Here is a 108,651-nt window from a genome sequence, read left to right as displayed (position 1 = left end):
CGACTTGCAGCAGCATGGCGAGCGACCCGCCGCGAAACGCCAGCATGGCGAGCGCCCGCTCGACTGCGGCGAGTGCCAGGCGCCCGCCCGGCCCATAGGGCGGATTGGTGACGATCGCGCCGATGTCCCGGCGTGCCGCATCGGCAAGCGGCGACGCGAAGAAATCGCCACGTTTGATCGGAACAGGCGAGACGCAGTGAAGGTCTGACGTTTTGAGCGGGGCGATGTCGGAGCCGACAAGCACGGAGCGCGAATACCCAGCCGCATTCAGCTCCGCCAGGATATGACCGCCGCCGGCGAAAGGATCGGCGATCACGTGACGGCAGGGCAGAAACCCCGCCGGCAGAGCCGAGAGGAGCGCCCCCGTCACCCAGTACGGCGTGAAATAGCGGTCGTGTTCCGAGCGGCGATAGGCGCTTTTCGCTCTCATGACACCCCCATCATGATCGGCGCCCCTCCGCGAGCAGACGATGGAGACGGAAGAGCCGATCGTCCGGCAGGGTGAGCGCGGCGCGCACCGGATCCTCGCGAAAGCGATCCCAGGCCTCCTCCTCCGCGTCGATGACCTCGGCCTCGACGAGAACATGCCGGTCGAGCGCGAAAAGCCGGGCGAGATCGGAGCGGAAGCGCCGCGCGGATGTTCTGTTGCGGCTGGCGCGAACGCCCGGAAGAGCGATTTGCAGATTCCGGCAGACCGAAACCACAGAGGCCGGGCTCGGCGCGCCGACTTCCATCGCGATTTCACGCGCGCTTCCGCACCCCACCGCGATGGCTCTTTCGACGGCGGCAGCCTTTTCCAACTTGCTCATGGCCCGCCAGGTCATGCCGCGTCCTCGCCCGCCATCTGCCTGGCAGAGCTGCGGCGCAGATAAAACCGGGCGCGATGGGCGGCGCAGACATGCGGCCCGTCGTCCTTTTCCACGGGCGCGCCGCAACAGCGGCGCTGGTCGATCGGCGCTTCGTCGAGAAGTGCGGCGCATTGGCGGGACGTGCGATCGAGGAAGAGCACCCCGACCCCGTCGAGCGGCTCGATGGCCCCGTCGGACGCATCGCCGGACATATGGTCGGACACATCACCAGACGCCGGGCCAGAGACGGAAGAGGGCACAGAGGCGGAAGAGGATGAGTCCGGTTTCTGCCTGGCCTGCCTGGCACGCCCCGCAGTTGCGCCGCGAACGCCGCGTCGGCACTGCACCCCCGGAAGGTCGATTTTCGCCCGCTTGCACACGCCGATGATGGCGTTGCGCGACGGCACGCCGAGCGCCTCGGCGATCTCGTTGGCGCTGCCGGCCCCCTCCGCGATCGCCGCTTCCACGGCCCGCGCCTTTTCGTCGGGCCGCATATTTTCCCATCTCGTGGTGGGCTGGTCCATCATTGGCTCTCCCCCCATCATCGGCTCTCCCCACTATCCGCCAGCCGCTTCTGCAGGCGCAAAAGCGCGTGGCTCGCCTCCTCCACCTCGACGAGGCAGTGTTTTCTCTCGCGCGTGTCGATCTTGCCGTCGGAAAGGGCCTCCAGAAGTGCGACGCTCGCCTCCGCGGTCTCGCGGGTGACGCCGGCGAGGAGCGCCGACCAGTCCGGCCGCGGCGCCTCCTCGCTCTCGCCAAACGGACGCAGCTCATAGCCTTGGAGCGCGGCGAGCGTGGCGAGGATGATCGGCCGGCCGGCGGCGCGATCGACGTCGAGCGCGATGTCGAGCGGCATGAAGCGGTCGGCGAAGTCGTCTCCGCTCGAGGCGTATTTCGACAGAGCCGGATGGCGCACCCGCGTCGCATGTTGCACGCATTCCGCGCCGCCCGCCTCGCGCAGCGCGCGGTCGGTGGCGGATTTCAGCCGGGCCCGGTCGGCCAAACTCGTCGGGCGCGCATTGTCTGAGCCCATCACAACCTCACATTACGGAAATATTGGTACGCGCCAGTTCCGTGACCGGGCGCGGCCCATATGGTGAAAGAAAAGAGCCGGGGCGCCGCGCGAGAGACGGCGCCCCGGCAGTCGGCCGGGAGCACGTCCGGCTGGGAGGAAAGGGGAGGGGGGCATGCATCGTCACGCCTGTTCCGGCGCGATCCGGATTGCCCGGTCGGTCGGGGCGGAAAGGTCGGCCTCGCCGGCATGGAGGGCGACCAGGAGATCGGTGCCGACCTCCGAAAGCCCCGCCGCATGGGCGGCCGCAATCAGGGTCGGCCAGCGGATGACGGGAATGGAGCGCCGGCGCTTCCACTCGGCAGCGGTCGAAACCGGCACGGGCGGGTCGAAAAGACCGGCGACCCGGGTGGAGCCACCCAGGGCGTCGAACAGATCCGCGATCGATGCGATGTCCTTCATGGCTCCACATTACGCGTTTTGCGTAACAAAGGCAACGCATCATGCATGACGCAAAATGCGATATGTCGCGCATGTCATCCGGACCCTCGGGAAAAAGCGACCGCCTGCGCCAGGCGCGGCAGGATGCGGGCTATGCCACGGGCAGCGACGCGGCCCGCGCGTTCGGCTGGGCGATCTCCACCTATCTCGGCCACGAGAACGGCGACCGCGGCTTTTCATCCGCGACCGCGGAGCGCTATGCGCGCGCCTTTCGCGTGTCGGCCGCCTGGCTGTTGACGGGCGAGATGGCGCCGGCGCGCAACCATCTGCGTGTGCCGCTCGTCGGCTATGTCGGCGGCGGCGAGCGCGTCGTGCCGATCGACGATCACGAGAAGGGCGCCTCGCTGGAGACGATCGATCTCGACTTCGCCGATTTCGATCCCGTCGCCGTCCGCGTGCGCGGCTCCTCGATGGCGCCGGCCTATCGCAACGGCGACGTGCTCGTCTGCTCGCGCGTGGAGGGCGCCGATATCGAGCGCGCCCTCAACCGCGACTGCGTCGTGATGACGGTCGACGGCGAGGGATATCTCAAGATTCTGCGCCCGGGCGACAAGCCCGGCACCTATCGGCTGCGCTCCTACAACCCGGCTTTCGAGGACATCGAGAACGTGGCGCTCGCCTGGGTCGCGCCCGTCAAGATGCGGCTGATCTCGTAAGTCTCGGCCCCGCGTTCATTTTTCGTCCCTCATTCGCGGATGAAAAAATGAACACGCCCAATCAGCGGAGAAGCTTCATCAGCCTGTCGCGGCGCTGATCCTCAAGGCGGCGATCCTCGCCGGCAAGGTCCACCATCGCTTCGGAAAACGTCTCGAAGAGCGCCACCTGGCCGCCGGACCCGCCGATGCGCGAGATGCCGCCCGCCGCCTCGTTCAAGGTCGGCCGGTCCCGGAGGATCCAGAGCCGCGCGAGATCGCGGTCCCATTCGCCGGGCTCGCGCCCATAGGCGTTGCGCGCATCGATGTAATCGAGAAGGAGATCGACCTCGGCGGGGGCGAGCTCCCGGTCGGCGCGGGCGATCCAGATGAGCGCGCGAAGGCCGGGCCGTGCCCGGTTCATCACTGCCTGATGCGAACGCTTCACCTCCGGCGGCGGATCGACGAAGCGCGCAAAATACGCTTTCGGGTCGGCGATCTCCTCGCCGGAGCGATGGTCGATCATGCGCAGAATCCTGTCGGCGCGAAAGGTGCGCTCCGCCTCGGCCGAGAAGCAATAGGCGTCGACATAAAGCGCCTGGCCGGAATCGGACCGGACGGAATCGTAGACGTCCTTGACCTCGATGACGCGGCGCGACCGCTCGTCGTCGCGGTTCTGGTAGGTGATGCCGAAAACGAGACCCGAGACGGCATGCGCCTTGTTCGGGCCGGGCGGCGCCTCCGGCGGGCCCAGAGGCGGCCGGGGCGATGACCGGGAAGGGGCGGAACCGGACGCGCCTGAAACCCATGTGCGGGAATCGCCCGCGGATGCGCCTCGGCTTTGCTGTCGATGCGCGTCGTCGTCGTTGCTCGCGGCCCATCGCCGGGCGAGCCAGATCGCACCCGCGATCGCCATGATGATGATCAGCCATGTCATGCGCGAACCCGTTGCACAAACGGTCGAACGTCAACCCGGGATGTTAACGCGGCAGTCCGCGCGCGCACAGCGCGACGCGGCCCGCTGATTCGTCGCAGGAAAAACGCTCTTTGCGCAATTACGCAAAATGCGTTGACGTGATTACGCAAAACGCGTAACGTCTGCCTCAGTCATCTCGACGGAGGCTTCGATGCGCAACCCGCTCGACAATTCCCAAAACGCCTATCGCCCCGCGAAGATCTACAGCGCGTCCGGCGATGCCGATCGGCCGCTCCCGGTCTATTTCAGCGGCGACATCAATGCGCCGCGTGTGCCGCAGGATGCCTTCGGCCTGTTCGGGCCGTCGCCCGCCGAGCGGCGCCGGCGCCGGCGCGGCCATGTCGCTTTGACGCTGGCGCTCGCCGCGATCCTGACGCTCGCCGCCGCATCGATCGCTTTGATGGCCGATCCGGCGCTTGATCCGGCCTTGGGCGAAAAGCTCGCCGTCACCGCTTTCGTCGCGGGCTTTGCCGCCGTCGGCGCGCTTCTTGTCGCCTTCGCGATCTCGGTGGTTCAGTCGGGGCAGGGACGGTCATGACATACGTTCCGACCATCATTCCGGACATCGGTTGCGCGGAGGTCGCGCGCGCCGTGGTGCTGCAGCGCCCGCATGAGCGGCTGGCCGCCTGCACCCGCCGCCTCGCCGGTCTGACCCGCCGCATCTGCGCCGACGCCGACGACCATGTCGCCCGCCTGCACGCGGTCGCCACGCTCCCCGAGATCGACAACCTCCTCGCCGAGATCGACGCTCTAGAGGCGGAGATGCGGTCATGAGCGCGCAAGACACAGCCTATGAAGGATGGGCGGCCTTGGAGCTGATGGGGCATCGACGTCGCGTCGGCTATGTGCGCGAGGTCGAGGCGTTTGGCGGCAAGCTTCTGCGCATCGACATCCCGGTGGAGGGTGCTGAGGACGTCACCGAATTCTACGGCTGCACCTCTCTCTATGCGCTGCGTCCCGTCTCCGAAGAGATCGCGCGCGACTATGCGAAGGCCTCCGGCGATCCGCGTCCGGTGCGTCCGGTCGCATACAGGATCGAAGAACGGCGCGAGGTCGACGATCGCGGGGTCGACGATGACGACATCCCTTTTGATGGAGAGGGCAATGTCTAGCTTTCTCTCTTTTTCCCTGCCCGCCGAAGCCCCCATCCCCGGGCAGGGGCCCCGCCGACAGATTGTCCGGCGGGTGAGCGAGGCGCGCTCAAGCGCCCGAGCCGGTGCGAGGCCGGCACCCTCTCGCCCTGCAGGGGAGGAGCGCCGCGGCGGCGCGATCTCTGCGGACGACGGCGCGGCCGGGCCTTCCGGCAAAACCCCAACCTGCTCCCCAGGGCCGGCCGGGCATGGTGCCCGCGCCCCGGCCGCGCCGTTTCAGATCCCAAGCAACAAAGGAGAACCTCGTCATGGAGAAGATGGACAGCACGTCGGACGAAAGAACGGCGAACAACGTGATGCGCCACGAATACCGGGTGCTGAGCGAAAACGAGAAGGTCGACATGAAGGCGATCAAAGATGCGGGGCTGGAGATGATCCGGCACATCGACACCATCGCCTCGCATCGGCCCGGAGGAATGACGCGAGAGCTCTCTCTGGCCAAGACCAAGACCGAAGAGGCGGTGATGTGGGCCGTGAAGCACATCACCGCCTGACGGATGGCACGGCCGCGCCGTTTCAGATCCCAAGCCCAGGCGGCGCGCTGACGCATCACCGCCAGCACCCAAAACGAGGAGGCCGTGATGGCTGACGAAACACCCATGCCGGACGATGTCGTTCGCAAGCTCGCAGATGGCATTTTGATCGGGGTCGGCGAGCAGGCGCTTGCAGCGAGAGCGAAGCAGACCGGAGATGACCTCATGGCGTCTGACAATCCGGAGCTACGTCTCGCGGGCTCTCTTTATGCGCGCGGCTATCGCCAGGCGTGGCTGGATTGGATGGCGCGCGATGCGCTTCCAAAGGGACCCGCCGGCTTTGCCGAAGTCTCGAACTCATTTGCGTCCGTGACCGCCCTGCAGATCATCGAGATCGCTGCCTCTTACTGCGCCGGCGCGAGTCGATCCGGCCCGCTGATGCGCGAAATCGTCGACGTCATAACGGCGGACATCTCGAACAAAGCGCGCCATTTCGTCAAGCCGTGCGGCGAGGCGATCGATCTGCGCAAAAAGGGAGATGCGTGATGGCTGAAACAACCGACACGCGCGGCACCGGCGGTGTCGCGGCCGATCAGCTGCGATCGCTGATCGAGCGCATCGAGCGGCTGGAGGAAGAGAAGAAAGAGCGCGCCGACGACATTCGCGACGTCTACCTCGAAGCGAAATCGAACGGCTTCGACACGGCCGTCATGCGCCAGGTCGTGAAGCTCCGCAAGCAGGACTCTGCCGAGCGCCAGGAACAGGAAGCGATCCTCGACCTCTATCTGCACGCGCTGGGCATGGCGCCGGATGCGGGGGAAAGGGCATGAACGGCATGACGAAAAAAGAGCGCATCGCGCTCGGCGAGCGGGTGGCGTCGCTCGAAATGGCGATCGCGAAAATCGAGAATGCGCGGAAACCGTTCGACGAGGCGATCAAAGTGATCGTCAACGCGCGCGACGAGATGCTGGAGGCGGCTGGCGTCACCGAGGTCCTCGGCTATTGCGAGACATGCGCGGCACCGCTCTTCGACGGCGATCGCGGCCATTACGCCTCCGAGCCCGGTCTTTACTGGTGCGAAGAGCACGCGCCCACCTGGGGCGAGCTGCGGGAAGAGGTCGAGGCGCTGCCTGACGGCGCGGCGAGCGACGGCGGATGGACGAAGGCTGAGCTCCTCCGCATGTGCGCGCTGCACGATCCGGACGAACGCAATGTGTGGGTGCTGTGATGAGCGCACCTGAGAAAGGTCAGATCAAGAAGCTAGAGCAAGAGAACGCCGAGCTTCGCGAAAGACTCTGCGTCTTTCCGGAGATGCTGACCGCGCTGAAAATCGCCTTGTGCTGGATGGACGAAGACTGGGTTGCATATCCGGCAGTCAGCAAAGCGATCCGCAAGGCGGAGGCCCTCGCTGCATCCGACACGATCGCCGCGCGGGTCGATCGGCTGCGCGCGAAAGGCATTCGACCGCAGATCACCGGCGACGAACTTATCGCGCTGACCTCCGACCCCGACGATCCAGGGGCCCGGGCATGATCCTCACCTGTCACGACTGCCCGCGAAAACTCGCCTTCTGCGGCGTCGGCGCGGCCGCCAGGCGGCGCTATGCCGGCCTCTTCGGCTGGCTGGAGAGGGCCGGGCATTTCGTCTGCCCGACATGCGGGGGCGAAAGGTGACCCGCGCGCGCAAAGGCGGCTGGACTTGGGGCCCAAGTGAGGGCGCACGGTTGCGATCACTCTCCTGCGGCGCGGGCATCCAATCCACGACATTGGTCCTGATGGCGCTGCACCGCGAGATCGGTCCGATGCCCGATTCAATTATCTTTGCCGATACGGGCGATGAGCTGCCCGCAACGCTTCGTCATCTGGATTGGCTCGAAAGTGAGATCGGGCGACAGACCAACGGGCAGATTGCGGTGCATCGCGTCTCGGCTGGGCGACGCCTATCCGACGATATTCGAGCAAGAGCGGAAGGGCGGCTTAAGCCGAGACAAGATGGTCGGCCAGGTCGTTTCGTGGCGGCCCCATTTTTCACTGCGAATGGCGGCCAAGGCCGGCGCCAGTGCACCCGCGAGTTCAAGATCGAACCGCTTACTAAGAAGCAGCGCGAGCTTCTCGGCTACAAGGCCCGACAGCGCATTCCAGCCGGCTCGTGCGAGGTGTGGATTGGTATCTCCACCGATGAGGTGGTGCGTGCCGGAGCTGCATTTGATCGCTGGATCGTCAATCGCTTCCCGCTTCTAGAAGAGCGGATGAGCCGCACCGATTGTGCTGCCTGGCTACGGCAGAATGGCTATCCGATCCCGCCCAAAAGTGCCTGCGTTTTCTGCCCGTATCGTTGCGATTCTGAGTGGCGTTGGCTGAAAGAAAACGACCCAGACGCTTGGAAAGAAGCGATCGAGATTGATCGCATGATCCGCGCGACACCTGGGATGCGGCACGCCGAATACCTGCATGCGTCACGTCGGCCATTGGAAGATGTCGACCTGTCTACAGCCGAAGAGCGCGGCCAAGGATGGTTGCTGGAGTGCGACGGGGGATGCGGATTATGACCCGCGACCTCCTCGCCACGCGGCGGCGGCCCCCCCAGGCAAGGGGCGAGCCCGGCCTTGCCGAGCTGACGCGGGCGCGCGCGCTCGCCGCGTCGCTGGTGCTGCGCCATGGCGAGGAGCTTCTGCCGATTTTCGACCGGCTCGACCGCGAATGCGCCGCTCTGGAAAAGCGCGAAGACGCGCTCGACCGCGTGCGCGCCATCGCCGCGACACGGGCCCAGGCTGCGGCCGGGTGAGGGAGGGACAGCGAGATGAAGACCGCCGATTTTCGCAAAGAGCTGATGGCGATCATGCCGGGATATCGTTGGACGGTGCACAAGGGCGGCAGCCCGGCGCGCATGGCGGCGACGGGCATTCAGTCGAGCGGGTTCAACCGCCTCTCTACTCTCCGTGTCGTGCGGACCGAAAAGGACGGCCGCGTCTGGTATGAAACTGCGTCGTCCGATTATGGCGCTCGCAGCGGCTGGGAAGAGCGTTACGGAGACCTGACGCTGGCGCGGGCGCTTCGCGGGCTGCAACATCATTATGAAATGATGCAGGTCAAGTTCGGCCGTCTCGCCACGTCTTTGCAGAGAGGGCGAAAGCCGGACGACAACGCGGTGCGCCGATGACACGGCCCCGCGAGACCGACCTCAAAACCCTCCGCGCTCTGGCGTCCGACATGCAGTCCGCGCGGGCCGAGCGGGCGGTGAACAACCTCGTCTATGTCGTCCATGCCGGCGCCCTGGCAGCGGCCTCGGAGGCCGCGCTCGCCGCGGCGATGGCAATCCGCGCCGTGCATCTGACGCGCGTCACCGCAAAGGACGGCCGCCACGCCGGAGATCCCCGCTGGCTCGCCCGCGCCGCGACCCGCTGTCGCGAGATCATCAATGCCTGGGAGGCGAACAATGGGTGAAGAGAGCAAAGTGGCGGTCGAGGGGAGAGGTAAGGGCGGAACTGGCGACCCGCACGACCCCGATCGCCATCGCATCTATGCGGCGCTGCAGACGCTCCTGGCCGGAGAACCGCGCCTTTCGGCAATCGCAGCTCTTGCTGACAGTCTGGCCGCAGGCGTCGGGACAACCGTAGAGACGCCTCAGCAGGCGCAAAAAATTCTGCGGCAGTTCTCCGACGACATGTATCGAAGCGTGCTGAACAACTGGGACTATTATCAATCGCTGCCAAGCGAGATGAGTGGCGAGCCGGGCCATGGAGGCATGTGATGGACCTCCTGCCTATCTCTGATGAATATCTTCGCGATCAGCACACCATCCGGCCTGGTGATCGGCTCCATCGCCTAATCGCTCGAATGGCCGACACCCACATAGACGACCTGTCGGATGACCGGATCGAACAGATCGAGCGTCTCGTGGACAGCTTCCGTTTAGGCCACGCCGATGGCTCTCGGTTCAATCTTCGGCGGAGGGTTGTGACTTGACCAGACGGCCCGCCGGGCGCAGCATCACCCCATCAGATCGGCGCCCATTTTGCATTACAATGCGCCCTACAAAGGGCCCTACGCGCGATTGAGGGGCGCCCTGAAAGCCCCGGGAAATCTGCTAAAGAGGCCCATCCTGCCGCGCGGTTCGAATCCTCTCCGGTGCGCCATTCCCTCGCGAGAATTGCGAATTCGTAGAGCGCACCTTCAGCTCTGCGTCTGACTGAATACCGTTCGAAACTCAGTTGATGGCTGTGTGGGAAAACGGGCACTATCGCGACGCTATCAGCATTATGAACACGCCGAGCGATCGGCACGCGCATAACAAGGACGGCCGCTTTCGGCAGCGGTGTTGCCTGCAGTTTCACGTGTGTGGCGGCATGACCCGTAAGAACTGCTGTTCGAGCACCTCAGATCCCCATTGCTGTCCGAGCTTTTCCTCGACCAGTTCGAAGCCGACGCGTTCATAGAGATGCTTGGCTGCATCGAGCCCTTGAAAGGTCCAGAGCCGTGTTTCGCGCATGCCACGGCTGTCCGCGAAGCGAAGCGCTGTATCGATCAACCGCTTGCCGATGCCTTGGCCCCGCAGTCCTTCTGCCGTGATGAACCAGCGCAGATGGGCGATGCCTTTGCCCAAATCCTCGCCGTCGATCGCTATCGTGCCAACCGGGAGCCCATCCATATCAGCGACCCAGAAGCCATTCGCTTCATTCTCGAGCCGCGAAAAGAACGTGCCCATATCCGTAGCCAGTCTGGTTTCGAAGGCCGAGCCAAAGCCAACGGTGCGTGCATAATATTCCGCATGCATCTGCAGCATGCGGCCGACGATGCCCGGTCGATAGCCCTGCGAGATCGTCGCCTGGACGGCTTGAGACGATTGCTCGGTCAGCCCAGCGAGCGCTGCGGCGTATGTCTCGAGCCCCTTCGCAATCGTTGCGGCTTCTCTTGTCGACAACGATGATATCGCTCCGGCCACCTGGTCGATGGCATAATCTGTGATACCTGCCAGGCAGGCTTGCCCGCGCTCGGTCAGTTCCAGCCGCTTCATGCGCGTATCGCAATCGTCGCGCTGTTCGGTGAGGTAGCCGTCCGCGATCAGGTTTTTCATCAGCCTGCTGATCGTCGACTTTTCCAAGCGGAGCACTTGCGTCAGGTCGCGGGCATTGGTTGCCCGTCCCGCGCCGATCTCGATGATCGCATGAACGGCCGATGGCGAAAGGTCGGCCCCGGCAAGTGTTGTTTCCATGAACCCGAGTTCGCGCACCAGCCTGCGCGAGACGTCCCGGATTCGTTCGATCATCAAGACGTCGGTCGTCGTCATTGCAGCACGGCAAGATAGTTGCTCTATACAACCATATTATGACGACGATGATGGTGCAAGCGCCAGGGTTGAGGGCAATTCTTGGAAAGGTCGCCTTCTGTCCGGCGGCTCTTGAGCCCGCCAGCTGATTTCTCATCGCCTGCGCCGGGAAGAAAACTCAGGCTTCGCGACCGCGACCCCGTGTCGGTGGGCGCGCGAGCCTGTCAGGCCATGTCTCCCTGTCAGGCCATGTCTCCCTGTCAGACCATGTCCCCCTGTCAGACCATGTCCAAGGAGTGGTCTTCGATCCATTCGTCGAAAGCGATGATAAGGGGGCTGAGCGATCTCCCCAGCTCGGTCAGCGAGCTCGAGGCGGATGTTGATCGATGCGGGCGCCGGCGCACTGTTCGGTGCGTGCTGCGGACGCCTGCCCACGGTTCTGCAACAGGCCGGCTATCCCGCCGAAACGATCGACGCCGTTCTGCTCACCCATGTTCATGGCGATCATTCGGGGGGCCTGACGGTCGCGGGCGAGCGCGTCTTCCCCAATGCCGATATCTACCTTTCGCAAGCCGAATATGACTATTGGATGAGCGATGACGAGCGCGCGCGGGCGGGCGAAAGTCACAAGAAGATGTTCGCCGAGGGGCGCGCGGCTTTGGCGCCTTACGAGGCGGCCGGCAGGCTGCATTTCTTCACCGGCGAGACGGCGCTGTTTCCCGAAATCACCGCCATTCCTGCGTCGGGCCACACACCTGGACACAGCTTTTACCGGATCGCCAGCCAGGGGCAGCATGTTCTGGTGGTGGGAGACATCGTCCACGCCGCCGAAGTGCAGTTTGCGCATCCCAACGTCACGGCGGATTTCGACGCCGACCCGGCGCAGGCTCGCGCGACGCGCGAACGCACGCTTTCCGAGCTGGCTGAGACGCACGAGCTCGTCGCGGCCGAGCATGTCAGCTTCCCGGGTCTCGGCCACGTGACGCAGAACGGCAGCGGTTATCAATGGACGCGCAGCCTTACCAGGGGGCGGTCACCAAGGCGGCCGAGTGATCCGCTTCCCCGTGATCGGCTTCCCGTGATCCACCTCAGCGGGATCTACGTCGCCGGGTCATCGGCTTCGGCATGAAGGAGGGCTATGGCGCAGACATAGCTCTCGCCTTCGCCCGGTGCGGTTCGTCATCGCTTTTTACGCTCGCGCCCACGTCTCGATGTTTTATCCCGGATGGTGATGGGGCATCGTTGCCGGCCGAAGAGAACTCGCACCTGGGAAAGGTCTCCGATGCGCATGTATCAGGTCGACGCCTTCACGGATCAGCTCTTTGCCGGCAATCCGGCCGCCGTTCTGGTGCTTGAGAGCTGGCTGCCCGACAAGCTGATGCTGGCGATCGCACAAGAGAACAATCTCGCCGAGACCGCCTTCGTGAAGCCTCGCTCGGATGGCGTCTGGGATCTGCGCTGGTTCGCCCCCGCCCACGAAGTGGACTTCTGCGGACATGCCACTCTGGCGACGGCGCACATCCTTTTCACGACCTGTGCGGCAACCTCCCCGCTCATCTTTCATACGCGCATGGGCGAGTTGCGGGTGGCAAAAGACGCTGGCGGATATCGCCTCGATATTCCCTGCCTGCGGCCCAAGATGATCGAGGCTCTGCCGTCTGAAATCGGGCGCATTTTTCCTTCGCCGCCCGTCGCTATCTTCCGCAATTTCGAGAATTTCTTCGTCGATCTGGGCGATGCGGACGCCGTGCGTGGTTTCGTTCCGGACCTGGCCGCGATTGCCCGGCTCGGGCCTGTCGGCCTGGTCGTCACGGGCCGGGAAACGCGCGAAGACGGAGCTGATTTCGTCTCTCGCTATTTTGCCCCGGGCGCCGGCATCCCCGAAGATCCCGTGACCGGGTCGATCCACGCGACGCTCGTGCCGTATTGGGCAGAGAGGCTTGGGCGCCAGAAGCTTCTCGCCTACCAGGCCTCGCCCCGCGGCGGATGGCTGAACTGCGAGCTGACCGAGAACCGCGTTCTGCTGGCAGGCAATGCCGTGACCTTCATGAAGGCGACGCTTTCTCTTCCAGACGACACATAGGCAGGCCGAGGTGGAGGCGGGGCGAGCCGCGCCTGAGCGGTGTTCGTCGACGGGCCGATTTGCGCCGGAAGTCGCGACCAGCGCAGCTGGGATTCAGGAACGCCGTTATGCCCGCGCTTCATCGGTCGCAAGGGCGCCCAGCCAGAGCTGAAATGCAGTGGCTGTCGAGGGGTCTCCCGGCTCTCGCGCCGAAAGCAGAACATAGGCGCTGCCATCCGCGTGGAAGCCTTGGGGCGCGGCAAGCAGTCCGGCCCGAATATCGTCCTGCACGAGATGCCACGGCCCGATTGCAACGCCCAGGCCCGCCACGGCGGCCTGCAGGCTGAAATAGAAATGCTCGAAATCCTGTCGGGGGTTGGCCGAATAAGTCTCGCCGGTGATTTCGGCCCATGTCGTCCAGGCCGATGGCCGCGTGCGCGTATGCAGCAGCATGGTCGTTGCATTCATCCGGTTGAAACCGAAAAACTCCCCAGCCTTGTCGGGACGGCAGACCGGGCCGATCCGTTCGTCGAAAAGATGCTGCGAGAGGTAGGTTTCCGGCCAGGTGAAGTCATTGCGGCGTATGGCGAGGTCGATCCCCGATCCAAGGGACACCGGCCCGCCACCGGCCAGCAGGCGAACATCAGCTGTCGGATGTGCGGCATGGAAGAGCGGCATTCGGGGGATAAGCCAGCGCATCATCAGCGTCGGTTCGCATGAGATCGTGACGGGCGCGTCTGCATGTTCGGCCTTGATGCGCTGTGCTTCCTCTTCGATTTCCCCAAGACCGCGCGCCACCACCTGCGCCAGCCTGCGTCCGGCGTCCGTCAGAAAAACCGCACGGTTTCGGCGCTCGAAAAGCGCTGTGCCGAGATCGTCTTCAAGCAGCCTCACCGCGCGGCTGATCGCGCCATGCGTCAAATTCAGCCGATCAGCGGCCTTGCTGAAGCTCTCAAGCTCGGCAGCCACCCGAAAACAGGCGAGCGCGGGGAGCGATATGATGTGCCGACCCATATGTCATTTATTTTCACATATTCGGTCAGAAGTCATCGTTTTTGCCGCTGCTCTCATGGCGCTACCCAAGGGAAAAACCGAAGGGGCACGCTATGGCCGAATGGCTCGCGGTCATCACCATCACCATCTTCGCCGTCATCAGTCCGGGGCCGGACTTCGCCATGGTGTCGCGCAACTCGCTGTCGCTTTCCCGGCGGGCCGGTGTTTTGACCGCGCTCGGCATCGGCATGGGGGTGCTGGTTCATGTGAGCTACACGCTGCTCGGCATCGGGGTGCTGATCCGCGAGTCACCGGGCCTGTTCAACATCCTGAAGCTGGTTGGCGCGGCCTATCTGGTCTGGCTCGGTGCAAAGATGCTGTTCAGCCGCAAGGCCGGGGGACCGGCGGCGGTAAACGAAACGGCTCCGTCTGACCTGGAGGCCTTGCGGATCGGCTTTCTGACGAACGCTTTGAATCCGAAGACCACGATCTTCATCGTCAGCCTGTTCATGCAAGTCGTTCAGGTGGATACGCCGCTGGCGACGCGGATCTCCTACGGGCTCTTCATCTCGCTGGCTCATGTGGTGTGGTTTACCATGGTCAGTCTGTTCTTCGGCGCACCGCGCATCCAGAAGCAGATCTTCAATGTGCGTCATTGGATCGACAGGGTTTTCGGCATGTTGCTGGTCGGCTTCGGGATTGCGTTGGCAGCGACCAATCTTGGGTCTTGAGTGTCCGATAGATCGCCGGCTGGGCTCGAGATCGGGATCGGTGCGCTGCTGAGCGCCCGGGGGACAGCCCCGACCGCATCGAAGAGCGCGATGACAGCGCCGTTGATGATCTGATCAAGCCGTTCGCTTTGGAAGAGGTGCCTGCGTGCAAGCGGGCGACGCGCCGCCTCCGAACTCGACCTGGCCGAACCGCATGGGACGGGCGCGATCCCTGAAGCGCTCAGCTCTTTTTGTAGCGCAGCGCGTCGACGAGAAGGGCGAAGGCGGGAGATTGCTGGCGCCGGCTCGGATAGTAGAGATGGTAGCCCGAGAACGGCTCGCACCAATCCGTAAGCACGCGGACGAGGCGCCCGTGGTCGAGATGCGGCCGGGCCTCGGCCTCGGGCACATAGGCCAGCCCGAGCCCTGCGAGCGCGGCCTTCAGGAGCATAGCAACGCTGTTGAAGACAAGCTGTCCGTCGACGCGCACACGCAGCTCTCGCCCGTTCTTTTGAAACTCCCAGGCATAAAGCCCGCCATGGGTGGGCAGCCGCAGATTGATGCAATTGTGCACGGTGAGATCCTGTGGCGTTTGCGGGTGGGGCCTCGCCTCGAAATAGCTGGGGCTTGCCACAACGGCCATCCGCATATCGGGACCGATGGGGACGGCGATCATGTCCTTCGCCACCATTTCGATGCTGCGCACCCCGGCATCGTAACGCTCGGCGACGATGTCGGTCAGGCCGAAATCGATGACGATCTCCACCTTGATGTCGGGATAGTCCGGCAGGAAGCGTTCAAGCGCCGGCCACAGCACCATCGTCGCGGCATGTTCATCGGCGGTGATGCGGATCGTGCCGGCAGGTTTCTCGCGCAATTCGCTCAAGGCGGCCAACTCCGCGTCGATCTCGTCGAGACGTGCTCCGAGCACGAGCTCCAGGCGCTCGCCGGCTTCCGTCGTCTGCACGCTGCGCGTGGTGCGCGAGAGCAGGCGCAGCCCGAGCCGGCTTTCCAGATTGCGGATCGTCTGACTGAGAGCAGATTGCGAGACGCCGAGATTCGCCGCCGCCTTGGTGAAGCTGCGTGCCCGGGCAACGGCGAGAAAGGCAGCGAGATCGTTGAGGTTTTCGGAGGGCATAGATTAGGCCAGCTAATAAGTGTGTTCAGATAATATGGCCTAATTGGAAAAATAGGAGTGATTATATCTGTGGCCAAGGCGCCGATGGAGGCGTCCACGCATTCTCAGACGAGAAGGAGGCCAGAATGGATATCAAACGCAGCGGCTCTCAGCCCTCTGCCCCTGGGCCGGAAGACTATTTCACCGGCTCGGTCCGCATCGATCCTCTGATGAGCCCGCCCGACCCGGCGCGGGTTGCCGGAGCGAGCGTCACCTTCGAGCCTGGGGCGCGAACGGCCTGGCACACGCATCCTTTGGGCCAGACGCTGATCGTCACCGCGGGCTGCGGATGGGTTCAGCGCCAGGATGGGCCGATTGAGGAGATCCGGCCGGGCGATGTCGTCTGGTTTGAACCCGGCGAGAAGCATTGGCATGGCGCGACGCCCACGACCGCCATGACGCATATCGCCATCCAGGAGAAGCTGAACGGCTCTCCGGTCGATTGGCTGGAGCATGTAACGGACGAAGAATACCGCAAATGAGCAGGCGAGAACCGCCGGCTGCTCCATCGCCGAAGCTGTGGCGTTCGGAAGGTGGTCAGAGCGTTCCGCGCGTCGGCTGCGGAGCCGGCAAACAAGGAGTTTTCCAATGAGTGACAACATCGAGGGCAAGGTCATCGTCATCACCGGCGCCAGCAGCGGTCTCGGCGAAGCGACGGCGCGGCATCTCGCCGAGCAGGGCGCGACGGTGGTTCTCGGCGCGCGCCGGGCGGAGCGCATCGACACGATCGCCAAGGAACTGACCGATCAAGGCCACAAGGCACTCGCCGTGACCACGGATGTCACCCGCCGCGATCAGGTGGCGGCGCTCGTCGACAAGGCTGTCGAGACGTTCGGGCGTATCGACGTCATGTTGAACAATGCCGGTTTGATGCCGCTTGCGCCGCTCGAACGTCTGAAGATCGACGAATGGGACCGTATGGTCGACGTCAATGTGAAGGGCGTGCTCTACGGGATCGCTGCCGCGCTCCCTCACATGAAGCGGCAGAAGAGCGGGCACATCATCAACGTGTCATCCGTTTACGGACACAAGGTTGCGCCCGGTGCGGCTGTCTATTGCGGCACGAAACACGCTGTGCGCGCCATTTCGGAGGGGCTGCGGCAAGAGGTGAAGCCCTACGACATCCGCACGACGGTGATCTCGCCGGGGGCGGTCGCGACCGAGCTTCTCGACCATATCAGCGAAGAGGACATTGCCAAGGGTGTCCGCGAGCACGTGGCCGAAATTGCGGTTCCGGCGCTGTCTTTCGCCCGCATGGTCGCCTTTGCGGTCAGCCAGCCGGCCGAAGTCGATGTGAACGAGATCTTGTTCCGGCCGACGAGCCAGCCGGTCTGAGACAAAAAGGGCCCTTGCGCGATCGCTCGCGTCAAGGGCCCGTGAGCGCACCCGATCCTCTTATTTCAAAGCGAGGATCGGGCCGCGGCTTCTCAGAGTTCGCCGGCTTCTTCCAGGACGCGGCGGGCGATGCGGAAGCATTCCACTCCGCACGGCACGCCGGCATAGATCGCCACGACATGGACGGCGGCGCGGATCTCTTCCTTGGAGACGCCGTTCGTCAGCGCGCCACGGCAATGCGTTTCCCATTCGTGCCAGCGGCCGAGGGCGCCCAGCATGGCGAGATTCATCAGGCTGCGGGTTTTCGGCGGGATGGCCTCATCGCCCCAGCCAAAGCCCCAGCACCAGGCGGTCATGGCCTCCTGAAAGGGCAGGCTGAACTCGTCGGCCGCGGCGAGGTTGCGCTCCACATATTCCGCACCGAGCGTTCCCTTGCGCTTGGCGAGCCCCTTCTCGAACATCTTCTGATCCATCTTTAAGGTCCCTTCTTTCCTGAGCTCTCTTCAGATTTGGCTGTGGTGAGCCCGCTCCAGCGTCCGCGACGGTACGGGCCGCGGGTGAGGGCAGGTCTTGATGTGCGGGAGTGATGCTGCCGGGCAGATCCGCCGGATTGCGCCGGCCGAAAGGTTCGCGCCTTTGCGGCATCGCCGCGCGGGCTCGAGCCGGGCCGCGCTTCTTCCAGCGCGGCTGCCGCCGAACGGTCCATCTTTCCTCCCTTTGAGGCGACGCAGGCGCTCGCACGGAGCGCCTGCGCTCATCTTCTTATTATGATGATCATACAATCATAACTGATGGGGTCAATCGCGGAAAATCGATCCGCCTCCAAACGGACCGATTTTCGGACCTCAGCGGATGATGAAGGGATTGGCGACGGAGGTTTCGGTCGCGATCCACACCGACTTCACCTGGAGATATTCCTTGATGGCTTCGAGGCCGCTTTCGCGGCCGATACCGCTGCGTTTGAAGCCGCCGAAGGGCGAGGTGTAGCTGATGGCACGATAGGTGTTGACCCAGACGGTGCCGGCGCGCAGCCTCTCCGACATGCGCAGGGCCCGGCCCATATCCTTCGTCCATACGCCGGCTGCGAGGCCGAAATCGACGGCGTTGGCGATCCGCACCGCATCGTCTTCATCCTCGAACGGGATGACGGCGAGAACCGGGCCGAACACCTCCTCCTGGGCGATGCGCATCTCGTTGCTGACGCCGGTGAAGACCGTCGGCTCGACGAACTGCCCGCCCGGCTGACCCTCGACCGGTTTGCCGCCAAGGACGCATTTTGCCCCTTCGGCTCGGGCGATTTCGATATAGTCCAGCACCTTGCGATATTGTGCGGGGGTCGTGACCGGGCCGACATTGGTGTCTGCCAGCATCGGGTCGCCGATCTTCGCCTCGCGCGCCACCTCCAGGAGCCGCTCCACGAAGCGATCGTGGATCGAGCGCTGCAAAAGAAGCCTCGAACCCGCGATGCAGGTCTGCCCCGTGGCGGCGAAAATACCGGAAATCGCCCCCATCACCGCGGCGTCGATCTCCGCGTCCTCGAAAACGACGTTGGGCGATTTGCCGCCGAGTTCGAGCGAGACGTGTTTGATCTGTTTTGCGGCCGTCTCATAGACCTTCTGCCCGCCGATATCGGACCCGGTGAAGGCGATCTTGGAGACGCGCGGATGCTCCACGAGCGGCGCGCCCGCTTCGAGGCCAAAGCCTGTGACCGTGTTGACGACGCCTGCCGGGAACCCGGCCTTTTCAAAGAGCGTCATGAATTCGAGCGTCGAGGCGGAGGTGAATTCCGACGGCTTGATCACCGCCGTATTGCCTGCGGCAAGCGCCGCCGCGAGCTTCCAAGCGAGCAGCAGCAGCGGTGAATTCCACGGCGTGATCATGCCGACGACGCCGAGCGGCTCGTAGCGGGTGAAATTGAAGATCCCGCCCTTGTCGGTCGGGATGACGGCGCCCTCGATCTTGTCGGCGAGCCCGCCGTAATAGCGGTACCATTCGGCGAGATATTTCGTCTGCGAGAACATCTCCGCATAGAGCTTGCCGTTGTCGCGGACCTCGATCTCCGCCAGCCGCTCCGCATCCGCCTCGATATGCTCGGCGAGGCGGTAAAGTGCTTTGCCGCGGGCGGACGGGGTCAACGCGCTCCATTCTTCGAAGCCGGCCTCGGCCGCGGCAACGGCCTTTTCGATATCGGATTTCGTCCCGCGAGCGATCTCCGCCCAGGCCTCGCCCGTATAGGGGTTCTTCGTCTCAAACCATTCGCCTTCGGCCGGATCGACAAAGCTCCCGCCGATGAAATGCCCGTAACGCTGCATGCTGACCTCCCATGTCGTGTGATCGTTGGGGCGAAATTGGCAGAAACCGATGTCGACGTCCACGTATGATTGTATGAGCAGTTTTCACTTGACGAGCGCGTTTGATGCCGCAACACTTCATTCAATAAGACAATCATAGAGTGGGAGGAAAATATGCACCGGAAAGGCAAGGGACCGACCGATTTCGCTGACGCACCGTCGGCATCGCAGGAGAAGTCCGTTTCGAAGACGGGCGTGACCGAGAGCCCGGCCAGCGCGCCTAAGGGGCTTTCGCGTTTCGCTCTCAACCGGCGGCATTTCCTCGCCGCAGGCGCGGCGACGCTCGCGACCCCCTATCTTTCGAAGGTCGCCCGTGCTCAGGGCTCCGACGTCAATGTCGGCGTGGTGGTGCCGCTGTCGGGCGCCAATGCGCAGTTCGGCGTCAATTCGCGCAACGGCATCCAGCTCGCTGCCGACCAGATCAACGACAATGGCGGCATCAAGGCTCTCGGTGGCGCCAAGATCAATCTCATCATCGCGGATTCGACGTCGACGCCGACCAATGCGGCGACCGTCGGTCAGCGCCTGATCGCGCAGCAGAACGTCGTCGCGATCCTCGGCGCCTATGCCTCGTCGCTGTCGCTCGCACTGTCGGAAGCGACGGAGCGGCGCGACGTGCCGCTTCTCACCATGTCGTTCTCCGACATGATCACGGGCCGCGGCTTCAAGAACGTCTTCCAGGTGATCTCCAAGGCGACGACGATGGGCGCGGCGCAGTTGCGCGGTCCGGCGGGCGTGGCCGAAAAGGCCGGCAAGCCGTTGAAGTCGATCGCCATCATGTATGAGGACACGGCCTTCGGCACGTCGCAGGCCGGCGGCCTCCGCGACACGGCGGCCGAGCTCGGCATCGAAGTGGTGATGGATGAGGCCTATCCTCTCGGCATCACCGACGTCACGCCGCTCATCAACCAGCTGCGCGGCACCAATGCCGACGCGGTCTTCCCGTGCTCCTATCTCAATGACGGTGTGCAGATCATCCGCACGATGCGCCAGCAGGGTATCGATATGCCGGTGATCGGCGGCGCGGGCGGCTATGTCATTCCGGATTTCCGGGCGGCGCTCGGCGAATATGCCGAAAACGTCTTTTCGGTTGCGCCCAGCAATTACGATCTCGCGCCTGAGCTCACCGATGCGTTCAAGGAGCGCTTCGGCTACTTCATGGTGCACGAGGCGCTGGAGCATGCCGTCTGCCTCGACGTGCTTGCGAAGGCTCTGGAGATTTCGGGCGACACCGATTCCGATGCGCTCCGCGAGGCCCTGCGCAACAACCGCTTCGAAGGTGGTTGGGCCGGCGTCATCCCGGGCGGGGGCGTTGATTTCGACGAGACCGGTCTCAACACGCTCGCCAAGCCGATCATCGTGCAATGGCGCGGCGACGATCTGGTGACGGTCTGGCCGGACGATGTCGCCAAGAAAGAGGCTGTGTGGGCCGGCAAATAGCCGGCCCCGCTCCAAACGTTCAACATTTCGCTAGAGAGCTGCATGGCCTTCATCCAAGCCGTGCTCGATGGGCTGATGATCGGCGGCGTTTACGCCGTCATCTCCATCGGGCTGACCCTGGTCTTCGGCGTCATGGGCATCGTCAACTTCGCGCAGGCGGAGTTTTTGACCCTTGGCATGTTCGTCGCGTATTTCGCCTGGAAGTTTCTCGGGCTCGATCCTCTGATCGGCTCGTTTATATCCTTCGTGGTGATCTTCGGACTCGGTGTCGTCGTCCAGATGACGCTCATCCAACGGGTTTTGAACGCCCCGCCCGTGGCGCAGATCTTCGTCACGGTCGGCCTGCTCATCGTCATTGAGAATCTGACGCTGATCGTCTTCGGCTCTGATTTCCATTCGGTGACGACGAGCTATCAGACCTCGACTTTGCGGCTTGGGCCCCTGTTCATCGGTGTTCCCTATCTCGCCGCCTTCCTGATGGCGCTTCTGTCGGCGGCGGCTCTCTGGCTGTTCACCAACAAGACCTGGTACGGACGGGCGATGCGTGCGACCGCCCAGGATCCGATGGCGGCGAACCTGATGGGCATCAACGCCGATCGCATGCGCCAGATCGCCTTCGGCCTCGGCGTCGGCATGACGGCCTTTGGGGGCGCGGTGATCCTGCCTTACTTCACCGTGCATCCGACCGTCGGCCACCAGTTCGTCGTGCTCATGTTCACGGTCGTGGTGCTCGGCGGGCTCGGCAGCGTGGCGGGTGCGGTCGTCGGTGGTTTCGCCGTTGGCGTGATCCAGTCCGTCTCCACCCTGTTCTTCCCGATCCAGCTGCAAAACCTCGTCCTGTTCATCGTCTTCCTGACGGTGCTGGCGGTGCGGCCGACCGGACTGATTGGAGCGGCACGATGAAGTGGTGGATTGCCGGTGCGGTGGTCCTCGTGGCCGCCTCCATTGTCCCGACGTTTCTCGATCCGACAGGCTATGCGATCCGCGTCCTGACGCTTGCGCTTCTCTTTGCCGCGCTCGGCCAGGCCTGGAACATCGTTGGCGGTCTCGCCAATCAGATCTCGCTCGGCCACGCCGCCTTCTTCGGGCTCGGGGCCTACACCTCGACGATCCTTCTGATCAATTTCGGCCTGTCGCCGTGGATCGGCATGCTGGCGGGCGCGGCGATCGCCGCGGTTGCCGCCTATCTCCTGAGCTTCCCGACGATGAAGCTGCGTGGGCATTATTTCGCCCTTGCGACACTCGCCTTCAGCGAAGTGCTGCGCGTGATTGCGGGCTCCTGGACATCGGTGACGGGCGGACCGGTCGGTCTCTCGGTGCCGTTCTCTCCGGACAGCTTCTGGCTTCTGCAGTTCAAGAGCACGATGCCCTATTACTACATCATGCTGGGCGCGCTCGTCGTCATCTCAGGCGTCTTCGTCTGGGTGCGCCACAGCAGCCTCGGCTACCGGCTGCGCGCCTTGAAGGAGAATCCGGAGGCCGCCGAAGTGGTCGGCGTCAACACCACGCAGGTGAAGATCACGGCGGCCGTCATTTCCGCCGCGCTCACGGCGACCCTCGGCACGCTCTATGCCCAGTTCACCTATTTCTTTGATCCGGAAGCGGTGTTCGGCATCATCCCGATCTCGGTGCGGGCGGCGATCATCGCCATTCTGGGCGGTGCCGGAACGGTGGTGGGCCCGATCATCGGCGCCTTCCTGATCGTGCCGATGGAGGAAATGGCGAATGTGCTCCTCTCCTCGCGCGGCGCCGGCCTGTCGCAGCTCGCTTTCGGCGTGATGCTGATCGCCATCATCCTGATCGAACCGCGCGGCATTCTCGCTCTGATCACCAACGGCGTCTCTCGCCTTCGCCGGAGGAAGTCGTCATGAGACAGGCGATCCTCGAAGTTGACGGCATCAGCAAGCATTTCGGGGGCCTGGCGGCCCTCGACAGCGTGTCCTTCGATGTCGCTCCCGGCGAGATCGTCGGCCTGATCGGTCCAAACGGCGCCGGAAAATCGACGCTCTTCAGCACGCTCGTCGGTCTCCACAAGCCGACGGACGGCATCGTCCGGCTCGAAGGCGAGGACATCACCGGTCTGAAGCCGCACAAGGTGGCTGCGCGCGGTCTCACGAAGACCTTTCAGAATGTCGCCCTCTTCATGGAGGCGACGGTGCTCGACAACGTGCTGATTGGCGGCCTTCTTCGGGCCAATGTCCACGATGCGCGCGAGCTCGCGAAAACCTGTCTCGCGCGGGTAGGCCTTGCCGAGATCGCGGGCAAGAAGGCGGCCGACCTTTCCTTTCCCGAACGTGCCCGGGTGGAAGTGGCGCGTGCTCTGGCGACGAAGCCGAAGGGGCTTCTCCTCGATGAGGTGATGGCGGCGCTCAACCGCGTGGAGATGGAGGAGATCATGGATCTCATCCGTTCCTTGAGCCGCGACGGTCTCGCCGTCGTCGTCGTCGAGCATCACATGCACGCCATCATGACGCTGTGCGAGCGCATCGTCGTTTTGAACTTCGGCAAGAAGATTGCCGAAGGCTCACCCGAAGAAATTGCGAGACATCCGGAGGTCGTGCGGGCCTATCTCGGACAGGAATATGAATGAGGTCGGCAGAATGAGCGACACGACACCCACTCTCCTGTCGGTCGAAGATGTGCATGCGGGATATGACGGTTCGGATGTTCTGCACGGCGTCAGCCTCGACGTGCATGCCGGCGAATTCGTCTGCGTCATCGGCGCCAATACGGCTGGCAAGAGCACGCTCCTGCGCACCATTTCACGGCTCGTGCCGAAATCGCGCGGGCGCATCACCTTCGACGGCACGGATCTGATGTCGCTGAAAGCGCATGAGATCCCGAAGCTCGGCATCGCCCATGTGCCGGAGGGACGGCATGTCTTTCCGGACATGACGGTGGAGGAAAACCTGCTGCTCGGAGCTTACACGCTGCGCCAGGACCCCGTTTACAAGGAGCGCCTGGAAAAGGCTTTCACGCTCTTTCCGCGCCTCAAGGAGCGGCGGCGGCAATGGGCCGGAACGCTGTCGGGCGGCGAGCAGCAGATGGTCGTCCTCGGCCGCGCCATGATGCTCAATCTGCGCCTTCTCATCCTCGACGAGCCGAGCCATGGTCTCGCGCCGATCGTCGTCGACGAAGTTCACGATGCCCTCGTCAAGATCCACGAAGCGGGGACCTCGATCCTGCTCGTGGAGCAGAACACCTCGCTCGCCCTCTCGGTCGCCTCGCGCGGCTATGTGCTGGAATCCGGCGAGATCGTTCTGGCCGAATCCGCCAAGGCGCTGCACGACGATCCGAAGGTGCGTGAGGCCTATCTCGGGCTCTGAACGCGCTCACCGTATCCGACAAAAAAAACGGGCGCCCGCGGGCGCCCGTTTGCCGTTCGGGAAGAGGGGAGGATCTCTTACCCTGCCGGCTCTTTCGGATCGGCGTCGAGGCGCACGACGACGCCTTCAAGGCCCGAGCTCGGGGCTGGGTAGCGGTCGAGAATGATCGGGTCGTGCCCTGGAATGACGTTCGAGCGATCGCTCGCGAGCTCCCACAGCCGGTCATAGCCCTCGAGCGTCTCGGCGAGGCTGTGCAGCACCGGAAAGGCGCGGCCCTCGTTCATATTGGCGTAGAAATGGCTGGCATCGGAGGCGACGACGAGCCAGCCGCGCCGCGTCCAGACCCGAACCACCTGCAGCCCTTTGGAATGGCCGCCGACATGATGGACGCTGATGCCGGGCGCGATCTCCGAGGCGCCGTCGTGGAACTTGACGCGGCCGGCAAAGACCTTGCGCACCATCGCCACCACATCCTCTTCCTCGAAGGGGAGCTTGAGCGCGCCGTGGCACATGCAGCGGCCGGTCGAATACGCCATCTCCGTGTCCTGGAGATGGTAGCGCGCATTCGGGAAGAGATCGTAATTGCCGCAATGGTCGTAATGCATATGCGAGATGATGACGTCTTCGATCCCGTCCGGATCGATGCCGATCGTCTTCAGGCCCTCACCGGGCGAGCGCAGGAACTGCCGCTTGCGCTTTTCTGCCATCGCCGCATCGAAGCCGGTATCGACGATGAAGGTGCGGCCGTTGCCCTTGATCGCCCAGACGAAATAGTCGAGCGGCATCGGCACGTCATGCGGATCGCCGCCGACGAAATTGTGCGCGGCGGTCGCGGCCGGATTGTGCGCATAGCGGACCGCGTAGACCTCATAAGGTTCAGGTGTCATCTTTCCTCCCTTCCGACCGGCCGCGCTCTTGTTGTTCGGTGGGGCGCGGGCCGGTTCCTGTGCATGGGTGACCGCGTTTGGCGGGGTGAGGGCGGTCAGTCGGCCTCCATCACCTCAAGTTCCGGCAGAAGATACTGACGGAAGAGGGCATAGTTCTCGATCATCGGGAAGTGGCCCATGCCTTCCATCTCGGTGTAGCGGCAGCCGGGAATGGCGGCGGCCACTTTCTCCGTCATCGCCGGCGTGCACGAATAATCGTAGCTGCCGGTGAGAAGGCTCACCTTGCACTTGGCGGTGTCGATCGTCTTCACATGTTCGCGGGCATCGAAATCGAAGCTGTAGAACATGACGTCGCCGCGATAGACGCCGGGGCCGGACTGCGCGTAGTACCACCAATTGTCGCGCTTGCCCTCTTCGGGGCTTTGCGGCGCGTTGAGGCCGAACGTGTAGGTGGCGACGAGTTCGCCGCCATGCACGGCCGGATGCAGCAGGAATTCGTTGTAGCGGCCGGGCGCGTGCGCGGCGCTTTCGAGCCCGATGATGCCGCGGATCTCGTCCTGGAAGTCGCTTGCGACCCTGAGCACGATGGCTCCGCCCATGGAGCAGCCCATGACCACGGGACGGTCGAGCTTGAGACCCTTCCATACGGCTTCGATGGTCGCGAGATACTCTTCCGTCTTGAGCTCGTAGGATTCCAGCCACCATTCGTCCGGCGGGTCGGAGCGGCCATGCCGGGGCATGTCGAAGCAAACGACCCGAAACCGGCGCGTCACCTCTTCGTCGTTGAGGAGATGGCGGAACTGGCGGCTGTCGGCCCCGGCGGTATGCAGGCAGAGGAGGGGGATGCCCTCACCGGCTTCTTCCACATAGATGCGGTGGTTGCGGCCTTGGATCGCCACATTGAGGTAGCGGCCGACGATCGGTTCGAATTCAGGCATGCTCTTTCCCCACCTTCTGCATCAGGCCCATCATGCGGTGCAGGGCACGCGCGTTCTGCATCGCCACGAGCGTGTCGCCTTCGAGAACGAATTCCGGCACGCGCATGATCATGGCGAAGATGTCGTGGTAGAGCGGCGGCGGCGTCTCGCTCAAAAAGCGTTGCCACAGCTCCATCGGGGCGCGGATCTCAAATTGCGTGGGGACGTCGAAGCCGGGGGCCGGCAGGATTTGTTCGATCTTGCCCTGGCGCACCCGCAAGACGTAGCGGCGCTCGCCAAAGGTGATGCCCATATCGACGTCGAACTTGCCGCCTATGATGGCAAGTTCTCGGTCTGAGGCGACCCTGTCGGCGAAGGCGGCCATCCAATCCGGGTCGGGAAATTCAGCCATTTCGGTATCCTTGTCGTCGAAGGCGGGCTGGGGCAGGGCCTCCGGCTCGCCAGGTCGGAGCCTCGCGCATAAGAAGGCGGCGCGAACTCTTTCGAGCCGCGCCGCTTTCCCTTACGCGCCGTATTGCTCGTCGGTGACGTGCTCCAGCCATTCGACGACGACGCCGTCATGGCCTTCCTGCATGGAGATGTGGGTCATCATCGTGTTCGGACCCGCACCATGCCAATGCTTCTCGCCGGGCGGGATCCAGATGACGTCGCCGGCTCGGATCTCCTGGATCGGCCCGTCCCATTTCTGGATGCGGCCGGTGCCGGAGGTCACGTAAAGCGTCTGACCCATCGGGTGCGTGTGCCAGGCCGTGCGGGCGCCCGGCTCGAACATGACCACGTTCGATTTCAGCAGCGCCGGCTCAGGCGCCTCGATGATCGGGTCCTGCCAGACATTGCCCGTGAAGGATTTTGCCGGTGCCTTGCGGGTCGGCAGAGTTCCAAGACGTCTGATCTCCATATTTCTCCTCTCCTTGATGTCGGCCGTTTCGTCCGGCCTGGTCTCCCGCCTCAGCGGGTCGTTCGTTGAGCGGTGGGGTTGCACGCCTCATTTGAGGCCATGCGTGAAGCTCTTCGGCTCCGGGCCCATCAGCGAGTACGGCACGAGTGTCGAAAGCCCCGGCACGTAGGTGGCGATCACGAGGAAGATGAGCATGATGCCGATGAAGGGGGCCGCAGCCTTCGTCACCTGCACGACGCTCATTCGGGCGACGCTCGCCGTGACGAAGAGATTGAGCCCGATCGGCGGGCTGATCAGCCCGATCTCCATGTTGACGACGATCATGATGCCGAGATGGATCGGATCGACGCCGAGCTCCATCGCGACCGGGAAAACCACGGGCACGACGATCAGGAGGAGGCCCGAGGGCTCCATGAACTGGCCGCCGATGAGCAGCAGGATGTTGAGCGCCAGCAGGAAGGTGAACCAGTTGAAGCCGGCTCCGATCATCCATTCGGTGATCGTCTGCGGCACCCGTTCCACCGTCAGCACATGGGCGAAGAGCATCGCGTTGACGACGATGAACATGAGCATGATCGTCGCCTTGCCGGCCTCCACCAGCACATGCTCGGTGTCGCGGTGGAAGCAGGCCGGCACGAAGCGCGTGACCGTCAGGAGGATGTTGCGCTGCACGGCGCCGATGATCGATTCACCGTCCTTGCGCCACGGGACGCCCCGAAGCGGCCCCATATCGCGATATATGAAGATGGCGACGAGGAAGGAATAGACCGCCGCGACGGCCGCGGCCTCGGTCGGCGTGAAGATGCCGCCATAGATGCCGCCGAGGATGACGATGACGAGGAAGAGGCCCCAGGACGCGTCGAGAAAGGCATCGCGTACGGCCGTAAAGCCCGCGAAAGGCAGTTTCGGCATGCCGCGGAAGCGCGCATTGAGATAGACCCCGACCATCAGCATCAGCCCGGCAACGGTGCCCGGCAGGATGCCGGCGAGGAACATGCGGCTGACGGAAACGTCTGTGGCGGCGCAATAGACCACCATGACGATCGACGGCGGAATGAGAATGCCGAGCGTGCCGGCATTGCAGATGATGCCTGCAGCGAATTCCTTCGAGTAGCCGACCTCGCGCATGCTCGCGATGGCGATCGAGCCGATCGCAACCACGGTCGCGGGCGAAGAGCCGGAGAGCGCGGCAAACAGCATGCACGACATCACCGAGGCGATCGCGAGGCCGCCGCGGAGATGGCCGACAGCGGAGACTGCGAAGCGGATGATGCGGCGCGCCACGCCACCGGTCGACATGAAGGACGAGGCGAGAATGAAGAACGGGATAGCGAGCAGGGTGTAGCTCTGCGAGGCCGTAAAGAGCTTGAGCGCCACCGACGACATCGAATCGCCGGAGAAGAGAACGATCGTCAGAACGCTCGACAGGCCAAGCGCGAGCGCGACAGGCACGCCGGCGAAGAGAAGCGCCAGAACCGTGATGAAAAGGAAGCCGGAGACCATCATTTACCTCCGGTCTGTGGAGTTGTTGTCGTCGTACCAGTGCGGCGCCTCTGAGGCGTGCTCCTGCGCGGCGGCGTAGCTCTCGTGGTCGGGATCTGAATGCTGATCCATGAGCTCGGTCGTCTCGATCGCGGTGGTGATCATCTCCCGCTTGCCCTGGACGATCTCGATCAGCGCCTGCAGGCAGCGGAAGCCGAACAGGAAGAGGCCGAGGGGCAGGATGAGATAGGCGATCCAGCGATGCACCCGGGCGGGCAGGTCGAACATCTCCTGCGCCCATTCCGGATAGCGGATTTCGGTGAGGCCGATGCCGGTTTCAAAGGTGCGCAGCCAATAAGGAAAGGCGCCGCCCTTGGCGTCGATACCGACGAATTGAAGCCAGTCGGCCCAGAAGAAGATTGCGGCATAGACGATACCGCAAAGTGCGCCGAAGATCGCAAACGCCTTGAAGAGGTGCTTGGGCAGGGCCCGGACCAGCGTGTCGACCGCCAGATGCGAGCCGATCTTCGCGCCGTAAGCCATGCCGAAGAGAATGAGCCAGGCGAACAGGATGCGCGCGAAATCGAGCGCGCCGAGCCAGCCCGTATTGAACACGTAGCGGGCGATGACCTGGGTAAAGGAGGTGACTGTCATCGCCGCCATCAAGATCGCGATGACGCTGCGCTCGAAGCGGTCGACGCGTCGGCCGAAACTGCTCATCTTCAATCCTTCAGGGGGTTGGATCCTCGCGGCCCTTCGCCGAAAGCGGCGAAGGGAATCTCAATGGCGAGCGGTCCGGCCGGGCGCACGGGGGGCGTGTTCGGCGACGGCATGTCAGCCGTCACCGCGCTTGTGGGCCCGGCAGAGCCTGCGTTCAGGATTTGTTGGACGCGACTGCGGCCTCGATCACATCCTTGCCGATCCCGTCTTCGAACTCTTCCCAGACGGGTTTCACGGCATCGACCCATTTCTGCCGCTGTTCCGGAGAGAGCGTACGGACGGTGACGCCCGCTTCCTGGATGCGCTCCTTGCTCTCTTCGTTGATGGCCGTCGCCTTCTCGTTGTACTCGTCGCTGACCTCGCCGACGATCGAGAGGAACTTCTCGCGCACATCGTCATCCAGGCTGTCGAGGAAGTCCTGGGAGGTGACGAGAATGTAGGTGAGGAACTGGTGGTTGGTCTCGGTGACCCCGTCCTGCACCTCGTAGAGTTTGCCGGTGTAGATGTTCGACCAGGTGTTCTCCTGCCCGTCGACGACGCCGGTCTGCAAGGCGCCGAAGGCCTCGCTCCAGGCGAGCGGCTGCGGGTTGGCACCGAGGGCCTTGATCATGGCGATCGAGACGTCGGAGGTCGTGGCGCGGATCTTCAGGCCGTTGAGGTCCGAGGGCTCGATCAATGGCTTGTTCGCGGAGAAGGCGCGCAGGCCGTTATAGACATAGGCAAGGCCGACGAAGCCGTTGTCGGTCATGGACTTCAAGAGTTCGTCGCCCGTCTCGCTATGGGTGAAGCGCGACACCGCATCGGTGTCCTCAAACAGGAACGGCAGATTGAAGACGTCGAGCTTGGCGGTATAGGCGCCGAGCTTGCCGATGTCGGGCGAGGCGAGCTGGATGTCCCCGATCGCCAGCGCTTCCATGACTTCATCGTCATTGTAGAGCTGTGAGCTCGGATAGACCTGGATGCAAAGCTGCCCGTCCATCTCTTCGTTGACGCGCTTGGCGAGTGCGGTGGCCATCTCGCCCTTCGGATTGCCCGTCGGAGCACTCACATGGCTGTATTTGACGAGCGTTTCGCCGGACTGGCACTCCGATTGAGCCATGGCCGTGCTGGCCAAGAGGCTCATCGCGAGGGCTGTAAGAATGGTGGTTTTCATCATGTCCTCCCTGGTGATCACTGTTTCCCGCTCGTTTGCTGGCGGAAGCTGCAGTGAGCTGATCATAGGCCTTGGGCCAAGTCAATATGATTGTATGATCAGAATATTTCAGAACAATTTCGCAGACGGCAGCGCACGCGTCCCGCGCACGCTGCCGTCGCAGAGGTGTACTTTATGCAAAGAAAGAAACGCTACGCAGTCCCGGAGACGGCGTCGGTTTCTTCGCGAAAATCAGCCGGTGGCGCCGTCGCTGCGCAGGCTGACGCCTGCGGCCTTCTCCGTCAGTGTCACCACCTTGGTGAAATCGGAATCCGCGCCGAGTTTATCGACGGCATCCTGCCAGATATCGAAGACCACTTCGCAGCCGGGCAGGGTGAGGCCCATCGCCTTGGCGACCTCGTTGAAAAGCTTGACGTCCTTGAACATGAGGCCGGACGAAAAGCCGTAATCGAAGGTGCCGGGCAGGATCGACTGGGGGAATTTCTGCATGGTCGCGGTGTTGCGGCCGCTGCCGGCGTTGATGACGTCGATCATCACGTCCGGCGACAGCCCTGCCTTGGCGCCCATTGCCACGGCCTCGGAGCTCAGCGCCATGGCTGCGGCAGATAACAAATTGTTGACGAGCTTCATCGTCTGCGCGAGGCCCGGCTTGTCACTCACATAGAACGGCTTTCCGATCGCCTTGAGCTGCGGCAGGAGGTTGTCGTAGTCGGCTTTCGGCCCGGAGAACATGACGGCGAGAGTGCCCGCCTTGGCGCCGCCGACGCCGCCGCTCACCGGGGAATCGAGCCAGGTGACGCCCTTTTCCTGCATCTTTTTCGCCAGCGTTTCCGCCATCTGCGGGCCTGTCGTGGACAAATCCACGATCCGCTTCACCTGGCTTCCTTCGGCGAGCCCATTGTCGCCGAAGGCGACGGCCTCCACGATCGGTGGCGTCGGAAGCGACAGGAAGACGGTGTCGACCTGAGAGGCGAGATCGGCGGCCGAATTTGCCGCCGTAGCGCCGCGTTCCACGAACGGCGCGATTGCACTTTCGCGCGCATCATAAACGACGAGCGGGTTGCCGGCGTCCAAGAGACGCCCGGCCATCGGGACGCCCATATTTCCAAGACCGATGAAGCCGATTTTGTCGCTCAAGATATTCCTCCACGATTGGCGGCTCTCAGCCTGCCGATTATTCGTTTCGATGGCGGGGTTGGGCCTGCAGCGGCCTCATCCGACGCCGTCGCGGGAACCCGCAAGCCCGGACACCATATCGATCTTAATACCGTAATACAATATTATTAGAAGCAGATCGCGCTCAACGTGTCCTCGTGGGGACGCTTTGAACAAAAGCCCTCGAGGATGGGTGAGCCTGGAGAGGGGAGCGCAGGAGCGCGCCGGTCTGAGCCTCCGCCCGGCACGGAAGCGAGGCTTTCAGGCGCGACGCTTCTTTTCGCGCGTGTCCATGGAAAAGGTGTGCATGGCCGCCGCCGCTGCGCGCCGCACATGATCCGTGGCGATCGCCTTGGCCCCCGCGGCATCGCGGCGGTCGAGGGCGTCGAGGAGCGTCTGCAGCTCGCTCAGGCTCTGCTGCCAGCGATTGGGAGCTTGCAGCGATTGCGCCCGCAACAGCATGGTGCGCGAGTTCAGCATATAGAGCGTCTTGCCCAGCGCCTCGTTGCCGGTGCCGGCGACGAGGCAATCGTAGAATTTGTTTTTCAGCGCGATGCGCGTCGCGGCGATATCGGCCTTCTTGACCTCATCGAACGCCGCCTTCAGTGCCTCGCGGTCGTTATCCGTCGCATGCTCGGCAAAGAGCTCGGCCGCCAGGCCTTCCAGCACCTCGCGCACCTGATAAACGCCGATCGCCTGTGCCGCGGTGATCCGAGAAACCACGGGACCTTTATGGGCGATGACCTCGATGAGCCCTTCCGATTCGAGCTGGCGAAGAGCTTCGCGGACGAGCGTTCGGCTGACACCCGTCATCTCGCACAAGTCGCGCTCCGGCATACGCTCGCCCGGTCGGAATCGCCCGGCGGCGATGGCCTGCCGAATGCTTTCCGTGACGCTGTGGCGCAAAGTTGCCGCCGGGCGCGGAACGCGGAATTCCTCGTCCCTCGCCTTGATTTCATTCATACCGGGCACTGCTTTTCCCCTTGCCGGAGTGGTCGCTTACGCCGCCCGCTCACCGACCAGCTCGGATCCTGCAGACATTAAGATTATTGTTCAGCAACGCAGACGTGTCTAGCATTCGTAATGATCGCATGACGGTCCTACAATCTTTGAGGGCCCGAGCATATGCATCTTTATGCCACCCCGAGTGGCCACTATGGGCCGCGCTCGAAAGTCGCGCCCGTAAGCTCTGATCGGCCGGGGACCCGTGCCAGCGCGTTTCAACAGCCCGATCTCCGCCGCGAGCGGGATGCGCAAGGGGGATGCGTCAGGACGCTTCATCGGCTATCGGATGCCCTGCGACCCGGGTCACATCGATAGAGTTTTGCAAGTCATCCATCTCAGCACCGCAGCCTCGCGTCTCTCCTGCCCGTTTTGCGCCGGCGGGCGCCTGCCAACGGCTTTGTGTGTCTCGTCTTGTGGACAATTCGGCCCCTCGCGAAAGGCTGAGCTATGAACGACGCGTCGCGCGAAACCCTTGTGGTCAATATCTTGGGAGGTCCGGGCGTCGGCAAGTCGACATTCGCCGCCGGGCTCTTTTCCGATCTGAAGCGCCGGCACATCGCCTGCGAACTCGTGACCGAGGTGACCAAGAGGCGGATCTGGGAAGGTCGCCCACATGCGATCGCCAACAAGATCACCATTCTCGGCGAGCAATGGGCGCCGGTTGAAGAGCTTCTCGGCAAGGTCGACGTGATCGTGGCCGATGGATGCGTGCTTTTGGCGAGCGTTTATGCCGCGCCCCATTACCCAGCCGCCTTTCACGAGCTCTGCATCTGGTGCCACAAAAGCGTTCGCCGTCTCGACGTTCTCATTGCCCGCCCGCAGGCCGAGTATCAGACCGTCGGCCGGCTTGAGAGCGATGAAGAGGCACTCAGGGTCGATGCGCGAGTTGCAGATCTGGTGCGCGCCCATGCCGAAGACGAAGTCATCGCCGTCGATGACCACGACGAAGGGCGCGCAAAGCTCGTTGCCACCATCCTTCAGCGGATCGCCGCGGCCTGAACCTCTCTGACGCTTGTCTTCTCCGCGTCCACCGTCGGCGTGTTGTGCAAGATATCGGCCGGCTTCTGGTGCCAGGTTTCGCCGTCCCAGGCCCTGACCGCGATGTCGATCGACCCGTCTTCGATGGTGATCGCATTGTACGCGTTCGGCTCGCCGCGCAGGCGTGTCGAGATCGAGGTTGCGGCCTGTGCCACCAGGATGGGCGCATGTGCGGCCTCGCGTCCGCCGATCGGCTCGCCTTCTTTTTCCTCGGTGGGGGCGCCATGCCTGCGCACATAAGCCATGTGGAAATGTCCTGAGAGTACGAGCCGCACGCCGAGTTCGGCGAAGGTCTCGAGCGCAAGGTCCGCCCGCTTCACCCGCCGCATGTCGATCGGCGGATCGGGCAGAAGCAGCGGATGGTGGGCGACCACGACACGCAGGGCGGAGGGGTCGGCCGCCTCGAAGCGGGAGCCAAGCGCATCGAGCTGGTCATGGCTCAAAGAGCCGTGCGCCCAATTCAAGCCGAGACGCATGCGCCGTGACGTCTTGAGGCCCGCAATTGCAACGCCGTCCATCTCCACGAACGGCTCCAGATCGCGGGAGATGTGCTTTTTATAGAGCCGGTAGGGCGTCAGAAAGCGGTCGATGAGATTGATTGCCGGCACGTCGTGATTTCCTGGAACGCAGAAGGTCGGCATCGGCAGGGCGTTGAGAAAGGCGCCGGCTTCGGCAAACTCGTCGGCCTCGCCGCGCTGAGTGAAGTCGCCGCTGACGACGACGAGGTCGGGCTGCGAGGCGAGGAGATCCTCCTGGAGAGAGGTGGCAAGCTGTGGGTCGTGATGGCCGAAATGGAGATCGGATAGATGTGCGATTCTCATGCCGACGCCCGCTCCTGATAAGGCGCTGGGGCGATGGCTTCGTCTTCGGGCGCCTCTGTCGCCTGAGCGACCGGGGCCAGCACTGTGAGGGCCTGGGGGTGAATGCGAAAATCAAGCGGCGGGCGGATCTTCTCCACTTCCCCATCGATCATCGCCTGCACCAGTTGACGCTGTGTCGACAGCCGCACCTCATGTGCCTCATGGATGATGAGCGCCTCGTCATCGCGCCAGCGGCCGAGCGCCATTCCCGCGGTGAGCCGCAGAAGATCGATCAGGCCGAGATGGCGCAGCGCATAGACCGTCAGAAGTCCGCGATCGAGCCTGCGGCGGGAGAAGAAGCGGCCGAGTTCTTCGTCATAGGCATTGTTGGCAACCGCGATGGAGCGGACACGCAACGTTTCGGTGTTGTCGGCGCCGTCCCTTTCAAGCGTCATGCGCAGATCTTGGGGGTGGGTGAGGCGGCGCCAGAAGAAACGCAGAAAGCTGAGCCGCGTGCCGAAATCCGGATTGTGCCGCAGATGCTCCCGGCCGGCGGCAACGGCAGGTGCGAAGCCGATGACGACCTTGTGCAAAAAAATCCGTCCGTTCACTTCGCAGACATCGATCGCGCGCGGTTGCATCTCACGAAGCGTCGAGATCGCTTCTTTGATGTCGAGAGGTACCGCAAGGTCGCGGGCAAGAAGGTTGGCGGTGCCGAGCGGCAGGATGGCGAGCTTTTTGTTGCTCCCCAAGAGTGCCGCGGCGACGGCCGTGACGGTACCGTCACCGCCGGCGGCGACGATGATATCGGCTTGCGAAGCGGCAGCCTCGGCGACCCGATCGCGCAGCGGACGCGCCATGTCACTATCGACTGCGGCCTCGAAGCCAGCGGCCGCGAATTGTTCGCTGAGCGCGTCTGGTGTCAGGCCCGCGGCGGTCCCGGAATTGGCGTTGAAGACGACATGGATGCGGAGCGGGTGCATGAAAAGATGTGTGCCTTGTCTGCCGCCGGTTGATCCGGCGTCTTCTGCGTGAATGCACCAAGCGGCGAAGGGTTCAGCGCGCAGGCTGCAAGCGCAACATCATCCCAACGAGAATAAACAGAGCGAGCCCGGCCGTAATCGGTGCCCCGGCCGGTGAGAAGAGGTCCATTGCCGATGCCGTGGCGGTGGAGCCGCCCGCGCTCCCAATCGCGTAGGCGAGGCCGAAGACGGCACTTCCGGCGACGAGAAGGCCACCCGTATAGCTTGCGCCGAGAAGGGTCAGAGCGCAGGTGTAAAGCGCAAATTCCGCGGCCCCCATCAGCGCGAAGACGGCCAGGATGGCGGCTTCCGATTCCAGGAAGGGGATGATGAGGAAGGTGGCGCCGGCAACGAGGCCGCAGGCGAGCGCCACCCCGTGGCGGGGCAGGCGGTCGAGAAGCAGGCCGACGAGCGGCTGCGCGAGCGCGGTCGGCAGCGCGACCATGGTCACGGCGATCGCCGCAAAGGCCTCCGAATGGCCCGTCTTCACGAAATAGACGGGCATCACGGAGATTGCTGCGATGTCGGCGAAGCCGAAAGCGAAGACCATGACGATGAGCGCCGGCGCGGCGCGTACGAATTTGACCAGCGCGCCGGGAGGTGAAGGCTGGGGCCTTGTGCGAGCGCGGCGGCTTAGAACCGCCGTCGCGAAGGCGACGATGGCGAGATAGACGGCAAGGATGGCGAAGGGAAAGCTGCTGTCGCTGCCGAAGAACGGAATGGCGAGGGGGCCGGCGGCAAATCCCGCACACATGCCGGCGCCATAAAGTCCCGAGATGCGTCCCCGCAGATGATCCGGGCAGGCCGCATTGAGCCAGGCTTCGCTCAGCATGAAGACGAGATTGACGCAGATCCCGAGCACGAAGCGGGCGACGAACCAGACGGCAAGCGAATCCGTGATGCCGAAGACGAAGAGGCAGAGGGAGCAGCCGGCAAGGCCCACGATGATGATCTTGTCGCCTGCCAGCCTCGCCGTCAAAGGCCCGATGGCGAGGGTGGAAACGGCAAGGCCAAGACTGAAGACGCCGGCATTGAGTCCGATGACGCTATCGGTGACGCCCTGACGGGCCATGATGAGCGAAATGAGGGGATAGGTAAGGCCCTGGGAGACCGAAAAGGCGGTGACGCCGAGGATCACCGCCGCGATGGCAGCCCGGTCGAGCACGAAGACCGCCTCTGACGCTTTGCCGACCGACATGTGAAACGCCCCCTGGCCACGCGCCGCCAAACGGACCGGTAGATGAGCCGGCCGCGCATCACGAGATAACGTCGTAACGCGGATTCCGCCATCCGTCTCCGGTGCGTTCGTGTCCGGAACGCACGGGGCTCGGCTCGCTCGGGGCGTCTTAGGGACGTATGCCGAGGGGAGGCAAGGACGGGCGTCCCGTCCTTGAAGCGAAAAGATCGATGCGCCTCAGACAAAGGTCTGAGGCGAAGTCTGAAGCCTGAACCGGAAGCTACTTGTCGAGCTTCGGCATTTTGTCGATCCACTCGCCGAAACGCGAAAGATATTCCTTGAGGAAGTTGCGCGTGGTCTCGTCGGTGACGGTGAGCTCCCCGTCGATCAGCCCTTCCGGGAAGGCGAGGTAAACCTCCGGCTGGCCCATGACAAAGGCGTTCTGGGTGACGAGGACGCTGCGCAGACCGACCTGTGCGGCGGCGGTTCCGATCCGACCGGGAGACGCGCCGATGACGGAGATCGGCTTGCCGGTCCAGGAGCTTTCGCCGTAGGGGCGGGACCCCCAGTCAATGGCGTTCTTGAGGACGGCCGGGATCGACCGGTTGAATTCCGGCGTGGCGAAGATGATGCCGTCGGCGTCGGCAAGATCGCGCTTCAGCGCCAGCACGGAAGCCGGTGGATTCTCCCACAGGTCGTTGTTGTAGAGCGGCAGGTTGAGGTCCGGATAGATGAAGGTGAACTCATCCTTGCCGAGCTTCTCAAGCGCATGAGCGAGGGTCCGGTTGATGGAGGCGCGCCGTAGGCTGCCTACGAGAACTGCTATCTTTCGCATAAGGCCTTTCCTGGTTACCATTGGTGACCGTCAGATAGGGCAGCCCCGCCGGGGGCCACAAGAAGGCACTTTTTTGAAACCGCAGATCTGTCACCTCCCGTCGGATTGCCGGCCTGTGAGCGAGATCCTGTCGCGCATCGGCGACAAATGGTCGGTCCTCGTCATCACCTTGCTGGGCGATGCGCCCCTGCGCTTTGGAGAGTTGAAGCGCGAGATCGGCGGCATTTCCCAGAAAATGCTGACGGCCACGTTGCGGGCTTTGGAGCGCGACGGTTTCGTGTTGCGCCGCGATTACGGGACCGTGCCGCCGAAGGTCGAATATGAGCTCACCGAGCTCGGCCGCGATCTCCTCGTGCCGGTGACGGCGTTGGCGGCATGGGCGCGGCAAAACCAGGCGCAGGTCGAAGACGCCCGCCGTCGTTTCGATGATGCATGTCCGGAGCGGACCGGCCGCTCAGCCTGACAGACCTGCCTCGGCGCGAGCTTCCTGTCGGCCTTGAACATGCCGCAGAGTGGACGCCTTGGCCGGTTCGCCCTCCGGCTCGTTTGCTGCGGGAACGACGCTGATCGAACCGTCCGTTTCCAGGACCACGGCCGCGACGGCGTCGATGTCGGCCATCCCCGCCGCGCGCATGGCTGCGTAGACCTCTTCTTCCGTGACACGCTCCTTCTTGAGCATGGTGTGGAGGAAGCGGCCGCGAAAGAAGACGAGCGAGGGGTCAGCCTTGACGAGCGACTGAAACCGCTCCGAGCGCACCGAGACGTAAGCCACGGCATATTGCAGGAGGCACAGGAGGGCGAAGGCGAACAGACCTTCGCTCAACGAAACCTCGCTCGACAACAGCACGGTGGCCAGTATGGAGCCGAGCGCCACCGTGACGATGAAATCGAAGGCGTTCATTTTAGACAAGGTGCGCTTGCCGGTCGCCCGCAGCAGGAGGACGAGCCCGCCATAGGCCAGAATGCCGATAACGAGGATGCGGAAGAGGTCGCCCCAGCTGTCAAAAAACATCGATCAGCCTCCCGTGTCGCTGAGCTGATCGCAACGCACCCACCATTTCTCCGGCATGGCCGCATCGCGTAAGGCCTGCACGACGCCGCCTCCGGCATTGGAAAAGTCGATGAGACAGAGCGAGCCGCTGTCGCTCTCGAGGCGCGTGATGGTGAGATTGCGGCAGTCGGACGGCATCAATTCCCCGTTGCTGCCGATGATCTGTTGTAGGCTCTGCTGCGACTGGCAGGCGGGAAAGCGCTCCTGCGCTGCGGCCGGGGCCGCGATCGCGAGGGTGATCAGAGCGGTGGCTGCGCCGGCGGCGACGAGACGGGCCATGGGGCCTCCTCTTGAAACATGCTGTTGCGCTGCAAGGCCTGCGGGCGGCGGCGCCGCGGCCATGCAGTCTCACTTACCAACAACCGGCATTTTCGAGAGTTCCGGGGCTTGTCCGGCCTGGGGCGGAGTTTTTCTTGTTAATGCCGCAATTGCAGTCTACAAGAACAACCATCGATCTTTGGCCGGACAATTTGGCCGTTAAGTCCCGTTTCGCCGGGCGCGGGTTCAGACTTCCTCCAAAACTCGACTTCCACACACGTGCGCATGTCGCGTCACGTGTACCCATACGCGTTCTGCGAAAGGAACATTCCATGGCGGTTGGTACCGTAAAATTCTACAATTCCCAGAAGGGTTATGGCTTCATCCAGCCGGAGGACGGCGGCAAGGACGTGTTCGTCCATGCCACGGCTCTCGAGCGTGCCGGCATGCGCGGCCTCGTCGAAGGTCAGCGCGTTTCCTTCGACGTTGAGGCGGATCGCCGCTCCGGCAAGGAAGCTGCAACGAACCTGCAGCACGCCTGATTTTTCAGAAGGCGCAGGCTCGCCTGCGCCTTCTCTTCCCATGCCGTACGGCGGAGGGAATATGACCAGCCATTCATTCAAGGTGGGCCAGACGGTCCGCCTGTCGCAAAAGACCGTCGGCCCGGGTGTCGCCGGCGTCTACAAAATCCTGGCTTTGCTGCCCGAGGAACACGGCGATTGCCAGTACCGTGTGCAAAGCACGGTGAGCTCGCAGCAGCGCGTCGTCCAGGAAAGTCAGTTGTCGCGCCTTTAACGGCGTATGTCTCAGGCCCGGAGACGGTCCTTCCGAACCAAGGCCGGCTTTCCGCGCCTGCCGCTCCCGCGCAACGCCCGAACGGCGCACGATGTGCAATTCGGTTCGGAGAGGATGTAGGTCATGGCAAAAGGGCAGATGCGGGCTTCCAAGGAAGCCAAGAAGCCGAAGAGCAAAGAAAAGGGCGCCAAGCACAGCCCGAAATATATGGAGACGGCAGAGCTCGGCTCTTCGGGTTCCAGTGGGACGCCTCTCAAGCTCGGCCAGAAGAAATAATCTGTGGCGCGCTTCGAAGTCACCATGTCGAGCGGCGACAAGCTCCTCATCGAGCATGAGATGGCATCTGTCGAAGAGATGCGGCTCCTTCTCGAAAAGACGGACTTTCTCGCAGCCAAGGAAATCAGGCTCGGCGCACCCGGGACGTTGCCGGATGTCGTCCTGTCCACCCGTCATATGATGCTGCTGCGCCCGCTTGCTGAGGGTGCGACACAGGGCAGCTCTTTCCGGCCCAAGCGATAATCTAAAATGGGAACGCCGACGAAGTCGTCGACGCAGGGGAAGCCCGCGAAGGGGAGCGCCATGGCGAGGAGCGTGAAGGACGTGGCCGAGCTCAAGGCGCGGATGGCGCATGCGCTTTCGAGCGACAACGTCACGCCTCCGCAGCGGGAGTTTCTCGAAAGCCAGAAGGCGCGGCTCGATCAGCGGGGGACCCATACCATGCTTACGGACGACCAACTCGCACGCATCGAACGCATCATCGATGAGGCGGGGGCGGAAATCTCCCCATCTGGCGCGAGCCCGTCCGACGCCGACGACGCTGAATCCGCGCCGCCCACAAATCAAGGGTGATGTCGATGTCTACAAAAACGCAGGGCAAAGGTGACAGCGTCAAGCTGCGCCGCGACAAGGCCGATGCCACGACTGCCGCAGCGAAAGCGGTGATCGATGCGGAGCTCAACGCGGCACGCCAGAAGACCGCAAGACTGCGGGCACAGCGTCTTGCCAAAGAAGCTGATGACGCCGGGATAGCGACGGAAGCAGAAGAGAACGCGCCGAAAGAGACCACCCGAAAGAAGCGGGCGACGAAGAGCGCGGCTTCCAAAAAGGCCGGTGCGAACGCCGGAGCCGATGGGGCCAAAGCCCCAAAGAGAAAGCCGAAAGCGAAGAAAGCGGCGCCGGCGCCTGCTGCCGACATCGAGGACGACATTGACGATGAAATCGATGAGCCTGACGAGGCCGAAGAGGTTTCAGAAATCTAGCTGACGGCCGCGGGGGCGAACCGAGGCGACGTTCATAGCAAGATCGCCATAACCGCGGCGCTCACGGGAGCATGCCGCGCGTGCTGAGCTCGCATCGCGCGGGCCCTGCTGGCAACGCGATGCCCAGGCATTGGCAAATGTGTCAGGCTGACTTCGGCCGCCCATCACGGGGCCGGAGTGCATGTGTCGTTTATGCCTGACGGACGAGAAGCCGATGGATGAGGGGCTTGCGGACAAGGCTCTTTCGACGCTCACCCCAGGATACGCCCCCAAGCGGCCGCGACTGCCGGCGCCGGCACAGGGGCAGAAGCCGCCATTGGCAGCTCCGCCCGTGCCTGGCGTTCTAGACGGCAGTCGAATGCGTGGCCGCACGCGTCCCGAGATAAGCGTCGAAAGAAGCTGCAACGCTGCGCACGAAGGGCCTGCCGCGATCGGTGACGACGAAGCGGTCGCCGACGCGTGAGAAGAGCCCGTCGGGGTCCGATTCCGCGAAATAGCGGGCATCGTTGATGACGGGATCGGCCAGCGCACCGAAATGCGCCTTCAAGGTCCCCGCCGAGAAGGCGAAGTCGCACAACAGCCGCTCGATCACGAAGGCCCGGACCCGGTCGGCCTGGGAAAGCTCGAAGCCGCGAACGGTCGCAAGCTCGCCTTTTTCGATCTCGGCCGCATAGCGCCGGGTCGTTTTCTCGTTCTGCAGATAACCCTGCGGGAGCTTGCTGATGGACGATGCGCCGAAACCGATCAGAGCGTCGGCCTCGTCCGTCGTATAGCCCTGGAAGTTGCGGTGGAGGCGACCCTCCCACGCGGCCACGGCAAGGGAATCCTCCGGCACGGCGAAATGGTCGAAGCCGATGCGCTGATAGCCGGCCCCGGTGAAGAGCGTGGCCGCGCGATTGGCCTGCGCAAAGCGCTCCAGAACGTCCGGCAGTTCGTCCGTCGGGATCATCTTCTGGCGTGGGATGACCGAGGGCACATGCGCATAGCCGAAGAGAGCCACGCGGTCCGGCCTGAGGGTCAGGATCTGTTCGACCGTGCGTACGAGCTTGTCCCGGCTCTGATATGGCAGGCCATAGACGAGATCGACATTGATGGAGCGAATGCCGGCAGCCCGCAGCCGATTGACGGCCGATTCCGTCTCCTCGAAGCTCTGCATGCGGTTGATGGAGGCCTGCACCTTCGTGTCGAAGTCCTGCACGCCGATCGAGGCGCGGGTAAACCCGGCCTTGGCGAGTGCTTCCACACGCGCGTCGTCGAATTCTCGCGGATCGATCTCGATCGCGAATTCGGCATCCGCCGCGGACGGGAAGGCCTCACGGATCGCAGAGGCCAGCTCGATGATGTCGTCCGGCTTCAGCAAGGTCGGCGAGCCGCCGCCCCAATGCACGCCCTCGACGTTGATGTCCGGCGCAAGCTCGGCCACGAGCTTCAGCTCGTCCTTCAGCGTCTTGAGGTACGGCAGCACCGGATCGTAGCGCAGCACATGCCGGGTCGTGCAGCCGCAGAACCAGCACAGCGTATCGCAGAACGGGATGTGGAAGTAGAGCGAAGCCCTGGTATTGGGCTTAAGCTCTTTCAGCCAGGCTTTCGCGACCTTGCCGTCCACTTCTTCGTTGAAGTGGGGCGCCGTCGGATAACTGGTGTAACGCGGCACAGGCGCCGCGTATTTGCGGACGAGATCAGGAACCATTTGGGTATTTCTAATGCTTTCGTCGAAGGCGTCCTTGATCAATGTCAAAGAGGAAATCGGCCGCCGCAAGGTTTGACGCGCACGCTGGCATGTCCTTCTGCAATCTGAACGGCTTGGCGATCCGAGAAGCCCCGCGAACGCGGCCTTGCGCCTCCACTTTTTCGGTGCGCCGCGAGGCCTGCGTATGCCCGGCGAAGCGGCTCTCTCAACAAGATTCGTGGACAAGGTGCCGCTTCGTCATCTATCCCTGCGGCGGTGGTGATTATCACCGCTGCTCGCCTCTGCCATGGGCTTGCCGTTTCCTCCCGAAGGCCCGGTCGTTTCAGGAAAAATGTCCGACATCGTCATTTCCGAGTTTATGGATGAGGCGGCCGTTGCGCGCCTGTCCGCTCGCTTCTCCACCCTTTACGCCCCCGATCTTGCCGAAAAGCCCGATGCGCTGAAGGCGGCGCTCACAGAAGCGCGAGCCTTGATCGTCCGAAACCGCACCGAGGTGCGGGCGGATCTGATCGAGGGGGCCGATGCGCTCGAATGTGTCGGCAGGCTCGGCGTTGGCGTCGACAACATCGATACGCAATGCTGCGCCCGGCGCGGCATTGCCGTCTATCCGGCCGCCGCGGCGAATGCTCTGTCCGTTGCCGAATACGTCATCTCGACTGCGCTTCTGCTTCTGCGCGGCGCCTATCTCTCCACGCCTGCCGTCGCCGCCGGGCAATGGCCGCGTGGAGAGCTGATGCGCGGTCGCGAAGCGAGCGGCAAGGTGATCGGTCTGGTCGGCTTCGGTGCGAGTGGCCGTGAAACGGCGCGTCGTGCCGAGGCGCTCGGCCTCGATGTCATCGCCACCGACCCGCATATCCCGGCCTCGGACGCTGCGTGGAACGAGGCGCCGCGCACCGACCTGTCTACGCTCCTCGCGGAAGCCGACGTCGTCAGCCTGCATGTCCCGCTGACGGACGAGACGCGCTATCTCATCGATGCGGCTGCGCTCGCCCGCATGAAGCCCGGCGCGATCCTGATCAACGCCGCACGTGGCGGCATCGTCGACGAGACGGCGCTTGTCGCGGCCCTGCAGGAGGGCCGGTTGGGCGGTGCCGCGCTCGACGTCTTCGAGACCGAGCCGTTGACGGCCGAAGCGGGGGCCGTCTTTGCGGATCTGCCGAATGTGGTTTTGACGCCTCATATTGCGGGCCTCACCGCAGAATCGAACCTGCGCGTCGGGCGGGTCATCGCCGATGCGGTCATCAATCACCTCGAGGGCCGCAAGTGACCCACATGCGACTTGGCGAATTGCGGCATCTCGTGGAGGCCGCCTTGACCGCCTCGCGGGTCAGCCCGGAAAACGCCGCATCCGTCGCCCGTGCGCTCGTCGCCGCTGAAGCCTGCGGCCAGACGAGCCACGGCCTTCGCCGTGTCGAGGCCTATTCGGGGCAGGCGCGCGCCAGCAAGATCGACGGCTTTGCGGTGCCGACGGCCGAAGTCGTCCGACCGGCTACGCTCTCTGTCGATGCGGCGCACGGCTTCGCCTATCCCGCGCTTGATCTGGCTCTCGCCGAACTGCCGCCCATTGCGCGCCGCCAGGGGCTGGCGATGGCAGGGATCAAGCGCTCCAGCCATTGCGGCGCCATGGGCGTGACGGTCGAAGCCTTTGCCGAAGCGGGGCTCTTGGCTCTCATGTTCGCCAACGCGCCGGGCGCCATGGCCCCCTGGGGCGGGCGCAGCCGTCTTTACGGCACCAACCCGATCGCTTTTGCGGCCCCCCGCAAGGATGCCGCTCCGGTGGTCGTCGACTTGTCGCTGTCGCAGGTGGCACGCGGCAAGGTGATGGCGGCCAAGCAGAGAGGCGAGGAGATCCCGGAGGGCTGGGCCTTCGACGAGGCGGGCAAGCCGACCACCGATCCGGTCGAGGCGCTTGCCGGCACGATGGCGCCGCTCGGCGGGGCCAAGGGGACGGCACTTGCTCTTATGGTGGAAATGCTTGCCGCCGGTCTTAACGGCGCCAGTTATGCGAGCGAGGCGAGTTCCTTCTTCGACGCCGAGGGTGGCCCTCCGAACACCGGTCAACTCATCATCGCCATCGATCCCACGGCCTTCGGCGCCGACGCCATTGGCCGCTTCGGCGACCTGGCGGCGATGATCGAGGCCGATCCTCCCGCCCGTGTGCCGGGTGCGCGGCGCCAGGCGCTTCGGGCGGAGGCGGAAGAGAAGGGAATTGAAATGGATGACGCGGTGATCGCCACGGTTCGGGCGATCGCCGGCATCGAATGACAGGAATGGGAGTGAGGCATGCTGCAAAAGACGCATTACTGGAAACGTGAAGCCAATCTGATCGGCGGCGAATGGGTTGGAGCCGATTCCGGCGAGACGATCGACGTCACCAATCCGGCGACCGGCGAGACGATCGGCACCATCCCGAAATGTGGCAAGGCCGAGACCGAGCGCGCCATCGAGGCCGCTGCCGAGGCCTTCGAGAGCTTCAAGAAGACGAGCGCCGACGAGCGCGCCAAGCTGTTGCGCGCCCTGCACGACGCCATCATGGACAATCAGGATGCGCTCGCCGAGCTCCTCACTCTGGAGCAGGGCAAGCCCTTGACGGAATCGCGAGGCGAGGTTGGCATGAGCGCCGCCTATGTCCTGTGGTTTGCCGAAGAGGCGCGCCGTGTCTACGGGGATCTCATTCCGTCCCCGTGGAAAGACCGCCGCATCATGGTGACGAAGCAGCCGGTCGGCGTCATCGGCGCCATCACGCCGTGGAACTTCCCGTCCTCGATGCTGTCGCGCAAAATCGGTCCGGCGATCGCTGCAGGCTGCACGGCCGTCGTCAAGCCGGCGACGCAGACGCCTTATTCGGGCCTTGCCTGGGGTGCGCTCTGCGAAGAGGTCGGCATTCCGAAAGGCGTGGTCAACGTCGTCACCGGCTCCGCCAAGGATATCGGTGCGGCGCTCATGGAAAGCCCGAAGGTCCGAAAAGTCACCTTCACCGGTTCGACGGATGTCGGCAAGGTTCTGATCCGCCAGTCGGCCGACACCGTGAAGAAGGTTTCTATGGAGCTCGGCGGCAACGCGCCGTTCCTGGTCTTCGATGATGCCGATATCGACCGCGCGGTCGCTGGTGGCATTGCCGCAAAGTTCAGGAATTCCGGCCAGACCTGCGTCTGCACCAACCGCTTCTACGTCCAGGCCGGCATCTACGACCGTTTCGCCGAAAAGTTCGCCGAAGCCGCCAAGGGCCTGAAAGTCGGCTCTGGTCTCGAAGAGGGGACGCAGCAGGGCCCGCTCATTGACGACAATGCGGTCGCCAAGGTCGAAGAGCTGATCGGCGATGCCGTCGACAAGGGCGGCAAGGTCATTGCCGGCGGTAAGCGCCACGAGCTCGGCGGGACGTTCTTCGAGCCGACCGTGATCGCCGATGCGAAGCCCGACATGCGCTTCTCCAAGGAAGAGATCTTTGGCCCGGTTTCGCCACTCTTCAAATTCGAGACGGAGGAAGAGGCGGTCGCGCTCGCCAATGACACGGAATACGGTCTCGCCTGCTATTTCTACACGCAGGATCTCGGCCGTGCGTTCCGCGTCTCAGAAGGGCTCGATTATGGCCTCGTCGGCGTCAACGAGGGCGTCATCACGACGGAGGTCGCGCCCTTCGGCGGCGTCAAGGAATCCGGCCTCGGCCGTGAAGGCTCCAAGTACGGCATCGACGATTATTTGGAGATCAAATACGTCTGCATCGGCGGCCTCGGGCTCTAATCGCCGAGGCGCAGCTGAGTTTGATCGGCCTCTCCCTCGTCCGAGGGGGAGGCCTTTTTCGTGCGGCCCCTTTTTCGTGCAGCCTTTGTTTCGCGCAGCTGAAGCGCGACAGGCGCGGGGGCCGGTCAGATGCGCCGCATCAATTCCGCCGCAGGGGCTCGCGATGCCAGTTGCCGGCGCCTGCCGGGGTGAGGTCCGACAGATCGAGCCGTGCGAGAATCTCGCTTGCCGGACGCTCGCCGATCTTCGCCGTCGGCCAAAGATCGACAAGCGGCTTGAGGGCAAAGCTTCGTTCCGTCAGGTGCGGATGCGGGATCGACAGCTCCGGCTCGGCGAGGAGTTCTTCGCCGTAGACGAGAATGTCGATATCGATGACGCGCGGCCCCCAAGGTTCGGCACGAATGCGGCCAAGCTCCTTCTCGACGTCGAGAAGAGCCGCAAGCAGGCGCCGTGGGCTCAGCTGTGTTTCGATCAGAAGCGCCGAATTGGTGAAATCGGGCTGGTCGGTCTTTCCCCATGGCCGGCTCACATAAAGCGGAGCGGCGGCGGTCACGGTGACCCCGTCCACATTGGCGATGGCCTTCGCGGCCTTGCGAAAAGTGTCAGCCGGATCGCCGAGATTGGCTCCGAGCCCCAGCACGGCCTTGACGGCGCCGCAGGCGAGGCTGCGGTGAATCATGCGAAAACCTCGTGGTCGAGGTGATACGTACGCGAATCGTTCCATCAGCACAGGTAGAGATGCCTGCCGGATCGAAGCAAGCCCCGCGCCTTAGATATTAACGACCTCTTATCCATGCTGCCCGATAATGTTTGTTTGGGCCGGGAGGAAGAAATGCAGAATGCAGGTGAACCCCTCAGGATCTTGCATGTGCTGCGTGCGCCTGTCGGCGGCGTGTTTCGCCATGTCTGCGATCTGATCGAAATGCAGGCCGACCGCGGCCACAAGGTGGGCATGATCTGCGATTCCACCACGGGTGGGGCGTTCGAAGCCGGGCTATTGGCCGAACTTGAAAACCGCCTTGCCCTCGGCCTGAAGCGCACGCCGATGTGTCGCCCGATCCGGCCGGTCGATCTCGGCGCATTTCTGCGCGTGCGCGCCCACGCGGATTCGATTGCCCCCGATGTCATCCATGGTCACGGCGCCAAGGGTGGAGTTTTCAGCCGCCTGACCGCGGCGAGCGAGCGCCGCTCCGGCCGTGTGGTCGCGACATTCTATACGCTCCACGGCGGCAGCCTGAACTTCGATCGAAACACCTTGGCGGGGCGTCTCTATTTCGGCGTGGAGCGCTCTTTGGAGCGGGTGACGGATTCGCTGATCCACGTTTCCGCTTTCGAGGCGGAAACCTACCGCGAGAAAGTGGGCGAGCCGCGTTGCCCCGCGCATGTTATCTACAACGGGCTGCGGCCGGGAGAATTTGAACCGGTCGCGAAGATCGACAATCCTGCGGACTTTCTGTTCCTCGGCGAATTGCGCCCGTTGAAGGGCGTCGACGTGCTGTTGCGGGCGCTGGAGATCCTCAAGGCAGAAGGCACCAGACGGAGCCTTTGCGTGGTTGGTGGCGGGAACAGCGAGCACATCGAGACCTATCGGGCCTTCGCTGCGGAAAAGGATCTCGACGTGCGCTTCCATGCCCCAATGCCGGCCCGCCAGGCTTTGGCGCAGGCGCGCATGATCGTCGTGCCGTCTTTGGCGGAATCGCTGCCCTACGTGGTGTTGGAGGCCGCCGCCGCCGGCACGCCGATGATTGCGACGCGCGTCGGCGGTATCCCGGAGATTTTCTCAGGCGAGGAGGATCGTCTGATCGAGCCCGGCAACGAGAGAGCGCTCGCCTCCGCGCTCACAGCCGCGCTTGAAAACCCTCAGCGTCTTGTCGAGGAGGCGGCCGCAAGGCGGGCATTCGTGCGCGAGCGCTTTTCCCTCTCCGGCATGGCAGAGGGGAATGAGGCCCTCTACCATGAGGCGCTTTCAAGGCGCCGCGGCGGGCCCGCTGTGGATGCAACCTTGAACGCCGCCTGAGCCGTTGCTTTTCGGCTCAGCCCGCCGTTTTTCGGCTCAGCCCGTTGGCGACGCTTCGACCTCGCTCAGAAATTCCGGTCCCTGTGAGACGATCGCCTCGTCCAACTCGCCGATGCGCTCGCGATTTTTCCCGTCATAGGGCAGCGAGAGAAGGACCGTGCGAATGAGATTGAGCCGTGCACGCCTCTTGTCGTTGGCGCGCACCACGTACCACGGGGCTTCTTGCGAATGCGTCGCGGCAAGCATCCGGTCGCGGGCGGCAGAGAAGGCCGGCCAGCGCTTGATCGCTTCCTTGTCGACCGGTGAGATCTTCCAGGATTTCAGCGGGTCGTGCCGGCGGTCGTGGAACCGCTTCAGCTGCATCTCGCGACCGATATTGAGCCAGAACTTGAAGAGGTGCACGCCGTCGCGCACCAGCATGCGCTCGAAATCCGGCGCCTCCCGCAGGAACACGGCGGCCTCGGTCTCGCTGCAAAAACCCATCACGGGTTCGACGACGCCACGATTGTACCAGGAGCGGTCGAAGAGCACCATTTCGCCATTGCTCGGAAGCTCTTCCACATAGCGCTGGAAATACCATTGCCCGTGCTCGCGCTCCGTCGGCTTGGCGAGCGCCACGATGCGGGCGTGGCGGGGGTTGAGATTTTCCCGCAGGACCTTGATCGAGCCGCCTTTGCCGGCCGCGTCGCGCCCTTCGAACAACAGCACGATGCGCTGGTTCTTGTTTTGGGCCCAGGCGAGAACCTGCACGAGCTCGCGCTGCAGGTCGCGCAGTTCGTTTTCGTACTTTGTGCGCTTGAGCTTCTTGGAATAAGGAAAGTTGCCCGAGGTCAGCGCGTTCTCATGCACCCAGGCCGGCAGTTCGGGTGCATCGAGGTCGAAGGTGGAAAAGTCCTGATTGTTCATGTGCAGGTTGATTCTCTGACTCAGACTTGTCACGCAGCGAGTCTACAGAACGCTGAATGGCTTTACGAGAGCGGCAAAAGTGATTGAGGAGACGAACACGGAAAACAACCTGTCGGTGAATTCTGCCCGCCCGCTTGCACGCCTCGCCGCGGCGCGTTTGCCGCTTCTGGCGACGGCGCTTGTGCTCGCGTTCGTGACCGTCAATTTCTCCGTGCCGGTCCTGTGGTCCGTTCTGGGATTTATTTTCGTCCTCGTCGTCACGGCCGCAGCCCCTGCTCGCATGCGCTCTGAGCGGTTGTCGTCTGCGGCTGCCCACAGCCGCATCCTATGGCCCGACACGGGGATGAAGGCCGTCGTCTCATCGCTGCCGCATCCCGCTTTCCTGCTCGATCAGCGCGGTATCACGCGCTTCTCCAACGAGGCAGCAACCGCTGCGTTCCCGCAGGCTCGCCCCGGCGACCCGCTTTCCATGAGCATTCGGACGCCGCGTCTTCGAGATGCGCTGGCCGCAGCCCAGGGTATGGTGACGAGCCGGTTCGAGTATCGCGAGCGCAGCGGGGCGGAGACCGTCTATGTGGTGACCGTTCAGCCGGTGCTGCATGCCGCTGCCGCGGCGCCTTTCATTCTCCTGCTTTTCGAGGATGTGACCGAGCGCCTGGCGACGGCGAGAATGCGCGCCGATTTCGTCGCCAATGCCAGCCACGAGCTGCGCACGCCGCTTGCGTCTCTCTCGGGCTTCATCGACACGCTCCAGGGGCCTGCCCGCAGCGATCCCAAAGCTCAGGACCGCTTTCTGACCATCATGCGCGAACAGGCGGAGCGCATGCGCCGCCTCCTCGATGATCTTCTCTCTCTGTCGCGGCTTGAGATGCGGGTGCATCAGCAGCCGCGGGAGCACATCGATCTTGCACAGATCGCGCGCCGCGTCGTCGACGGTCTGCGTCCTCTTGCCGAGCATCTGGAGGTGGAGGTGACGCTCGATGTCCCGGACGAGCCCGTCTTCGTCCTGGGCGATGCCGACGAGCTCCATCAGGTGTTGGAGAACCTGGCGGAGAATGGCCTCAAATACGGAGGCGCCGGCAAACGTCTCGACGTGAGATTGGCGCAGCAGAACCTGGACGGTGGAGCGGTCGTGCTGGCAAGCGTGCGCGATTGGGGGCCGGGGATTGCGCCGGAGCATCTGCCGCGGCTCACCGAGAGGTTCTACCGGGTCGATGTCGCCTCGAGTCGCGAGAAGCAGGGCACCGGCCTCGGCCTGGCCATCGTCAAGCATATCCTGACGCGCCATCGTGGCCGCCTCGATATCGACAGCGAGCAGGGCGCCGGGGCGACCTTCACCGTGCGCCTGCCGGCTGCCGAGGCGCCGGCGGATCATGCCACGGCGGATGAGGCGCAGAAGCCTGCCTTGGCCGGCTGATCCCGCGCGGCGGAGAAGTCGGAGTTTCACAAAAAAGAAAGCGGAGCCGAAGCTCCGCAGTCTGTTACGCCAGTCTTCGGGAGAAAGCTGAACTCAGCCGTTCGCGGCCCGCTTCATGCGCCGGCGCGGATCGGATGTCTGATAGGCAACGCCCGCATGGTATTCGCAATAGGGCGAGCTCTCCAGGGAATCGCAGCCGCAGAAATGGAAATCCTCGTCGCCCGGATCGCCGATCGGCCATTTGCAGGTGCGCTCGGTCAATTTCTCGATCGTCAGGCGCCGCGAGATCGGCATGACGAGAGCGTGCACGGGCTGCAGTTCGGTTTCCTGCTCGACTTCCATTTCTACCTCTACCTCGGCCTGAAGGGCCGTGGCGCCGACGGTCACGGTCCGGTGCTGTTGCCGGACGGGAGCGGAATTGCGCGGTCGACGCGCCCGCTTGATCGTGGATGTCGGCTGGCCGCGTCCGGAAAGCCCGAGCCTGTGAATCTTGCCGATGACGGCATTGCGCGTGACGCCGCCGAGTTCTCCGGCAATCTGACTGGCGCTGAGGCCTTCCTGCCAGAGCTTTTTGAGAAGATCGACTCGTTCATCGGTCCAGGACATGGGCGTCTTGGCTCCTTGCTGCCGCGTTTGTGTCATTGGCGGAATCCGTCTGCGTCGCAGGGGCAAAAAAACCTGCGCCAACGCAATAACTGGTAGGGGATCCGATCCGCCACACGAGATGTCGTGTTTAACGATTTCGAAACTACCCGATCGGTCGACTCTTCGACAAGAGTCCCGCCGGCGATTTGATGTTTTTCCCCCGGATACGGCAAAAGTGAGTCCGGAATGCCACACAGGCAGGCTCAAAAGCCGCGCATTGCGCGGCTCGCCAGCCTCATGATAAACGAAGCGCAGCCGCCGTAGGGCGGCTTTTCGCATTTCAACAGCAAAATCTCACATATCGGATCGGACCACGCCCATGTCGGCCGCCTCTCCCCTGTCTTCTCCTCTTTATGCGACCTATGCCCGCGCTGAGCTCGCCTTCGAGCGCGGCGAGGGTGTCTGGCTGGAGACGACATCGGGAGAGCGATATCTCGACCTGATGGGCGGCATCGCCGTCAACGCATTCGGTCATGCGCATCCCTATCTGGTCGAGGCCCTGAAGCGGCAGGCGGAAAAGCTCTGGCACGTCTCCAACATTTTCGAGATTCCGGGGCAGGTTAAACTCGGTCGTCGTCTCTGCGAGGCGAGCTTTGCCGATCGCGTCTTCTTCACCAATTCCGGCGGCGAGGCGATGGAATGCGCCATCAAGACGGTGAGGCGCTACCACCACGCCAAGGGCCAGCCGCAGAAGAACCGCATCATCACCTTCGAGGGCGCCTTCCATGGCCGCACGCTCGCCACGATCGCCGCCGGCGGTCAGGCGAAATATCTGGAAGGTTTCGCTCCCAACGTCGAAGGCTTCGACCAGGTCGCCTTTGCCGACCGGGACGCACTGAAAGCGGCGATCGGCCCGGAAACGGCCGGCATTCTCATCGAGCCGATCCAGGGCGAGGGTGGCATCCGCCCGGTGCCGCACGAATTCCTGCGCTTCATCCGTGAACTTTGCGACGAGCACGGCCTGTTGATGGTGCTGGACGAGATCCAGTGCGGCATGGGCCGGACGGGCCGCCTCTTTGCGCATGAATGGGCGGGCGTGACGCCGGACGTCATGGCGATCGCCAAGGCGATCGGTGGCGGCTTCCCGCTCGGCGCCTGCCTGGCGACGCGTGAGGCGTCGGAGGCGATGGCCGTCGGCTCGCATGGCTCCACCTATGGCGGCAATCCGCTCGCCATGGCCGTCGGCAATGCGGTTCTCGATCTCGTTTTCGAAGATGGCTTCCTGACGGAGGTTTCCCGCAAGGGGCTCCTCCTCAAACAGAAGCTCGCGCGCCTCGTCGATGCCTATCCCGATCAGCTGAAAGATGTGCGCGGCGAGGGGCTGATGCTGGGTCTCGTCTGTGCGGGCGCACCTGCGGAAATGGTTGCCCGCCTGCGCAAGCACGGCGTCCTCACCGTGGGGGCGGGCCACAATGTGGTGCGTGTCCTGCCGGCGCTGATCATCTCGGAGGCGGAGATGGATGAAGGCGTGAACCGTATCGAAGCTGCGCTGCGCGCCGCCGGCAAGTCCGCTGCCGCGTAGGGAGAATAAAACATGAGCCTGCGTCACTTCCTCGACCTTGCCGACATTCCGTCCGACACGCTGCGGCTGATCCTTGACGACGGCAAACAGCTGAAGGCTGCCCGCCGCGCCGGTCCCGTTGCCGAGCGGCCGCTCGAAGGCCGCATCCTTGCGATGATCTTCGAGCAGCCCTCGACGCGCACCCGCATTTCTTTCGACGTCGCCATGCGCCAGCTCGGCGGCGACGCCATCCTTCTCACCGGCAAGGAAATGCAGCTCGGCCGCGGTGAGAGCGTGAGCGACACAGCGAAGGTTTTGTCGCGTTATGTCGATGCGATCATGATCCGTACGCTCGACCATGACATGGTCGCAGCCCTTGCCGAGCATGCCACGGTTCCCGTCATCAATGGGCTGACGCGCCGCTCGCATCCGTGCCAGCTGATGGCCGACCTGATGACCTTCGAAGAGCACAGGGGCGCCCTCGAAGGCCGCAAATTCGCCTGGCTGGGCGATGCCAACAACGTCATGAATTCCTGGGTCCATGCGGCCGAGCGCTTCGGCTTCAGCCTCGATGTCGCAAGCCCGGCCGAGCTCGGCCCCGACCAGGCGATCCGTGACTGGGCGCAGGAGAATGGCGCGAAGGTGCGTTTTCTCGATGCGCCGGAAGAGGCCGCAGCCGAGGCCGACTGCCTGATCACCGACACCTGGGTTTCGATGGGCGACGACGAAGGAGGGCGGCGTCACAATCTCTTGACGCCGTACCAGGTGAACGACCGCATGATGGAATATGCCAAGAAAGACGCCATATTTATGCATTGCCTGCCCGCACATCGCGGCGAGGAAGTGACCGCCAGCGTGATCGACGGCCCCCAATCGGTCGTCTTCGATGAAGCGGAAAACCGCTTGCATGCGCAAAAGGCGATCCTTTCCTGGTGTCTTTCGGAGCCTTCGTGAACAAGACGACTGTCACACAGACTGAATCCCGCGCGGACGACCGCGCTCTGCCCTTTCAAGTCGATCCGCTGGACGTGCGTGGCCGCGTCGTCACGCTCGGACCGGCGATCGATGCCATTCTCGCGCGCCACGATCTGCCGAGACCCGTCAAGGTTCTTCTCGGCGAGGCCGTGGCGCTCGCCTCGCTGCTTGCCACCTCTTTGAAGGATACGGGCCGTTTCATCCTGCAAACGGAAACGGATGGTCCGGTCTCGATGCTCGTCGTCGACATCCGCACCCCGGGCGAGATCCGCGCCACGGCCACGTGCAACCGCGAGCGCGTGGAGGCGGTGACGGTTTCCGGCCGCGCTGCGAGCGGCGATCTCCTCGGCCGCGGCACGCTCGCCATGACCATCGAGCAGGGCAAGACCGGGCGCCGCTACCAGGGTTATGTCCCGTTGGAGAACGAGAGCCTGGAAGACGCGGCGCATTCCTATTTCCGTCAGTCGGAGCAGATCCCGACGCGCGTGCGCCTGGCCGTTGCCGAAATCGTCGATCGCGGCAGTGCCGGCGAGGCCCAGCAGGCCTGGCGCGCGGGCGGGCTGATCGCGCAGTTCTTGCCGGAATCGAGCGAGCGCATCAAAGTCCGCGATCTCCATCCGGGCGATACGCCGGACGATGCCGATATGGCCGATCTGCCGCTCGAGGACGACGCCTGGCTGGAAGCCGTCGCGCTCGTCGATACGGTGGAGGACCTCGAACTGATTGACCCGGCCGTTCCGGCCGAACGTCTTCTCGTTCGCCTCTTCCATGAACGTGGCGTGCGCGTCTTCGAGCCGACGGTTCTGCGCGATCATTGCACCTGTTCGCGCGAACGCATCGAGCAGGTGTTGGAGCAGCTTCCCGCCGATGAGCTGGAAGAGGCGGCAGTCGAAGGCGCAGTAGAGGTCCGCTGCGAGTTCTGCGGCAAAGAGTATCGATTCACGCCCGAAGAGCTGAATTCCGGCAAAGCCTGACCGATCGTTTAGTTGTCGGCCACGTCGCCGCATGCCTTACCATTCAGCTGGTGTTCACCTGGAACCTCTAAGGTTTCGGGCTATCTGATGCCGTTGAATCGCAAAGGATGTTGCTCTGACCGACAAGGCCAAGACGCCGCTCCTGCTGGTCGATTCTCCTGCGCCGAAACAAGGCGCAGGAGAAGGCGAGCTGCAGCCTGCCGCCCGGCCGGCTGAGGAGAAGAGCTCGCAATCTTCAAAGACGCGGCACAACACCGCGCATCCTGTGTGGCGTGGGCTCGTTCAGACCGTGCTCGTTTTCGTGGTGCTTGCCGCCGCGGTCGCTGGCATGCGCTACATGGCCGCCACGGCGCCTGAAGGGCCGAAGCGCCCTCCGAGCGAGCAGGTCTACACGGTCGAAACGCAGACGGTCGCGTTCGGCAGCCATCAGCCGGATTTTGCGGTCTTCGGCACGACCATCGCGGGCAAGACGGTCGAGCTGCGTGCTCTCGTTGCCGGCGAGATCGTATCCATCTCCGATGATGTGGAAGTCGGGCGGCGCGTGACGGCCGGCGACACGCTCGTCACGCTCGATGATTTCCCCTATCGCGGCGCCCTGACAGAGGCCCGAGCCAATCTGCGCGAGGCTGAGGCGACGCTGGCCGAACGGCAGGCGAGTGTGCGCGCCGAAGAGGTTGCGGTGTCGCGGGCCAAAGAGCAGTTGGGTCTTGCCCGCACGGATCTCGAACGAGCCCAGCAATTGCGTGCGCGCGGGACCGGAACTCAGCAATCCCTCGATGAACGGCAGCTGATCTTGAGCCAGCGTGCCCAGGCGCTCGAAGAGCGGCAAAGCAATCTTGAGGTCGCCCGTGCGCGGCTGGAGCAGCAGCGCGCGGTGAACGATCGGCTGCGCTGGCGCGTCGAAGAGGCGGAGCGAAATCTCGCCGATACGGTCCTGAAAGCCCCCTTCGATGGCGTGGTCATGAGCGAAGCGGCGGGGCTCGGTCGCAAGGTGAGTGCCAGCGATCTTCTCGTGGAGCTCTACCGCGAAGGCTCCGTGGAAGCCCGTTTCGTGGTGAGCGATCGCCAGTTCGGCCGTCTTCTCTCGGATTCTGAAGGTGTCATCGGCCGCGAGGTCGACATCACCTGGACGGTCGGCGGCGAGCCTCTCGTCTATAAGGGCACGATCGATCGCATCGGTGCGGAGGTCGTGGCCGACCGTGGCGGCGTGGAGCTTTTCGCCAACGTCAAAGACGGGCCGGAGGTCGATCTCCGCCCAGGTGCCTTCGTTGAAGTCTCCGTGCCCGACAGAACGTGGCAGGATGCCGTTCGGCTTCCGGAAACGGCGCTCTACGGCGGCAATGCCGTCTTCGTCGTCGAGGATGGGCGCCTTCAACGTCGCGCCGTCGATGTTGCCGCCTATGATGGGGCCGACGTCATCGTCACCTCCGGCCTGTCGGAGGGCGAGACGGTGATGACGACGCAGATCGCCGATGCCCGCGAAGGCATCAAGGTGGCGAAGCCTGGGGAGAACAAGCGGATCTCACCGACGATGTCGATGGGGCATGGCTCGTGAGTGCGGTGCCGCCCGCTCCCCCGTCGAGCCCGCGGCGCGATGCCATCCCGATCGTGGAGCTTTTTGCGCGTCACGCCAATGCCGCGAACCTCTTGATGGTGCTGATGATCCTGTTCGGGATCTTCGCCCTTCTCAAGATCAACACGCAGTTCTTTCCCTCGCTCGAAACCGACACGATCTCCATTTCCGTCTCCTGGCCGGGGGCGAGCGCGGAGGACGTAGAATCCAATATTCTGGAAGTGATCGAGCCGGATGTGCGCTTCCTCGACGGCGTCGATGAGATGCGCTCCTATGCCCGCGAGGGGAGCGCCACGATCTCGCTCGAATTCGAAGACGGCGCCGACATGCAGAAGGCCTTGTCGGATGTCGAGGCGGCGGTGGCAGCGATCACCAACCTGCCGGAGGATGCGGAAGAGCCGGAAGTCTCCTTCAGACAATGGCGCGAAGCGGTCGCGAGATTGGCGGTCACCGGCCCTTATTCGGAGACGGCGCTGCGCGCGATCGCCAAGCGAATCCATGACGGGCTGATCGACGCCGGCATCGATTCCGTCACCTATACGGGTTTTCGCGATCGCGAATTGGTGGTGACCGCCGAAGAGGCGGAATTGCGTCGGCTCGGCCTGACCATCGGCGACGTCTCGACGGCGATCGCCGGCAACAGTCGAGACCTGCCGTCTGGCGAACTCGACGCCTCCATGTCGCGTCAGGTGCGTGCGCTCTCCGATGCCAAAGACCCGGCTGCGATCAAGGAGATCGAGGTCAAGGGCTTCGCGTCTGGCGAGAGGATCCGCGTCGGCGATTTCGCCGACGTGAACGAGCGCTTCGACCCGGACGACAAAGAAGGTTTGGCGCGCGGACAGCGAGCGATCGAGCTCTACGTCGAACGCTCCGCCAGCGCCGACACGCTCGCCAGCGCGCGGCTGATGAACGATTATCTGGAGCGTGTGCGGCCGACATTGCCGCCGGATGTCGAGATCCTGAAATACGACGTGAATGCCGATCAGGTGGCCGACCGGATCATGCTTCTGGTCCGCAACGGCCTCCAGGGCCTCATCCTCGTCATCATCATCCTGTTCGTCTTTTTGAACGGCAGCATCGCCTTCTGGGTCGCTGCCGGCATCCCCATCGCCATGATGACGACGCTCGGTGTGATGTACGTGACCGGGCAGACGCTCAACATGATGTCGCTCTTCGGGCTGATCATGATGCTGGGCGTCATCGTCGATGATGCGATCGTCGTTGGGGAGCATACGGCCACACGCTCGTCCAGGGGTGATGACGGGCTGACGGCGGCCATCCGCGGGGCTGGCCATATGATGACGCCGGTTTTCGCGGCGAGCCTGACGACGGTCGCAGCCTTTGCGCCGCTCTTCCTTGTGCGCGGCGGCATCGGCCAGTTCATCCAGACCCTGCCGCTCGTCGTTATCGCGGTGATCCTCGCAAGTCTCGTCGAGTGCTTTCTGGTTCTGCCGGGCCATCTCGCCCATTCGCTGACGCGGGTGCGCCATTTCGGCTGGTCGATGTGGCGCTGGGTGTTTGCCTCGCTGTCGGTCGCGGCCGCCGTCATCCTGGCGCTGCGGCCGGGCACGGGCGAGCTTCTGGGACTGTCCTGGCTTTCCGCCCTCGGCGACTGGTTTTCCGAGCGCCCGTCCTCCTTGCAGCTTCTTCTCACCGTCGCTTTCGCCATGGCCGCCGGGGCGCTCATCGAGGCTCTGGTGGCGATGTTCTCCCATCGCCGCGAACGCAGCACGCACCGCCGCACGGCGTTGCGCCGTGGCCTCGACAACGGCTTCGAATGGGTGCGCAGCGGACCGTTCTTGCGGCTCGTCCGCTTCACCTATCATTGGCGCTACCTGACGGTGGCGCTCGCGGTTGCGAGCTTCATCCTCACGATCGGCCTTCTCCAGGGCGGGCGTGTCGCCTTCGTGTTCTTTCCGTCCCCGGAGGCGGAGACGATCCGCGGCCGCGTGGAATTCAATCCGGGTACGCCGCGCGAAGAGGTCGAGGAGACGGTTAGAAAGCTCGAATCCGCTCTCTGGCAGGCAAGCGACGAACTCTCTCCGGACAAGCCGCTGATCGTCGCCGCCTTTACCACCATCGGTTCGGCGGGGCGCTCGGAAGGCGACAATCTCGCCGAATTCCGGGTGCAGCTCGTCACCTCCGAGAAGCGCGACGTGCGCACGCCGACGATCGTGCGCGCCTGGCAGGAAAAAGCGCCGGACCTTGCCGGCATCAAGCGCTTCGCCGTTTACGAGATGCGCGGTGGGCCGCCGGGACGGGACGTCGATATCCGCTTCCGCGGTGGCAATGCGGCCGATCTGAAGAAGGCCGCCGAAGAGGCGGCAGAGGTTCTCTCAGGCTTTCCGGGTGTTTCCGGCGTGGCCGACGACCTCCCGTACGGCAAGCCCGAACTCGTCATCCGCCTGACCCCGCGGGGCGCTGCTCTCGGCCTGACCAACGAAGACGTCGGCCGCCAGGTGCGCAATGCGCTGGAAGGCGCCATTCCACGCCGCTTCGCCGATGGCGACGAAGAGGTGACGATCCGGGTCAAGCGCAAGTTGGACGGGGAGGGCACGGCCGCCTTGCGCGCTCTGCAATTGCGCACGCCGGCAGGCTTTTACGTGCCTCTTGAGGAAGTGGCGACCTTGAGCGAGCGCCAGGGCTTTGCCTCCATCCAGCGTGTCGATGGCAAATCGAGCGTCGCGGTTACCGCCGATGTCGACCTCGCCGTCACCAATCCGGGTGCGGTTCTCGCCTCTCTGCGCGAGAGCGGCGCAATCGACCGCATCGCTGCGCGCTATGGTCTCGACACGGGCTTTTCCGGACGCGCGGAGGAGCGGGAGGACGCCTTCGCCGACCTGAAGCTCGGTGCGGTGATCGCTCTCGCCGTCATCTACATCCTGCTCGCCTGGGTCTTCGCCTCCTATCTGCGACCGATCGCGGTGATGCTCATTATTCCCTTCGGCTTCGTCGGCGCGACGCTCGGCCATTTGTTCATGGGTTTCGACCTCACCATCCTTTCGCTCTTCGGTCTGCTTGGACTGGCGGGCATCCTCGTCAACGATTCCATCATTCTCGTGGACCGGCTCGAGGAGCGCTTGCGGGATGGGGACGATCTGGCCGAGGCCGCGATCGGAGCGAGCACTGACCGCCTGCGCGCGGTGCTTCTCACCTCGCTGACGACCATCGCCGGGCTTGCGCCGCTTTTGACGGAGACGAGCCTGCAGGCGCAGTTCCTGCTGCCCATGGCGATCACCATGGTGTTCGGTCTGGGCTTTGCGACCGGGCTCGTGCTTTTCCTCGTGCCGGCGCTGATCGGTATTGGCGGGGATATCTCGCGCCTCTTCCGCTTTGCTGCGGGACGGCGCGTCTCAGCTTTCGCGCGGTCCTGAGACGGCGCGCTCGTTCTTAGTGAAGGAGCGCTTTTTGGCCCGGCAGGTCGAGCGAGAAAGCCGGGATCTCGACGGAGAAGCCGGAGCCGGTCTCGCTCACCATGTCGTAGCTGCCCACCATGATGCCTGAAGGCGTGCTGAGCGGACAACCGCTCGTATAGCGAAAAGTCTCGCCCGGTGGGATTTCGGGCTGCTCGCCCACGACGCCAGGCCCATGAACCTCTTCCGTACGCCCGAGCGCATCGGTGATCTGCCAGTGCCGCCGCAAAAGCTGCACTCGCTCCTGGCCTTCATTGGTGATTTCGATCGTGTAGGCCCAGAAGAACCGCCCCGCCTCGCGATTGGATTCTTTTTCCAGAAACTCCGGCGCGACGGAGACGGTGATGTTGCGGGTGGTGGCGCGGTACATGGTCAATCCGATTCTCTGCGGCGCTTTTTGCGTGACCCGGTCACACGGCGCAAGCTCTTTGCGTCTCGGCGGCGGACGTCGTTAAGAATTTGTTTACCGCAAACCTCGTGCTAAAGTTGTGTCTCTGGCGGGCTTGAAGGGGGGCGAGCTTGCAAGGGGAAAATCCGGGTATCCGCCGCACAGGTGGCGGGTCGCGTCAGCCTGTGTCCGTTCCGCCGAGACGGGTGTTGCCGGCGGTCTCCCGCTTGCCGCGCGCTTCCTCGCTGCTTCCATCTCCTGCCGATTTGCAGCGCCCGGACAGAGCGGCTCTGCCGGCCGATATCGCTTTCCTCGCCGGGCGCGGTCTCACGCCGAGAATGCTCGCTCTTGCGGCACAGCTCGCAAGACAGCGCGGAACCTCGGCCAGTCAGGAATTGATGGCCCTGCCGGGCTTTTCGCGCGCCCTCTACTGGCGGCTTCTTGCCGAGTATCTCGGTCTGCCTTTCATCGCCGAGGGCGATCCGGTGACACTCCTGCCTGAGGCCCTGCCGCCGGCTGCGGAAGCCATTGCCAGGTCCAGGCGAATGCTCGTTGAAAAGGGCGCCGCGCGCATCCTCGTGCTCGCACCGGAGGGGCCGGCCCGGGTCGAGGAATTGCAGCGCCTTCTGATGCAGCGGCCGGAGATCAAAGAGCGCTTTGCGATCGCCGATCCGGCGACGATTCAGGCGTGTCTTCTGGCGCGCAACGATGCCGGCCTCGCCTATTGCGCCGCGCACCGGCTGGCGCGTGCAAAGCCGCAGCTTTCGGCGCTTCTCTGCAGTTCGCGCAAAGGACGGCTCGCGATCGCTGCGGCGCCGCTCGCCTTGATCGGCCTGATCCTCGTTTCACCCCTGCCTTTCGGGCGCATCGTTGCGATCCTCCTGAGCGCCTTCTTCTTTCTTTCGATGCTTCTCAAATCGGCCATTGCCCTCCTGCAGACGGCCGAAAGGCCTGCCCGGCCTTTGAGCGATGCAGATTTGCCGAGTTACACGGTCCTTGTGCCGCTCTACCGCGAGGCCGGGATCGTGCCCGATCTCATTTCCCATCTCGATCGCATCGATTATCCCTCCTCGAAGCTGCAATGCCTCCTGTTGATCGAGGCCGACGACGAAGACACGCTTGCCGCCGCGAGGCGTCATGCGTGCCATCCGCGTTACCAGATCGTCGCCGTGCCGCCGCAGGAGCCGCGCACAAAGCCGAAGGCTCTCGTCTACGGGCTGCCGTTCGCGACGGGGCGCCTCGTGGTCGTCTACGATGCGGAGGATCGCCCCGAACCCGATCAGCTTCGAAAGGCGGCCGCCGTCTTTGCGAACGACCCGGCGCTTGGCTGCGTGCAGGCGCGGCTCACCATCGACAACACCGAGAACGTCATTTCGAAGCTGTTTGCGCTCGAATATGCGGCCAACTTCGACGTCTTCCTGCCGGCCCTCGCGCATTGGCGCATGCCGCTCCCGCTCGGGGGCACATCCAACCATTTTCCGCTCGCCGTCCTGAAGAGGATCGGTGCCTGGGATCCCTTCAATGTCACCGAGGATGCCGACCTCGGAATCAGGCTCGCCCGCTACCATTATCGCAGCATCACGATCGCCTCGCGCACCTTCGAGGAAGCGCCGGTTTCGCTTTCGCAGTGGATGGGACAGCGCCGGCGATGGGTGAAGGGTTGGATGCAGTCTCTCCTCATTGCCATGTGGCCGGCGCAGGCGGCTGCCCCAGCTCTGACTGCAAAGGATCGTCTGGCGGTTCTGGCCATTTTGGGGATGGGGGTTGCCGGGCTGCTGGCCTACGGGCCCGCTTGCGTTGTCGGGCTTCTTGCGGCGTTGGCCTTTGGCGGCATGCCGGAGCCGGATGGCCTGCTCTCCTGGAGCCTTTTTGCAGCGAACTTCCTCAATGTGACGGTGCTCGTCCTGTCCTCGGCGACCATGGCCTTCCGCGGCCTGCGATCGGTCGGACGGACGGACCTCGTGCCGATGATTGCGCTTCTTCCGTTTTATTGGATGGCGATGTCGCTCGCCTCCTGGCAGGCGTTCTTCCAGCTGCTGCGCCGCCCGTTTCTGTGGGAGAAGACGGCCCACGGCTTGTCGAGGGCGCGGGGAATGGGGCCCGATGCCCAGCGCGGCCCGGCGAGATGGCTCAGCGTTTCACGGTTCAGAGCGTTGTGGCGCAAATGGGCATGGTTCGGAAGCCGACGGCCCGGGTCTTTGCTTTGCGGGACGAGAGGTTGTGCCACCTCCAACCGTCCTTCGCCTGCGCGTCTTTGATGCAAAGGGTGCCGGGCCTCGGGGTGGAAGTCCTGCGGAGCGGTTTCTGCTGCTCCGGTTGAGCCTTAGGCGGCTTGCGGCTAGAAAAGCCGTCCGCCCTGGAAGCTGAGCTTCCTTTCCTCCAGACGGCCGCCTTTGTCTCCGGCCAGCATTCTTTGACGGTTTCTGTCGTTCGACTGTGATTTTCGCCAGCGAAATTCGGCCTCAGGCTCTGGCTCGGCGCTTTTGTTCGTGACCCCGCCAAAGTGTGATCTTCCCCGATCGAGCCAAAGGCATAGGTTTTGCATTTGCGGCTTTGAACCCATGAGGATTTGAGAACAGGCATGGCACGACTCATCGATTCCAACCACCACGCCTCGCTGAAGGATTATGAGCGCATCGCGCATCTCAGCAACGATGTGCGCGACCTTCGCGACGAAGCTGAAATGCTCCTGCCGAAATTGCAGGGACGGCGGGTCTGGATGGTCAACTCGACGGCCCATGGGGGTGGCGTTGCGGAGCTTCTGCCGCCGTTGATCACCATGCTGCGCGAACTCGGTGTCGACGCCAACTGGCTTGTCATGGAAAGCGACGAGGACGCGTTTTTCCGCCTGACCAAGCAGATCCACAATCTCATCCATGGCGCGGGCGACCCCGACCTCGGCAACGGCGCACATGCGCTTTACGAGAAGGTGAGCCACTCGGTGGCGGCCCGTCTCGCCGAATTCGTGAAGCCGAACGACGTTCTCGTCATCCACGATCCGCAGCCGCTTGGAGCCGGCGCGCTTCTGCGCGAGCGCATGGACCTGACCGCGATCTGGCGCTGCCATATCGGCCTCGACGAGGAGACGCCGGAGACCATCGCGGCCTGGGAGTTTCTCGAGCAATGGGCGGTGAAATACGACCACACCGTCTTCACGGCGCCGGAATATATCCCGCGATGTCTCGCCGGACGGGCCAGCATCATCCACCCCTCCATCGATCCTTTGAGCAACAAGAACCGGGATCTGCCGGTGCACAAGCTGGCCGGCATCCTCGCCAATGGCGGTCTGATCACGGCGACCGGCCCGACGCTGACGCCGCCTTTCGAAGAGCGTGCCCAGAGGTTACAGAGCAACGGCGAATGGGCCCCGGCGACCGAGCCTGAAGACCTCGGCCTTCTTTTTCGGCCCATCGTCACGCAGGTGTCCCGCTGGGACCGCCTCAAGGGCTGGCTGCCGTTGATGCAGGGCTTCGTGAAGATGAAAGAAGCCTTGAAGACGAACACGCTGAGCGAGGAGGAGCGCCACCCGCTCGATCTGGCGCGGCTGGTGCTTGCCGGTCCCGATCCGGAATCGGTGACCGACGATCCGGAAGGTCTGGAGGCGCTGCAAGAGGTGATGGACACCTATCTCTCGCTCGATCCCGACCTGCAGGAGGCGATCGCCGTCATCTCCCTGCCGATGACCTCACCCAAGAACAACGCGTTGATCGTCAACGCGCTGCAGCGCTGCTCCGATATCGTCGTGCAGAATTCGGTTCGGGAAGGCTTTGGCCTGACGGTCACGGAGGCGATGTGGAAGCGCGCGGCAATCGTCGGATCTCCGGCGGCGGGCCTGCGCCAGCAGATCCGGCCGGATCTCGATGGCCGCCTCGTGAAGGACGCCCACGACACCGACGACATCGCCCGCACGCTGACCGAGCTCTTGCTCGACCAGGAGCATCGCGACGCCTTCGGCCTGAGCGCGCAGCAGCGTGTGCATAACGAGTTCCTGGTCTTCGCCCATGTCCGCAACTGGCTGCGCGTGCTGGCGGAGACGCTCGACGGCCGCGCTGCCGCCTGATCGTCGAGCGGCCGATCGGTGCACCTGATCTTCGTGAAGAGGCCGGATGGTGATTGTATCACCGCCCGCCTCTCACGAGTCTGGCCAAGGCGATGGTACGTCCGCCAGAGCGGCAAGATCACGGCCGACACGGATGCATCATCCGCCCTCGAGCGGCGCGCTCGGCCACGTCCGTTGTGCAGCTAAAGAAAGTCTCCGTCATTTGAGGGAACGGCCCCCGTCGGGCCCGTGTTGCGCCTGAGACAGACAACGGGCAGCCCCGCATCGAGGAGACAGTCTCATGGCAAGATCTGAGCAGGATATGAAACCCGTCGACTTCGCCGACCAGAAGGTGCTGCGCGGCACGGGCGGCGAGGTTCATCAGGTCGCGAATGGCAAGAGAACGTCGCTGACGACGGCGCAGGGTGCGCCCGTCTCCGACGACCAGAACTCACTGAAAGCCGGGCGCCGCGGGCCGACGCTTCTGGAAGATCAGCACTTCCGTGAGAAGATCTTCCATTTCGATCATGAGCGGATCCCGGAGCGCGTCGTGCATGCCAGAGGCTTCGGGGCGCATGGCTATTTCGAGACCTACGAGAGCCTGTCCGATATCACAGCGGCCGATCTCTTTCAGCGCCCGGGCGAGAAGACGGATGTCTTCGTGCGCTTCTCAACGGTGGCCGGCAACAAAGGCTCGGCCGATCTCGCCCGCGACGTGCGCGGCTTCGCTGTGAAATTCTACACGAAGGAAGGCAACTGGGACATTGTCGGCAACAACATCCCGGTCTTCTTCATTCAGGACGCCATCAAGTTTCCCGACCTCATCCATTCCGCCAAGCAGGAGCCGGATCGCGGCTTCCCGCAGGCGCAGACGGCGCACGACAATTTCTGGGACTTCATTTCGCTGACGCCGGAATCGATCAACATGGCCCTGTGGATCATGTCGGATCGCACGATCCCGCGCTCCTTCCGTTTCATGGAAGGTTTCGGTGTCCACACCTTCCGTTTCGTCAATGCCGAGGGCAAATCGACCTTCGTCAAGTTCCACTGGAAGCCGAAGCAGGGCATGCAATCGGTCGTCTGGAACGAGGCGTTGAAGCTGAACGGTGCCGACCCGGACTTCCATCGCCGCGACCTTTGGGACGCGATCAAGATGGGCGACTATCCCGAATGGGAGCTCGGCCTGCAGCTTTTCGATGAGGATTTTGCCGAGAAGTTCGATTTCGACGTCCTCGATGCGACGAAGATCATTCCGGAGGAAGAGGTGCCGGTGAAGCCGGTCGGGCGCATGGTCTTGAACCGCTGCGTCGACAATTTCTTCGCCGAGACCGAGCAGGTCGCTTTCCATACCGGCAATCTCGTGCCGGGCATCGACTTCACCAATGACCCACTCCTGCAGGGGCGCAACTTCTCTTATCTCGACACGCAGCTGTCGCGCCTCGGCTCCACCAATTTCACGCATCTGCCGGTGAACGCCCCGCGCTGCCCCTTCCATCACTTCCAGCAGGACGGCCACATGGCGTTCCACAATCCGGTGGGACGGGCGAACTACGAGCCGAATTCCTGGAGTGGAGAGGAAGGCGGGCCGCGCGAGGACCCGAAGACGGGATTTGCCTCGTATCCGGAAGCCGTCGAGGGCGAGAAGGGCCGCGTGCGCTCCGAGACTTTCGCCGATCATTACAGCCAGGCCCGGCAATTTTACCTGTCGCAGACCGATGTGGAGAAGGGCCACATCATCTCCGCCTTCACGTTCGAGCTTTCCAAGGTGGAGACGCCTGAAATCCGCGCCCGCATCGTCGCTCATCTGAGGAACGTCGATGAGAAGCTGGCGAAGAAGGTGGCGGACGGGCTGCGTCTCAAGAAGATGCCGGAGCCGATCGAAGCGGCCATGCCGACGAAGATGGAGCTCAAGGCTTCGCCCAAGCTCTCAATCATTCTGAACGGCCCGGAGAGCTTTGCCGGCCGCAAGCTCGGCGTGCTCGTCACCGACGGCGTCGACGCCGATCTCGTGAAAACCCTGAAATCGGCTGTCGAGGCCGAGGGTGCGATGATCGAATTCGTGGCGCCTATGGTGGGCGGCGTCGAAGCCTCCGACGGCACCTGGATCGAGGCCGATGAGAAGATCGATGGCGGCCCTTCCGTCCTTTACGACGCGGTGGCGATCCTGACGTCCGAGGATGCGGTCGCCGCGCTTGCCAAGATGCCGCCCGCGAAGGATTTCGTCTCCGACGCGTTCGTGCATTGCAAGTTCATCGGTTATTCGCAGGCGGCGAAGATGCTGTTCGAGAAGGCGGGCATTGCCTCCGACATGGATGCGGGCTGCGTCGCTCTTTCCGACGCCGGCGACGCGAAGAACTTCGTGAAGAGCCTCGGCAAGCTGCGCGTGTGGGAGCGGGAACCGAAAGTGAGCGCAGGCTGAACGATCTTTACGGCTAGACCGAAGATGGCAGGCACAGCTTCGGCCGCGGGATCCGCTTCAGTCGGCTCGCTCACCCCGCTCAAGATTTGGTGCTATAGATGTTCGGTGCTGATACTTCCCGTTTGAATTCGAAGGTGCTCGGCCAAGTACGCTCCTGGCCTTCGAAAAGGGCTCGTACCATTCCGTTCTGCTCCACCGCTTAGGGCACGCCACGGAAATTGAGTTGATGCGGCGAACGTGCCTCATCCGGGGAGAACTCATGACCACAAAAGCGAGAGACCACCGCTTCCCGCTTCACAAACTCGGCGCAACGAGGGCATTTCCTCAGATCTTCGATTCGATCGACGGGTCGAGCATGCGCGTGAGGAAGTACTGCTACCAGGATGATTCCGAATACTCCAATAATCAGCCCTACGAAAAACCAGCCGAACCCATTTCGGCCTTTACTGCTTGCGATAGCTGCTGTGACCGCAGCGCAGATTATCCAGGCGACAAGAATGACCATGGTTTGCTGCACTCCAAGGTTGAGTAACGAGAAAGGAAGATCAATATGTCTAGGGAGACAAGTGGGTATGTACAAAAAATTTGCCAAATAGCCTGACACAAAGTCGCAGATCGAGATTGCCGGGTGCCCTAAGTAAATCGCATATAGTTAGGTTCCGGTCGTCAGTCGACCGCGCTGACAGGCCGAAACTCAGTTATGTTTGAGCTGTTGGCTGACCGCGGCTGGTCCTTGAGTGGAAGGACTGCCGCATTGAGCTTCACGTCCGAAGCCGCTCATGGTTTGCAGTGTTGTCCGGCTGGTGACGCTCCAGCGAAGTTAGGCGGCGCTGCTCGTCGGAGAGGAAAGGTGGAGCGGGCGATCGGGATCGAACCGACGACATTCAGCTTGGGAAGCTGACGTTCTACCACTGAACTACGCCCGCAGCCGGGTCGCAAATTGGCCGCGGCCGGCCCTCCCGTCAAGCAGGATCGGAAGGGCCGCCGCATTTTCTCTGAAGAGGCACGGCACGCCGCTATGGTCGAGACGACCAGAGGCCGCGCGCCGGCCAGCCGCTTATGCGGCGAGGTCGCCTTCGAGCGCCTTTGCAATCAGCGCCCGTGTCTCGCCGATGCCGTAAAGCGCCACGAAGGAGCCGAAGCGCGGCCCCTGGTCCTGGCCGAGAAGCACCTGGTAGAGCGCCTGAAACCAGTCGCGGAGATTGCCGAAATCGTGCGCCTTGCCGACGGCATAGACCTCGTTCTGGATCTCCTCGCCGCTGGCATTGTCCGGCAGCGCCGCAAGACGCTGGTCGAGATCGGCGAGAGCGGCTTTCTCGGTGTCCGTCGGCGCGCGGAAGCTCTTCGTCGGTTTGACGAAATCGTTGTAGTAGCGGATCGCGTAGCCGACGAGTTCGTTGAGGGCCGGATGACTTTCTGCGCTCGCCCCCGGCGCATAGCGGGAGATGAAGCCCCAAAGCACACGCGCATCTTCGGAATTCGACGCCGAGACGAGGTTGAGAAGCATGGCGAACGAGACCGGCATCTCGACTTCGGGCGGCTTTCCGGAATGGATGTGCCAGACCGGATTGACGATCTTCTGTTCCGGCGCCTGCGCGTCATAAGCGGCAAGATGCGAGAAATATTCATCGACCGCCCGCGGGATGACGTCGAAATAAAGCCGCTTCGCTGAGCGAGGCTTCTGGAACATGTAGAGCGCCAGGCTCTCCGGCGAGGCATAGGCGAGCCACTCGTCGATGGTGAGCCCGTTGCCGCGCGACTTTGAGATTTTTTCGCCATTCTCGTCGAGGAAGAGCTCGTAATTGAAGCCCTCGGGCGGGTTGCCGCCGAGCGCCCGACAGATCTGCGAGGAGAGGCGGACGGAATCGATGAGGTCCTTGCCGGCCATCTCGTAATCGACGCCGAGCGCCGTCCAGCGGAGCGCCCAGTCGGCCTTCCACTGGCACTTCACCTGGCCGCCGGTGACGCCCACCGTCACTTCCTCGTTCGTCTCCGGATCGAGATAGGTGATGGTGCCGACCTCAGGATCGCGCGCGATTGTCGGCACCTGCAGGACGATACCGGTCCGCGGGCAGATCGGCAGAAAGGGCGAATAGGTGGCGCGCCGCTCCTCGCCCAGCGTCGGCAGAATGATCGCCCGCACTTTCTCGTAGACGGCGAGCATCTTGAGAAGCGTCTCGTCGAAGCGGCCGCTCTTGTAGTAATCCGTCGCCGAGGCGAATTCGTACTCGAAGCCGAATGTGTCGAGAAAGGCGCGCAGCCGCGCATTGTTCGCCCGTCCGAAGCTGCCGTGCTCGGAGCCGAACGGGTCCGGCACCTCCGTCAGCGGCTTGCCGAGATGCGCCTCCATCATCTCCCGGTTCGGCACGTTCTCCGGCACTTTGCGGAGGCCGTCCATGTCGTCGGAAAAGCAGAGGAGGCGGGTCGGCACGCTGTCTTTCGTCAGAACGCGGAAGGCGTGGCGCACCATCGTCGTGCGCGCCACCTCGCCAAAAGTGCCGATATGTGGCAGGCCGGAGGGGCCATAGCCGGTCTCAAACAGGATTTCGCGTTTGTCTCCGCCACGTTTCTCCAGCCGATCGATCAGCTTGCGCGCTTCCTCGAAAGGCCAGGCCTTCGAGACTTGTGCGGCGGCGAGCCATTCTTCGGGCAGAGATTGGGCAGACATTTTTCATCCTGGTGGTTGAGCGATTGTGGGCGATGCCGGGTCGTCATGAGCCGGTGCCGCAATCTGGGAGCGCAGCTCTAGCGCAAGGAAAGCGTGCCGTCGAGGCGCAGGCCAGCTTGCGAAGGGGCGTGGGCGAACATAGCTACGCGGCAGTATCAGCCGGCCAAGGAGCCCAGAATGCCGCAAACGGTTTCCACCCAGGATGCCCTCGTCTACGCCATGGTCACGGTCTCGGCCGTGGACGGCCATATGGCGGATCCCGAACTCATGACGATCGGCAATCTGACGCGCTCTCTGCCGGTCTTTTCAGGCTTCGACAGCGACCGCCTGCCGGATGTGTCGCGCACCGCGGCCGAAATTCTCGCCGGGGCGGACGGGCTCGAAAACATGCTGTCGCTGCTTGAAGACGCGGTGCCTGAGAAGCTCTACGACACGCTTTACGCCATGGTTGTCGAAGTGGCGGTGGCCGATCTCGATCTGCCGCAGGAGGAGTTGCGCTTTCTCAGCCTGCTGCGCGACCGGCTCGCTATCGACAAATTGACGGCGGCGGCCCTGGAGCGTTCGGCTACGGCCCGCTACCGTCGCGTTTAAGGCCGCGAAGCGGCCAGGGCCATCGAACGGGGCGTGATGAGTTTCGGATTTCTCTTTTCCGAAGCCGGCATTCGGCTTCTCGCCTTCTTCGGCATTTTCGGCGCGATGGCGGCATTTGAGCTCGCTTATCCGCGTCGTAAAGCGCATCCGCTCAAGAGCCGGCGCTGGGTGACGAACCTTGCGGTCCTTCTCGTCGATGTCGCGGTCCTGCGGGTGATCTTTCCGATGGCGGCGGTCGGCGCCGCCATCTTTGCCGAAGTGCAGGGTTTTGGGCTGTTTAGAACGCTCGGCCTCGATCCGATTTTCGCCGGCGTCCTTGCGTTCATTCTGCTCGATTTCACCGTCTGGGCGGAGCATGTCGCCTTTCACAAGATTCCGATTTTGTGGCGCGTCCACCGCGTGCACCACGCCGACGTCGATGTCGACGTGACGACGGCGCTGCGCTTTCATCCGATCGAGATCCTCATCTCCATGTGCTTGAAGGCGGCCTTCGTCGTCCTCATAGGCGCGCCGGTCCTGTCGGTTCTTCTCTTCGAGATCGTTCTGAATGGCGCGGCGATGTTCAATCATTCGAACGTCCGCCTGCCCGACCGCGTCGACCGGGCGCTGCGCTTCCTGATCGTGACGCCGGACATGCACCGCATCCACCATTCGGTGGAGCGGCGCGAAACCGACAGCAATTACGGCTTCAACTTTTCCGTCTGGGACCGGCTCTTCCGCGTCTATACGCAGGATCCCGAGGCCGGGCAGGTGGGCATGCGTCTGGGCCTCAAGCCGCACCAGGATGGCGCGCCGGCGCGCTTCCTCTGGTCACTTCTCTACCCCTTCCGGCGCGGCGCCTGAGGCACCGGCTCAGAACAGACCGACGGGAAAATAGCGCAGATAGAGTTCGGCATAGGTGCCGTTGCGATAGGTCTCGCGCAGGGCGTAATCGAGGGCGCTCTTGAGCTCGTGCTCTTGCGGCCGCACGGCGATCTGCAGCCCGTCGCCGAAATAGGCATCGTTGAGATAAGGCCCGCCCGCGAAGCGGCAGCAATCTTTTGATCCCGCGCCGTGCAGCCAGAAGGCGAGACTGAGCGCATCCCCAAAGACGGCGGTCAGACGCTTTTCCTGCAAGGACTGCAGAGCGGCGGCCGGGTTCTGGTAACAGGCGACACGCGCCTTCGGGAAATAATCTTCCAGAAAGGCCTGATGCGCGCTGTGGCAGACGACGCCGACGAAGCCGTCACTGTCGCTGTCGGGTGCGAACTCCGTCTCCTTCAGTGTGACGAAGCGTGCCGGTATCTTGAGATAGGGGCGGGTGGCGAGAAGCGGATCCTCGCCTTCCGGGTCGGGCGAAAGCCCTGCCATGATGGCATCGCCCTCCTTGTCCCGAAGCGCCGTCTCCAGCGTCTCATACGGGCGCGATTGCACCGCGCATTGGACCTCGAGCGCCTCGCACATGGCCCGGATCAGGTCGATGTCGAAGCCGACCAGGTCTCCGTGCCGGTCGCGAAACGAGAACGGCGCGAAATCGTCCGTGACGAGAAAGCGGATCGCGCCGACCGCATCCATATTGGGCCGCTCGATGCGGGATCGCGGATCCCAGAAATTGGGGATCACCGGATCTTCGGCCTTCGCCGCGCCGGCCGCGGCGATGAAGAGGATCGCGAGAAAGAGGAAAAGTCTCGGCAAGACGGCGCGCCAATCACGAGGTCGTTTGCAATCGTTCATAGTGTCTTGCTGACAGGACCGCTAGAGGAGCGAGCGTCAGCGAACGAGACCGCGAGGAGGCGGGAGATGCTCGACGGGCTTATCCGCAAGCAGATTGAACCCGGGTTGAACTCTCTCGGCCGGATGCTCGCCGGCCGCGGTGTCACCGCCGATCAGGTGACGTTGGCAGGGTTCGGTCTCGCCCTGCTCTCAGCTGGTGCAATTGTCGTCGAGGCCTATGCACTCGCCTTCGTTCTCATTCTCTTGGGCCGCCTTGCCGACGGGCTCGACGGCGCCGTGGCACGTGCGACTGCGCTCAGCGATCGCGGCGGCTTTCTCGACATCACGCTCGATTTTGCCTTTTACGGCCTCGTCCCCGCCGCCTTCGCGCTCGCCGATCCGGACGCCAACGCACTTGCGGCCGCGATCCTGCTTCTCGCCTTTTACGTCAACGGCGCGAGCTTTCTCGCCTTCGCCGTGATGGCGGAAAAGAAGAAAATCACGACCGACCAGCGCGGTGTGAAGTCGCTCTACTTCACGACGGGTCTCATGGAAGGCGCGGAGACGGTGGTCTTCTTCCTCGCCTTCTGCCTGTTTCCCGCGGCTTTTCCGCCTCTCGCCTACCTGTTTGCGGCGCTTTGCGCCGTGACGACGACCTCGCGCATTCTGCTCGGTTGGCGCACCTTCTGATGCGAGAGCCGGTCAGAGCGCTGCGTCGAGCGCCTGGGCCACATCTTCTGCGAGGTCTTCGGGATCTTCGAGGCCGACGGAAAAGCGCAGCATACCCTCGGTGATCCCGAGCTCGCGCCGTACCTCTTCCGCGACGTTCTGGTGCGTCGTCGTCGCCGGGTGGGTGATGAGGCTCTTGGCATCGCCGAGATTGTTGGAGAGGCTGACGATCTGCAGTGCGTTGGCGAGCCGGAAGGCCGCGTCCTTGCCGCCCTTCATGTCGATGGCGATCATCGTGCCGCCGCCGCGCATCTGCCGGCGGGCAAGCTCGGCCTGCGGATGGTCCGGGTGGCCGGGATAAAGAACACGGGCAACGGCCGCATGTGCGCCGATGATCTCGGCGAGTTTTGCCGCCGTTTCCGCCTGGCGCCGCACGCGCAGTTCCAGCGTTTCGAGCGATTTCAGAAGCACCCAGGCATTGAACGGGCTGAGCGCCGGGCCGGTATGCTTGACGAAGGGCAGGAGCTTTTCCTCCACCCATTCGGCATTCGACAGAACCACGCCGCCGAGGCAGCGGCCCTGGCCGTCGATATGCTTGGTGGCGGAATAGACGACGGTATGGGCGCCGAGTTCGAGCGGCTTCTGGAAGATCGGCGTCGCGAAGACATTGTCGACGACGAGACGGGCACCGACGCTGCGGCCGATTTCTGCAACGGCGGCGATATCGACGAGCTCCATCGTCGGATTGGCAGGGCTTTCGAGGAACAGCGCCTTGGTCTTGGGCGTGACTGCCGCCTGCCATTCATCGAGGTTGGAGCCGTCGACGAGCGTGGACGTGACGCCGAAACGCGGCAGAAGCTGCGACACGATGTAAAGACAGGAGCCGAAGAGCGCGCGCGAGGCGACCACGTGGTCGCCGGCTTCGATGTCGGCGAGGAGTGCCGCCGTCACTGCGGCCATGCCGGAGGCCGTTGCCTTCGCCGCTTCCGCTCCCTCCAGAAGCGCCATGCGCTCCTCGAACATCGCAACCGTCGGATTCGCATAGCGCGAATAGACGTAACCCGGATCGTCGCCGTTGAAGCGCGCTTCGGCGGCTTCCGCGCTCGGATAGACGAAACCCTGCGTGAGGAAGAGTGCCTCGGAGGTTTCAGAAAACTGAGATCTTGTGGTGCCGCCATGCACGAGCTGCGTGGCGGGGCGAAGAGACTTTTTGTCTGTCACGGCGCATTCCTGCCTTCAAGCAAACGAAAACCCGGCCGGGCCGCCGCCAGACCGGGTCGAATGCGCCCCGACCTTTTAGCGAGTTGTTTTACGTGGCTGCAAGCCGGCCGGCCAAATCACCACGAAGTCCTCGGGCCGATTACTCTTCGACTTGGTCGGCGTCAATGCTGCACTTGAGGAAAGACTGCGATGCTGGAATGCGTCAGGCGGCGGCAAAAGGCGCGACCACAGTGAAGAGGCGGCGGAAACTGCCGACTTGGCGTGGCCCTTGGCTTCCGCTAACCGAGGGGCATGAACGCAAAAGAAAACAGCGACGGCATTTTGCCCGACAGCGCGATCGAAGCGATGATCGCGGCAGGCGAAATCGATCTCGCCACGCCGCCCGATGCCCGACAGGTGCAGCCGGCGAGCCTTGATCTCCGCCTCGGCGAGACGGCCTATCGTGTGCGCGCGAGCTTCCTGCCCGGGCGCGATTGCGCGGTGGAGGAAAAGCTCGACCGCTTCAAGCTGCACGCCTTCGACATCACCGGCGGCGCCGTTCTCGAAACCGGCTGCGTCTATATCGTGCCGTTGCTGGAATCCCTGGCCTTGCCGCAAGAGGTCGCCGCGAGCGCCAATCCGAAAAGCTCGACCGGCCGGCTCGACGTCTTCACGCGGGTGATCGCCGACAATGGCGACGCGTTCGACCAGATCCCGGCGGGCTATCGCGGACCGCTTTATCTGGAGATCTCGCCGCGCACATTCCCGGTTCTCGTCCGCACCGGCTCGCGTCTGGCACAGATCCGCTTCCGCTGCGGCCATGCGCGCCTTTCTGACGAAGAGCTTGGCACGCTGCAGACGACGTCCTTCGTGTCGAGCGATCCGCGCTTTTTCGAAGGTCTCGTTCTCTCCGTCGATCTTGCCGGCGGCGAGGATGGCCTCATCGGCTATCGCGGCAAGCGACACACCGGCGTCATCGATGTCGACCGTCCGGACGCCTATGAGGTTGCCGATTTCTGGGAGCCCTTGCGGCCGAGCGACAAGGCGGGGCTGATCCTCGATCCCGATCAGTTCTATATTCTTGCCTCGCGCGAGGCCGTGCATGTGCCCGCCGAGACGGCGGCGGAGATGGTGCCTTTCGATCCGCTCGTCGGCGAATTCCGTGTGCATTACGCGGGTTTTTTCGATCCGGGCTTCGGCGACGATACGGCAGGCGGCCGCGGCAGCCGGGCGGTGCTGGAAGTGAGGAGCCGGGAGGTGCCGTTCATCCTGGAACACGGGCAGACGGTTGGCCGTCTCGTCTATGAGCGCATGGCGGCGCTGCCCAAGGCGCTTTATGGCGCTGGGCTCGGTTCAAATTATCAGGGCCAGGCACTCAAGCTCTCCAAGCATTTTCGCGTCTGAGGCGCGCCTGTCGGGCCGACGCCCGGTCAAAGAGGCGAGCTTGAGGGGAGGTCGGAGGAGAATGGTGCAGTCTCCTCTGCGTCGGGTGTGAAGCCTGGTCTTTGCGTGCTCCACTGGCCCCGCTTCTCGCGTTTCGCCGCCTTTTCCGCGTCTTGATAGCGGGCCGCGGTGGCTTTCGCCCAGCCTTGGCTCACCAGCCATTCGCCGAGATCGATATCGCCGAGCCGGCATGACGTCGTCTCTGGCAGCGTCGCCGCGCCCGCCGGGATCGTGCAGTCGATGGCGCGCGCCCGGATGAGGCGCCGCAGCGCCGAGCGTCCCATCATGCCGCACGGCCAGACCGGCTTGCCGCAGCTCGCATCGGGCGCGAGCGGCTCGATCCCCGCGAGCCTGACGCTGTGTTCGCCGCTTTCGATCTTGCCGAGGCCGGCAACGACGGGGCGGAAGAGACGCTCGGTTCTTTCCGTCGGCGCGGTCTTCTGCTCCCCCCGCTGCTCCGCCTCGTCTTTGCGGGGGTGTACAGGCTCCGGTGGCTCCACGCGCAGGAGCGGCCCGCTCACCTTGGGACCAAGTGTCATGCCGCGCGGCGTGACATTGCGCGTCGCGGGCTCGACCTCTTGGGGGAGCGCCGGCGGCGGTGCCGCTTGCGGTGCGGCTGGTGGTTCCTCGGTGCCCTCGTCGGGGGCGGGCGAGGGAAGCGCAAAAAGCCCGAAAACGAGCCCGACGACGAGAAGGAGGCTGACGAGGGTCAGGGCGCGCATCTGGGACGGCCGAATTTTATTGGCTCGCCCAGATGATGCGTGCGATCCACTCGATCTCGGTCCGCGGCACCACCCGGTCGGGGTGCTCCGGATTGAGCGAATGCAATTCGACGGCGTCCGTCGTCTGCCGTTGCAGGGTCTTGGCCATCACCTCGCCCTCTGTCGTCTTCACCACGACCCGGTCCCCCGGCCGCAATTGTGAGGTCGGGGAGACGATGATGACATCGCCGTTGCGGTAAAGCGGCAGCATGGAATCGCCGCTGACTTCGAGCGCATAGGAGCCTTCGCTGTCGGCTACCGGCAGGTCGATCTCGTCCCATCCCTGGCCGACGGGAAAACCACCATCGTCGAAGAAGCCTCCCGCACCGGCCTGGGCAAGGCCGAGAAGCGGCACCTGCGCCGGGGCCGGCAAACGTACGTCAACGGCCCGGCCCCCATAGCGCGTGCGCGTCTCTACGAGGCCGACGAATTCCTCGAGCGAGGCTCCGGTCGCCGTCAGAATTTTGGCGATGGATTCTGTCGAGGGCCAGCGGGGCCGGCCATCGGCACTGCATCTCTTGGAACGGTTGAAGGCGGTCGGGTCGAGGCCAGCCTTGCGTGCCAGCCCGGACACAGTGAGACCGTGGCGGCTGGCGAGCGCATCGATGGCGCCCCAAACAGTAGCGTGTGTCCAGACCATGATCGTGGGGCGCTCCCGCCCTGCGCGTGATTAAGGAATATAGTCCTTAATAGGGCAGGAGCACAACTGTGCCGGTGGCCGGCACGACCGATTTTCTTGCGTTGCGTGCTTTTCTCCAGGCGGCAAAGCGTTTTCACCCAGCCTTGACACGCTCTCGCAGGGTGCGCTGTGCGGCCAGGAAGGCGGCGACGTTCTCGTCGGGCTCCGGCGGCTCGGCCGTAATCCCTAGGATTTGGAACATTTCCTCCGGCGGCACGAAGCGCTTGCCCTTACGATCATAGATGCCGCCCCAGGTCAGTGCCTGGGCGGCAACCTGCCCCTCACCCTTTTCGCCGAGCACGAAACGGTGCTCGCCGACGACGCTCGTTCCCTCCCAGGTGACGATGCGCGAGGTGAGCTGAAAGCGCTGCCACATACGGATTTCGCGCCGGAAGACGATGTTGACGCCGCCGAGCATCGGTGCCCAGCCGCGTTTCATCGCCTCGTCCCACAAGCCAAAGCGGCGGAAAAGATCGAAGCGGCCGATATCGGCCAGCATCAGATAGCGACCGTTGGTGATATGGAGATTGGTGTCGCAATCCCACGGCCAGGTGAGAAACGACAATTCCGAGACACCGAACGGAACGGGAAGAGGGGCTTTCGTTCCCGAAAGCCCCAACTTCAGAAGTCTACCCCAGACATACATCAGCTAGACATCGACCTCAGGCCGCCCTTTCGCGCTCGTCCGTCCTGCCGAAGCGGCCGTAAAACGTCTCGCCCTTCTCCGCCATCTCTTTCAAAAGCGCGTTCGGTTTGAAGCGTGGTCCGTAACTCTCGGCGAGCCTTTCCGCCTTCGCGACGAACTCTTTGAGACCCATGAAGTCGATATAAGAGAGCGTTCCGCCGGTGAAGGGTGCAAAGCCGAAGCCGAGGATCGAGCCGAGATCGGCCTCGCGCGGATCCTCGATCACGCCTTCTTCGACGGTACGGGCCGCTTCCAGCGCCTGCGTGACGAGAAGGCGTTCCTTCAATTCGGCGAAATCGAAACCGTCCGCCGATTGCGGCGTCACGATCTCGGAAAGCCCCGGCCACAGGTGCTTTTCCTTGCCGGCGTAATCATAGAAGCCCTTGCCGTTCTTGCGGCCGAAGCGTTCGCGGCCTTCCACCATATCCGACAAGAGGCGTTTCTGCTCGGCCGAAACGGCGCCTTCGCCGAAATCTGCCTCCGTCGCCTTGACGATCTTCCAGGCGAGATCGACGCCGACCTCGTCGGTGAGTGACAACGGCCCGACGGGCATGCCAGCCATCTTGCCGGCGTTTTCCACCATTGCCGGCGGTACGCCTTCCAGAAGCATGAGATGGCCTTCGAGGAGATAGGCGGTGACGCAGCGATTGGCGTAGAAGCCGCGCGAATCGTTGACCACGATCGGCGTCTTGCGGATCGCCCGCACATAATCGAGGGCGACGGCGAGTGCCTTGTCACCGGTCTTTTCGCCGAGGATCACCTCGACGAGCTGCATCTTGTCGACGGGGGAGAAGAAGTGGATGCCGACGAACTCCTCTTCCGAGCGCCAGTTCCTGGCAAGCGAGGTGATCGGCAGCGTCGAAGTGTTGGAGGCGAAGATCGCGCCCTCCGGCAGATGCGCCTTCACCTTCTCCGTCACCTCGGCCTTGACCTTGCGGTCCTCGAAGACGGCCTCGATGACGAGATTGGCATCGGCGAGTGCGGCGTAATCGGGCGTTGCGACGATGCGGTCAAGAATGCCGGCAGCGGCTTCTTCGCTCATACGCCCGCGCGCCACCTCCTTTTCGAGAAGGCTCGCGCAATGCAGCTTGCCCTTCTCCGCCGTCTCCTGGTCGCGGTCGATGAGGACGACCCCCATGCCGGCGCGCGCCGTGACATAGGCGATGCCCGCCCCCATGAAGCCGGCGCCGAGAACGCCGACGCGCTTCAGCTCGCTTGCCGGCACGTCGGCCGGACGGCGGGCCCCCTTGTTGAGCGCCTGCAGCGAGACGAAGAGCGAGCGCATCATCGCCTGGGCTTCCTTGGTCTGCAGCGTCTTGGCGAAGTAGCGGCTCTCCACCTGAAGCGCGAGGTCCATCGGCAGTTGCACGCCCTCGAAGACGGCCTGCATGATCGCCCGTGCGCCAGGGTAATTGTCCTGCGTTTCTTTGCGGTAGAGGCCGTTCGCGGCAGGCCAGAACTGGAAGCCGCCGGGCGTCCAGACGGCGGTCGCCCCGCGCGGCTTGTAGCCTTCCTGATCCCATGGTTTGACGGGGGATACACCCTCGCTCAGCATCGTCCTCGCGGTCTCGACGAGCTCGCTTTCCGGAGCAACCTTTTCGACGAGGCCCATCGATCTGGCGGCCTCGGCCTTGAGCGTGTTGCCGCGCAGAAGGAATTGCAGGCCCGCAACGGCATCCGCCATGCGCATCACGCGCTGCGTGCCGCCGGCTCCCGGAAAGATACCGATCTTGACTTCCGGCAGCCCGATCTTGGCGTTTTCAGCAACGACGCGGCCATGGCAGGCGAGCATCAACTCGGTCCCGCCGCCCATGCAGGTGCCGGCTACGGCGGCGACGAACGGCTTGCCGCAGGTCTCGATCCGGCGATAGAGGTGCGACATGCGCGAGGCGCGTTCCAGAAGCTCGGCCGTGGCCGCCTGCGGGTTCTCCGCCTTCTTGGCTTCGAACGTGCCGAGCAGGTCGGAGAGCATGTTGATATCGGCGCCGCCGGTGAAATCCTTTTTCGCCGAGGTGATGACGACGCCCTTCACGGCGTCTTCGGCCACCGCCCAGTCCACGATTGCGGCGAGCTCCTCCATCACCGTCTCCGTGAAGACGTTCATGGAGCGGTTCGGCATGTCCCAGGTGACGAGAGCGATCCCGTCGCCACCCGTTTCGCAGGTGAAATTCTCGTAGGTCATTGTTTGTTTCTCCCCAGGCTCAGGCGCGCTCGTAAGGCGTGCCGTCCTTATGCGTGTAGCCGGGTGCACCGTCGTCGGTGACGGCGTGCAAATCGATGTCGGGATAGGTCACGGTTTCGGCGCCGGAGCGTGTTCCGACTTCGAGGACGAGCGCGTCCCTGTCGCTGCGGTTGATGAGCTGATGGCCGTTCGCGACCCCCGCCTTGAACGTGGCGGCGTCTCCCGCCTTCAGGATCGTCTCTCCGCCGTCTTCGACGAGAACCACTTCGCCTTCGACGATGAAGACGAATTCGTCTTCCGCCTTGTGCCAGTGGCGCTGGGACGAGGCGGCGCCGGACTGCAGACGGCAGAGATTGACGCCGAACTGGTCGAGACCGCCGGCATTGCCGAGGCGCTTGCGGAAACGCCCGGCCACCAGCGCGTCGTAGGGTGCCGGATAGCCGGTGGAGTTCACCTCGGGGATCTGATCGATGTCGATTTTCGGCATGGCTCAGACCCTTTCGATGATCGTCGCCGTGCCCATGCCGGCGCCGATGCACAAGGTCACGAGGGCGGTGTTGAGATCACGCCGCTCCAATTCGTCGAGTACCGTCCCGAGGATCATCGCACCCGTCGCGCCGAGCGGATGGCCCATGGCGATCGCTCCGCCATTGACGTTGACCGTTTGCGGATCGAGATCGAAGGCCTGGATGTAGCGCAGCACGACGGAGGCGAAGGCCTCGTTGATCTCCACGAGATCGATGTCGGAAAACTGCATGCCGGAGCGCTTCAGGAGCTTTTCGGTCACGTCGACCGGCCCGGTCAGCATCAGAGCGGGTTCTGAACCGATATTGGCGAAGGCGCGGATTTTTGCGCGCGGCTTGAGACCAGCGGCCTTGCCGCCCTGTTCATTGCCGATGAGGACGGCGGCCGCGCCATCGACGATGCCCGACGAATTGCCGGCGTGGTGGACGTGGCGGAGCTTTTCGACTTCCGGATGGGCCTGGATGGCGACGGCATCGAAGCCGCCCATCTCCCCGACGCCCGCAAAGGACGGCTTGAGGGAGCCGAGAGACTGCATGTCGGTTTCGGGCCTTGGATGCTCGTCGCGTTCGAGGAGCGGCAGGCCGGTCGGGTCTTTGACCGGCGCGATCGAGTGCTTGAAGCGGCCCTCTTCCCAGGCGGCATGGGCGCGCTTCTGGCTTTCCACCGCATAGGCATCGCAATCGTCGCGGGTGAAGCCGTATTTGGTGGCGATGAGGTCGGCGGAGACGCCTTGCGGCATGAAATAGGCGGGCACGGCGACCTGCGGGTCGACGGCCCAGGCGCCGCCGGAGGCGCCGAGCCCGACACGTGACATCGATTCCACGCCGCCGGCGACGACGAGATCATGGTGACCGGTGACGACCTGGCCCGCCGCCATGTTGACTGCGTCGAGACCCGACGCACAAAAGCGGTTGATCTGCATGCCGGGAACCGACTGGTGGTAACCGGCGGCGAAAACCGCGGCGCGCCCGATATTGCCGCCCGCTTCGCCGACCGGATCGACGCAGCCGAGGATCACATCGTCGACGAGGCTCGTGTCGAGGCCATTGCGCTCGCGCACGGCCTCAAGTGCGGTTGCCGCAAGCCGCACCGTTGGCACGGTGTGCAGCGCTCCGTCCTTCTTGCCGCGGCCGCGCGGCGTGCGCACATGGTCAAAGATATAGGCTTCAGACATGTTCTCTCCTGCCCTGGCGATCCGCGGTGAGGGCTCCGCAGATACGATGTTCTGTTTGGTTTTGACGTCTGGGAGGCCTCAGAAAGCCTCAGCCGGCAGCGCCATCGTCGTCTCGGCGCCCGTGGCGATCCGTCTGAGGCGCGTTCCGGTCTCCGGCATCGCCCGTTCCATGTAATAGCGGGCGAAGAGAAGCTTGTTTTCGTAGAAGCTCTGATCCTCCGTCGCGCCTGCGGCGAGCGCTCTGCCGGCCGCTTGCGCCATTTTCGCCCACATATAGCCGAGCGCGACAAGACCGAAGAGGTGCATGTAATCGGTGGAACCGGCACCTGCATTGTCCGGGTCCTGCATGCCGTTCTTGGCGAGCCACATCGTCGCCTTTTGCAGATGGTCGAGCCCCTCCTTCAGGGCTGGGACGAGCGGTGCAAGCGTCGCGTCCTCAGCGTTTTCGGCGAGGAAGGTCGCGATCTCGGTCAGGAATGCCGTGATGGCGCGCCCATTGTCGGCGGGGAGCTTGCGCCCGACGAGATCGAGCGCCTGGATGCCGTTGGCGCCCTCGTAGATCATGGCGATGCGCGCATCGCGCACGAACTGCTCCATGCCCCATTCCGCGATATAGCCATGGCCGCCATAGACCTGCTGCGCGGCGACGGCGTTTTCAAAGCCGCGGTCGGTGAAGACGCCCTTGATCACCGGCGTGACGAGCGCGAGCCAATCTTCCGCTGCCTGCCGGGCGGCGGGATCGGGACTGCGGGTGGCGATATCGGATTTGAGCGAGGTGTCGAGCATGAGCGCGCGCGCCGCCTCGTTGAAGGCGCGCACCGACATTAGGATCCGGCGGATGTCAGGATGCACGATGATCGGGTCGGCGGCAGATGCAGGCTCGCCGGCGGTTCCGTTCTTCTTCGACAGGGCGCGCCCCTGGCGCCGGTCGCGCGCATAGGTGACGGCGTTCTGATAGGCAATTTCCGACTGTGCCAGTCCCTGCAGGCCGACGCCGAGCCGCGCCTCGTTCATCATCGTGAACATCGCTTTGAGGCCCTTATGGGCTTCGCCGACAAGCCAGCCCTTCGCGGCGTCATAATTCATGACGCAGGTGGCATTGCCATGAATGCCCATCTTCTCTTCGATCGCACCGCAGGTGACGCCGTTCGCCTCGCCGGGCGCGCCGTCCGCATCCGGCAGGCGCTTCGGCACCAGGAAGAGGGAAAGGCCTTTGACGCCGGAGGGAGCGCCTTCGATGCGCGCCAGCACGAGGTGAACGATGTTGGGCGTGAGATCATGCTCACCGCCGGAGATGAAGATCTTCTGGCCGCTCAAGCGGTAGCTGCCATCCTCCTGCGGCACCGCCTTGGTGCGGATGAGGCCGAGATCAGTGCCGCAATGCGGCTCCGTCAGGTTCATCGTGGCAAGCCACTCGCCGGTGATCAGGCGCGGCAGATACGCACTCTTCTGGCTGTCGCTGCCATGCGCGGAAAGGGCGGCGATGGCGCCCTGGGCAAGGCCCGGATACATCGACCACGCCATATTGGCCGAGGCCTGAAATTCGCCGACGGCTGTGGCGATGACGAAAGGCAGGCCCTGGCCGCCGTAATCGGGATCTGCCGCCAGTCCCACCCAGCCGCCGTCGGCATAAAGGCGGTAGGCATCCTTGAAGCCGGAAGGCGTCGTCACGCGGCCGTCGTCGTGACGCGTGCAGCCTTCGCGGTCGCCCACCTGATTGAGGGGTGCGAGGACCTCGCGGCAGAATTTGCCGCCTTCTTCCAGAACCGCTTCCATGACTTCGCCAACGGCATCGGCAAATCCGGGGAGGTTCGAAAGACGGCCAATTCCAAGCACGTCGTTGAGGACGAAAAGCGTATCGCGAACAGGAGCGGAATAGGTCGGCATAGGAGAGCTTACCCTTACGTAAACGTCAGCTAGGTCGACCTTCCCTTATCGTCTGATTTCGTCACTGACAAGCGCGCACACGCCCCTCACCCCGCGGAAATGCGCGGGTTTTTGAGCATGACGCAACGTCTTCTAAGACTTACGCGGCCTCTCCGGCCTGCTTCTGCTCGTCCTGCTTCTGCGTCAGGATCTGGCGCACCGAATCCATCGTTTGAGACAATTCGTCGATGGCGTGCTCAATCTCTTCTCTCTGCCGTTTGAGGACGGCAACCTGTCCCTCGAACTTATCGAGAGCCACCTGCATCTGCAGAACTTCGCCGTCCTTGAGATCGTAGAGATCGAGGATTTCTTTGATCTCCACCAGTGAGAAGCCGACCTTCTTGCCCATCAGGACGAGCTTGAGCCGTGCCCGGTCGCGCCGGGAATAGATGCGGTTCAGTCCCTCGCGACGCGGGTTGAGAAGGCCCTTGTCTTCGTAAAATCGTAGGGTTCGAAGCGTCACGCCGAATTCGCGCGACAATTCACCGATGCTGTAAGTCATTCACGTCCACTTTCTGCACCCGCCGTAAGCGCCAGCTTTCCGCCGGTCGGGCGTGAGTACGTTCACTTTGATTGAGGTCGCAGTCTCTCGACCGAACAATAGCGCACGTCAATCATGAGCCTATAGGTCCAGCCTACGGGCTTCGATGAAACGTGAACGGGGCGTCTGCCGCCCCGGTTCCTTGTCAGGCTGCTTTCCCGGCTGCTCAACATGAGAAATCGTCCAAAACATGGCAGAGTTAACGTCATGTTTACCATGAGCGCCGTTAACCTTTTTCCAACCATCAGAGTGCTTCGACCTGTCGGCGTGCGAACGGTCGAGTTTTTCTCTTCTGGTCCGAGGAGACGCAATGAAAGCCCGCACATCATGGAGAGGCAGAGCAGGATCGCCGCCGCCCGCCCCGGGTCAGGAGGGAACCGATCTGCGGGCTCTGTTGAATGCGCGCTTCGATGCGGAAGGCCGCATCATTCACGAGCCGGCCTACGCCGATTCGGAAGCTGAGCGCCTTGCCGGAGATGTCGGCGAGGGCGACATCAGCACCGAACACCTGCAGGCGGCCGTCGAAGCGCTTGCCAGACGCATCGAAGAGGCAGAGCGCGGCGAGGCTGACCGCACCTCGCAGGCCCGCAGTCGGCGTGCGCCGGTCGCGCCTCCCGCCCCTGGCACGTTCGATGAGCCGGCAACGACGACCCCGCCATACTCAGACAAGACGTCTGATGCCGCCGACGACCTCTTGAAGCGTCTCGACGCTTTCGAAAGGCACCTAGAGGAGCTTTCACGTGGCGGTGCCGCCGGCGGTGCTGGCCAGCGCAAAGCGGCCCTCGACGAGGCGCATACACCAGAGCCTCTGGCGACACCTGCAGAGCCGAGCATCCAGACACCATCGGCTCGCAAGTCCACGCCTTCAGAAAGGCCAGTAGAGAAGCCCGCCGAACCGCGCCGCGCATTCGCTGGCGGGCTTGCTGATTTCGCCCGCGATCTCGCCAATCGTCGGCCGAAGAGCGAGGCATCCGCAGAGACTTCACGCGCCGCACCCGCTGCTGAGCGCGAGAGGATGCCGGCTCCTTCCAACAAGAACACCGCCGACAAGAACGCCGAGGTCTTGCGCCAGATCGAGAAACTGCAGCGCGCACTGGAAGACGAGGTGCGTCCCTCGCGCGGTGCGCTCGCCTCCTTGCAGGAGCGCATGGGCGATGTCGATTTGCGCCTTCAGGCGCTGCATCGCAGCGTCGCCTCGGTCGCCCAGCCGCAGGGGCTCTCGGAGGAAATCGCCGCCATCCGCATCGGTCTTGCTGCGCTTCCGCAGGGCAAAGCCTTTGATGCGATCGAAGCCCGGCTCGGCGAACTCGCTGGCCGCATCGATGCGATGTCTCAACCCCACGATCGCGGTGAGGAACACGAGAATTTCGCCCGCATCGAAAGCCGGCTCGACATGCTCGCAGCCGCGATGGATGAGATCCGCGACAGCCGAATTGGCGCCATCGACGATCTTGCTGCGCAGCTCGACCGTCTGGCTGAGCGTGTTGAAGGTCTCAGTGAAAGCCGCTCCGACCTCGGAGTGATTGAGGGGCCTCTCTCCGAGCTTTCCGCGCGCATTCAGGCCGTGCCCGATACACGCCCGATGCTGACGGCGCTCGACGACAAGCTGACCCGCATCGCCACGAGCCTCGATGAACGCAGTGTCGATGCGTCCGATATCGATGAAATCACCCAGCGTCTCGATCGTCTTGCGGCTGAAATTTCGGGTTTCCTGACCGAGAGCGAAGAACGCTTCTCGCTCAAGCCCGTCCTTGATCGCCTGTCGGAAATCGATGCGCGCTTCGCCGATGAGCGGGTCGATGTCGATCAGCTTTCCGGTCTCGTCGCCCGCATGGAAGACGCCGTTACCAGCGCCCCGATCGGTGAGCGCTTTGCGGCGCTCGAGGCCCGCATACAAGGCCTTGATCAGAAGCTGCCGGATAGCGACAGCAGTCTTTTGAACGATATCGTCGATCTCCGCTCGGAAATCGCCGAGCTCAGGGCCGATATCCGCAACAGCCCGCCGACCGCCGATGCTGGCGTTCGCGTGCTGCAGCCGGCCATCCGCGAAATCAAAGAGCGCCTTGACCGGCTGCCCGAGGAGCCGGCGCGCTTCAACCGCGAGCTGGAAGCCCAGATCGGCCGTATCTCTGCGATGCTCGATCGTCCCGCAGCGGAATCGAAGGTGCTGACGCGCCTCGAAGACGCGCTCGCGGATATTCGCGAGCGCCTGGATCGTCAGGAACTGCACCACGACGCGGAAACCTGGCATGCGGCCGGCGTCGACACTGCTGAAGGATCGGAAGCGCTGGCGCGTCTTGCCAGCGCGCTCCAGCATGATCTCGGCGAACTGAAATCCGTCGCCGAGGCGAGCGAGGAACGCACGCGAAGCTCGCTCGACGCGGTGCACGGAACGCTGGAAGCCGTCGTCAAGCGCATGGCTTTTCTAGAGCGCGACCTGCCGTTCTCCGGCGACGACAATGGTGGTTCGAGAACGCCGGCACCGCGTGCCACCCCTTCCGGCGAGGACGACAGGCCGTCCGGGAAGTCTTCCTCATCGACCGCGCCGTCTGGCCCGAAGCCTGGTCCCGCGGGCCGCGCGGGTCCCGTGCAATGGTCGCCGCGGCCTCCCGCGCCGGAGCCGGAAAAGCGGGAGGAAGAAAGCACCGCCCCGGGCCTCCTGAGCCGCCTCTCCGCCACGCAATTGCTGAAGCGGGCGACTGGCGGCCGGGCGGAATCCTTCGTGCCCCGCCAGGAAGAGGAGGTGTCGCTCGACTCCCTCTTGGAGCCGGGCGGCGGTCCCCTGCATTCCGACCTCGCGGATGCGCCGAGTTCGGCAAGCCATTACATTTCAGCGGCCCGCAAGAACCCGCCGTCCCAGATGAGCGGTTCGGAAGAGGCGCTGGCTGCGGCTTACGAGGATTTCAGGGCTCAAAGCCGCAACAGAGAGACCTCGTCGAGCGATTTCCTGAGCGCTGCGCGTCGCGCCGCCCGTGCCGCCGCCGCGGAAGCTGCCGCCGCCGAAAGCGATGCCGGCCGCGCCAAGGGGCGAGGCGGGTCGCAGATCCTCGATTTCTTCAAGGCCCGGCGCCGTCTTCTCGTGGCTGGTGCTGTCGCGCTCGCCGTCGCGTTCGCCGCGGTGCAATTCGTCAAGGTGCGAGGCGAGGAGGCCCGGACTGCGAATTCGCGTCCGGCGGTCGAGACACCGGTACCCGCTCCGAAGGAGACCGAAGTTCCGGGCGATGGCAGCTCGATCATCCAGCCGAGCCCCGCGTCGGGCGGAGCGGTGATGGAATCTGATAACACCGCGACACTTCCACGGCCTGACCGGGAAACAGCCTTTTCGACCCGTCTCTCCGCACTGCCGGGCTTGAGCGCCCAGGAACTGACGCCGCCCGCACGCGCCAGCGCGCCGAAGGCTGAAGCCGAACCCGAGACGGCGCTCGGTCAGGCGCCGGAAGCCGCTGTCTCCTCCGCCCCGGCGGAGCCTGACGACAACGAAATCTTCGACGATGGGGAAGTGCTGTCGCAAACGGCCTCGATCACCCCGCCGCCATCCGAGGCCGTCCAGACGCTCGCACCGACGGCACAAGAACCGGCCGTCTCACATCCGTCAGGCTCTCTGCCGGCGTCGATTGGTTCCGAAAAACTTCGGCGCGCTGCAGAGACCGGCGTGACGGAGGCCCAGTTCGAAGTCGCCGTCCGTTATGCCGAAGGCCGCGGCGTGGCGAGCGATCAGGCGACCGCGGTCTCCTGGTATGAGCGCGCCGCCCGCGGTGGGCTGGCCCCCGCGCAATATCGGCTCGGCTCGATTTACGAGAAGGGACGGGGTGTTCCCAAGGACATCGACAAGGCACTCAGCTGGTATGGCAAGGCGGCCGATGCCGGCAATGTGAAAGCCATGCACAATCTCGCCGTTCTTTACGCCGAGGGGGCGGACGGCGCCCCGGATCTGGAAAAAGCGGCCGATCTCTTCGAGCGCGCGGCCGAGCGAGGTGTGCGCGACAGCCAGTTCAATATCGCAGTTCTTTTTGCACGGGGCCTCGGTGTCAAACAGGACCTTGTGGCCGCCTACAAATGGTTTGCCGTGGCAGCGCGCTCGGGCGACCAGCAGGCGAAAAAGCGCCAGCAGGAAATCGCCAATGCACTGCCGCAAGATCTGCTGCCGGAGGCGAAGAAGGCTGCCGAGACTTTCAAGGCCCTGCCGATCGACCCGCAGGCCAACATGGTCTTCGCGCCCGAAAGCGGATGGGGTGAACAAGCCAGCGAGAGCGTGAGCCTCAGCGGCCCGGACCTCGTGAAGCACACCCAGGATCTTCTCACCCAAAAGGGCTATGATCCGGGACCGGCCGACGGCATCTTCGGCAAGAAGACGCGCCAGGCAATTGCTTCGTTCCAAAAGGATAACGGCCTTTCCGTGACCGGCGAAATCGATACCGGCGTCATTAAGGCGCTTGATGAAAAAGATATCTGAACCACCGTCTTGCGCTTCGTGAAGCGGCGGTGTTGAAGAGATCGGCCTAGACCGAGCGAATTTCGCCGATAGCGACAGGACCGTCCTGCGTGCAGCTCTATCTCCCGATCGCTGAACTGACGGTCAACATCTTCGTCTATCTCGGAATGGGAGCGGCGGTCGGCTTCATTTCGGGCATGTTCGGCGTTGGCGGCGGCTTTCTGCTGACACCGCTCTTGATCTTTTCCGGCATCAGCCCCGCCGTCGCCGTGGCGACCGTGACGCCTCAGATCGTCGCCTCGTCCACGTCGGCTGCGATCTCCTATTGGCGTCGGCGGATGATCGACCCGCAGATGACGATGTTTCTCATCGTCGGCGGCGTCACCGGCTCATGGCTCGGCGTGCGGGTCTTCACCATGTTGCGCTCGCTGGGTCAGCTCGATGTCATTATCTCGCTGTCCTACGTCACCTTTCTGGGGCTGATCGGCGGCCTCATGCTGCGCGAGGCGCTTCGCTCCTTTCTGCGCGCGCGGCGCGGCCGTCCACCCAATCTCCGCCGAGGCCGCCACCACAACTGGCTGCTCGGCCTGCCGTTCAAGGTCCGTTTCCGCCGCTCTAAACTCTATGTGAGCGTCATCCCGGTGATCCTGCTTGGCCTGTCGATCGGCTTTCTCGGCACCGTCCTCGGCATTGGTGGCGGCTTCATCATGGTGCCGGCGCTGATTTACCTTCTGCGCGTGCCGAGCAACGTCGTCATCGGCACCTCTCTCGGCTACATCCTCTTCACGATGGCACTCGCCACGGTGCTGCATTCGTTGGAGAACGGCGCCGTCGATTTGATGCTGGCCTGTCTCTTGATCGTCGGCGGTGTCGTCGGTGCACAGTTCGGGGCTCAGATCGGTCAGGCCATGCGCGGCGACCAGCTGCGTCTTTTCCTGGCGCTTCTGGTGCTGGCGGTGGCGCTCCGCTTCCTGTTGAACCTGTTCCTGCCGCCTGCGAGCCTTTATTCGATCGCCCTTCTGCAGGGGATTGGCTGATGCGGTTCCTGCTCGCTCTCGCTCTTGTCTCCGGTCTCTTCGCCTGCGGGTCCGCTTCAGCGGAGAAGCTCGTCTCCACCCTGTCGGATGACGCCGTCGAGATCACGTCCAACTTCACGGGCTCCAACATCACGGTGTTCGGTGCGGTGGAAGGCGCGAAATCGGCCTCCGGCGAGCGCGATTATGAGGTGGCGATCGTCGTGGCGGGTCCGCAGATGCCGCTTGTCGTGCGACGCAAGGGCCAGGTCGCCGGCATCTGGATCAACACCGCCTCTCGGGAATTCTACAATGTCCCGAGTTTCTACGTCATCCATATGAGCGAGAACTTGAACGATGCGGCGAGCCAGCAGCTCTTGGCGCGCTACAAGCTGGATTTCGCCGATCTCGGCTTCTCGCGTGACGCAAGTTACACGCCGCAGGACGAGGCCTTCGCAAAAGCGCTCGTGGAGCTGAAGAAACAGAAGGAGCTCTTCGTCAAGCGCGGCGATGCGGTCACCTTCCTCGCGCCGAATGTCTTTCGCACCACCTTCCATTTGCCGTCGGCGATCCCCGTCGGCACCTATCACGTCTCCGTCTTCCTCTTTCGCAACGAAGAGCTGGTGGCGGCGGAAGTGCAAAGCCTCCTTGTCGAGAAGAGCGGCTTTTCCGACCGTATCGCGCGTTTTTCGACGGAGCAGCCGCTGCTCTACGGACTTTTCGCCGTCATGGTGGCCGTCTTTACCGGCTGGATGGCCGGCATCATCTTCCGCCGCAACTGAGGCCGCGTCCAGCGTCTGGATCTCGGCGAAACAGTTCGCTCAATCTGGCCTGAGAGACGCCGGCGCGACGGGATAGAGCCGGTCGGCTCCGACCAGGAAAGCGATGAAACCGCGTCTGGCGAAGAGGCCGGAAAAGGCGCGGTCGAGGACGTTGAGCCCTCCGGTCAAAACCCCGAACGAGGGCAGAATGAGCCGCGTGCCGTCCGTGACGAAAGCCCGCCGGCGCACACTGCGTCCGCGCCGGGCAATTTTCCCGCATGGGTGAAGATGCCCGGCGATCTCCCCTTGAGCCATCGCGTCTTCCGGCTCGTGTCGGAAGGTGAGGCCATTGTTCGAAAGTTCCGCGAGACACTCGCCGCCAAGGCCCGGGGGAGGAGCGGGATCATGATTGCCGGCGATCCAGATCCATTCGCGTCCCGCCTGCAGCGCTGCGATCTTGCCGCGGTCGATCTCGGCGAGGCGCTCGGGCCCGCCGCCATCGTGAAAACTGTCGCCTAGGCAGATGACGGTCTTCGGCTTGCGCCGTAGGATCAGGTTGTGAAGGGCGGCAAGGGTGGCGGCGCTGTCATAGGGCGGCAAAAACGTGCGCCTGCGACCGAAGGACGACGCCTTTTCCAGATGCAGGTCGGCCACGACCAGCATGCGTGAGGCCGGGTCCCAGAGCGCCCCGGAAACATCGAGCACCAGCTCTCGCCCGGAAAGCGCGATACGCGTCTCAGGCAAGATCTCGTCTCTGTAAGAAGTCTCCGCCAGCGCCAAAATCTGCCTCGCTGCCCATAGCCTCGCGCATCAGCTCCTCGGAAGCTTCGACCAGAAGATCCTCCTGCGCCTCGCCGAAGACCGGCTCCCGGCCGATTTCCAGCATGGCCGGGATGGCAAGCGGTGAGACATGCGCCAGCCTTTGATGCACGATTCGGCCCTGGATGCGCGACAGCATTTCGCCGAGGCGGCGGATGTCGAGAAGCCCGGTCGCGGCATCCGCACGCGTGGCCTTGAGAAGAATATGGTCAGGCTCGTGGCTGCGCAGCACGTCATAGATGAGGTCGGTGGAAATCGTCACCTGTCGCCCGCTCTTCTCTTCGCCGGGATGCCGACGTTCGATCAGTCCGGCGATGATGGCGCAATTGCGGAAGCTGCGTTTCAAGAGATAACTCTCTGCCAGCCACTCCTCCAGATCGTCGCCCAGCATGTCTTCATCGAAGAGCTCTGCAAGCGAAGGTTTGCCGGCGGCAAAGAGGCCGCCCATGTCGCGCAGCCCCCAGATGGCGAGCGCATAATCGTTGGCGACGAAACCGAGCGGGCGAGCGCGCGCCCGCTCGAGCCGGCGCGTCAACAGCATGCCGAGTGTTTGATGCGCGAGCCGCCCTTCGAAGGGATAGGCGACCATGTAGAATTTCGTCTCGCGCGGAAAGGTCTCCACAAGAAGCGCGTCTTTCGACGGCAGCACCGAGACCTCGCGCTGGATGGCGAGCCAGTCGCGCACCTGCCCCGGCAGCTTCTCCCAATGGGCGGGATCGGCGAGCATCGCCCGCACGCCGGCGGCGAGATAGGTGCTTAGAGGGAATTTGCCGCCGGCATAGGAAGGGATCGCCGGATCGTTGGCCTCGGCCCGTGTGACGAGCGCCTCGTTTTCGTGAATGCCGACGAAGGCGAGGACCTGGCCGGCGAACTGAAACGTGTCGCCTGGAACGAGTTGTTCCAGAAAATACTCTTCGATCTTGCCAAGGACGCGTCCCCCACGCAGCACGGTGCCGGGGCGGCCGTCCTTCCCGCCACGTCGGGAAGCGAGGCGCACATTGAGCATCGGCGCTTCGACGATGGTGCCGAGATTGAGACGGTATTGTTGGGCGAGCTTCGGATGTGAAAGCGCCCACAGCCCGTCCTTGCGGCGGCGGATCTTGGCGTAGCGCTCGTAGCTTCGAAGCGCATAGCCGCCGGTCGCGACGAAATCGACCGCCTGTTCGAAATCCTCGTAGCTGAGGCCACTATAGCTTTCGGCTGAGCGAACCTCCTCATAGAGGCTTTCAAGGTCGAACGGGGCGGCGACGGCCATGCCGAGAATATGCTGGCATAAGACGTCGAGCGCGCCGGGTCTGAGCGGCGGTGTATCCTGAATGCCGGCTTCATTGGCCTCGAGTGCCGCCTGGCATTCCATGACCTCAAAGCGGTTCGACGGCACGAGGAGACCGCGCGAAGGCTCGTCCATCCGGTGGTTGGCGCGGCCGATCCGTTGGGCAAGACGGCTCGCGCCTTTCGGCGCGCCGACATGAATGACGAGGTCGACATCGCCCCAGTCGATGCCGAGATCGAGCGTTGAGGTGGCAACGACCGCACGCAGAGAGCCCGCTGCCATCGCCGCCTCCACCTTGCGACGCTGACCGCGGTCGAGCGAGCCGTGATGGAGCGCGATCGGAAGTGCCTCCTCGTTGATGCGCCAGAGCTCGGAGAACAGCATCTCCGCCTGCCAGCGCGTGTTGACGAAGACGAGCGTCATGCGGTGGCTTTGGATCGCCTCGAGAACCTCAGGCAGCGCATAGCGTGCCGTGTGTCCCGACCAGGGGATGCGCGCGTCAGAATGCAGGATCGAAATCTCCGGAGGTGCGCCTTCGCCGACCACCACCATCTCGGCGAGATTTCGGCGCGCGTCGGACTGCTGTTCGACGAGCCAGGCGCGCAAATCGTCCGGAAAGGCGACGGTGGCGGAGAGGCCGATCGTCCTGAGGCCCGGTGCGAGCCGGCGCAGCCGTGCAAGCCCGAGCGCCAAAAGGTCGCCGCGCTTTGATGGGGTCAAAGAGTGTAATTCGTCGAAGACGACCGTCGATAGGCGTGCGAAGAAGCGCTCCGCATCGCGTGAGGCGATCAAAAGCGCGACTTGCTCGGGCGTCGTCAGAAGGATGTCGGGAGGGCTGAGTTTCTGCCGCTGTCGCTTGTGGGTGGGTGTGTCGCCGGTGCGCGTCTCGACCGTCACGGGTAGCCCCATCTCGGCGACGGGCATGCCGAGATTGCGCTCGATGTCGACGGCGAGCGCCTTCAAAGGCGAGACATAAAGGGTGTGCGGACCGATGAAATGTGATGAATTGCGCCTGTCGTGCGCTTGCGAAAGCTCGATGAGTGAGGGCAGAAAGCCCGCGAGCGTCTTGCCAGCGCCGGTCGGAGCGATCAAAAGCGACGAGGATCCCGCCCGTGCTTGGGCGATGAGCTTGAGCTGATGGGGGCGCGGTGCCCAGCCCCGGTCGGCGAACCATTGCTGGAAACGCTCCGGCAGGAGCCCGTTTTCGCCAATGGGGATCGCAGCGGGTGCCGTCATGACGATGAGTTTAGGCTTGGTTGCGGCCAAGTCGAGCGGACCTGACGTTGCGTCGCGTCCCCCGCGGCGTCGAAAAGTTCCACAATGCCAAGATGCGGCTGCCGGGGGGAGGCATGGCCAAGAAGAAGAAGGGCAGCAAGAAGAAGGACGAGGAGAACCTCGCCACGATTGCTGTCGACATGGACGTGCACAAGCGGATCGAAGGTGCACGGGAAGATTTTGAGGAGACGCAGAACGCCATCCTCCGTCGCCTGCTCGGCCTCGACGGCCGCAGAGGAGGGGGTGCGGCTGCGGAAGAGAGCCTCGGTGAACGTGCACGTCGCGCCAAGGGTGGCGGTGCCAAGGAGGGCGGCTGGTCGAAGATCGGCCGTCACGGTCACGAGGTGTTTTTGCCGAACGGCACGACCTTGAGAGCTGCCTATGCCGGCCAGACGGTGGAAGGTCTCATCGTCGACGGCCACTGGGTCGTGAACGGCACGAGCTACAATTCTCCCTCCGCCGCGCTCATCGCGCATGTGCGCACCCGCGACGGCAAGAAGGTCAATCTCAACGGCTGGCGCATCTGGGAGGTGCGGCGGCCCGACGACGACCGGTGGCTGCGGCTCGGCGAGATTTAGGCAGGGCCCGAAAGCTCCGCCGCGGCGTGCCGGTGACCTGGGTGTGCCGGTGACATGCACCGGTGACATGGAAAAGCCCGCCCGCGCCCCTATCTCGGGACGATGCGCCCGACCGAGCTTCTGTGCACGACGCCGAAAGGCCTTTATTGCCCGCCAGGCGATTTCTACATTGATCCGACGCGCCCGGTGCCACGCGCGCTCATCACCCACGGCCATGCCGACCATGCGCGTGCCGGCCATGGCGCGGTGATGGCAACGTCGCAGACGTTGAAGATCATGGCCGCCCGATATGGGCCGGGCTTCGCGGCCTCCACTCAAGATGCGAAGCTTGGCGAAACGCTCGCTATCAACGGTGCCTCCGTCAGCTTTCATCCGGCCGGCCATGTGCTCGGATCGGCGCAGATCGCGGTGGAAAAGGACGGCTTCCGCATCGTCGCCTCGGGCGATTACAAACGCCGCAAGGATCCGACCTGTGCCGCCTTCGAGCCGGTCGCCTGCGATGTCTTCATCACAGAGGCGACGTTCGCCCTGCCGGTCTTTTGCCATCCAAATGATCGCGGCGAGATCGCCAAGCTCATTCACTCCGCCGAAGTCTTCCCCGAGCGCACGCATCTCGTCGGCGCCTATGCGCTCGGCAAGGCGCAGCGCGTCATCGGCCTGCTTCGTGAGGCCGGATACGACCGAACGATCTATATCCATGGCGCCCTGAAGAGTTTGTGCGATCTCTATCGGGAGGAGGGGGTTGATCTCGGTCCGCTCGCTCCGGCAACCGTGGACAATGCGCGCAAGGGCGAGTTCGCCGGTGCCATCGTCGTCTGCCCGCCGTCGGCGTTTTCCGATCGCTGGGCACGCCGCTTTCCCGATCCACTCGCCTGTTTCGCGTCAGGCTGGATGATGATCCGCCAGCGAGCCCGACAGCGCGGGGTGGAACTGCCGCTCGTCATTTCCGACCATTGCGATTGGGGAGAGCTGTTGCAGACGATCGGAGAAATTGCGCCTGGCGAAGTGTGGATCACGCATGGCCGCGACGATGCGCTGTTGCGCTGGTGCGAGCTCAACGGTGTTGCTGCCCGCCCGCTGCATCTTGCAGGCTACGAGGACGAACCCGATTGAGGCTCAGGCGGCCACGCCGGCAGGCTTCGGCTGCAACAGGCTCAAGGTCGCCTGGAACGCGCTTTCTGCATCGTCGAGCGCTTCACCGTACCAGGAGAACGGATTGGCAAGCGGCGGTTCGAGCAACGCGTCGACCTCGCCTTCGTCATAGGTGAGACGGGCGCCAAGCTCGCGCGCGAGCTTCAGCATGCGCCGGTTCTCTTGCAGGCAGAAGAGATGCAGCTGGCGAAAGCCGCGATTGCGGGCGAGCGTGAAAGTGCGCGCAAGAAGCGCCCGGCCGACGCCTCGCCCCTGCCAGGCCTCTTCGATGGCGAAAGCGGCTTCGGCTTTGCCCGTCCATTCTTTGGTAAGCGGGTGCAGTTCGGCCGAGCCGCGGATGACGCCGTTGACGAAATAGCCGAGGATCGTGGTGTCCAGATCCCAGGCTTCGCGAACATAATTCTTGATGCGCGCGTCGTTGACGGGGCCCGCAAAGCGCATCCGCCGCGCCTCGGGACCGAGCCGGCACAGATGCTCCGAGAAGAGCGCGGCCTCATACGGCCAGAGCTTGCGGATATAAGCCGTCATGCGACCTCAGCCAGGCAAGCCGTCAAAGCGGCCGGTGCGCGAGGTGATGGCGCTTCATCTCGCGAAGCTGTGACGGGCCGATGAGAAAACCGGATTCCTGTTCGATGCGGCGGATGGCTTCCGCCTCGCGCGCCCAAATGATCCAATTCAACGCGCGGCGAAACCGAGCGGGTACGTGGAGCCGGCCGGCGAAGCTGAAAGAGCCGTGTGCGGCATGGGCCATGATGCGATCCTTCCGGAGACGGAGCCGAGCCATATCGGGACGGCAACGGCAGCTGACGAACGCTCCTAAAATGCTGTGGCTTCGCGCGCCTGCCAACCCGTTCTCTTGCAATGCAGCAGGATTGTTTTTGCATAGCACAATTGTCCATCAAGTGCCTGATGTATCGGCACACTCGTGCTACTGAGGCGAGCTGTCGCAGGCCTTGCGACAACCCATCAATATTGCGCTGCAGCAATGGCGTTTCGTGGCCTTAAGACGCCGCGGTTTGCTCGTCACCGTTACTTGGATGCCTATATTCCCGGCATGCAGGCCTTTGCCGCCCTCCTCGATCGTCTCACCCTGACGCCGCAGCGCAACGGCAAGATCAGGCTTCTGGTCGATTATCTGCGCCAGGTGAAAGATCCTGACCGCGGTTACGCCATCGCGGCGATCACCGGAGATCTCGACATCATCTCGGTCAAGCCGGCAATGGTGCGCGCTCTGACGGAGGAGCGGGTCGATCCCGTCCTCTTTGCGCTTTCCTATGATTATGTCGGCGACCTGGCTGAGACTGTCTCGCTGATCTGGCCGGGTGAGAGCGATGTCGGCGCGGCGCTGCATCTCGCCGAGGTGGTGGAGCGGCTCAGGGTCGCATCCCGTCTCGAAGGGCCGAGGCTCGTCGCCAGCTGGCTCGACGAACTCGATCCGAGCGGGCGTTACGCGCTTTTGAAGCTCATCACCGGCGGGCTTAGGATCGGCGTGACGGCCCGTCTCGCGCGCCAGGCTTTGGCGGAATTCGGTGACTGCCCGGCAACCGAGATCGAGGAGATGTGGCATGGCCTGAAGCCGCCCTACGTCGATCTCTTCGCCTTTCTGGAAGGGCGCGGAGAGAGACCGCAATCGAAGCAGAAGGCGCCCTTCCGGCCGGTCATGCTGGCGAGCGCCATCCAGGATGAGGATTTCCCGAAGCTCGATGCGAAAGATTATGCGGCCGAGTGGAAATGGGACGGGATTCGCATCCAGGCAGCGGCTTCAGGTGGAGAACGCCGGCTTTATTCCCGCACCGGCGACGACATCTCCGGCGCATTTCCCGACGTTTTGGAGCAAATGGAATTCGACGGGGCGATCGACGGCGAGCTGCTGGTGGCGCGCGAAGGGGGTGGGGGAATGGCGATCGCACCCTTTTCGGATTTGCAGCAGCGCCTCAACCGCAAGCGCGTGACGGCGAAGATGCTCAAGGATTATCCCGCCTTCATCCGGGCTTACGATCTCCTTCAAGACGGGGATGAAGATCTCCGCCCGCTTTCCTTTGCCGAACGACGGCGGCGGCTCGAAGATTTCGTCGCTCGCCTGTCGTCGCCGCACATCGATATTTCCCCCCTCGTCGACTTCGGAGATTGGGACGAGCTTGCACATCTGCGCGCCAATCCGCCGACCGAAGGCCGCCTCGATGAAATCGCCGAAGGCCTGATGTTGAAGCGCTGGGACACGGCCTATGTCGCCGGGCGACCGAAAGGCCCTTGGTTCAAATGGAAGCGTGATCCCTTCCTGGTCGATGCCGTGCTCATGTATGCCCAGCGTGGCCACGGTCGCCGGTCCTCGTTTTATTCCGATTACACCTTTGGCGTCTGGACCGCGGAGAAAGCCGAGGACGGGGAGCTCGTTCCGGTCGGCAAGGCCTATTTCGGCTTCACGGACGAGGAGCTGAAGGAGCTCGACCGGTTCGTGCGCAACAATACGGTTGATCGTTTCGGCCCGGTACGGGCCGTGCGGGCTGGGCCTGACGCCGGTCTCGTTCTCGAGGTGGCCTTTGAGGGGCTGGCTCGTTCAAGTCGCCACAAATCCGGGGTCGCCATGCGCTTTCCACGCATCAGCCGGATCAGATGGGACAAGCCTGCAGCGGAGGCGGATCGCCTCGATGACCTGGAAAAATTGCTGCCGCAGCAGGTATAATCGATGTTTGGTGCCTCGATGTATCGGCTTGCCATTCGGTCTCCGAAACCCTAGCTCTCAGCCGATCGCACAAAAGGAGACGCGAGCATGGCGGGCCGGATGACACGCTTCCTGGGCGATTCCCCTTTTCGGGTTCTTCTTCGTCTCATCGTCCTGTCGGTGATCGTCGGCCTGGTGCTGTCGGTGCTCAACGTGCATCCGTTCGACATCTATTATTGGGCCGAACGCTTCGTCCTGCGCGTCTACCACATGGGTTTTGCCGTCTTCTCCGACGCCTTCGGCTACTTCCTTTTTGGCGCCCTCATTGTCGTGCCGATCTTCATCATCATGCGCTTGTTTTCCGTGATGGGCGGCCGCCGGGACTGACTCCAGCGGCCGTGTCGCCAATAAGGAAGAGCGCTTGGAACATATTATGAACTTCTGTAGTGGTTTCGCGGCCGGCCGATTGCTGTATGGCTTAGATGATGAGCGAAACGAGCCCCGCCCCATCGCCTGAACAAGCAGGCGCCCCGACAAAGCCCGAGATGGGCGCCGCGCCGAAGCCTTTCTTGGTCAACAATCGGCTGGTCCTCGGCATCGCCGTGCCGATGACGTTCGCCTATCTTTCGGTGCCGCTCGCAGGTCTGGTGGATACGGCCGTGATCGGTCAGCTCGGGGATGCGGCGCTCATTGGCGGCATTGCGGTCGGCGCCATCATCCTCGACGTCATCTTCACGACGCTCAATTTTCTGCGCTCCGGCACGACGGGGCTCGTCGCCCAGGCGTTTGGTGCGGGCGATCGCAAGGAGGAGCAGGCGATCCTTGTGCGCGCGCTTCTGATCGCGCTCGTTGCCGGCCTCGTCATCATCCTTTTTCAGGTGCCTGTCACACGTCTCGGCATCGTGGCGATGGATGTCGGTCCGGAGGTGGCTGATGCGACCTCCAATTATCTTTTGGTGCGCATTTGGGCCGCGCCCTTCATGCTGGCGAACTACGCCCTGGTCGGTTGGGCTCTGGGCATAGGCCGCTCCTTCCTGGTGCTCGCGCTGCAAACAGTTCTGACGCTCACCAACATCGTTCTGTCGCTTCTCTTCGTGCTGGATTTTGGCTGGGGAATTACCGGTGTCGCAGCAGCCTCGGTCATTGCCGAGATGGTGGCGTTTTTCGCCTTCGTGCCCGTCCTTATCCCGCATGTGAGCGGTGCTCAGAGACCGTCCCTCACACGAATCTTCGACAAGACCGGCTTTGCGCGGCTCATCGTCGTCAACCGCGACATCATGATTCGCTCGTTCTCTGTGCTCTTCGCCTTTGCGTTTTTCACCCGTCAGGGCGCGGCGCTCGGCGCGGTCACGCTCGCGGCCAATTCCGTCCTGATGCATTTTTTCCTGGTCGCCGGATATTTTCTCGACGGTTTTGCGAACGCGGCAGAACAGCTCGTCGGACGGGCCGTGGGGGCACGCTTTCCCCCGGCCTTCGACCGCGCCGTGCGTCTGACGGTCGTCTGGGGCTTCGTGCTCGCGCTGTCGCTCGCCGGGCTCTACTTTGTTGCCGGAAGGACGCTCGTCGACATGATGACGACGTCGCAGGATGTGCGCGAAGCGGCCCGGCTTTACCTTCCCTGGGCCTGCCTCACCCCGCTTGCCGGCGTGCTCGCCTTCCAGATGGACGGCGTCTTCATCGGCGCCACCTGGTCGAAGGAGATGCGCAATATGATGCTCGCCTCGCTCGCCAGCTTTTTCGTTCTGTGTTTTGTGCTCGTTCCGCCTTTCGGCAATCATGGCCTGTGGGCCGCGCTGCTCGTCTTCCTCGGGCTGCGTGGTCTGACGCTCGCATGGCGGCTCCCCGTCAAGCGGCAAGGCATGGAGAGCGCCGCGATCTGACGTCCTGCAGAGGTCGCGGGTCTGAAAGCTAGTCCTGCGGTGGCCAGGCGGCCGCCCAACGGGCCGTCTCGATGCCGCGCGCATCGCTGATGGCGTCGAAGTTCCGCTTGGCGAGCTCTTTCGAAAGGCCGGATTTGATGCGTTCGGCGAAGCGCGGCCCTTCGAAGATGAAACCCGTATAGACCTGAACGAGATCGGCGCCGGCCACCAGCTTCGCCCAGGCGGAATGTGCGTCATGGATGCCGCCGACGCCGATCAGTGGCAGCTTTGGCCCGGCGAGCTGGCGGGCACGGGCCAGCATGGCCGTCGACGGATTGAAAAGCGGGAGGCCCGACAGGCCGCCTTTTTCTTCCGCCAGTCGCTTCGCCTTGAGAGGTGGGCGCGCAATCGTGGTGTTGGAGATGATGAGTCCGCTGACGCCCATATCGACACTGGTTTCGATGAGCGAGGCGAGCTGCTTTTCGGTGAGATCCGGCGCGATCTTGACGAGAAGCGGGACGCGCCGGGGCGACGGCACGGCCTCGCGCGCCTCCAGACACCGGCCGAGCAGTCGGTCGAAGGTGCCCGCCTCCTGTAGGCCGCGCAGCCCCGGTGTATTGGGGGAGGAAATGTTGATCGTGAGCCAGCTCGCAAGCTGTGCGAAGCGGCGGATGCCCGCAACGTAATCGGCCGCCGGGTCTTCCTGGTCGCGGTTGGCGCCGATATTGACGCCGACGAGCCCGCCGCGGCCGCGCCGCTCTTCGAGGCGCCGGGCGACGGCCTCGTGACCGTCATTGTTGAAGCCCATGCGGTTGATGATGGCGCGGTCGGAAGTCAGCCGGAAGAGTCGTGGGCGCGGATTGCCGCTTTGAGGGCGCGGCGTGACGGTGCCGATCTCGATCGATCCGAAGCCGAGATTGAGAAGTCCGTCGATGGCCTCCGCGTTTTTGTCGAAACCCGCGGCAAGACCGACCGGATTGGCGAAGGAGAGACCGAAAAGATTGACGGCGAGCTTGCCGTGCGCGTCTCGCCCACGGCTGGTTCGCCCGAAGCGTTTGAGCATTGTGAATGCGAGCGCATGGGCCTGCTCCGGCGGCAAAAGTCGCATAAGCCCGGCGGCCATCTGATCCAGGTTCACGCGCTGCCCTCCGCCCGGATCTCCTCCGGCAGACGGTGCCGGCCATCCTCGCCAAGGGGCAGGTCTTTCACCCACAAGACCGATGAAAGAGGTAGGGGTGCATAAAGGTGTGGGAAGAGCACTCCGCCGCGCGATGGCTCCCATGTGAGCGAAGGCCCGAGCCGTTCCGCATCAACGGCGACGATCAGCAAATCGCTCTGTCCGGCAAAATGCTTCGCCGCCGTTTCGCCGACCTGCTCGGCGCTGGAGAAATGGATGAAGCCGTCGGTGCGGTCGACAGGGGCTCCGTGAAAAACGCCGGCCGCCTCGGCCTCGCGCCACAGGGGTTTTGGCGCTATCTTGTAAATGAGATGCTGCATTGCAGCCGCCATGATAACGAAGCTGCGCTGCGCCGAAAGCGGTGCCGTCGCCGCTGCGCATTTGTGCACATCAAAAAGGACAGAGCCATGCGTTCCCTTTCGCTTGCCGTCGTCTTCTTGATGGGCGCCGGCCTCTCCTTGTCGGCCTTGGTGCCGGCACGTGCGGCCGAGCCACCGCGCACGTCCAATGGCGTCGTCGATCGGCCGACCACCGAGCGCTATGTCTTCGTGCCGATCGAGAAGGGGGCGTTGCGCCTCGACACGAAAACGGGCGAGGTCTCACGCTGCGAAGGCATGGGCGAGGGCGCCGTCTGTCGCCTCGTCGCGGATGAGCGGCTCGCCTATCAGGAGGAGATCGAGGCTTTGTCGCAACGCCTTGATCGGCTCGAGGGGAAGCTTGAGAGCCTCACCGCGAGACCGTCGGCTCCCCCTGCCTCCGAGCGCGACAACGGGAGCATGACGTCCGAGGAGCAGGAGAAGCTCGATCGCTTCTTCAACCTCACCGATCAGGTCATGCGCCGTTTTTTCGGAATGGTGGAAGACCTGAAACGCGATTTCAACGACGACAGGCTTTGACGCGGGCCACGGGGAGCACGACTGAACGCTATGCTGGGATCACGCGCACGCGATGTGAGCTTCGACGAAACGATCGAGACGACGGCCGCGCGGCTCGTGCAAAGCGGCCTCTCCTTGCCGACGCGCGGTCAAGGTTTCATCGACATCACGGGTGAGCTGCAGGAATGGCTGCGCGAGGCGGGAGCCCGGAGAGGACTTCTCTGCGTCTTCCTGCGGCATACCTCGGCTTCGCTCACAATCCAGGAAAATGCCGACCCTTCCGTGCAGACCGACCTTCTGACCGCTCTCGACAGCCTGGCGCCGCAGAACGCGGGCTGGGTACATGACACGGAGGGACCGGACGATATGCCTGCCCATATCCGCACCATGCTGACCGATGTCTCCTTGACCGTACCGGTGGAGGACGGGCGCCTCGCTCTCGGCACCTGGCAGGGCGTCTATCTTGTCGAGCATCGCACGCGCCCGCACAGGCGCAGCCTGAAGCTCGTTTATTTCGGCAGCTGAGACATCCGCTCGGCACCTGGTCGGTACAGCTCTTCCGGTTGTACGACCTGTGCTTTCGGGCCTCGGCCACGCCGAGCCGCCAACGCTGTCGCGGGAACGAGCACGGAGGCCAGAATGAGGGTTGCCGTCGATGCCGCGATGGCGATGAAGGTCGAGGCGACGAGAGGAATGCCGGCCTCGCTCAAAGCCGCGAAAGCCTGAGGCTGCCATTCGTCACCGCTTGCCGCGCGAAGGTCGAATCCGAATCGCTGCAGCATGAACAGAGCGAGAAGCGTGGCCGTCCCGGCGAGCATGGAGAGCAGCGCCGGCAAGGGCCGCACATGGCGCGCGCGCGCCGTCGCGATGAGGACCGGCATCAGCCCCGCCGCGATGAGGCCGAGCGCCAGGAACCCGAGATCGATCACCGCGCGGTTCGGCTCGAGAGCCCACGTCGCGGCAAGCGCGATCGCGCCAAGCATCGTCAAGCGCGCCGCCAGAAGCCGCTTGCCGATCGGCATATCGGGCATCAAAAGCCGGTGCTGGATATCCTGGCTGGCGGTGCCGACGATCACCATCAACAACCCACTGGCGCTCGACAATGCGGCGGCCACGGTGCCCGCGAAGATAAGGCTCGAAAAGGCGAAGGAGAGCCCTTCACGCTCCGCGAAGCTGATGACCATCGTTTCGCTGGCGAGCCTGATGTCGGGCAGGGAAAGGCCGATCGTGTCGACGCGCGCGCCGCACGCCGCTCTGATCGCTTCGGGTGAGACGGCCGGCGCTCCGCACAGCGCAAGGCTCCCCGCCTGACCATGCGAAAAGACCCAGTCCGGCAAGGACTGCAGCGGCATACCGACCACGTCGCGCAGCAGCTCGAGTAGACTGAATGCGGCATAGGTCGGGGCCGTGATCAGAAACAGGCCAGTGAAGAGGAGAAGCCAGCGTGAGCTACGCCTGGCGCTCGCGGCGGAAGGCGCCGTCAGATAGCGTTCAAGAACATGTGGCAGTGCCACGCTGCACAAGGCCGTAAATGCCAGCAATCCGGCAAAATCGGCTGGCCAGAAATGTCCGAAGAGAGACAGGCCGGCAGCTGCCGGTGCTGCCCGGGGATCGGCGCCCGCGATCGTGCGCACGGCAGAGGCCGCATCTCTCAACGCGAGCTGCGGCAACGGCCAGCCGTAGCGGTCGGCGGCTGCGATCGCCACCGGCAGGAGGAAGGCGGCGAACATCACGATGAATTGTGCTGTCTGCGTCCATGTCGTGCTGCGCATGCCGCCGAGAATGAGCATCAGAGCGACGATCGCGGCCATCGTGCCGACACCCCATCCGAAGGGAAGGCCGAGGAGGTTTTCCGTGATGCGACCGCCGGTGTTGAAGATCACGGCAAGCAGCATGAAGCCCGTGGCGATGACGATGAGGGAGGCGGCAAGGCGAACCGATGGGCTGGCAAGCCGCCGCGCCAGAAAATCCGCCGTGCTGGTGGCGCCGCTCTGGCGCATGGGGGCGGCGAGGTAATGGCCGCCTGCTGCAAGGCCGATGAGCGCTCCGGCGACGATCGCCCATGCGGCTGCGCCCCAGGAGCTGAAGGCTGCACCAAGAAGCAGGAACCATGCGGTCGAGAGATAGGCAGCGGCCGCTGCCATGCCATTGTAGCCGGCGGGTACACTGCCGCCGGCGAGAAAGAAGCCCTTGGCCTGCGTGCTGCCGGAAGCAAGCCCGATGCCGACAAAGGCGATGAGCGATCCTGCCAGACAGCCCATCCCGATCACCGCTTGCGGCAGGCCGAGTGCATCGAGCGCCATAAGCAGGAGAATCGATCCCACCAGAACTGCGACAAAGAAGCCCCAGATGGTGCGGGCATAAGCCGTGAAGAAGTCAGTATCGATCGAATAAGGGAGATTACTCATGCTTCGATACGCGCCTTTCTCGACACTTCACGAGGCTCCAATGCCCGCCGAACCCGCGGGTTTTCTCGCGTTCCAGACATGTCTGAGATCGTTGATCGTACGCTGGAAACGTTGCAGCGCGAACCTGATCCATCTGCGGAATGAGAAGGATAGCCGGATTCGGCGCATCTCCCATGTCCCTTTTTGTCCTTCACCATGTGCGATAACAGGGTATGAAAAGGTTCTGTGCAATGCTTTTACGGCATCCATCCCGGCCAAACGGCGCCCTGCGCCCCTGTCCCCCAATTAGGTGACGGTTTGAGCGATAGTCCTGTTTTTGTGATTGCAGACGATCACCCGTTGTTCCGCAATGCTCTGCGGAGCGCGATCCAATCCGCTTTTGCCGATGTTGAGATTATTGAGGCGGGTACTCTCGATGAAGTCGCCGCAGCTCTCGATCGCATAGGTGAAGCCGACATCGTGCTCTTCGATCTGAAGATGCCCGGCGCGCGCGGCTTCTCGGGTCTCATGTATCTGCGCGGTCAGTATCCGGCGGCGCCGATCTGCATCATTTCCGCGATGGATGACCCGGCGACGGTTCGCAATGCGATCGGTCTCGGCGCCTCGGGCTTCATCTCCAAGTCGGCATCTCTTGAGACGATTTCCGAAGCCATCCGTACGGTCCTGCGTGGCGAGCACTGGATCCCGGACGATCTCATCGGGGCCGAAAGCGATCGCGAAACGGCCGAGCTTCTGGAGCGTCTGCGCAGCCTCACCCCGCAACAGGTCCGCGTTTTGATGATGCTGGGCGAGGGACTTCTCAACAAACAGATCGCTTACGAGCTTGGCGTTTCGGAGGCGACCGTCAAGGCGCATGTCTCCGCGATCCTGCAAAAGCTCGGCGTGGAGAACCGCACCAAGGCGGTGCTCGCGGCCGGCCGCATTGAAGCCGGCGAATGGCGCGGCGCGATCGAAGAATAGAAGCCGTTATTCTGCCGCCACGGGTGCGGGTTTGCATTGCGCCATCAAGGCGCGCAGCGCCGCGGGCTTCAGCGGTTTGTTGAGGATCCTGACGCCGGCCTTCATCGCGGCCTGCCGCACTTCTTCCGAACGGTCTGCGGTGATCAGGATCGCCGGTACGGTTCGGCTCAGTTTCCAGCGCATATCCGTGACGACGCTGAGACCGTCGCTCTCGTCGAGATGATAGTCGATGAGGATAAGGTCGGGCAGCGTGCGCTCGCGGCGCAACAGGGCCATCCCCTCGCGCATATTGCTGGCCGTCAGCGGGGTCGAGCCCCAGCCGGCGAGAAGCGCCGCCATGCCGGAGAGGATCTTTTCGTCATTGTCGATGCAAAGCACGGTAAGACCGGAAACCGAGCCCGGTGGCGGTGCGGGAGGAGCGCCTTCGCTCGTTTCCTTCGGTACGGCGATCGCCAGCGGCACCGTGACGGAGAAATGCGTTCCCTTTCCAACGGCGGATTGCAGACGTACCTCGGCTCCCAAAACCCGTGCGAGCCGCTGCACGATCGAAAGCCCGAGGCCGAGGCCGTGAGCGACCTTGGCGCCGGCATCGAGGCGCCGAAATTCCTGATAGATCACTTCCTGGTCTGACACGGGAATGCCGATGCCCGTATCGAGAATTTCGATAGAGACCATGGCGTTCTTGCGCCGGCATCCGACCACCACCCGCCCGGACGCGCAATATTTGATGGCGTTGGAGACGAGGTTCCGCAGGAGGCGTCCAAGCAGCGACGGATCGCTCGTCACGGATAAGGATGTCGGCAAAATCCGGAATTCGAGGCCTTTCTCGCGCGCCATGGGCTCGAACTCGACACGGATCTGATCGAACAATTTGCGCAGGTTGAAGGGTCTGAGCTCTGGCGTGATCGCGCCGGTGTCGAGACGCGAAAGATCGAGGACTGCTCGGAAAATCTCCTCCACGGAATCGAGTGAGGCTTCGAGGTCGCGCACAAGAGGGGCTGCCGGGAGATCTTTCGTGCGGTCTGAAAGCGCGGTCGCATAAAGCCGCGCCGCATTGAGCGGCTGCAGAATGTCGTGGCCGGCTGCTGCAATGAAGCGTGTCTTGGAGATATTGGCTTCCTGCGCGGCCGCACTCGCTTTCTTCAAGGCCTCGTTGATGCGGGTGAGCTCGGCGGTGCGTTCTTCCACCCGTCGCTCGAGATTGGATTTCGCCATTTCGAGCGCCCGTTTGCTCTCCACCTCTTCGGTCACATCGGAGAAGGTGAGCGCAATGCCGCCATCGGACATGCGGCGGGTTTCGATGCGGATGACGCTATCGGTGGCCGGGTGGCGAGACACGAAGGGTTGCAGCCGTGAGACGAGTGCATGCATGCGCTGATCGGCGAGCCGGTCCGGATCTCCCTCGCCGAGGAAGCCGATGCGTGCCGTATGGCGCAGAACATCGCGGAGCGAGACGCCGACCTGACCGAACTCGATCGGCAGATGCATGATCTGACGGAAAGGCCGGTTCCAGGCGATGAGCGCCAGATCTCGGTCGAAGACGGCGATGCCCTGACGCATATGGTCGAGCACGCTTTGCAGGAGGTCGCGATTGTAATGGAGCGCTTCCGTGGCGTCGTCGAGGAGCTGGTGGGCTTCGCGCGTCGAGGGATCGCTCCGCTTCAGAAGCAGCGACATGACAAGACGAGAGGAGGCCGCGCCGATGGCGGATCCGAGGAGCTGCTCGGCAAAGCGAACCGCCTGGTGGTCGACCGGCTCGCTGAGATCGGTCGAGCGGCCAGTCGCCTGTTCCATATTGGCGAACGAGCGTGACGTGCGCTCCTGGCCGAGATATCGCGCGACCGTCTCCTTCAGGTCTCCGTAGGTGACATGCGTGCGCAATGGCTTGAGTGCCGGTGTCGGCCCCATCTCGGAGGGGACGAAGATTTTCGCCTGCAGGCGCTCGATCGCTTCCGGCGCACGGGCGAGCGATACGAGGATCATCAAGGCGCAATTGACGCTGATGCTCCAGAAGACGCCGTGCGAAAGGGGATCGAGGTGGAGACCGAACATCGCCTGCGGCCGGAGCCATGCAATGCCGAAGGGCCCTGGATTGAGAAATCCCTCACCGATGAGCCCCGCTTTGACGAAAGTTGGCAGGAGCAGCGTATAGGTCCAGATGGCGAGCCCCGACGTCATGCCGGCAATGGCACCGCGGGCCGTGATCCGGCGTGACAGAAGTCCGCCGAAGAAGGCGGGAGCGAGCTGTGCCACGGCTGCGAAAGCGAGGAGGCCGATCGAGGCAAGCGCTGCCGTGCCGGCCGCGCGGTAATACGCGTAGCTGCACAACAAGATGACGGTAATGGCGATGCGGCGCACGCTCAGGATGAAGCGGGACATGTCATCACGCTGGCGCGTCTGCTGCCGCTTCAGATAGGCGGGAAGCACGATCTCGTTGGAGATCATGATGGCAAGGGCCACGCAGCCGACGATGACCATGGCCGTTGCGGCGGAAAGGCCGCCGAGAAAGACGATCAGCGCGACGATCGGGAAATCCGCGCGATGCGGCAATTCCAGGACGAAAAGATCGGCATCGACGGACGAGCCGAAAGCGATCAGACCCGCGATCGCGATCGGGACGACGAAGATGTTGATGGCGACGAGATAGGCCGGAAACAGCCAGCGTGCCCGCTCAAGCTCGGCGAGGGAATTGTTTTCCACGACGGTGATGTGGAATTGCCGCGGCAACAGGATCGCAGCGGTGAAGGCGATCGCCGTCATCGCCACCCATTCGCCGCCGACGAGGCCGTTCGAGACCATTGTCTGGACCTCGCGGCTTTCGACGGCGAGCGCGTAAAGCTCAGATGGTCCTCCGAACAGAAAGAAGACGACGAAAATTCCGGCAATCAGGAAGGCGATGAGTTTGACCACCGCCTCCCAGGCAACGGCCAGCATCATTCCGTGCTGGTGCTCCGTCGCGTCAGCGTGGCGCGTGCCGAAAAGGATGGCGAAGATCGCCAGTACCACGGCGATGATGAAGGCCGTATCGCCGAGAAGGGGAAGCGCTTCGGCCGCGTCCTCGCCGAGCTCCGGAACCATGGTGGAGATCGACGACGAGATCGCCTTCAGCTGCAGCGCCACGTAGGGAATGACGCCGATGACGGAAATGAGCGTCGCGACGACGGCGACGGCCTGGCTCTTGCCGTAGCGGGCCCCCAGAAAGTCGGCGACGGAGGTGATGCGCTCTTCCTTCGACAGCGCCACGATCCGCCGCAGGATCGGAAAGCCGAAGGTGAACATCAGGATGGGGCCGATATAGATCGGCAGAAAGCCGAGGCCCGAATGCGAGGCGAGGCCGACTGAGCCGAAGAACGTCCACGATGTGCAATAGACGGACAAAGCGAGGGCAAAAAGATTCGGACGCGCGCTCGCTCCGGTCCGCTGCACGCGCCGATCGCCGTAAGACGCGATGGCGAAAAGCGCGCCGATATAGACAATCGCGGCCAGGACGGCGATGAGACCGTTGTTCATATTCCTTCCCGCGGGACGACGGATATTGGTCGAGTCATCTGCACATGATCATAGGCGTGGAGGCGAATGCACGACAGGGGGCAAAGAACGCGGTCCGGGCGCGGGCGATGCCGGTTTTTGGGACGCGGGAGCTCTGCAAGATTCTGTCGCGGCTCATGCTCACAAGATGAGTTGACGCCGATTGGGGCCGGGTGCACCCATAGTATATGAACGAGCAACCGACCTACTTCTCCCGCAACCGGCCAATCAGCCTCGAGCACCATTGGCTTCCCTTCACCCCTAACCGCGATTTCCGGGCCGATCCGCGTCTGATCGCGCGCGCCGAGGGCATGTATTACTACACGCCCGATGAGCGCCCCGTCCTCGACATGAGCGGCGCCCTGTGGTGTTCGCATCTCGGCCACGGACGCAAGGAAATCGGCCAGGCCATTGCCGAGCAATTCCCGGTCCTCGATTACGCGCCGAGTTTCGGCTTCGGCCACACGATCTCCTTCGAACTCGCCGACCGCCTCTCCGCGATTCTGCCGGATGGTCTCGGCCATATCCTCTTCACCAATTCCGGCTCTGAATCCTGCGATACGGCGATCAAGGTCGCTTATGCTTATCACCATGCGCGCGGACAGAGCGGCCGCAAGAAGATCATCGGTCGCCAGAAAGGCTATCATGGTGTTGGTTTCGGCGGTCTTTCCGCCGGTGGCATCACCGCCAACCGCACGGCCTTCGGTTCCTGGCTGCCGG

112 protein-coding genes, 1 tRNA gene, 1 pseudogene and 1 riboswitch (2 of these 115 only partly in view) are annotated in these 108,651 nt (G+C 63.6%); of the genes and pseudogenes, 63 read left to right on the top strand and 51 right to left on the bottom strand.

What is annotated here, in order from left to right; translation table 11 throughout:
• From ACK8CP_RS13675 to ACK8CP_RS13655, 5 genes are all read right to left on the bottom strand, one after another.
• On the bottom strand, window positions 1–430 hold the 5' portion of the coding sequence (locus tag ACK8CP_RS13675) for a hypothetical protein (RefSeq protein ID WP_414832169.1). It extends 326 nt beyond the left edge of the window; the window shows 430 of its 756 coding nt (coding positions 1–430); it begins with the start codon at window positions 428–430; its stop codon lies off the left edge, out of view.
• A gap of 10 nt (window positions 431–440) precedes the next feature.
• Complete coding sequence (locus tag ACK8CP_RS13670; RefSeq protein ID WP_414832168.1) at window positions 441–824, bottom strand: hypothetical protein; 384 nt, start codon at window positions 822–824, stop codon at window positions 441–443.
• Complete coding sequence (locus ACK8CP_RS13665; protein WP_414832167.1) at window positions 821–1,375, bottom strand: hypothetical protein; 555 nt, start codon at window positions 1,373–1,375, stop codon at window positions 821–823. The genes ACK8CP_RS13670 and ACK8CP_RS13665 overlap by 4 nt, the downstream gene beginning before the upstream one ends.
• Window positions 1,376–1,389: 14 nt before the next feature.
• The gene (locus tag ACK8CP_RS13660; protein WP_414832166.1) at window positions 1,390–1,881 is read right to left on the bottom strand and encodes a hypothetical protein; all 492 of its coding nucleotides are present in this window, start codon (window positions 1,879–1,881) and stop codon (window positions 1,390–1,392) included.
• A 162-nt stretch (window positions 1,882–2,043) separates the two neighbouring features.
• Complete coding sequence (locus ACK8CP_RS13655) at window positions 2,044–2,322, bottom strand: carph-isopro domain-containing protein (protein WP_414832165.1); 279 nt, start codon at window positions 2,320–2,322, stop codon at window positions 2,044–2,046.
• 41 nt (window positions 2,323–2,363) lie between these two features.
• Here ACK8CP_RS13655 and ACK8CP_RS13650 point away from each other — a divergent pair, with 41 nt between their 5' ends.
• A complete protein-coding gene (locus ACK8CP_RS13650) occupies window positions 2,364–3,017 on the top strand; it encodes a LexA family transcriptional regulator (protein ID WP_128292035.1) in 654 nt (217 codons plus the stop codon).
• A gap of 61 nt (window positions 3,018–3,078) precedes the next feature.
• Here the strand turns inward: ACK8CP_RS13650 and ACK8CP_RS13645 are convergent, their stop codons facing one another.
• On the bottom strand, window positions 3,079–3,930 hold the full coding sequence (locus tag ACK8CP_RS13645; protein WP_414832164.1) for a WYL domain-containing protein: 852 nt from the start codon (window positions 3,928–3,930) through the stop codon (window positions 3,079–3,081).
• 190 nt (window positions 3,931–4,120) lie between these two features.
• On the opposite strand from ACK8CP_RS13645, the gene ACK8CP_RS13640 reads away from it, so the two are divergent.
• The 14 genes from ACK8CP_RS13640 (at window position 4,121) to ACK8CP_RS13575 (ending at window position 9,343) form a co-directional block, all read left to right on the top strand.
• The gene (locus ACK8CP_RS13640) at window positions 4,121–4,507 is read left to right on the top strand and encodes a hypothetical protein (protein ID WP_414832163.1); all 387 of its coding nucleotides are present in this window, start codon (window positions 4,121–4,123) and stop codon (window positions 4,505–4,507) included.
• Window positions 4,504–4,743, top strand: coding sequence for a hypothetical protein (locus tag ACK8CP_RS13635; protein WP_128292038.1), 240 nt, complete (start codon window positions 4,504–4,506; stop codon window positions 4,741–4,743). The genes ACK8CP_RS13640 and ACK8CP_RS13635 overlap by 4 nt, the downstream gene beginning before the upstream one ends.
• Window positions 4,740–5,081, top strand: a complete 342-nt coding sequence (locus tag ACK8CP_RS13630; RefSeq protein ID WP_128292039.1) for a hypothetical protein — start codon at window positions 4,740–4,742, stop codon at window positions 5,079–5,081. Before ACK8CP_RS13635 ends, ACK8CP_RS13630 begins: the two co-directional genes overlap by 4 nt.
• A 287-nt stretch (window positions 5,082–5,368) precedes the next feature.
• Window positions 5,369–5,614 carry a hypothetical protein gene (locus tag ACK8CP_RS13625; protein ID WP_414832162.1) on the top strand — a complete coding sequence of 82 codons (246 nt, stop codon included), beginning with the start codon at window positions 5,369–5,371 and terminating at the stop codon, window positions 5,612–5,614.
• Between the two features lie 87 nt (window positions 5,615–5,701).
• Complete coding sequence (locus ACK8CP_RS13620; RefSeq protein ID WP_414832161.1) at window positions 5,702–6,139, top strand: hypothetical protein; 438 nt, start codon at window positions 5,702–5,704, stop codon at window positions 6,137–6,139.
• A complete protein-coding gene (locus ACK8CP_RS13615) occupies window positions 6,139–6,423 on the top strand; it encodes a DUF2312 domain-containing protein (RefSeq protein WP_414832160.1) in 285 nt (94 codons plus the stop codon). The genes ACK8CP_RS13620 and ACK8CP_RS13615 overlap by 1 nt, the downstream gene beginning before the upstream one ends.
• Entirely contained in the window at window positions 6,420–6,821 is a 402-nt protein-coding gene (locus ACK8CP_RS13610; RefSeq protein WP_414832159.1) for a hypothetical protein, read from the top strand. Before ACK8CP_RS13615 ends, ACK8CP_RS13610 begins: the two co-directional genes overlap by 4 nt.
• Complete coding sequence (locus tag ACK8CP_RS13605) at window positions 6,821–7,126, top strand: hypothetical protein (protein ID WP_414832158.1); 306 nt, start codon at window positions 6,821–6,823, stop codon at window positions 7,124–7,126. The genes ACK8CP_RS13610 and ACK8CP_RS13605 overlap by 1 nt, the downstream gene beginning before the upstream one ends.
• Entirely contained in the window at window positions 7,123–7,266 is a 144-nt protein-coding gene (locus ACK8CP_RS13600; RefSeq protein WP_414832157.1) for a hypothetical protein, read from the top strand. The genes ACK8CP_RS13605 and ACK8CP_RS13600 overlap by 4 nt, the downstream gene beginning before the upstream one ends.
• A 101-nt stretch (window positions 7,267–7,367) precedes the next feature.
• A complete protein-coding gene (locus tag ACK8CP_RS13595) occupies window positions 7,368–8,141 on the top strand; it encodes a hypothetical protein (protein WP_414832156.1) in 774 nt (257 codons plus the stop codon).
• A complete protein-coding gene (locus ACK8CP_RS13590) occupies window positions 8,138–8,377 on the top strand; it encodes a hypothetical protein (RefSeq protein WP_414832155.1) in 240 nt (79 codons plus the stop codon). Before ACK8CP_RS13595 ends, ACK8CP_RS13590 begins: the two co-directional genes overlap by 4 nt.
• Before the next feature lie 15 nt (window positions 8,378–8,392).
• Window positions 8,393–8,752: a hypothetical protein gene (locus ACK8CP_RS13585; protein WP_414832154.1), complete on the top strand. Its 360-nt coding sequence runs from the start codon at window positions 8,393–8,395 to the stop codon at window positions 8,750–8,752.
• On the top strand, window positions 8,749–9,036 hold the full coding sequence (locus ACK8CP_RS13580) for a hypothetical protein (RefSeq protein WP_414832153.1): 288 nt from the start codon (window positions 8,749–8,751) through the stop codon (window positions 9,034–9,036). Before ACK8CP_RS13585 ends, ACK8CP_RS13580 begins: the two co-directional genes overlap by 4 nt.
• Window positions 9,029–9,343 carry a hypothetical protein gene (locus tag ACK8CP_RS13575; RefSeq protein WP_414832152.1) on the top strand — a complete coding sequence of 105 codons (315 nt, stop codon included), beginning with the start codon at window positions 9,029–9,031 and terminating at the stop codon, window positions 9,341–9,343. The genes ACK8CP_RS13580 and ACK8CP_RS13575 overlap by 8 nt, the downstream gene beginning before the upstream one ends.
• Before the next feature lie 579 nt (window positions 9,344–9,922).
• On the opposite strand, the gene ACK8CP_RS13570 is transcribed toward ACK8CP_RS13575, so the two are convergent.
• The gene (locus ACK8CP_RS13570) at window positions 9,923–10,879 is read right to left on the bottom strand and encodes a GNAT family N-acetyltransferase (protein ID WP_414832151.1); all 957 of its coding nucleotides are present in this window, start codon (window positions 10,877–10,879) and stop codon (window positions 9,923–9,925) included.
• 355 nt (window positions 10,880–11,234) lie between these two features.
• Between ACK8CP_RS13570 and ACK8CP_RS13565 the strand changes: the two genes are divergently transcribed.
• Window positions 11,235–11,987, top strand: a complete 753-nt coding sequence (locus tag ACK8CP_RS13565) for an MBL fold metallo-hydrolase (protein WP_414832150.1) — start codon at window positions 11,235–11,237, stop codon at window positions 11,985–11,987.
• A gap of 153 nt (window positions 11,988–12,140) precedes the next feature.
• Window positions 12,141–12,941 carry a PhzF family phenazine biosynthesis protein gene (locus ACK8CP_RS13560; RefSeq protein WP_414832149.1) on the top strand — a complete coding sequence of 267 codons (801 nt, stop codon included), beginning with the start codon at window positions 12,141–12,143 and terminating at the stop codon, window positions 12,939–12,941.
• A gap of 105 nt (window positions 12,942–13,046) precedes the next feature.
• On the opposite strand, the gene ACK8CP_RS13555 is transcribed toward ACK8CP_RS13560, so the two are convergent.
• Window positions 13,047–13,934 carry a LysR family transcriptional regulator gene (locus ACK8CP_RS13555; RefSeq protein ID WP_414832148.1) on the bottom strand — a complete coding sequence of 296 codons (888 nt, stop codon included), beginning with the start codon at window positions 13,932–13,934 and terminating at the stop codon, window positions 13,047–13,049.
• Between the two features lie 92 nt (window positions 13,935–14,026).
• Here ACK8CP_RS13555 and ACK8CP_RS13550 point away from each other — a divergent pair, with 92 nt between their 5' ends.
• Window positions 14,027–14,644 (top strand): LysE family transporter, encoded by a 618-nt coding sequence (locus ACK8CP_RS13550; RefSeq protein WP_414832147.1) that lies wholly within the window; start codon window positions 14,027–14,029, stop codon window positions 14,642–14,644.
• Between the two features lie 220 nt (window positions 14,645–14,864).
• Here the strand turns inward: ACK8CP_RS13550 and ACK8CP_RS13545 are convergent, their stop codons facing one another.
• Window positions 14,865–15,761 (bottom strand): LysR family transcriptional regulator, encoded by an 897-nt coding sequence (locus tag ACK8CP_RS13545; RefSeq protein ID WP_414832146.1) that lies wholly within the window; start codon window positions 15,759–15,761, stop codon window positions 14,865–14,867.
• 125 nt (window positions 15,762–15,886) lie between these two features.
• On the opposite strand from ACK8CP_RS13545, the gene ACK8CP_RS13540 reads away from it, so the two are divergent.
• Window positions 15,887–16,282, top strand: coding sequence for a cupin domain-containing protein (locus ACK8CP_RS13540; protein ID WP_234629788.1), 396 nt, complete (start codon window positions 15,887–15,889; stop codon window positions 16,280–16,282).
• Between the two features lie 106 nt (window positions 16,283–16,388).
• Complete coding sequence (locus ACK8CP_RS13535; RefSeq protein WP_414832145.1) at window positions 16,389–17,135, top strand: SDR family oxidoreductase; 747 nt, start codon at window positions 16,389–16,391, stop codon at window positions 17,133–17,135.
• 92 nt (window positions 17,136–17,227) lie between these two features.
• On the opposite strand, the gene ACK8CP_RS13530 is transcribed toward ACK8CP_RS13535, so the two are convergent.
• Window positions 17,228–17,608 (bottom strand): carboxymuconolactone decarboxylase family protein, encoded by a 381-nt coding sequence (locus tag ACK8CP_RS13530; RefSeq protein WP_128292060.1) that lies wholly within the window; start codon window positions 17,606–17,608, stop codon window positions 17,228–17,230.
• Window positions 17,609–17,980: 372 nt separating this feature from the next.
• Window positions 17,981–19,447, bottom strand: coding sequence for an aldehyde dehydrogenase (locus tag ACK8CP_RS13525; protein ID WP_414832144.1), 1,467 nt, complete (start codon window positions 19,445–19,447; stop codon window positions 17,981–17,983).
• 153 nt (window positions 19,448–19,600) lie between these two features.
• Here ACK8CP_RS13525 and ACK8CP_RS13520 point away from each other — a divergent pair, with 153 nt between their 5' ends.
• From ACK8CP_RS13520 to ACK8CP_RS13500, 5 genes are read left to right on the top strand one after another with little or no spacing between them, the layout of a single operon-like run.
• The gene (locus ACK8CP_RS13520; protein ID WP_234629785.1) at window positions 19,601–20,926 is read left to right on the top strand and encodes an ABC transporter substrate-binding protein; all 1,326 of its coding nucleotides are present in this window, start codon (window positions 19,601–19,603) and stop codon (window positions 20,924–20,926) included.
• Window positions 20,927–20,968: 42 nt separating this feature from the next.
• Complete coding sequence (locus ACK8CP_RS13515; RefSeq protein ID WP_414832143.1) at window positions 20,969–21,829, top strand: branched-chain amino acid ABC transporter permease; 861 nt, start codon at window positions 20,969–20,971, stop codon at window positions 21,827–21,829.
• Entirely contained in the window at window positions 21,826–22,797 is a 972-nt protein-coding gene (locus tag ACK8CP_RS13510) for a branched-chain amino acid ABC transporter permease (RefSeq protein WP_414832142.1), read from the top strand. The genes ACK8CP_RS13515 and ACK8CP_RS13510 overlap by 4 nt, the downstream gene beginning before the upstream one ends.
• Window positions 22,794–23,516: an ABC transporter ATP-binding protein gene (locus tag ACK8CP_RS13505; protein WP_128292065.1), complete on the top strand. Its 723-nt coding sequence runs from the start codon at window positions 22,794–22,796 to the stop codon at window positions 23,514–23,516. Before ACK8CP_RS13510 ends, ACK8CP_RS13505 begins: the two co-directional genes overlap by 4 nt.
• A gap of 10 nt (window positions 23,517–23,526) precedes the next feature.
• The gene (locus ACK8CP_RS13500; RefSeq protein ID WP_234629782.1) at window positions 23,527–24,252 is read left to right on the top strand and encodes an ABC transporter ATP-binding protein; all 726 of its coding nucleotides are present in this window, start codon (window positions 23,527–23,529) and stop codon (window positions 24,250–24,252) included.
• 77 nt (window positions 24,253–24,329) lie between these two features.
• Here ACK8CP_RS13500 and ACK8CP_RS13495 read toward each other — a convergent pair whose 3' ends face one another.
• The 9 genes from ACK8CP_RS13495 to ACK8CP_RS13455 all read right to left on the bottom strand — a co-directional run bounded on the left by ACK8CP_RS13495 (window position 24,330) and on the right by ACK8CP_RS13455 (window position 32,448).
• On the bottom strand, window positions 24,330–25,139 hold the full coding sequence (locus tag ACK8CP_RS13495; RefSeq protein ID WP_414832141.1) for an N-acyl homoserine lactonase family protein: 810 nt from the start codon (window positions 25,137–25,139) through the stop codon (window positions 24,330–24,332).
• A gap of 95 nt (window positions 25,140–25,234) precedes the next feature.
• On the bottom strand, window positions 25,235–26,077 hold the full coding sequence (locus ACK8CP_RS13490) for an alpha/beta fold hydrolase (protein ID WP_414832140.1): 843 nt from the start codon (window positions 26,075–26,077) through the stop codon (window positions 25,235–25,237).
• Window positions 26,070–26,468: a hypothetical protein gene (locus ACK8CP_RS13485; protein WP_414832139.1), complete on the bottom strand. Its 399-nt coding sequence runs from the start codon at window positions 26,466–26,468 to the stop codon at window positions 26,070–26,072. Before ACK8CP_RS13485 ends, ACK8CP_RS13490 begins: the two co-directional genes overlap by 8 nt.
• A gap of 111 nt (window positions 26,469–26,579) precedes the next feature.
• Window positions 26,580–26,975, bottom strand: coding sequence for a cupin domain-containing protein (locus tag ACK8CP_RS13480; RefSeq protein ID WP_234629778.1), 396 nt, complete (start codon window positions 26,973–26,975; stop codon window positions 26,580–26,582).
• A gap of 87 nt (window positions 26,976–27,062) precedes the next feature.
• On the bottom strand, window positions 27,063–28,478 hold the full coding sequence (locus tag ACK8CP_RS13475; RefSeq protein ID WP_234629777.1) for a TRAP transporter large permease: 1,416 nt from the start codon (window positions 28,476–28,478) through the stop codon (window positions 27,063–27,065).
• A 3-nt stretch (window positions 28,479–28,481) separates the two neighbouring features.
• A complete protein-coding gene (locus ACK8CP_RS13470) occupies window positions 28,482–29,177 on the bottom strand; it encodes a TRAP transporter small permease (RefSeq protein ID WP_234629776.1) in 696 nt (231 codons plus the stop codon).
• A gap of 154 nt (window positions 29,178–29,331) precedes the next feature.
• Window positions 29,332–30,333 (bottom strand): DctP family TRAP transporter solute-binding subunit, encoded by a 1,002-nt coding sequence (locus tag ACK8CP_RS13465; RefSeq protein WP_307153349.1) that lies wholly within the window; start codon window positions 30,331–30,333, stop codon window positions 29,332–29,334.
• Window positions 30,334–30,561: 228 nt separating this feature from the next.
• Window positions 30,562–31,470: an NAD(P)-dependent oxidoreductase gene (locus tag ACK8CP_RS13460; protein WP_414834267.1), complete on the bottom strand. Its 909-nt coding sequence runs from the start codon at window positions 31,468–31,470 to the stop codon at window positions 30,562–30,564.
• 276 nt (window positions 31,471–31,746) lie between these two features.
• Window positions 31,747–32,448: a GntR family transcriptional regulator gene (locus tag ACK8CP_RS13455; RefSeq protein WP_414832138.1), complete on the bottom strand. Its 702-nt coding sequence runs from the start codon at window positions 32,446–32,448 to the stop codon at window positions 31,747–31,749.
• Between the two features lie 489 nt (window positions 32,449–32,937).
• Between ACK8CP_RS13455 and ACK8CP_RS13450 the strand changes: the two genes are divergently transcribed.
• Window positions 32,938–33,489, top strand: a complete 552-nt coding sequence (locus ACK8CP_RS13450; RefSeq protein WP_414832137.1) for an AAA family ATPase — start codon at window positions 32,938–32,940, stop codon at window positions 33,487–33,489.
• On the opposite strand, the gene ACK8CP_RS13445 is transcribed toward ACK8CP_RS13450, so the two are convergent.
• The 4 genes from ACK8CP_RS13445 to ACK8CP_RS13430 form a co-directional block, all read right to left on the bottom strand.
• Entirely contained in the window at window positions 33,468–34,349 is an 882-nt protein-coding gene (locus tag ACK8CP_RS13445) for a metallophosphoesterase family protein (protein WP_414832136.1), read from the bottom strand. The two genes, ACK8CP_RS13450 and ACK8CP_RS13445, sit on opposite strands and share 22 nt — an antisense overlap.
• Window positions 34,346–35,311, bottom strand: a complete 966-nt coding sequence (locus ACK8CP_RS13440) for a diacylglycerol/lipid kinase family protein (protein WP_307153345.1) — start codon at window positions 35,309–35,311, stop codon at window positions 34,346–34,348. The genes ACK8CP_RS13445 and ACK8CP_RS13440 overlap by 4 nt, the downstream gene beginning before the upstream one ends.
• 73 nt (window positions 35,312–35,384) lie before the next feature.
• A complete protein-coding gene (locus ACK8CP_RS13435) occupies window positions 35,385–36,548 on the bottom strand; it encodes an MFS transporter (protein WP_414832135.1) in 1,164 nt (387 codons plus the stop codon).
• Window positions 36,549–36,807: 259 nt separating this feature from the next.
• Entirely contained in the window at window positions 36,808–37,362 is a 555-nt protein-coding gene (locus ACK8CP_RS13430) for an NADPH-dependent FMN reductase (RefSeq protein ID WP_234629769.1), read from the bottom strand.
• Between the two features lie 115 nt (window positions 37,363–37,477).
• Between ACK8CP_RS13430 and ACK8CP_RS13425 the strand changes: the two genes are divergently transcribed.
• Window positions 37,478–37,825: a winged helix-turn-helix transcriptional regulator gene (locus tag ACK8CP_RS13425; protein WP_370642411.1), complete on the top strand. Its 348-nt coding sequence runs from the start codon at window positions 37,478–37,480 to the stop codon at window positions 37,823–37,825.
• Here ACK8CP_RS13425 and ACK8CP_RS13420 read toward each other — a convergent pair.
• Both ACK8CP_RS13420 and ACK8CP_RS13415 read right to left on the bottom strand, forming a co-directional pair.
• On the bottom strand, window positions 37,817–38,374 hold the full coding sequence (locus tag ACK8CP_RS13420; RefSeq protein WP_234629767.1) for a DUF421 domain-containing protein: 558 nt from the start codon (window positions 38,372–38,374) through the stop codon (window positions 37,817–37,819). The two genes, ACK8CP_RS13425 and ACK8CP_RS13420, sit on opposite strands and share 9 nt — an antisense overlap.
• Window positions 38,375–38,377: 3 nt before the next feature.
• Window positions 38,378–38,692: a hypothetical protein gene (locus ACK8CP_RS13415; RefSeq protein WP_234629766.1), complete on the bottom strand. Its 315-nt coding sequence runs from the start codon at window positions 38,690–38,692 to the stop codon at window positions 38,378–38,380.
• A gap of 311 nt (window positions 38,693–39,003) precedes the next feature.
• Here ACK8CP_RS13415 and ACK8CP_RS13410 point away from each other — a divergent pair, with 311 nt between their 5' ends.
• The 6 genes from ACK8CP_RS13410 (at window position 39,004) to ACK8CP_RS13385 (ending at window position 40,725) form a co-directional block, all read left to right on the top strand.
• Window positions 39,004–39,213 carry a cold-shock protein gene (locus ACK8CP_RS13410; RefSeq protein WP_092808877.1) on the top strand — a complete coding sequence of 70 codons (210 nt, stop codon included), beginning with the start codon at window positions 39,004–39,006 and terminating at the stop codon, window positions 39,211–39,213.
• A 61-nt stretch (window positions 39,214–39,274) separates the two neighbouring features.
• Window positions 39,275–39,466 carry a hypothetical protein gene (locus ACK8CP_RS13405; protein WP_128292082.1) on the top strand — a complete coding sequence of 64 codons (192 nt, stop codon included), beginning with the start codon at window positions 39,275–39,277 and terminating at the stop codon, window positions 39,464–39,466.
• Window positions 39,467–39,589: 123 nt separating this feature from the next.
• Window positions 39,590–39,742, top strand: a complete 153-nt coding sequence (locus tag ACK8CP_RS13400) for a hypothetical protein (RefSeq protein WP_234629765.1) — start codon at window positions 39,590–39,592, stop codon at window positions 39,740–39,742.
• A gap of 3 nt (window positions 39,743–39,745) precedes the next feature.
• Window positions 39,746–39,985 (top strand): hypothetical protein, encoded by a 240-nt coding sequence (locus ACK8CP_RS13395; RefSeq protein WP_234629764.1) that lies wholly within the window; start codon window positions 39,746–39,748, stop codon window positions 39,983–39,985.
• Window positions 39,986–40,045: 60 nt separating this feature from the next.
• A complete protein-coding gene (locus ACK8CP_RS13390; RefSeq protein WP_234629763.1) occupies window positions 40,046–40,315 on the top strand; it encodes a hypothetical protein in 270 nt (89 codons plus the stop codon).
• A gap of 5 nt (window positions 40,316–40,320) precedes the next feature.
• On the top strand, window positions 40,321–40,725 hold the full coding sequence (locus ACK8CP_RS13385) for a hypothetical protein (protein ID WP_234629762.1): 405 nt from the start codon (window positions 40,321–40,323) through the stop codon (window positions 40,723–40,725).
• Between the two features lie 343 nt (window positions 40,726–41,068).
• On the opposite strand, the gene hemN is transcribed toward ACK8CP_RS13385, so the two are convergent.
• Window positions 41,069–42,415: an oxygen-independent coproporphyrinogen III oxidase gene (gene hemN / locus ACK8CP_RS13380; RefSeq protein ID WP_234629761.1), complete on the bottom strand. Its 1,347-nt coding sequence runs from the start codon at window positions 42,413–42,415 to the stop codon at window positions 41,069–41,071.
• Between the two features lie 331 nt (window positions 42,416–42,746).
• Here hemN and ACK8CP_RS13375 point away from each other — a divergent pair, with 331 nt between their 5' ends.
• Genes ACK8CP_RS13375 through ACK8CP_RS13365 form a run of 3 tightly spaced genes read left to right on the top strand, consistent with a single transcriptional unit; the run spans window position 42,747 to window position 46,156 of the window.
• On the top strand, window positions 42,747–43,682 hold the full coding sequence (locus tag ACK8CP_RS13375; RefSeq protein WP_234629760.1) for a hydroxyacid dehydrogenase: 936 nt from the start codon (window positions 42,747–42,749) through the stop codon (window positions 43,680–43,682).
• A 5-nt stretch (window positions 43,683–43,687) separates the two neighbouring features.
• Window positions 43,688–44,680, top strand: a complete 993-nt coding sequence (locus tag ACK8CP_RS13370; RefSeq protein WP_234629759.1) for an Ldh family oxidoreductase — start codon at window positions 43,688–43,690, stop codon at window positions 44,678–44,680.
• An 18-nt stretch (window positions 44,681–44,698) separates the two neighbouring features.
• On the top strand, window positions 44,699–46,156 hold the full coding sequence (locus tag ACK8CP_RS13365; protein WP_234629758.1) for an NAD-dependent succinate-semialdehyde dehydrogenase: 1,458 nt from the start codon (window positions 44,699–44,701) through the stop codon (window positions 46,154–46,156).
• A gap of 139 nt (window positions 46,157–46,295) precedes the next feature.
• On the opposite strand, the gene folK is transcribed toward ACK8CP_RS13365, so the two are convergent.
• Window positions 46,296–46,835 (bottom strand): 2-amino-4-hydroxy-6-hydroxymethyldihydropteridine diphosphokinase, encoded by a 540-nt coding sequence (gene folK / locus ACK8CP_RS13360; protein ID WP_414832134.1) that lies wholly within the window; start codon window positions 46,833–46,835, stop codon window positions 46,296–46,298.
• Between the two features lie 153 nt (window positions 46,836–46,988).
• On the opposite strand from folK, the gene ACK8CP_RS13355 reads away from it, so the two are divergent.
• Window positions 46,989–48,173 (top strand): glycosyltransferase family 4 protein, encoded by a 1,185-nt coding sequence (locus ACK8CP_RS13355; protein WP_414832133.1) that lies wholly within the window; start codon window positions 46,989–46,991, stop codon window positions 48,171–48,173.
• Between the two features lie 36 nt (window positions 48,174–48,209).
• Here the strand turns inward: ACK8CP_RS13355 and ppk2 are convergent, their stop codons facing one another.
• Window positions 48,210–49,079: a polyphosphate kinase 2 gene (ppk2, locus tag ACK8CP_RS13350; RefSeq protein WP_234629755.1), complete on the bottom strand. Its 870-nt coding sequence runs from the start codon at window positions 49,077–49,079 to the stop codon at window positions 48,210–48,212.
• Between the two features lie 79 nt (window positions 49,080–49,158).
• On the opposite strand from ppk2, the gene ACK8CP_RS13345 reads away from it, so the two are divergent.
• Window positions 49,159–50,496: an ATP-binding protein gene (locus tag ACK8CP_RS13345; protein ID WP_414832132.1), complete on the top strand. Its 1,338-nt coding sequence runs from the start codon at window positions 49,159–49,161 to the stop codon at window positions 50,494–50,496.
• A gap of 93 nt (window positions 50,497–50,589) precedes the next feature.
• Here the strand turns inward: ACK8CP_RS13345 and ACK8CP_RS13340 are convergent, their stop codons facing one another.
• Window positions 50,590–51,102, bottom strand: a complete 513-nt coding sequence (locus ACK8CP_RS13340; RefSeq protein WP_128292092.1) for a GcrA family cell cycle regulator — start codon at window positions 51,100–51,102, stop codon at window positions 50,590–50,592.
• Between the two features lie 358 nt (window positions 51,103–51,460).
• Between ACK8CP_RS13340 and ACK8CP_RS13335 the strand changes: the two genes are divergently transcribed.
• The 5 genes from ACK8CP_RS13335 (at window position 51,461) to ACK8CP_RS13315 (ending at window position 59,538) form a co-directional block, all read left to right on the top strand.
• Complete coding sequence (locus ACK8CP_RS13335; protein ID WP_234629753.1) at window positions 51,461–52,663, top strand: aspartate aminotransferase family protein; 1,203 nt, start codon at window positions 51,461–51,463, stop codon at window positions 52,661–52,663.
• Between the two features lie 12 nt (window positions 52,664–52,675).
• Complete coding sequence (gene argF / locus ACK8CP_RS13330; protein ID WP_414832131.1) at window positions 52,676–53,596, top strand: ornithine carbamoyltransferase; 921 nt, start codon at window positions 52,676–52,678, stop codon at window positions 53,594–53,596.
• Complete coding sequence (locus tag ACK8CP_RS13325; RefSeq protein WP_128292095.1) at window positions 53,593–54,591, top strand: Hsp33 family molecular chaperone; 999 nt, start codon at window positions 53,593–53,595, stop codon at window positions 54,589–54,591. Before argF ends, ACK8CP_RS13325 begins: the two co-directional genes overlap by 4 nt.
• A 265-nt stretch (window positions 54,592–54,856) precedes the next feature.
• On the top strand, window positions 54,857–56,146 hold the full coding sequence (locus tag ACK8CP_RS13320; RefSeq protein WP_414832130.1) for an efflux RND transporter periplasmic adaptor subunit: 1,290 nt from the start codon (window positions 54,857–54,859) through the stop codon (window positions 56,144–56,146).
• Window positions 56,143–59,538 carry an efflux RND transporter permease subunit gene (locus ACK8CP_RS13315; RefSeq protein ID WP_414832129.1) on the top strand — a complete coding sequence of 1,132 codons (3,396 nt, stop codon included), beginning with the start codon at window positions 56,143–56,145 and terminating at the stop codon, window positions 59,536–59,538. The genes ACK8CP_RS13320 and ACK8CP_RS13315 overlap by 4 nt, the downstream gene beginning before the upstream one ends.
• Before the next feature lie 16 nt (window positions 59,539–59,554).
• Here the strand turns inward: ACK8CP_RS13315 and apaG are convergent, their stop codons facing one another.
• A complete protein-coding gene (gene apaG, locus ACK8CP_RS13310; protein WP_128293230.1) occupies window positions 59,555–59,947 on the bottom strand; it encodes a Co2+/Mg2+ efflux protein ApaG in 393 nt (130 codons plus the stop codon).
• 245 nt (window positions 59,948–60,192) lie between these two features.
• Between apaG and ACK8CP_RS13305 the strand changes: the two genes are divergently transcribed.
• The 4 genes from ACK8CP_RS13305 (at window position 60,193) to ACK8CP_RS13290 (ending at window position 66,955) form a co-directional block, all read left to right on the top strand.
• Window positions 60,193–62,223, top strand: coding sequence for a glycosyltransferase (locus tag ACK8CP_RS13305; RefSeq protein ID WP_414832128.1), 2,031 nt, complete (start codon window positions 60,193–60,195; stop codon window positions 62,221–62,223).
• A gap of 323 nt (window positions 62,224–62,546) precedes the next feature.
• Window positions 62,547–64,025: a glycosyltransferase gene (locus ACK8CP_RS13300; protein ID WP_234629748.1), complete on the top strand. Its 1,479-nt coding sequence runs from the start codon at window positions 62,547–62,549 to the stop codon at window positions 64,023–64,025.
• Window positions 64,026–64,305: 280 nt separating this feature from the next.
• Entirely contained in the window at window positions 64,306–66,423 is a 2,118-nt protein-coding gene (locus ACK8CP_RS13295; protein WP_414832127.1) for a catalase, read from the top strand.
• A gap of 259 nt (window positions 66,424–66,682) precedes the next feature.
• Window positions 66,683–66,955 carry a hypothetical protein gene (locus ACK8CP_RS13290; protein ID WP_414832126.1) on the top strand — a complete coding sequence of 91 codons (273 nt, stop codon included), beginning with the start codon at window positions 66,683–66,685 and terminating at the stop codon, window positions 66,953–66,955.
• 319 nt (window positions 66,956–67,274) lie between these two features.
• Here the strand turns inward: ACK8CP_RS13290 and ACK8CP_RS13285 are convergent.
• A tRNA-Gly gene (locus tag ACK8CP_RS13285) sits at window positions 67,275–67,349 on the bottom strand.
• A 131-nt stretch (window positions 67,350–67,480) separates the two neighbouring features.
• On the bottom strand, window positions 67,481–69,091 hold the full coding sequence (locus tag ACK8CP_RS13280) for a lysine--tRNA ligase (RefSeq protein WP_414832125.1): 1,611 nt from the start codon (window positions 69,089–69,091) through the stop codon (window positions 67,481–67,483).
• A 177-nt stretch (window positions 69,092–69,268) separates the two neighbouring features.
• Here ACK8CP_RS13280 and ACK8CP_RS13275 point away from each other — a divergent pair, with 177 nt between their 5' ends.
• Complete coding sequence (locus tag ACK8CP_RS13275; protein WP_234629745.1) at window positions 69,269–69,682, top strand: tellurite resistance TerB family protein; 414 nt, start codon at window positions 69,269–69,271, stop codon at window positions 69,680–69,682.
• Between the two features lie 33 nt (window positions 69,683–69,715).
• Entirely contained in the window at window positions 69,716–70,525 is an 810-nt protein-coding gene (locus ACK8CP_RS13270) for a sterol desaturase family protein (protein ID WP_414832124.1), read from the top strand.
• Window positions 70,526–70,534: 9 nt separating this feature from the next.
• Here ACK8CP_RS13270 and ACK8CP_RS13265 read toward each other — a convergent pair whose 3' ends face one another.
• Window positions 70,535–71,356 carry a transporter substrate-binding domain-containing protein gene (locus ACK8CP_RS13265; protein WP_414832123.1) on the bottom strand — a complete coding sequence of 274 codons (822 nt, stop codon included), beginning with the start codon at window positions 71,354–71,356 and terminating at the stop codon, window positions 70,535–70,537.
• Window positions 71,357–71,461: 105 nt separating this feature from the next.
• Here ACK8CP_RS13265 and ACK8CP_RS13260 point away from each other — a divergent pair, with 105 nt between their 5' ends.
• The gene (locus ACK8CP_RS13260) at window positions 71,462–72,064 is read left to right on the top strand and encodes a CDP-alcohol phosphatidyltransferase family protein (RefSeq protein ID WP_414832122.1); all 603 of its coding nucleotides are present in this window, start codon (window positions 71,462–71,464) and stop codon (window positions 72,062–72,064) included.
• Between the two features lie 12 nt (window positions 72,065–72,076).
• Here the strand turns inward: ACK8CP_RS13260 and ACK8CP_RS13255 are convergent, their stop codons facing one another.
• The gene (locus tag ACK8CP_RS13255) at window positions 72,077–73,264 is read right to left on the bottom strand and encodes an O-succinylhomoserine sulfhydrylase (RefSeq protein ID WP_234629741.1); all 1,188 of its coding nucleotides are present in this window, start codon (window positions 73,262–73,264) and stop codon (window positions 72,077–72,079) included.
• Window positions 73,265–73,319: 55 nt separating this feature from the next.
• Window positions 73,320–73,397, bottom strand: a riboswitch (SAM riboswitch).
• A gap of 158 nt (window positions 73,398–73,555) precedes the next feature.
• On the opposite strand from ACK8CP_RS13255, the gene ACK8CP_RS13250 reads away from it, so the two are divergent.
• Window positions 73,556–74,647 carry a 2'-deoxycytidine 5'-triphosphate deaminase gene (locus ACK8CP_RS13250; protein WP_414832121.1) on the top strand — a complete coding sequence of 364 codons (1,092 nt, stop codon included), beginning with the start codon at window positions 73,556–73,558 and terminating at the stop codon, window positions 74,645–74,647.
• Window positions 74,648–74,673: 26 nt separating this feature from the next.
• Here ACK8CP_RS13250 and ACK8CP_RS13245 read toward each other — a convergent pair whose 3' ends face one another.
• From ACK8CP_RS13245 to ACK8CP_RS13210, 8 genes are all read right to left on the bottom strand, one after another.
• Complete coding sequence (locus ACK8CP_RS13245) at window positions 74,674–75,408, bottom strand: thermonuclease family protein (RefSeq protein ID WP_414832120.1); 735 nt, start codon at window positions 75,406–75,408, stop codon at window positions 74,674–74,676.
• A 16-nt stretch (window positions 75,409–75,424) separates the two neighbouring features.
• Window positions 75,425–76,087: a helix-turn-helix transcriptional regulator gene (locus ACK8CP_RS13240; protein ID WP_234629738.1), complete on the bottom strand. Its 663-nt coding sequence runs from the start codon at window positions 76,085–76,087 to the stop codon at window positions 75,425–75,427.
• A gap of 133 nt (window positions 76,088–76,220) precedes the next feature.
• Window positions 76,221–76,772, bottom strand: coding sequence for a thioesterase family protein (locus tag ACK8CP_RS13235; protein ID WP_414832119.1), 552 nt, complete (start codon window positions 76,770–76,772; stop codon window positions 76,221–76,223).
• Window positions 76,773–76,788: 16 nt separating this feature from the next.
• A complete protein-coding gene (locus ACK8CP_RS13230; protein ID WP_414832118.1) occupies window positions 76,789–78,993 on the bottom strand; it encodes a 3-hydroxyacyl-CoA dehydrogenase NAD-binding domain-containing protein in 2,205 nt (734 codons plus the stop codon).
• A 19-nt stretch (window positions 78,994–79,012) separates the two neighbouring features.
• Window positions 79,013–79,480 (bottom strand): cupin domain-containing protein, encoded by a 468-nt coding sequence (locus ACK8CP_RS13225; protein ID WP_414832117.1) that lies wholly within the window; start codon window positions 79,478–79,480, stop codon window positions 79,013–79,015.
• 3 nt (window positions 79,481–79,483) lie between these two features.
• Window positions 79,484–80,692: an acetyl-CoA C-acetyltransferase gene (locus ACK8CP_RS13220; protein WP_414832116.1), complete on the bottom strand. Its 1,209-nt coding sequence runs from the start codon at window positions 80,690–80,692 to the stop codon at window positions 79,484–79,486.
• A 78-nt stretch (window positions 80,693–80,770) separates the two neighbouring features.
• Window positions 80,771–82,579 (bottom strand): acyl-CoA dehydrogenase C-terminal domain-containing protein, encoded by a 1,809-nt coding sequence (locus ACK8CP_RS13215; RefSeq protein WP_414832115.1) that lies wholly within the window; start codon window positions 82,577–82,579, stop codon window positions 80,771–80,773.
• A 139-nt stretch (window positions 82,580–82,718) separates the two neighbouring features.
• Window positions 82,719–83,120 carry a MerR family transcriptional regulator gene (locus tag ACK8CP_RS13210; RefSeq protein ID WP_234629732.1) on the bottom strand — a complete coding sequence of 134 codons (402 nt, stop codon included), beginning with the start codon at window positions 83,118–83,120 and terminating at the stop codon, window positions 82,719–82,721.
• 349 nt (window positions 83,121–83,469) lie between these two features.
• On the opposite strand from ACK8CP_RS13210, the gene ACK8CP_RS13205 reads away from it, so the two are divergent.
• The 3 genes from ACK8CP_RS13205 (at window position 83,470) to ACK8CP_RS13195 (ending at window position 89,386) form a co-directional block, all read left to right on the top strand.
• Window positions 83,470–87,612 (top strand): peptidoglycan-binding protein, encoded by a 4,143-nt coding sequence (locus tag ACK8CP_RS13205; protein ID WP_414832114.1) that lies wholly within the window; start codon window positions 83,470–83,472, stop codon window positions 87,610–87,612.
• An 89-nt stretch (window positions 87,613–87,701) separates the two neighbouring features.
• The gene (locus ACK8CP_RS13200; protein WP_234629730.1) at window positions 87,702–88,628 is read left to right on the top strand and encodes a sulfite exporter TauE/SafE family protein; all 927 of its coding nucleotides are present in this window, start codon (window positions 87,702–87,704) and stop codon (window positions 88,626–88,628) included.
• On the top strand, window positions 88,628–89,386 hold the full coding sequence (locus ACK8CP_RS13195; RefSeq protein WP_234629729.1) for a TIGR02186 family protein: 759 nt from the start codon (window positions 88,628–88,630) through the stop codon (window positions 89,384–89,386). Before ACK8CP_RS13200 ends, ACK8CP_RS13195 begins: the two co-directional genes overlap by 1 nt.
• Before the next feature lie 39 nt (window positions 89,387–89,425).
• Here the strand turns inward: ACK8CP_RS13195 and pdeM are convergent, their stop codons facing one another.
• Both pdeM and ACK8CP_RS13185 read right to left on the bottom strand, forming a co-directional pair.
• Window positions 89,426–90,112, bottom strand: coding sequence for a ligase-associated DNA damage response endonuclease PdeM (pdeM, locus tag ACK8CP_RS13190; RefSeq protein WP_414834266.1), 687 nt, complete (start codon window positions 90,110–90,112; stop codon window positions 89,426–89,428).
• The gene (locus ACK8CP_RS13185) at window positions 90,102–92,693 is read right to left on the bottom strand and encodes a ligase-associated DNA damage response DEXH box helicase (RefSeq protein WP_414834265.1); all 2,592 of its coding nucleotides are present in this window, start codon (window positions 92,691–92,693) and stop codon (window positions 90,102–90,104) included. The genes pdeM and ACK8CP_RS13185 overlap by 11 nt, the downstream gene beginning before the upstream one ends.
• 113 nt (window positions 92,694–92,806) lie before the next feature.
• Between ACK8CP_RS13185 and ACK8CP_RS13180 the strand changes: the two genes are divergently transcribed.
• Both ACK8CP_RS13180 and ACK8CP_RS13175 read left to right on the top strand, forming a co-directional pair.
• Window positions 92,807–93,310: a hypothetical protein gene (locus ACK8CP_RS13180; RefSeq protein ID WP_414832113.1), complete on the top strand. Its 504-nt coding sequence runs from the start codon at window positions 92,807–92,809 to the stop codon at window positions 93,308–93,310.
• 102 nt (window positions 93,311–93,412) lie between these two features.
• Window positions 93,413–94,423, top strand: coding sequence for a ligase-associated DNA damage response exonuclease (locus ACK8CP_RS13175; protein ID WP_414832112.1), 1,011 nt, complete (start codon window positions 93,413–93,415; stop codon window positions 94,421–94,423).
• A gap of 3 nt (window positions 94,424–94,426) precedes the next feature.
• Here the strand turns inward: ACK8CP_RS13175 and ACK8CP_RS13170 are convergent, their stop codons facing one another.
• The gene (locus ACK8CP_RS13170) at window positions 94,427–94,990 is read right to left on the bottom strand and encodes a GNAT family N-acetyltransferase (RefSeq protein ID WP_414832111.1); all 564 of its coding nucleotides are present in this window, start codon (window positions 94,988–94,990) and stop codon (window positions 94,427–94,429) included.
• 22 nt (window positions 94,991–95,012) lie between these two features.
• Window positions 95,013–95,213, bottom strand: coding sequence for a hypothetical protein (locus ACK8CP_RS13165; RefSeq protein ID WP_092808924.1), 201 nt, complete (start codon window positions 95,211–95,213; stop codon window positions 95,013–95,015).
• Between the two features lie 303 nt (window positions 95,214–95,516).
• Between ACK8CP_RS13165 and ACK8CP_RS13160 the strand changes: the two genes are divergently transcribed.
• The 3 genes from ACK8CP_RS13160 (at window position 95,517) to ACK8CP_RS13150 (ending at window position 99,004) form a co-directional block, all read left to right on the top strand.
• Complete coding sequence (locus ACK8CP_RS13160; RefSeq protein ID WP_414834264.1) at window positions 95,517–97,145, top strand: cisplatin damage response ATP-dependent DNA ligase; 1,629 nt, start codon at window positions 95,517–95,519, stop codon at window positions 97,143–97,145.
• Window positions 97,146–97,232: 87 nt separating this feature from the next.
• Window positions 97,233–97,511, top strand: coding sequence for a DUF6460 domain-containing protein (locus tag ACK8CP_RS13155; protein WP_414832110.1), 279 nt, complete (start codon window positions 97,233–97,235; stop codon window positions 97,509–97,511).
• A 158-nt stretch (window positions 97,512–97,669) separates the two neighbouring features.
• On the top strand, window positions 97,670–99,004 hold the full coding sequence (locus ACK8CP_RS13150; RefSeq protein WP_414832109.1) for an MATE family efflux transporter: 1,335 nt from the start codon (window positions 97,670–97,672) through the stop codon (window positions 99,002–99,004).
• Window positions 99,005–99,032: 28 nt separating this feature from the next.
• Here ACK8CP_RS13150 and ACK8CP_RS13145 read toward each other — a convergent pair.
• Both ACK8CP_RS13145 and ACK8CP_RS13140 read right to left on the bottom strand, forming a co-directional pair.
• Window positions 99,033–100,104: pseudogene (locus ACK8CP_RS13145) on the bottom strand (quinone-dependent dihydroorotate dehydrogenase); the annotation flags it as partial.
• 13 nt (window positions 100,105–100,117) lie between these two features.
• Window positions 100,118–100,480: a DUF952 domain-containing protein gene (locus ACK8CP_RS13140; protein ID WP_234629721.1), complete on the bottom strand. Its 363-nt coding sequence runs from the start codon at window positions 100,478–100,480 to the stop codon at window positions 100,118–100,120.
• Window positions 100,481–100,567: 87 nt separating this feature from the next.
• Between ACK8CP_RS13140 and ACK8CP_RS13135 the strand changes: the two genes are divergently transcribed.
• Together ACK8CP_RS13135 and ACK8CP_RS13130 are read left to right on the top strand one after the other, a co-directional pair.
• Window positions 100,568–101,056, top strand: coding sequence for a hypothetical protein (locus tag ACK8CP_RS13135; RefSeq protein WP_414832108.1), 489 nt, complete (start codon window positions 100,568–100,570; stop codon window positions 101,054–101,056).
• A gap of 30 nt (window positions 101,057–101,086) precedes the next feature.
• Window positions 101,087–101,560, top strand: coding sequence for a secondary thiamine-phosphate synthase enzyme YjbQ (locus ACK8CP_RS13130; protein WP_234629719.1), 474 nt, complete (start codon window positions 101,087–101,089; stop codon window positions 101,558–101,560).
• Here the strand turns inward: ACK8CP_RS13130 and ACK8CP_RS13125 are convergent.
• Window positions 101,545–103,443, bottom strand: a complete 1,899-nt coding sequence (locus tag ACK8CP_RS13125; protein WP_414832107.1) for a sodium:solute symporter family transporter — start codon at window positions 103,441–103,443, stop codon at window positions 101,545–101,547. The two genes, ACK8CP_RS13130 and ACK8CP_RS13125, sit on opposite strands and share 16 nt — an antisense overlap.
• A 297-nt stretch (window positions 103,444–103,740) precedes the next feature.
• On the opposite strand from ACK8CP_RS13125, the gene ACK8CP_RS13120 reads away from it, so the two are divergent.
• Window positions 103,741–104,403 carry a response regulator transcription factor gene (locus tag ACK8CP_RS13120; RefSeq protein ID WP_255701435.1) on the top strand — a complete coding sequence of 221 codons (663 nt, stop codon included), beginning with the start codon at window positions 103,741–103,743 and terminating at the stop codon, window positions 104,401–104,403.
• 6 nt (window positions 104,404–104,409) lie between these two features.
• Here ACK8CP_RS13120 and ACK8CP_RS13115 read toward each other — a convergent pair whose 3' ends face one another.
• Complete coding sequence (locus ACK8CP_RS13115) at window positions 104,410–107,913, bottom strand: PAS-domain containing protein (protein WP_414832106.1); 3,504 nt, start codon at window positions 107,911–107,913, stop codon at window positions 104,410–104,412.
• A 206-nt stretch (window positions 107,914–108,119) separates the two neighbouring features.
• Between ACK8CP_RS13115 and ACK8CP_RS13110 the strand changes: the two genes are divergently transcribed.
• Window positions 108,120–108,651, top strand: partial view of an aminotransferase class III-fold pyridoxal phosphate-dependent enzyme gene (locus tag ACK8CP_RS13110; RefSeq protein ID WP_414832105.1) — the 5' end (the start) only. The gene runs 812 nt beyond the window's last position; only the first 532 of its 1,344 coding nucleotides appear in the window; the start codon lies at window positions 108,120–108,122; its stop codon lies beyond the right edge, outside the window.

It is taken from the genome of Afifella sp. YEN Y35 (assembly GCF_047553465.1).
Classification (GTDB): domain Bacteria; phylum Pseudomonadota; class Alphaproteobacteria; order Rhizobiales; family Afifellaceae; genus Afifella; species Afifella aestuarii.
Note: the sequence above shows the minus strand (reverse complement) of the source record. Positions and strands in the feature narration are given on the sequence as shown.

Excerpts from the sequence above, each read along its gene's own strand:
- ACK8CP_RS13525 (WP_414832144.1), bottom strand. The coding sequence starts at position 19,447 with ATGCAGCGTTACGGGCATTTCATCGGCGGGAGCTTTGTCGATCCGGCC.
- ACK8CP_RS13375 (WP_234629760.1), top strand. The coding sequence starts at position 42,747 with ATGTCCGACATCGTCATTTCCGAGTTTATGGATGAGGCGGCCGTTGCG.
- ACK8CP_RS13140 (WP_234629721.1), bottom strand. The coding sequence starts at position 100,480 with ATGCAGCATCTCATTTACAAGATAGCGCCAAAACCCCTGTGGCGCGAG.
- ACK8CP_RS13415 (WP_234629766.1), bottom strand. The coding sequence starts at position 38,692 with ATGGCCCGTCTCGTCGCCGCCGGCGCAGCCACCGCTCTGATCACCCTC.
- ACK8CP_RS13385 (WP_234629762.1), top strand. The coding sequence starts at position 40,321 with ATGTCTACAAAAACGCAGGGCAAAGGTGACAGCGTCAAGCTGCGCCGC.
- ACK8CP_RS13235 (WP_414832119.1), bottom strand. The coding sequence starts at position 76,772 with ATGTATGTCTGGGGTAGACTTCTGAAGTTGGGGCTTTCGGGAACGAAA.
- ACK8CP_RS13665 (WP_414832167.1), bottom strand. The coding sequence starts at position 1,375 with ATGATGGACCAGCCCACCACGAGATGGGAAAATATGCGGCCCGACGAA.
- ACK8CP_RS13180 (WP_414832113.1), top strand. The coding sequence starts at position 92,807 with ATGGCCAAGAAGAAGAAGGGCAGCAAGAAGAAGGACGAGGAGAACCTC.
- ACK8CP_RS13225 (WP_414832117.1), bottom strand. The coding sequence starts at position 79,480 with ATGCCGAAAATCGACATCGATCAGATCCCCGAGGTGAACTCCACCGGC.
- ACK8CP_RS13170 (WP_414832111.1), bottom strand. The coding sequence starts at position 94,990 with ATGACGGCTTATATCCGCAAGCTCTGGCCGTATGAGGCCGCGCTCTTC.
- ACK8CP_RS13230 (WP_414832118.1), bottom strand. The coding sequence starts at position 78,993 with ATGACCTACGAGAATTTCACCTGCGAAACGGGTGGCGACGGGATCGCT.
- ACK8CP_RS13175 (WP_414832112.1), top strand. The coding sequence starts at position 93,413 with ATGCGCCCGACCGAGCTTCTGTGCACGACGCCGAAAGGCCTTTATTGC.
- ACK8CP_RS13275 (WP_234629745.1), top strand. The coding sequence starts at position 69,269 with ATGCCGCAAACGGTTTCCACCCAGGATGCCCTCGTCTACGCCATGGTC.
- ACK8CP_RS13480 (WP_234629778.1), bottom strand. The coding sequence starts at position 26,975 with ATGGAGATCAGACGTCTTGGAACTCTGCCGACCCGCAAGGCACCGGCA.
- ACK8CP_RS13670 (WP_414832168.1), bottom strand. The coding sequence starts at position 824 with ATGACCTGGCGGGCCATGAGCAAGTTGGAAAAGGCTGCCGCCGTCGAA.
- ACK8CP_RS13610 (WP_414832159.1), top strand. The coding sequence starts at position 6,420 with ATGAACGGCATGACGAAAAAAGAGCGCATCGCGCTCGGCGAGCGGGTG.
- hemN (WP_234629761.1), bottom strand. The coding sequence starts at position 42,415 with ATGGTTCCTGATCTCGTCCGCAAATACGCGGCGCCTGTGCCGCGTTAC.
- ACK8CP_RS13210 (WP_234629732.1), bottom strand. The coding sequence starts at position 83,120 with ATGACTTACAGCATCGGTGAATTGTCGCGCGAATTCGGCGTGACGCTT.
- ACK8CP_RS13245 (WP_414832120.1), bottom strand. The coding sequence starts at position 75,408 with ATGCGCGCCCTGACCCTCGTCAGCCTCCTTCTCGTCGTCGGGCTCGTT.
- ACK8CP_RS13390 (WP_234629763.1), top strand. The coding sequence starts at position 40,046 with ATGGCGAGGAGCGTGAAGGACGTGGCCGAGCTCAAGGCGCGGATGGCG.
- ACK8CP_RS13545 (WP_414832146.1), bottom strand. The coding sequence starts at position 15,761 with ATGCCCTCCGAAAACCTCAACGATCTCGCTGCCTTTCTCGCCGTTGCC.
- ACK8CP_RS13565 (WP_414832150.1), top strand. The coding sequence starts at position 11,235 with ATGTTGATCGATGCGGGCGCCGGCGCACTGTTCGGTGCGTGCTGCGGA.
- ACK8CP_RS13160 (WP_414834264.1), top strand. The coding sequence starts at position 95,517 with ATGCAGGCCTTTGCCGCCCTCCTCGATCGTCTCACCCTGACGCCGCAG.
- ACK8CP_RS13655 (WP_414832165.1), bottom strand. The coding sequence starts at position 2,322 with ATGAAGGACATCGCATCGATCGCGGATCTGTTCGACGCCCTGGGTGGC.
- ACK8CP_RS13490 (WP_414832140.1), bottom strand. The coding sequence starts at position 26,077 with ATGCCTGAATTCGAACCGATCGTCGGCCGCTACCTCAATGTGGCGATC.
- ACK8CP_RS13515 (WP_414832143.1), top strand. The coding sequence starts at position 20,969 with ATGGCCTTCATCCAAGCCGTGCTCGATGGGCTGATGATCGGCGGCGTT.
- ACK8CP_RS13530 (WP_128292060.1), bottom strand. The coding sequence starts at position 17,608 with ATGGATCAGAAGATGTTCGAGAAGGGGCTCGCCAAGCGCAAGGGAACG.
- ACK8CP_RS13520 (WP_234629785.1), top strand. The coding sequence starts at position 19,601 with ATGCACCGGAAAGGCAAGGGACCGACCGATTTCGCTGACGCACCGTCG.
- ACK8CP_RS13130 (WP_234629719.1), top strand. The coding sequence starts at position 101,087 with ATGCTGGGATCACGCGCACGCGATGTGAGCTTCGACGAAACGATCGAG.
- ACK8CP_RS13215 (WP_414832115.1), bottom strand. The coding sequence starts at position 82,579 with ATGCCGACCTATTCCGCTCCTGTTCGCGATACGCTTTTCGTCCTCAAC.
- ACK8CP_RS13455 (WP_414832138.1), bottom strand. The coding sequence starts at position 32,448 with ATGAATGAAATCAAGGCGAGGGACGAGGAATTCCGCGTTCCGCGCCCG.
- ACK8CP_RS13450 (WP_414832137.1), top strand. The coding sequence starts at position 32,938 with ATGAACGACGCGTCGCGCGAAACCCTTGTGGTCAATATCTTGGGAGGT.
- ACK8CP_RS13440 (WP_307153345.1), bottom strand. The coding sequence starts at position 35,311 with ATGCACCCGCTCCGCATCCATGTCGTCTTCAACGCCAATTCCGGGACC.
- ACK8CP_RS13500 (WP_234629782.1), top strand. The coding sequence starts at position 23,527 with ATGAGCGACACGACACCCACTCTCCTGTCGGTCGAAGATGTGCATGCG.
- ACK8CP_RS13205 (WP_414832114.1), top strand. The coding sequence starts at position 83,470 with ATGAAAGCCCGCACATCATGGAGAGGCAGAGCAGGATCGCCGCCGCCC.
- ACK8CP_RS13475 (WP_234629777.1), bottom strand. The coding sequence starts at position 28,478 with ATGGTCTCCGGCTTCCTTTTCATCACGGTTCTGGCGCTTCTCTTCGCC.
- ACK8CP_RS13195 (WP_234629729.1), top strand. The coding sequence starts at position 88,628 with ATGCGGTTCCTGCTCGCTCTCGCTCTTGTCTCCGGTCTCTTCGCCTGC.
- ACK8CP_RS13240 (WP_234629738.1), bottom strand. The coding sequence starts at position 76,087 with ATGGTCTGGACACACGCTACTGTTTGGGGCGCCATCGATGCGCTCGCC.
- ACK8CP_RS13620 (WP_414832161.1), top strand. The coding sequence starts at position 5,702 with ATGGCTGACGAAACACCCATGCCGGACGATGTCGTTCGCAAGCTCGCA.
- ACK8CP_RS13280 (WP_414832125.1), bottom strand. The coding sequence starts at position 69,091 with ATGTCTGCCCAATCTCTGCCCGAAGAATGGCTCGCCGCCGCACAAGTC.
- ACK8CP_RS13250 (WP_414832121.1), top strand. The coding sequence starts at position 73,556 with ATGAACGCAAAAGAAAACAGCGACGGCATTTTGCCCGACAGCGCGATC.
- ACK8CP_RS13600 (WP_414832157.1), top strand. The coding sequence starts at position 7,123 with ATGATCCTCACCTGTCACGACTGCCCGCGAAAACTCGCCTTCTGCGGC.
- ACK8CP_RS13470 (WP_234629776.1), bottom strand. The coding sequence starts at position 29,177 with ATGAGCAGTTTCGGCCGACGCGTCGACCGCTTCGAGCGCAGCGTCATC.
- ACK8CP_RS13595 (WP_414832156.1), top strand. The coding sequence starts at position 7,368 with ATGGCGCTGCACCGCGAGATCGGTCCGATGCCCGATTCAATTATCTTT.
- ACK8CP_RS13135 (WP_414832108.1), top strand. The coding sequence starts at position 100,568 with ATGCGTTCCCTTTCGCTTGCCGTCGTCTTCTTGATGGGCGCCGGCCTC.
- ACK8CP_RS13650 (WP_128292035.1), top strand. The coding sequence starts at position 2,364 with ATGCATGACGCAAAATGCGATATGTCGCGCATGTCATCCGGACCCTCG.
- ACK8CP_RS13640 (WP_414832163.1), top strand. The coding sequence starts at position 4,121 with ATGCGCAACCCGCTCGACAATTCCCAAAACGCCTATCGCCCCGCGAAG.
- ACK8CP_RS13410 (WP_092808877.1), top strand. The coding sequence starts at position 39,004 with ATGGCGGTTGGTACCGTAAAATTCTACAATTCCCAGAAGGGTTATGGC.
- ACK8CP_RS13605 (WP_414832158.1), top strand. The coding sequence starts at position 6,821 with ATGAGCGCACCTGAGAAAGGTCAGATCAAGAAGCTAGAGCAAGAGAAC.
- ACK8CP_RS13155 (WP_414832110.1), top strand. The coding sequence starts at position 97,233 with ATGGCGGGCCGGATGACACGCTTCCTGGGCGATTCCCCTTTTCGGGTT.
- ACK8CP_RS13370 (WP_234629759.1), top strand. The coding sequence starts at position 43,688 with ATGCGACTTGGCGAATTGCGGCATCTCGTGGAGGCCGCCTTGACCGCC.
- ACK8CP_RS13185 (WP_414834265.1), bottom strand. The coding sequence starts at position 92,693 with ATGACGGCACCCGCTGCGATCCCCATTGGCGAAAACGGGCTCCTGCCG.
- ACK8CP_RS13430 (WP_234629769.1), bottom strand. The coding sequence starts at position 37,362 with ATGCGAAAGATAGCAGTTCTCGTAGGCAGCCTACGGCGCGCCTCCATC.
- argF (WP_414832131.1), top strand. The coding sequence starts at position 52,676 with ATGAGCCTGCGTCACTTCCTCGACCTTGCCGACATTCCGTCCGACACG.
- ACK8CP_RS13615 (WP_414832160.1), top strand. The coding sequence starts at position 6,139 with ATGGCTGAAACAACCGACACGCGCGGCACCGGCGGTGTCGCGGCCGAT.
- ACK8CP_RS13420 (WP_234629767.1), bottom strand. The coding sequence starts at position 38,374 with ATGTTTTTTGACAGCTGGGGCGACCTCTTCCGCATCCTCGTTATCGGC.
- ACK8CP_RS13635 (WP_128292038.1), top strand. The coding sequence starts at position 4,504 with ATGACATACGTTCCGACCATCATTCCGGACATCGGTTGCGCGGAGGTC.
- ACK8CP_RS13575 (WP_414832152.1), top strand. The coding sequence starts at position 9,029 with ATGGGTGAAGAGAGCAAAGTGGCGGTCGAGGGGAGAGGTAAGGGCGGA.
- ACK8CP_RS13550 (WP_414832147.1), top strand. The coding sequence starts at position 14,027 with ATGGCCGAATGGCTCGCGGTCATCACCATCACCATCTTCGCCGTCATC.
- ACK8CP_RS13260 (WP_414832122.1), top strand. The coding sequence starts at position 71,462 with ATGCTCGACGGGCTTATCCGCAAGCAGATTGAACCCGGGTTGAACTCT.
- ACK8CP_RS13405 (WP_128292082.1), top strand. The coding sequence starts at position 39,275 with ATGACCAGCCATTCATTCAAGGTGGGCCAGACGGTCCGCCTGTCGCAA.
- ACK8CP_RS13485 (WP_414832139.1), bottom strand. The coding sequence starts at position 26,468 with ATGGCTGAATTTCCCGACCCGGATTGGATGGCCGCCTTCGCCGACAGG.
- ACK8CP_RS13535 (WP_414832145.1), top strand. The coding sequence starts at position 16,389 with ATGAGTGACAACATCGAGGGCAAGGTCATCGTCATCACCGGCGCCAGC.
- ACK8CP_RS13495 (WP_414832141.1), bottom strand. The coding sequence starts at position 25,139 with ATGACACCTGAACCTTATGAGGTCTACGCGGTCCGCTATGCGCACAAT.
- ACK8CP_RS13505 (WP_128292065.1), top strand. The coding sequence starts at position 22,794 with ATGAGACAGGCGATCCTCGAAGTTGACGGCATCAGCAAGCATTTCGGG.
- ACK8CP_RS13555 (WP_414832148.1), bottom strand. The coding sequence starts at position 13,934 with ATGGGTCGGCACATCATATCGCTCCCCGCGCTCGCCTGTTTTCGGGTG.
- ACK8CP_RS13150 (WP_414832109.1), top strand. The coding sequence starts at position 97,670 with ATGGGCGCCGCGCCGAAGCCTTTCTTGGTCAACAATCGGCTGGTCCTC.
- ACK8CP_RS13540 (WP_234629788.1), top strand. The coding sequence starts at position 15,887 with ATGGATATCAAACGCAGCGGCTCTCAGCCCTCTGCCCCTGGGCCGGAA.
- ACK8CP_RS13590 (WP_414832155.1), top strand. The coding sequence starts at position 8,138 with ATGACCCGCGACCTCCTCGCCACGCGGCGGCGGCCCCCCCAGGCAAGG.
- ACK8CP_RS13630 (WP_128292039.1), top strand. The coding sequence starts at position 4,740 with ATGAGCGCGCAAGACACAGCCTATGAAGGATGGGCGGCCTTGGAGCTG.
- ACK8CP_RS13660 (WP_414832166.1), bottom strand. The coding sequence starts at position 1,881 with ATGGGCTCAGACAATGCGCGCCCGACGAGTTTGGCCGACCGGGCCCGG.
- ACK8CP_RS13335 (WP_234629753.1), top strand. The coding sequence starts at position 51,461 with ATGTCGGCCGCCTCTCCCCTGTCTTCTCCTCTTTATGCGACCTATGCC.
- ACK8CP_RS13115 (WP_414832106.1), bottom strand. The coding sequence starts at position 107,913 with ATGAACAACGGTCTCATCGCCGTCCTGGCCGCGATTGTCTATATCGGC.
- folK (WP_414832134.1), bottom strand. The coding sequence starts at position 46,835 with ATGATTCACCGCAGCCTCGCCTGCGGCGCCGTCAAGGCCGTGCTGGGG.
- ACK8CP_RS13365 (WP_234629758.1), top strand. The coding sequence starts at position 44,699 with ATGCTGCAAAAGACGCATTACTGGAAACGTGAAGCCAATCTGATCGGC.
- ACK8CP_RS13465 (WP_307153349.1), bottom strand. The coding sequence starts at position 30,333 with ATGATGAAAACCACCATTCTTACAGCCCTCGCGATGAGCCTCTTGGCC.
- ACK8CP_RS13645 (WP_414832164.1), bottom strand. The coding sequence starts at position 3,930 with ATGACATGGCTGATCATCATCATGGCGATCGCGGGTGCGATCTGGCTC.
- ACK8CP_RS13435 (WP_414832135.1), bottom strand. The coding sequence starts at position 36,548 with ATGTCGGTCGGCAAAGCGTCAGAGGCGGTCTTCGTGCTCGACCGGGCT.
- ACK8CP_RS13300 (WP_234629748.1), top strand. The coding sequence starts at position 62,547 with ATGGCACGACTCATCGATTCCAACCACCACGCCTCGCTGAAGGATTAT.
- ACK8CP_RS13510 (WP_414832142.1), top strand. The coding sequence starts at position 21,826 with ATGAAGTGGTGGATTGCCGGTGCGGTGGTCCTCGTGGCCGCCTCCATT.
- ACK8CP_RS13570 (WP_414832151.1), bottom strand. The coding sequence starts at position 10,879 with ATGACGACGACCGACGTCTTGATGATCGAACGAATCCGGGACGTCTCG.
- ACK8CP_RS13560 (WP_414832149.1), top strand. The coding sequence starts at position 12,141 with ATGCGCATGTATCAGGTCGACGCCTTCACGGATCAGCTCTTTGCCGGC.
- ACK8CP_RS13400 (WP_234629765.1), top strand. The coding sequence starts at position 39,590 with ATGGCAAAAGGGCAGATGCGGGCTTCCAAGGAAGCCAAGAAGCCGAAG.
- ACK8CP_RS13165 (WP_092808924.1), bottom strand. The coding sequence starts at position 95,213 with ATGGCCCATGCCGCACACGGCTCTTTCAGCTTCGCCGGCCGGCTCCAC.
- ACK8CP_RS13220 (WP_414832116.1), bottom strand. The coding sequence starts at position 80,692 with ATGTCTGAAGCCTATATCTTTGACCATGTGCGCACGCCGCGCGGCCGC.
- ACK8CP_RS13340 (WP_128292092.1), bottom strand. The coding sequence starts at position 51,102 with ATGTCCTGGACCGATGAACGAGTCGATCTTCTCAAAAAGCTCTGGCAG.
- ACK8CP_RS13585 (WP_414832154.1), top strand. The coding sequence starts at position 8,393 with ATGAAGACCGCCGATTTTCGCAAAGAGCTGATGGCGATCATGCCGGGA.
- ACK8CP_RS13625 (WP_414832162.1), top strand. The coding sequence starts at position 5,369 with ATGGAGAAGATGGACAGCACGTCGGACGAAAGAACGGCGAACAACGTG.
- apaG (WP_128293230.1), bottom strand. The coding sequence starts at position 59,947 with ATGTACCGCGCCACCACCCGCAACATCACCGTCTCCGTCGCGCCGGAG.
- ACK8CP_RS13445 (WP_414832136.1), bottom strand. The coding sequence starts at position 34,349 with ATGAGAATCGCACATCTATCCGATCTCCATTTCGGCCATCACGACCCA.
- ACK8CP_RS13125 (WP_414832107.1), bottom strand. The coding sequence starts at position 103,443 with ATGAGTAATCTCCCTTATTCGATCGATACTGACTTCTTCACGGCTTAT.
- ACK8CP_RS13355 (WP_414832133.1), top strand. The coding sequence starts at position 46,989 with ATGCAGAATGCAGGTGAACCCCTCAGGATCTTGCATGTGCTGCGTGCG.
- ACK8CP_RS13295 (WP_414832127.1), top strand. The coding sequence starts at position 64,306 with ATGGCAAGATCTGAGCAGGATATGAAACCCGTCGACTTCGCCGACCAG.
- ACK8CP_RS13290 (WP_414832126.1), top strand. The coding sequence starts at position 66,683 with ATGACCACAAAAGCGAGAGACCACCGCTTCCCGCTTCACAAACTCGGC.
- ppk2 (WP_234629755.1), bottom strand. The coding sequence starts at position 49,079 with ATGAACAATCAGGACTTTTCCACCTTCGACCTCGATGCACCCGAACTG.
- ACK8CP_RS13580 (WP_414832153.1), top strand. The coding sequence starts at position 8,749 with ATGACACGGCCCCGCGAGACCGACCTCAAAACCCTCCGCGCTCTGGCG.